This window comes from Kitasatospora sp. NPDC040550, from assembly GCF_055594965.1.
In genome coordinates this window covers 35,461-116,909 of sequence record NZ_JBVIWC010000007.1, presented here as the reverse complement: position 1 = coordinate 116,909, position 81,449 = coordinate 35,461, and the positions used below count along the sequence as shown (strand labels likewise).

Sequence of the window (81,449 nt, the reverse complement as noted above, 5' to 3'; positions counted from 1 at the left end):
CCTCGGCGGTCTCGCGCTGCTGGGTGGTCTCCTGCTGGGCGAGGGCGCGCAGCTCGGCGGCGGCCCGCTCGGCCTCGGCGCGCTGCTCGGCCGCGTACAGCTCCGCCTCCTCGCGCTGCTCGGCCGTCTCGCGGTCGGCGCTCTCCCGCTGCTCGGCGGCGTACCGGTCGGCGGCCGCGCGGACCTCGGCGGTCTCCCGGGCGGTGCGCTCGGTCAGCTCGGCGGCGCCCTGCTCGGCCTGCTCGCGGGCGGCCCGGGCCGCGGCCAGCTGCTCGGCGGTCTCCTCGCGCTCGCGCTGCAGCCCGGTGGCGGCCTCCTCGTGCTCGCGCCGGCTCTCCTCGCGCAGCGCGTTCGCGGTGGCCTCGGCCTCGGCCCTGGTGCGGGCGGCCTCGGTGTCGGCCTCGGTGCGCACCCGCTCGGCGTCGGCGACCGCGGCGTCCCGGACGGCGTTCGCCTCGGCCTGGGCCTCGGCGGCCAGGGCCTCCGCGGCGGCGGTCGCCTCGGTGCGCACCCGCTGGTCGAACTCGGTTGCGCTGCGCCGGAGTTCGGCGGTCTCGCGCTCGGTGGCCGTGCGGTTCTCGGCGGCCGCTGCTTTGGCGGCGGCCACCGCGTCCTGGCCCTGCTGCTCGGCGGCCGAGGTGATCTTCTCGGCCTCGGTACGGGCCCGGGCCAGGGTCTGCTCGGCCCGGCCCTGGGTCTCGGCGGCCTGCTCCTGGGCCTGCGCCCGCAGCCGCTCGATCTCCCCGGCGGCACCGGCGCGCAGCTCGTCCGCGTCGGCCTTGGCCTTGGTGAGCAGCTCCTCGGCGTTCTTCGCCGACTCCTCGATCTGCAGCACGGCCTGGCGGCGGGCCTCGCTGCGGGCCCGGTCGGCCTCGGCGGCGGCCTGGGCGCGCAGCTCCTCGGCCTCGGCGCGCAGCCGGGCCGCCTCGTCCTGCATCTGCTCGATCCGCTCGCGGATCGCGGCGGCGTCGTCCAGGGCGGCGTTCTGCGCCTGCTCGACGGCGGCCTGCGCCTGCTCGCGCAGTCGCTGGGCCTCGGCGTGCGCCTCGGCGCGGATCCGCTCGGCCTCGGCGGAGGCCTCGCCGCGGGCGGTCTCGGCGTCCTGGTTGGCCCGGCCGAGCACCTCCTCGGCGGTCTTGGCGGCCTTGGCGAGGTGGACGGTGGCGTCCTTGGCACCGGCCGCGCGGCCCGCCTCCTCGGCCTCGCCGCGCAGCCGCTGGGCGTCGGCCTCGGCCTGCGCCCGCAGCTCCGCCACGTCCCGGTCGGCCCGGGCGCGCAGCTCGGCGATCGCCGCCTCGGCCTCGGCCTTCAACTGGGCGGCGACCGACTCGGCGGTGGCCCGCAGCCGCTCGCTCTCCTCGGCGGCGGCGGCCTTGGCGGCGTCCGCCTCGGCCTGCCGGGTGGCGGCGTCGCTGCGGATCGCCTCGGCCTCGGCCCGGATGGCCTCGGACTCCTTGGTGGCGTTGGCGACCAGCCGGGCGATCTCGGCCCGGGCGGTCTGCGAGCGCTGCTCGGTGGCGGCCTCGCCGTCGGCGACCTTGCGCTCGGCGGCGGCCTCGGCGTCGGCCTGCAGCTGCTCGGCGGCCTGCTCGGCCTGGATCCGCAGCTCGGTGGCCTCCCGGCGGGCGCGCTCGGCCTCGGCGATCGCCGCGTCGCGCAGCCGCTCTATCTCGGCCTTCGCGGCGCCCAGCTGCTGCTCGGCGCGGGCCTGCTCGGCGGCGGCCTGCTCCTTGAGCCGGCCGATCTCGGCCTGGGCGGCGGCCAGCTGCTGCTCGGCGGCGGCATGGGCGGCGGCCAGCTCCTGCTGGGCCTGGCCACGGGCGGCGTCCACGTCGGCGGCGGCCTGGGCACCGGCCTGCTGGGCGTGCTCGGAGGCGGCGCGGAGCAGTCGCTCGGCGTCGTTCTGGGCCTTCTGGAGGGCGGCCTCGGCGGCGGCCTGGGCCTCGCCGCGGGCGGCGTCCACGTCGGCGGCGGTCTGGGCGCGGGCGTGGTCGGAGAGGGCGGCGGCCTCGGCGCGGGCCGCGGCGACCATCCGCTCGGCCTCGGCGCGGGCCTCCTGGAGCAGGCGCTGGGCCTCCTGCTCGGAGCCGGACCGGGTCTGCTCGGCCCAGCCGTTGACGTGCTGCTCGGCGGAGCGGCGCAGCTCGGTGAGCTCGTCCTCCAGCTGGCGGCGGCGCGCGGTGAGCTCGGCCTCCAGCCGGGCGGTGCGCTCGGCGGCCTCGGCCATGATCCGCTGGGTGGCGGCCTGGGAGTCGCGCAGCTGGCGCTCGGCGTCGGCGCGCATCTGCTGGGCCTGCATCTCGGCGGTCCGGAGCATCTGCTCGGCCTGGCCGGAGACGGCGTCGAAGGCGCGCGGCTGGGCGAGCATGCGCCGGGATTCGTGCAGCTTGGCCCGGAGCACCTCCACCTGGTAGGCGAGGTCCTCGGCATGCTCGACTGCCTTGTCCCGCTCCTTCCGAGTCCGACCCATCTCGGCCTCGAACTGGGAGAGGTGATCGTCAACCTCGTAGCGGTCGTTGCCCCGCACTCCGCGGTCCCATCCATCTCCTGGTCGCGTCCTCGACCCGGCCGGTCCCGGCCACCCGTGTCCGGGGTCCTGGTCCGACTGGTCCTTGCATCCGCGGTCACCGGACGACCCGCTGCCAAGCCGGAGCCGTCCGCCGCGGTCGTCGGAGTCCTGGTCGCGGGAGCGCGGATGTGCCGCGTTCCCCCGTCCGGGTGGACTCCTGGGCGAACTCTTGCCTGTGGAGAATGGTGACAGATCCGTCTTGCGACTGTTCAGCCGTGCCCGCGTACTGGACTCCCCTGCGACGGGCCGGCCACCGGAGGGCGGACAGGCCTGTCATCGGCCGTGCCCGTTGCCTCCGTCCCCCGGAGTCTTCGCGCACCTGGGCATTGTAGTGGGCGCGCACCGTGGGGGAATGGCCGCGTGGGGGTTTTCCGGCTGCCGGACCACGTTACTGACGGGTCGCTACGGGCCCAACTCCGGTGTGCCGCCCGGGAGCGGGCGGCACCGGGAGTGGTTCGGAGGTCGTTTCAGTGCCCTTCGTGCTCGCCCGGCTGGGCCGAGGTGACCAGCTCGGTCAGCACGCCGCCGCAGTCCTTGGGGTGCAGGAAGGTGATCCGCGAGCCCATCGAGCCGATCCGCGGCTGGTCGTACAGGACCCGGACGCCCTTGTCGCGGATCGCCTCGGAGTCGCCGTCCACGTCGGCGGTGCCGAAGGCGATGTGGTGCACGCCCTCGCCGTTCTTCTCCAGCCACTTGGCGACGGTGGAGTCCGGGCGGGTGGGCTCCAGCAGCTGGAGGTAGGAGGCGCCGCCGTCGTCCGTGCCGTTGATCCGGAGCATGGCCTCGCGGACCCCCTGCTCCTCGTTGACCTCGCTGTGGAACACCTCGAAGCCGTAGGTCGCGCGGTAGAACTCGACCGTCTTGTCGAGGTCTCGGCAGGCGATGCCGATGTGGTCGATGCGGGTCAGCACGGCGCCTCCAGGGGCGGTGGACGGACAGTGGCACCCAGTGCAGCGTACGGCGCCGAGGCGGCGCCAGTGCCGGACGTGCGAGCCTGCTCACACGCCGGGAATCACCCGGACGTTCACCCGGACCGCATCGGCACGGTGTTGACTGGACGGTGCCAGTGCGCTCGATCACACCGTCGCTCCGGTGACGGGCGGAAAACGGGTCAGTACCCTGAGCGCATCCTCACCACCTGGCCACGACGTGCGAAGGGGCCCGTCCCATGACCAACACCACCTCTGTGATCGTTGCCGGTGCGCGGACCCCGATGGGCCGCCTGCTCGGTTCCCTCAAGGGCTTCTCCGGTGCCGACCTCGGCGGCTTCGCGATCAAGGGCGCGCTGGAGCGGGCCGGCATCACGGGTGAGCAGGTCCAGTACGTGATCATGGGCCAGGTGCTGCAGGCCGGCGCCGGCCAGATCCCGGCCCGCCAGGCGGCCGTCAAGGCCGGCATCCCGATGAACGTCCCGGCGCTGACCATCAACAAGGTCTGCCTCTCCGGCCTGGACGCCATCGCCCTGGCCGACCAGCTGATCCGGGCCGGCGAGTTCGACATCGTGGTGGCCGGCGGCCAGGAGTCCATGACCAACGCCCCGCACCTGCTGCCGAAGTCCCGCGAGGGCTACAAGTACGGTGCGGTCGAGGTGCTCGACGCGATGGCCCACGACGGCCTGACCGACGCCTACGAGAACATCCCGATGGGCGAGTCCACCGAGAAGCACAACACCCGCCTGGGCATCGCCCGCGACGTGCAGGACGAGATCGCCGCCGCCTCCCACCAGCGGGCCGCCAAGGCGCAGGCCGACGGCGTCTTCGAGGCCGAGATCGTCCCGGTCGCCATCCCGCAGCGCAGGGGCGAGCCGGTGCTGTTCAGCCAGGACGAGGGCATCCGCGCCGACACCACCGTGGAGGGCCTGGCCAAGCTGCGCCCCGCCTTCACCAAGGACGGCACGATCACCGCCGGCACCTCCTCGCAGATCTCCGACGGCGCCGCCGCCGTGGTCGTGATGAGCAAGGCCAAGGCCGAGGAGCTGGGCCTGACCTGGATCGCCGAGATCGGCGCCCACGGCAACGTGGCCGGCCCGGACAACTCGCTCCAGTCGCAGCCGTCCAACGCGATCAAGCACGCGCTGGGCAAGGAGGGCCTGGAGGTCTCCGACCTCGACCTGATCGAGATCAACGAGGCCTTCGCGGCCGTCGCCCACCAGTCGATGAAGGACCTCGGCGTCTCCGCCGACATCGTCAACGTCAACGGCGGCGCGATCGCGCTCGGCCACCCGATCGGGATGTCCGGCGCCCGCGTGGTGCTGACCCTCGCGCTGGAGCTGCAGCGCCGCGGCGGCGGGGTCGGCGCGGCCGCGCTGTGCGGCGGCGGCGGCCAGGGCGACGCGCTGATCGTGCGCGTGCCGAAGGCCTGACCGCGCCGCTGTGACCCCGGGGCCGCGGACCGCCACAAGTGGTCCGCGGCCCCTTCGGCATCTGCCGTCGTTCGCCGCCGTACGCCGCCGCCACCCGCCGGCATCCGCGCAAGGAGCTCCTGATGATCGATGTCGCCACGCTGGTCGAGCAGGCCCGGGAGGGCCGGCCGCGGGCGGTCGCCCGGCTGATCACGCTGGTCGAGAACGCCGCCCCGCAGCTGCGGGAGGCGATGGCCGCGCTCGCGCCGTACACCGGGCAGGCGTACACGGTGGGCCTGACCGGCTCGCCCGGGGTGGGCAAGTCCACCTCCACCTCGGCGCTGGTCTCCGCCTACCGGCGGCTCGGCAAGCGGGTCGGGGTGCTCGCCGTCGACCCGTCCTCGCCGTTCTCCGGCGGGGCGCTGCTGGGCGACCGGGTCCGGATGCAGGACCACGCGACCGACCCCGAGGTGTTCATCCGCTCGATGGCCACCCGCGGGCACCTGGGCGGGCTGTCCTGGGCGGCGCCGCAGGCGCTGCGGGTGCTGGACGCGGCCGGCTGCGAGGTGATCCTGGTGGAGACCGTCGGCGTGGGCCAGTCCGAGGTCGAGGTCGCCGCCCAGGCGGACACCGCCGTGGTGCTGCTGGCCCCCGGGATGGGCGACGGCATCCAGGCGGCCAAGGCGGGCATCCTGGAGATCGGCGACGTCTTCGTGGTCAACAAGGCCGACCGGGACGGCGCCGACGCCACCGCGCGGGAGCTCAACCACATGCTGGGCCTCGGCGAGGCCCGCGAGGCGGGGGACTGGCGCCCGCCGATCGTGAAGACCGTCGCGGCCCGCGGCGAGGGCGTGGACGAGGTGGTCGAGGCCCTGGAGAAGCACCGCGCCTGGCTGGAGGAGACCGGCGAACTGGCGGTGCGCCGCCGCCGTCGGGCCGCCCAGGAGATCGAGGCGATCGCGCTGGCCGAGCTGCGCGCCCGGATCGGCGACCTCTCCGGCGACCGCCACCTGGCCGGCCTGGCCGAGCGGGTGGTCAACGGCGAGCTGGACCCGTACGGTGCGGCCGACGAACTGGTCGCGGGCCTGACCACGGGCTGAGCGTCGCGCGCGGGGCCCCGGACCGGCTGCGGTCCGGGGCCCCGCCGCGGTCCGCTGTGCGGCCAGGTGCGGCCAGGTGCGGCCAGGTGCGGCCAGGTGCGGCCAGGACCGGCTAGGACCGGCCGCGCAGGCCGCGGAGGTGTTCGGCGACCGGGGCCAGGGCCTCGTAGAGGGCGTCGAGCTGCTCCGGGGTGAAGCGGTCGATGAAGTGGGCCCGGACGCTGCGCACGTGGTCGGGGGCGACCTGCTGCATGGTCTCCCAGCCCTGTTCGGTGAGGTGGGCGTAGAGGCCGCGGCGGTCGCCGGGGCACTCCTGGCGCAGCACCAGCCCGGTGTTCTCCATCCGGGTGATCTGGTGCGAGAGCCGGCTCTTGGACTGCAGGGTGGCGGTCGCGAGGTCCGTCATCCGCATCCGGTGGTCGGGGGCCTCGGAGAGCACGACCAGGATCTCGTAGTCGTTGATCGCCAGGTTGTGGGGCTGGAGTTCGCGGCTGAGCTGGTAGTCCAGCAGCTTGGCGACCTCCAGATGGGCGCGCCACATCCGCTGCTCCCTGGCGGTCAGCCAGGGAGTCTCCTCCTCGGGCTGCGGCGGAGGGTTGTCCGCAGTGTCGATCGTGTGCGTATCCATGGGGCCAAGCATAGCCGATTTAGTTCAATCTTGTACAAGTTTACAGACCGAAACGCCGACCGAGTTCGCCCAGGTTACCGAGGCCCGGTGCGTTGGACTGGTTGCCGCCGTGGCCCGGCTGGTTCGGCACCCCGCTGCCCGGAACCCCGGCCTCGGCGTCCACCCGGCCGACCGGGCGCTCGGCCAGCAGCGTCTCGCTGGACTGCACCAGCACCTGCCCGGCGCCGATGAACTCGAACTGGTGCTCCTCGCCGGAGGCGCCGCCGATGCCGGTCAGCCGCCGCAGGCCGCCGACCACCCCGTGCAGGTAGTCGTGGTCGTAGTGGTGGCACGGCGCCGGGCAGTCCGCCCAGCCGACCAGCGCCTGCGGGTCCACCCGGACCGGCGGCTCCACGAAGTGCACCGGCCCGTTGGAGGCGGCGACGAAGCGGCCGGTGCCGATCAGGGTCAGGAAGCCCGGGATGATCGACTGCTTGAGCCGCAGTGTCGGGTCGAAGGCGAGCAGGTTGCCCGAGCGGACGGTCAGGTTGCCGTCGTCCAGGTCGTAGGAGTTGAGGTCGAAGGCGCGGTCGGCCAGCAGCAGCCGGCCGGAGCCCTGGGCGACCACCCAGTCCGCGGCGTGCAGCGGGGAGTTGAAGTGCTGGCCGAGCACCCGGTCGACCATCCCGGCGCCGACGCCGCGGAAGGAGATGTCGCCGTAGTAGGCGACCATCTTGCCCTTCTGCAGGAAGTAGGAGCCGTTCAGCTCGACGGCGAAGGCGTACGGGTTGACGTTGTCGTTGGCCGGCAGGGTGTGCGCGTCGTACACCACCGGGCCGGTGCCGCCGTGGGTGGTCGGCAGCGGGGCCTGCGGGCCGCCGAACTGCTCCTGGGCGTACGACTGTTGGGGCTGCTGCGGCTGGTCCTGCGGCGGCTGGTGGGCCTGCTGCGGATAGGCCTGCGGCTGGTAGGACGGCGGCGGGGGAGGCGGCGGCGGGTGGTCCGCGGAGCGGCCGTGGTTCGGCGGCAGCGTGAAGCCCGGCTGGGTCTGCTGGTCGTGCGGCGACTGCCCGTACGGCGGCCGCGGCGGCTGCGGCGGGTGGGACATCAGAGCTTCTCCTCGCTCGCCTGGACGTACGCCGTGCCCTGCCCGGACAGTTCCAGCTGGAACGCCTCGCCCGAACCGCGGCCGATCATCTCGCGCCAGCCGATCGCCGTGGACAGCTTGTTGCGGACCTCGCCGCGGTGCGCCACGTATGCCTGCGGGTCGACGTGCACCGACTGGCCGGGGGTGATCGGCAGCTCGAAGACGCCGCCGTGGGCCATCACGGCGACCGAGCCGTGGCCCTCCAGCCGGGTGGTGAACAGGCCCTGCCCGCTGACCTGGCCGCGGACCATGCCCATCACCCCGCCCTGCGAGCCGAGGAAGACGGTGGACTGGCGCAGGGTGCCCTCGAAGGCGAGCAGGCGGTCCGCCTCGACGAACAGGGTGTCGCCGACCAGGTCGATCACGTGCACGTGGTGGCCGCCGTGGCCGAACATCACCCGGCCCTGGCCCTCGACCGTCATCAGCGGGGTGTCCTCGTTGGCGACCCGCCGGCCGATCATCGACATCACCCCGCCCTGGCCGCCGGTGATGTTCGGGGTGAAGCGGACGTCGCCGGTGTACCCGAGCATCGCCCCGCGCTGGCTGAACAGCCGCTGGCCGGGCACCACCTGGGCCTCGACCATCTTGCCGTTGATCCGGGTGAAGCCCATCAGACGTCACCCCCGATGGTGACCTTCTCCGAGGGCTGGACGTACACCAGGCCCTCGCCGGTGAACTCGACCTGCACGGCCTCGCCGCCGCCCTCGCCGATCACCGTGGTCCAGCCCGCGCCCGACTTCACGCTGCGGTGCAGGTTGCCGGTGTGCGCGACGTACGCGCCGGGGTCGACCCGCAGCGGCATGTCCTTGCCGACCCGCAGGATGACGGCCGGCCCGTTGGAGGTGACGGCCGCCCAGCCGTGCCCCTCCACCTTGGTGGTGAAGAGGCCGTTGCCCGAGGAGACGCCGTTCAGCCCGGTGAAGCTGGTGCCGGTGTGCAGCCCGGCCTCGGTGCAGAGCAGGTTGTCCGCCTCGACGTAGAGCGTCTCCCCGTCGAGGCGGACCAGGTTGATCTCGGTGGCCCGGTCGGCGAAGTAGCAGGTGCCCTGCCCTTTCACCTCCATGACCGTCATCCGCTCGCCGGTGAGTCTGCGGGCGACCATGCCGCGCAGCCCGTCCCCGCCGCCGGTCAGTTTCTTGAAGGTCATCTGGCCGGTGTACGCGACCATCGAGCCGTGCCGGGCCTTGACGGCGTCCCCGCCCAACTCGACGGCGAGGACCCGCGATCCCTGGAGTCTGAACTGTGCCACGGCCGCAATCTAGCCGCCGCGGGGGCGGCCGGGCGAGAGGGCCGGGGCGGACCGGTACGGACTCGGGACAATCGTTCGGGTCAGGAGCGTGCGTGCGCCCCGTGGCCGTGGCCGGGGTGCGGGACGGTCCCGGCGGCCTCCTCGACCTCCAGCAGCGAGGCCGAGTGGCGCTCCGCCTCGAAGGCCACCACGCCGCCGCGCAGGCCGAACAGCCGCTTGGAGAGCATGATCCAGAGCACCGCGGCGATGTTCAGCAGCAGGGTGCAGACCTTCACGGCGCTGACGTGCTCGTGCAGCTCGTAGCCCTCCAGCGGGAGGAAGGCGGCGGTGGCGACCACGGTCAGGTACTCGGCCCAGCGCTTGCCCAGCCAGAGGCCGACCGCCTCGACGATCTCGATCAGCGCGTAGGCGATCATCGCGCCGGCGACGATCAGCAGGGTCTTCTTCTGGTAGCCGAAGGTCTTGCGGATGGTCTCGACGATCGGGGCGTGGTCGAGGTCCCAGTGGAAGTGGTCGGTGACCGGCTTGAAGATCGTGAGGTCGTCCTCGAAGATCCGCTGCACGGCCTCCTGGCTGTTGGAGAACTTCCAGACGCCCCAGGCCATCAGGATGATGATCACGCCGCGCAGTACCCGCTCGACGGCCAGGAAGCGCAGGATGAAGAGGTCCCGCAGGGCCTTGCCGCGCGGCACCAGCGGGGCGTCCGCCGCCGGGCCGGAGCCGTGCGGGGCGCCGAGCGCGAAGTCGCCGCAGCGCAGGCAGCGCCAGGCGTCGCCGACGGCGGTGGCGGTGTGCAGCCGGGCGGCCAGTTCGGGCTCGGCCGGCGCGTAGGTGATGTGGCCGCGCTTGGCGCAGGTCCTGCGGTCCCAGTCACGCTTGAACATGTGGTGCTACCCCCGTGGTGCGATGCCGGTGGCGCCCGGTTCCGTCGGGCGCGCGGGCAGCAGGATAGGGGGTGCGGGCGACGCCCTGCTGCGACCGGCGGGGTTCTGGCGCGCGGCTGTGACATCCGGCACGGTGGCCACCCCCGGCCCGGGGCCCGTACGTGTGCTCGGTGATAATGGCCGGAAGGCTTGTGAGTCGCTTCACAAGCGTGCCCACGCCTCCGACCCCCGTATTGAGGTATCCAACGTGAACAGCAGCGCCGTCCACCGCCTGCGCCTGGTCTCCGCTCCCGAGGGGATCTCCTTCATCCTGCTGCTGATCTGCTCGGTGCTGAAGCGGACCACGTCCTTCGACGCCGTGCCGGTGATGGGCATGGTCCACGGGATCCTGTTCATCCTGTACGTGGTCTTCTGGATCCAGGCCTGGCAGGCGCAGAAGTGGGACGTCAAGCGCGGCGCCCTGCTCTTCGTGCTCTCGGTGCTGCCGCTCGGCGGCTTCTTCGCCGAGCGGATGCTCGGCCGGGAGGAGCGCGGCGAGCTGCGGCCCGCCACCGCCTGATCCCGCCACCGCCTGATCCCGCCACCGCCTGATCCGGCTCCTGCCCGGTCCCGCCCGCCCGGTCCCGCCCGTGCGCGGACGGTCGACAGGCTGCCACGGCCTCCTCTCCCAAAGGGCCGCGGCAGCCTGTCGCCGTTTCTCACCGGTGGTGGCTGGTTGACGCCGGGGCGGCTAGTTGACGTTCACCCCGCTCCAGGCCGCGCCCACCGCCTTGTACTCGGCGCTGGTCGCGCCGTAGAGGTCGGAGGCGGCCTTGAGGGTCGCCGTGCGGGCGGCCTTGTAGTTGGTGGTGGAGGTCATGTAGACGGTCAGCGCGCGGTACCAGATCGCGGCCGCCTTGTTGCGGCCGATGCCGGTCACCGTCGAGCCGTTGGAGGTCGGGCTGTTGTAGCTGACCCCGTTGACGACCTTGGCGCCGCTGCCCTCGGACAGCAGGTAGAAGAAGTGGTTGGCCACGCCCGAGGAGTAGTGGACGTCCTTGTTGCCGACCGTGGAGGACCAGTAGTCGGCCGAGCGGCCGTCCTTGGACGGCTTGTCCATGTAGCGCAGCGGGGTGCCGTTGCCGTTGATGTTGAGCTTCTCGCCGATCAGGTAGTCCGGCGGGTCGGCGGGCAGGTTGGCGTACCACTCGACCATGGTGCCGAAGATGTCCGAGGTGGCCTCGTTGAGGCCGCCGGACTCGCCCGAGTAGATCAGGCCGGCGGTGGCGGAGGTGACGCCGTGGCTCATCTCGTGGCCGGAGACGTCGATGGCGGTGAGCGGGTGGGTGTTGCCCGAGCCGTCGCCGTACGTCATGCAGAAGCAGGAGTCGTCCCAGAACGCGTTCACGTAGTTGCTGCTGTAGTGGACGCGGCTGGCGGCGCCGACGCCGTTGTTCTTGATGCCGTTGCGGCCGAAGGTGGTCTTGTAGAAGTCCCAGGTGGCGGCCGCGCCGAACTGGGCGTCCACGGCGGCGGACTCGCGGTTGGACGGCGAGCCGTTGCCCCAGGAGTTGGTGGTGTTGCTGAACAGCGTGCCGCTGCCCGAGGTGCCGCCCTTGAGGTCGGTGGTGGACTGGTTGCCCCGGGAGGCGTCCTTGAGCGAGTAGGTCGAGCCGCTCTGGGTGGTGGTCAGGGTGACGGTGCCGACGTTGACGCCCTTGCCGGTGCCGGTCGCGGTCATCACCTGCTCCTGGCTGGAGAGCACCCGGCCGGTGGCGGCGTCGGTGACGACCTCCTGGCGGCTCGGGGTGCCGTCGGCCCGCTGGCCCTGGACCACCGTGCGGTGGGCCAGTCGCGGGTCGCCGTCGGCCGCCCAGACCACCAGTTCCGGTGTGCCGGCGCCGTCCACCCGGCTGAGCGCCGGCTCGTCCGCGTCCGCGGCCAGGCCGACGGTCGCCCGGACGGCGTCGGCGGCCCGCGCGGCGGCCTGGCCGCCGGTGAGCGCCGGGGTGGTCGTGGTCAGCGCCAGCCGACCGTCGAAGGCGCGGTCCACCGAGGCCACCGAGCCGTTCGGGCGCTGGTGGACGACCAGGTCGCCGCCCAGCACCGGCAGGCCGGCGTAGGTGCGCTCGTAGCGCAGGTGCCGGGTGCCGTCGGCGTCCACCACGGCGTCCTTGACGACGAGCCGCTCCTGGCCGCCGAGGGCCAGTTGCTGCGCGAGCGGCGCGCTCTGCGCGGCGGCCAGCGCCAGCGGGGCGGCCGACGGCGGGCCGGGTACGGCCGCCTGGGCGGCGGGGAGGGCGGCGATCTGGACGACGCCGGCCAGCAGTGCGGTGGCGGAGAGCACCGCCGGGAGGGTCAACTTTCGCTTCACGTGGGGCAGTTCCTTCCACGAGACCCGCGGGTGCCTGCGGGTGCGCCGCGTACCGGGGCGCCGGGGGTGGCGCCGTTGGGGCGGTAGGGCGCGAACGTGCTGCTCCCGCGCGGCTGTTGGCGATCCGTCAGTTGGGTGGGGGCGACGGAGCGTCGGGCGGGGGCTTGGTCATAAGCATGACAATCCGTGGCAGGAAAGGACAGGGCGCCTCCCGGGATTGGCCAGGAGTCGCCAGGGGCGGGGCGGATGGTTCGGTTGCCGTCCACTGTCCGGAATCTACGGTTCGTCCGGCTGGCGGGAGCCCGCCAGCCGGGACCGCTTGACTGCTGCTCGCCCGCTCGCCTCCGGGGCGCTGGGACCGGGCGCCGACGGTCGGCTCGGGGCGGGGACCCGCCCGCTCGCCTCCGGGGCGGCGCGGACGGGCGGCGGCGGACATGGACGGACGCCCGGGGCCTGCCCTCCAACGGGGCCCCGGGCGTCCAGCTCACCTTCCGCCGTGCGTCACTTCACGTTGACGGCGGTCCAGGTCGCGGCGACGGCGCTGTACTCGGCGCTGGTGGCGCCGTACAGGTCCGCCGCGGCCTTGAGGGTGCCGGTGCGGGCCGCCGCGTAGTTGGTGGTGGAGGTGAAGTAGGTGGTCAGCGCGCGGTACCAGATCTTCGCCGCCTTGTCCCGGCCGATGCCGGAGAGGCTGGAGCCGTTGGAGGTCGGGCTGTTGTAGCTGACGCCGTTGATGGTCTTGGCGCCGCTGCCCTCGGACAGCAGGTAGAAGAAGTGGTTGGCGACGCCCGAGGAGTAGTGGACGTCCTTGTTGCCGACCGTGGAGGACCAGTAGTCCGCCGACGCGCCGTCCTTGGAGGGCTGGTCCATGTAGCGCAGCGGCTTGCCGTCACCGTTGATGTTGATCTGCTCGCCGATGAGGTAGTCCGGCTTGTCGGAGGGCAGGTTGGCGTACCACTCGACCATGGTGCCGAAGATGTCCGAGGTGGCCTCGTTGAGGCCGCCGGACTCACCGGAGTAGTTGAGGCCGGCGGTGGCGGAGGTGACGCCGTGGCTCATCTCGTGGCCGGCCACGTCCAGCGCGGTGAGCGGGTGGGTGTTGCTGGCGCCGTCGCCGTACGTCATGCAGAAGCAGGAGTCGTCCCAGAACGCGTTCACGTAGTTGGAGCCGTAGTGGACCCGGCTGGCGGCGCCGACGCCGTTGTTCTTGATGCCGTTGCGGCCGAAGGTGGTCTTGTAGAAGTCCCAGGTGGCCGCGGCGCCGTACTGGGCGTCCACGGCGGCGGACTCGGCGTTGGAGGCGAGGCCGTTGCCGAAGCTGTTGGTGGTGTTGGCGACCAGGGTGCCGGAGCCGGAGGTCTTGCCCTTGAGGGTGTAGGTGGCCTGGCCGCCGCGGGTGGCGTCCTTGAGCTGGTAGGAGCTGCCGCTCTGGGTGGTGGTCAGCGGGACGGTGCCGACGAAGACGCCCTTGCCGGTGCCGGAGGCGGTCTGCACCTCCTCGTGGGTGGAGAGCACCTGGCCGCTCGCCGCGTCGGTGACCAGCAGCTGGCGGCTCGGGGTGCCGTCGGCCCGCTCGCCCTCGACCGTGGTGCGGTACGCCAGGCGCGGGCTGCCGTCGGTGGCCCAGACCACCAGCTCGGCCTTGCCGGTCTGGTGCACCGCCGTCAGCGGCGCCTCGTCCTCGTCGACGGTGATGCCGACGGTGGACTGCACGGCGCCGGTGGCCTGGGCGGCGGCCTTGTCCGCGGGGATCTGCGGGGTGAGGCTGGGCAGCGCGAGCTTCGCGCCGACGGCCTTGTCCACGGCGGTGGTGGTGCCGTCCGCCTTCTGGTGCACGACCAGGTCGCCGCCGAGGACGGGGAGCCCGGCGAGGGTGCGCTCGTAGCGGAGGTGGCGGGTGCCGTCGGCGTCCACCACGACGTCCTTGGCGACCAGTTGCTCCTGGCCGCCGAGGGCCAGCGCGTGGGCGACCTTGCCGGACTGGCCGTTCGCCTGGGCGAGCAGGGCGGCGAGCTGCTGGGAGCTGCCGGCCTGCGGGGCGGGGTCGGCCTGGGCCGCGCCGGCCTGGACGACACCGGTGAGCAGAGCGGTGGCGGAGAGTACGGCGACTGCGGCGAGCTTTCGCTTCACGGACGAGTCCTTCCGGGAAACCGCGTGTGGGCGCGGTCGCGCCGCGTCCCGGGGGCCGGGTTCGGCACCTTCGGGGCGGGACGGGCGCTGACGTGCGAGGACCCCGAACGGTCGTGCGGCTGCCACCGGTTGGGTGGGGGTGGTGGCGGTCGAACGGGGTTGGCGGAAAGCATGACAATCAAGCAAATCAAATGACAGGTCTTCCTCATGAATTGGCCAAGTCCCGCCAAGGCGACGGAATGTGAACGGACGGACAAAGCGGGCGTTTCGCCCGGACTTTCAGCGGGTTCCGGTCCGAACCGAGGCCTGATAGCGGGGCGTTCGGGCGTTCGAAGGTCAACCCCGTTGCGCCGGGCGGCTGTTGCCCGCAGTTCACACCGACGCAATGTCCAGGTATGGACCTGGCCGTCCGATTGGCGGGATCCCGCCACGCGTCGCGCTTGTCCACCATCAGGACGGCTGGTAGCACACGTCCCGTCCGCCGGTACGGTAAGGAGGTGGCCAAGCCCCTCGCACTCGACTTCGACCCGATCGCCCGCGCCGACGAACTGTGGGCCCGCCGCTGGGGCACCGTGCCCTCGATGGCGGCGATCACCTCGATCATGCGCGCCCACCAGATCCTGCTGTCCCGGGTCGACGCGGTGCTCAAGCCGTACGGACTGACCTTCGCCCGGTACGAGGCGCTGGTACTGCTGACCTTCAGCCGGACCGGCGAGCTCTCGCTCTCCAAGATCGGCGAGCGGCTGATGGTCCACCCGACCAGCGTCACCAACACCGTCGACCGGCTGGAGCGGGCCGGCCTGGTCGCCCGCCGCCCCAACCCGCTGGACGGCCGCGGGGTGCTCGCCGCGATCACCGGGCGCGGCCGCGAGGTGGTCGAGGAGGCCACCCGGGAGCTGATGTCGATGGAGTTCGGGCTGGAGGAGTACGGCCCCGAGCAGTGCCGGCAGGTCTTCGAACTGCTCAAGCCGCTGCGGATCGCGGCGGGCGACTTCGCCGAACCGGACGAGGGGGCTGCTCAGGGGCGGCCGTGAGGGCGGCTACCCTCGTGGGAGCGGTGCGCGGATCCGGGCGCACCGGCCGGAAGAGCCGAGCGAGGCGAGGAAGAGTATGAAGGCGACCCCCCTGCTGGGCTGGTACCGCGGCCTGGCCATTGCGACCGGTGTGGCACTCCTGGTGTTCTGCGGCTTCATGGTCGCGAAGTACGGTTTCAGCACCGCCGAGGACCTGACCACCTACGTCGCGATGCTGCACGGCTACCTGTACATCGGGTACTTCGTGGTGACCTTCCTGCTCGGGCAGAAGCTCAAGTGGCCGCTCGGCCGCCTGGTGCTGACCCTGGCGGCGGGCTGCATCCCGTTCCTCTCCTTCGTCTTCGAGCGCCGGGTGGCCCGCGAGGCCGCCGAGCAGCTCCCGGCGGGCGGCGCCCGTCAGCCGGCCGGCGTCTGAGCCGCGCGCGCCACGACCACGCGCCGCAAGCACGCGCCACGACCACGCGCCACGAGGGCGCCCCTTCCCCAGCCGGGGGAGGGGCGCCCTCGGCGTTTCCGGGCCCGGCCGCCCGGCTGCCGTTCCCGGCCGCCGCCGTTTCCACGGGCGGGGCTCCATCGACAAGTACTAGGACGTCCGAGTAAATTGGTAGGACGTCCTAATAGCTGTGCCGCCCGGTGCCGTGGCGGCCGTACGGAGCGGAGTTCGGCCCATGGACGCCGAGGAGATCGAGCGCGGACGGCAGCGCTGGCAGCAGCGGTACGACAAGGCCCGCAAGCGCGACGCGGACTTCACCACCCTCTCCGGCGACGAGGTCGAGCCGGTCTACGGCCCGGCGCCCGGGCAGCCCGTCGAGGGCTTCGAGCGGATCGGCTGGCCCGGTGAGTACCCCTTCACCCGCGGCCTGCACCCCACCGGCTACCGCGGCCGCACCTGGACCATCCGGCAGTTCGCCGGCTTCGGCAACGCCCAGCAGACCAACGAGCGCTACCGGATGATCCTGGACGCGGGCGGCGGCGGCCTCTCGGTCGCCTTCGACATGCCCACCCTGATGGGGTACGACTCGGACGACCCCAAGTCGCTCGGCGAGGTCGGCCACTGCGGCGTCGCCATCGACACGGCCGCCGACATGGAGGTGCTGTTCGCCGGCATCCCGCTCGGCGAGGTCACCACCTCGATGACGATCAGCGGCCCGGCCGTCCCGATCTTCTGCATGTACCTGGTCGCCGCCGAGCGCCAGGGCGTGGACCCGGCGGTGCTCAACGGCACCCTGCAGACCGACATCTTCAAGGAGTACATCGCGCAGAAGGAGTGGCTCTTCGCCCCCGAGCCGCACCTGCGCCTGATCGGCGACCTGATGGAGCACTGCGCCCAGGGCATCCCGGCGTACAAGCCGCTCTCCGTCTCGGGCTACCACATCCGCGAGGCCGGGGCGACGGCCGCGCAGGAGCTGGCGTACACCCTCGCGGACGGCTTCGCCTACGTCGAACTGGGCCTGTCCCGCGGCCTGGACGTGGACGTCTTCGCGCCCGGCCTGTCCTTCTTCTTCGACGCCCACCTGGACTTCTTCGAGGAGATCGCCAAGTTCCGCGCCGCGCGCCGGATCTGGGCCCGCTGGATGCGCGACCGCTTCGGCGCCAAGACCGACAAGGCGCAGTGGCTGCGCTTCCACACCCAGACCGCCGGCGTCTCGCTCACCGCGCAGCAGCCGTACAACAACGTGGTGCGCACCGCGGTCGAGGCGCTCTCCGCGGTGCTCGGCGGCACCAACTCGCTGCACACCAACGCGCTGGACGAGACCCTGGCGCTGCCCTCCGAGCAGGCGGCCGAGATCGCGCTGCGCACCCAGCAGGTGCTGATGGAGGAGACCGGCGTCACCAACGTGGCCGACCCGCTGGGCGGTTCCTGGTACGTCGAGGCGCTGACCGACCGGATCGAGCAGCAGGCCGAGGCGATCTTCCAGCGGATCCTGGACAAGGGCCGGGCGGACCACGAGATCGGCCCGATCACCTCCGGCATCCTGCGTGGGATCGAGGAGGGCTGGTTCACCGGCGAGATCGCCGAGGCGGCCTTCCAGTACCAGCAGTCGGTGGAGAAGGGCGAGAAGCGCGTGGTCGGCGTCAACTGCCACCCGCGCAGCGTCACCCCCGACCTGGAGATCCTCCGGGTCAGCCACGAGGTCGAGCGCGAGCAGGTGCGGGCGCTGGGCGAGCGCAAGGCGGCCCGGGACGAGGCGGCGGTGCGGGCCGGGCTGGACGCCATGCTGGCGGCGGCCCGCTCGGGCGAGTCGATGATCCCGCCGATGCTGGACGCGGTGCGCGCCGAGGCGACCCTGGGCGAGATCTGCAACGCGCTGCGGCAGGAGTGGGGGACGTACCAGGAGAACGCGGCCTTCTGACCGCAGGGCCGCCGGGCCTGCCCGGCCGGCTGACCCGTTGAACGCCCGAGCCGCCGTACGGAGGTCCGTACGGCGGCTCCGGCGCGCCGTCAGCCGATGATCAGCGGCCCGAGCAGCAGGTCGATGAAGCGGCGGGTCCACGCGGGGGTGATCGGCTCGCCGCTGACCAGCACGCGGTGCTCGACGGTGCCGGCGATGGTGTCGAAGATGATGTCGACCTCCTCGCGGGCCGACGCGGTGTCGGTGTCCGCCTCCAGTTCGCCGCGCGCCTGGGCGGCCGCCCGGCCCTGCCGGACCAGCCGCTTCTGCGGGTCCACGATGGCCTCCCGGATCCGGCGGCGCAGTTGGGGGTCCCGGGTGCCCTCGGCGAACAGGGCGAGCAGCGCGGCCTGGGTCTCCGGGCGGGCCAGCAGGTCGGCGAACTGGCCGACCACGGCCTCGATGTCGGCCCGCAGGCTGCCGAGGTCGGGCATCACCAGGTCGTCGAAGAGGCTGGCGACGGCGTCGACCACCAGCTCGTTCTTGGAGGGCCAGCGCCGGTAGAGGGTGGTCTTGGCGACCCCGGCCCGGCTCGCGACGTGGCCCATGGTCAGTCCGCCCCAGCCGAGTTCGGCGAGGGCCTCGCGGGTGGCGTCGAGGATCGCGAGGTCGGCGGCGGCGCTGCGCGGACGGCCCTTGGCCCGTACGGCGCCGTCCCGGACGGCGTCGTCCGGTCTCACGGAGGGCTGGGCGGCCGGCACCGGGCCTCCTTGCGATCTACTGGTAAGTAACCTGGGTGGGGCTGGTAACGGTAGCGACTGTTCGCGCATTCGGGCAGCCGGGCGGACCGTGAAAGTGGGGCAGCTCACGTCCCCGAACCGCCGGTGGGGCTTGCGGCCGGGGCACCGGCTCCAGTTACGCTACGACCTGTAGCGAAAGCAGTGACAACCAGGCGCCGACCCCGTGGGACGGGGCGGCGCGGGTGCGGGTGGGGATCCGCGCCGAACGGTTCAGGCTACCGGGGGAAGGGTGCGCCGACCGGGAACCCGCACCGCGCAGCCCGCGCGGGGCGACTTTCCGGAGGTTGGTGCCCGCGAGCAGCGCGGACGGGGGAGGATGGTGCCATGCAGCCACGGAATTCGCGTCTCAACAGCTCCGCCCTGCGCGGTGCGGTCGACCTCGCCGCAGTGAAGGCGGCCGGTGAGGCCGCCCAGAAGGCCGAGCAGGCCAGGGCCGAGCGGGCCCGCCAGGCGGCCGCCGCCGAGGCGGACGGAGTCGCCGCCCCCCAGCCCGCCTACCAGCTCGTCATCGACGTCACCGAGGACACCTTCGAGACCGAGGTCGTCCAGCGCTCCGCCGAGGTGCCCGTCGTCATCGACTTCTGGGCCGAGTGGTGCGGGCCCTGCAAGCAGCTCAGCCCGATCCTGGAGGGCCTGGCCGAGGAGTACGCCGGCCGCTTCGTGCTCGCCAAGATCGACGTGGACGCCAACCAGCTGATCGCCCAGCAGTTCGGCATCCAGGGCATCCCGGCCGTGATGGCCGTGGTGGCCGGTCAGCTGGTGCCGCTGTTCCAGGGCGCGGAGAGCGCCGCCAACGTCCGCAAGGTGCTGGACCAGCTGATCCTGGTCGCCGAGCAGCGCTTCGGCATCTCCGGCGGCGCGGTCGTCCCGGGCGAGGTCGACGACGCCGCCCCGCAGCGGCCGGAGGACCCGGCGCTGGCCGCCGCGCACGACGCGCTGGACGCCGGCGACCTGAGCGGCGCCATCCAGGCGTACCGGAACGTGCTGGCCGACCAGCCGGGCAACACCGAGGCCAAGCTGGGTCTGGCCCAGGCCGAGCTGCTCAAGCGGGTCGAGGGCCTGGACCTCCAGTCGGTCCGGGCGGCCGCCGCCGCCGACCCGAAGGACGTCGGCATCCAGTTGCAGGCCGCTGACCTGGATCTGGTGGGCGGTCACGTCGAGGACGCCTTCGGGCGCCTGGTGGACACCGTCGGCCGGACCTTCGGCGAGGACCGGGACACCGTCCGGCTGCGCCTGCTGGAGCTGTTCGAGGTGATCGGCCCGGAGGACCCGCGGGTGGTCGTGGCCCGTGCTGCGCTGGCCCGCGTGCTCTTCTGAGCCGTTCCCGCGGCGGCTCTGAGCCGCTCCCGCGGCGGTCCGGCCCCGGTGCTGGCACCGGGTGCCTGGCACGTCGGATGACCTGCGGTGTCGCCTGGTGATTTGGCGACAATCCGGTCAACCGGACAGAGGTTTACCAAATCTTGATTTCACCCGTGGGTGGTCACTTTCCGTGACCACCCACGGGTGTTTCGCTGCTGTTTCCGGCAGATTTCGCCGTCACGTTTCCTTCAACACGTCACGCACGGTGCAACACGGGTCCATTCCATGATCAATGCCACCTGGTGTTGCATTACCCGTCAGTAAGGCACCCCTTGTGCTTCGCCCGGGATTCAAGCACGATCGGCCACGCCCGGTCCCAGACTCCACACCCTCCGACAGCCCGTCGGCCACGCGGAGCGCGGGATCCCCACCGGGTGATCCGCCGGCTCCGGCCGGCGGTAGGGAGGGCAGGGGGGTATCCGCGGTCCCACGGCGGTTCCTGTCCTCGACCGGCCGCGCGGCCCTGCGCGGTCGCTGGTTGTCGCTCGGGGGTGATCGCCGATGTCGTCGGTCCGACCCGTCGTCCCGCAAGGACGGCCGGTTTCGGGACGGGAGTGCCGCAGCACGCAGGCCGCTCCCGCGTCCGACGACGCCCAAGGCGCTCTCCGCTACCGAGGACGTAGCTCTCTCCCATCCCAGGCTCCCACCGGCGCGGGACGCGCCGCCGGGAGGCCGGAGATGTACGTCCTAGAAGGAGGACTCGCATGTCCAAGACCTACGGCAAGACCCGCTGGAAGCGCTTCGCCCTGGTGATGGTGCCGAGCGTCGCGGCCACCGCGATGGTCGGCGTCTCGATCGCCAACAGCGCGCTCGCCGCCTCGTTCAGCATTTCCGGCCAGCAGTTCAAGGTCAGCACCGACCAGCTGCACGGCACCAACTTCGCCCAGTTCGGCTCGGTCGACATCGAGGCGAACGGCAAGCCCCACCCGGTCGCGGTCTCGGCCTTCGACCACGCCGACATCACCAACCTGTGCCAGTCGGTGGTGACGGACCTGTCCGCGTTCGGCCTGGGCAAGATCACCCTCCAGCTGCACGCCGGTACCGAGGCGGGCAAGCCGGTGCAGGCCGACAACCTGCTGATCGACCTGGAGCAGCTGAAGGCGGACGCGACCTTCAGCCAGATGAACATCGGCCAGGACGCCTCCACCCTCTCGGGTACGGCCACCCAGGGCTGGGCCCCGCACGCGGGTGTCACCAAGGCGGGCGGCGGCGCCGGCCTGCCGTCCGGCGCGACCGGCTTCGCCCAGTCCGCCAAGACCGCCGACCTGAGCGGCGTTCAGCAGACCGCGCGGGCCACCTCGGCCGGCACGTTCAAGCTGAACGGCCTCAACCTCGCGCTCAAGAGCGGCGACGGCGCGGGCAACGAGTGCTTCTGAGCCACGTCTGACGGCACGCCGACCGGCGTGCCCGGATGACAGGGCAACCCGGGGCCGGGAGCGGCGGGCGACCGCCGCCCCCGGCACCCACCTTTTTCGTTCTTCCCTCGTAGCGACGTCGAGGAGCTGCACCATGTCCAGCGCAACGGTCGAGACGCGGCCCCGTCAGCAGAACCCCATCGGGTGGCTCTGGCGGCACTTCCGTGAATTCCGCCGCTCCAGGCCCTTCTGGGGCGGCCTGCTGGCCATGATCGCCGGCGTCCCGATCCTCTACTTCCCGTACGCCCACCTCACCTTCGGCGGGCTGACCATCGCGATGTCCACCACGGCCGGTGCCGGGTCGCTGATCATCGGGGTGCTGATGATCATCCTCGGGCTGACCGCCTGGTTCCAGCCCGCCGTACGGGTCTTCGCGGGCATCGCGACCATCCTGCTGACGCTGGTCTCGATCCCGGTCTCCAACCTCGCGGGCTTCGGCCTCTCCCTGCTGCCCGGTCTGATCGGCGGCGGACTGATGGTCTCCTGGGCGCCGCTGCCGGAGCCGTCCACCGCACCGGCCAAGGGGCGGCGCGCACGGCACGGCAAGCAGGCGGACGCTGCGGTGGCGGAGAGCGTCGCCACCGAGGTCGCCACCGCCGAGACCACCGCCGCCGAGGCGCCCACCGCGAAGCTGCCCGCCCAGGGCACGCCCGAGCAGCAGGCCGCCGGGCCCGCCGCCGAGGCCGCCGTTCCGAAGCAGGGCACCGCCGGGGAGCAGGAGGGGGCGCGGTGACCGGGCCGGCCGAGCAAGCAGAGGGCACGGCCGTCCCCGCGCAGCGCTCCGGCCGGCACGCCGCGCCGCGCACGCCGGTCCGGGTCCGGCTGAGAGGCCGCGCCCTGGCGATGGCCGCGGTGCCGACCGCGCTGCTGATGGCGGCCGCCTACACGCCCAACCCGGCGGTCGCCGAGTCCGCCGCGGGCAAGCCGTGCGGCAATGCCCCGGTGACCGTGCCGGACGTGGCGCCGGTCGAGGAGACGCCCGTCCCCAAGAGCGAGCTGCCCGAGCCGCCGCCCGCGCCGACCGGTACGCCCGCGCCGACCGGGAGCCCGACGGCGCCGCCCTCGGCCGGCCCGAGCTCGCTGCCGACCACCACGCCGACCCAGGTGCCGACCACGGCGCCCACCACGGCGCCGACCACCGCGCCGGTGAAGCCCCCGGCGACGACGGCCACCCGGTCCGCCGCCCGCTCCACCGCCACCGGCGGCGCCGGCGCGGTCAGCGCCGTCTACCGGGGCACCGGGGACGGCACGGCCACCGCGAGCCAGGCCGGGCTGATCGACGACATCGTCGGCGGCATCAACCACCTGCTGAACCCGGGCGGTCCGGCGAGTCCGACGCCGAGCGCGACACCGAGTGCCACCCCCCAGGGGCCGGCCGCCCCCGCCCCGCGGGTCGGCACCCCGGCGCAGCCCGCCCAGCCGCAGGCCCCGGCCGCCGGCACCCAGCAGGCCGCGCCGCCCGCCGACCGGTCCCCGGACGGGCAGTCCGCCGCCCAGCCCTCGGGCGGGCAGCCCTCACCGGCCGCCACCGCCTCCAGCGGCAAGGCGGGCGGAAAGGCGAGCGGCAAGGCGGCCCCGGCCACGACCCCGTCGGCGGGTGCGTCGTCGAGCTCCTCGGCCACCGCCACCCCGTCCGGCTCGCCCACCGCGAACCCCAACTGCGACGTGGACACCCGGAACCTGACCGCCGGTGCGGCCACCGCCGAGCACGTCGTCCCGGAGCAGAACTGGACGCTGCAGACCAGCCGGCTCGGCCTGCACGGCGCGGTCTTCCACGGCGTCTACGACGTGAAGACCCCGACCGGCACCAAGCGGGTGCTCAAGTTCGTGGTCGACAGCGTGGACATCGAGAACCTCGACATGTCGACCCTGGAGGGCAACGGCGTCACCTTCCACGTCCAGGGCGCCCCGGGTTCGACCTCCACCATGCGCAACGGCCCGGTCACCATGTACGTGGAGCGGCTGTCCGGCCACCTGTCCAAGCTGCTCGGCCTGCCGATCCCGATCGACCTGGGCGAGATCACCCTCACCCCGGACACCCTGCCGCGCTGGCTGTACGACCTGATCGGCTCCATCCCGATCCCGCTGGACATCGAGCTGACCGGGGTGACCGCCAAGCAGGCCGGCCAGTTCGGCGGCACCCTGCACATCCCGGGGATGCACCTGTTCAACGACGACGCGCCCTACAGCGACAAGTGACCCGCGACCGGCGGACGCACGGCGACACGTAGCGGACGCGGCAACGCCGGTGGGGCGGCCCTCCCGTACAGGAGGGCCGCCCCACCGGCGTTCGTACTACCGGGGCGTCACTCGCCGTGGCTGCCCAGGCGGTGCACCTGCACCATGTTGGTGGTGCCGGGGATGCCGACCGGGACACCGGCGGTGACGATCACGGTGTCGCCCTCGCCCAGCTCGCCCAGCTTGAGCAGCTCGCGGTCGACCTGCGCGACCATCGCGTCGGTGGTGGCCACCTGCTCGGTGACGTACGACTCGACGCCCCAGCTCAGCGAGAGCTGGTTGCGGGTGGCCGAGTCCGGGGTGAACGCGATCACCGGGATCGGCGAGCGGTAGCGGGACAGCCGACGCGCGGTGTCACCGGACTTGGTGAACGCGATCAGCGCCTTGCCGTTCAGGAAGTCGCCCAGCTCGCACGCGGCGCGGGCGACGGAGCCGCCCTGGGTGCGCGGCTTGCGGCCCGGGTTGAGCGGCTGGAGGCCCTGGGAGACCAGCTCCTCCTCGGCCTTCTCGCAGATCCGGCTCATGGTGCGGACGGTCTCGACCGGGTACTTGCCGACGCTGGACTCGGCGGAGAGCATCACCGCGTCGGTGCCGTCCAGGATGGCGTTGGCGACGTCGGAGACCTCGGCGCGGGTCGGGCGCGAGGCGTGGATCATCGACTCCATCATCTGGGTGGCGACGATGACCGGCTTGGCGTTGCGGCGGGCCAGGGTGATCAGCTGCTTCTGGACCAGCGGCACCCGCTCCAGCGGGTACTCGACGGCCAGGTCGCCGCGGGCGACCATGATGGCGTCGAAGGCGAGGACGATCTCCTCCATGGCCTCGACGGCCTGCGGCTTCTCGATCTTGGCGATGACCGGCACCCGGATGCCGACCTCGTCCATGACCTCGTGGACGTCCTTGATGTCCTCCGCGTTGCGGACGAAGGACAGCGCGACCATGTCGACGCCCAGCCGCAGCGCGAAGCGCAGGTCGTCCTTGTCCTTCTCGGACAGGGCGGGCACGTTCACGGCCGCACCGGGCAGGTTGATGCCCTTGTTGTTCGAGAGCACGCCGCCCTCGACCACCACGGTCTTCACCCGCGGGCCGTCGACGCTGACGACCTCCAGGGCGATGACGCCGTCGTTGATCAGGATCGGGTCGCCGGGCTTCACGTCGCCGGGCAGGCCCTTGTAGGTGGTGCCGCAGATGTGCTGGTCACCGGGGACGTCCTCGGTGGTGATGGTGAACTCGTCGCCGTTGTCGACGGTCACCGGGCCGTTGGCGAAGGTCGCCAGACGGATCTTGGGACCCTGGAGGTCGGCCAGGACGCCGATGGCCTTGCCGGTGTCCTCCGAGACCTGGCGGACCTTCCGGTACCGCTCCTCGTGGTCCGCGTGGTTGCCGTGGCTCATGTTCAGTCGGGCGACGTTCATGCCCGCCTCGACGATGGCCTTCAGCTGTTCGTAGGAGTCCGTGGCCGGACCCAGGGTGCAGACAATTTTCGCTCGGCGCATATGGATCAGTCTATCCGTTCGTGTTATCGGTGCATTCGGCACGGACCGGGAGGAATCGCCGACGAATGATCCCGAGGAACGAGACGATTCCGTGTCAGTCCTCGGACAGGTCACCCTCACGGTGCACCAGGGCGAAGGCCTGCCGGGCGATCTCCAGCTCCTCGTCGGTCGGCACCACCGCGACCGCCACCCGGGAGAACTCCGGCGAGATGATCCGGGCGTCGCCCGAGCGCACCGAGTTCAGCTCCGGGTCCACGGCGATGCCCAGCTCCTCCAGTCCCGCGGTGGCCGCCGCGCGCACCGGCGCCGCGTTCTCCCCGACCCCCGCGGTGAACGCGATCGCGTCCACCCGGCCGAGCACCGCGTAGTAGCCGCCGATGTACTTGCGCAGCCGGTGGACGTACGCGTCGAAGGCGAGCCTCGCGTCCGCGTCCCCCTCGTCGGCACGACGCATGATCTCCCGCATGTCGTTCTCGCCGCACAGGCCGCGCAGCCCGCTGCGGCGGTTGAGCAGGTCGTCGATCTGGTCGACGGACAGGCCGCCGACCCGGTGCAGGTGGAACACCACGCCCGCGTCGATGTCACCCGAACGGGTGCCCATGACCAGGCCCTCCAGCGGGGTGAGGCCCATCGAGGTGTCCACGCAGCGGCCGCCGCTGACCGCCGAGGCGGAGGCGCCGTTGCCCAGGTGCAGCACGATCACGTTGACCTCGGCCGGGTCCTTGCCGAGCAGCCGGGCGGTGGCCCGCGAGACGTACTGGTGCGAGGTGCCGTGGAAGCCGTAGCGGCGCACCCGGTGCTCGTCGGCGACGGCCCGGTCGATCGCGTAGCGGGCCGAGTACTCGGGCATCGAGGCGTGGAAGGCGGTGTCGAACACGGCCACCTGCGGCAGGTCCGGCCGCAGCGCCCGGGCCACCTCGATGCCGGTGATGTTCGCCGGGTTGTGCAGCGGCGCGACCGGGATCAGTCGGCGGATCTCCCGGAGCACCTCGTCGGTGATGACCGTCGGCTCGGTGAACCGCTTGCCGCCGTGCACCACCCGGTGGCCGATCGCGGCCAGCTCGGGGGAGTCCAGCCCGAGGCCGTCGGCGGCCAGCTCCTCGGCGACGGCCTTCAACGCGGCCGAGTGGTCCGGGAAGGCCTGCACCAGCTCGCGCCGCTCGCCGGACCGCGGGGTGTGCACCAGTCGGCCCCCGGCCTCGCCGATCCGCTCCACCAGCCCGGATGCCGGTCGGGAGCCGTCCAGCATGTCGATCAGCTGGTACTTCACCGACGAGGAGCCGGCGTTGAGAACGAGGACGCGCGTCCCTCCGGTCATGCCTGCGGCTCCTTGTCGTCCTGGGCCTGGATGGCGGTGATCGCCACGGTGTTGACGATGTCCTCCACCAGCGCGCCGCGGGAGAGGTCGTTGACGGGCTTGCGCAGCCCCTGCAGCACCGGGCCGACCGCGACCGCGCCGGCCGAGCGCTGGACGGCCTTGTAGGTGTTGTTGCCGGTGTTGAGGTCCGGGAAGATCAGCACGGTCGCCCGCCCGGCCACCGGCGAGCCCGGCAGCTTGGTGGCCGCGACGTGCTCGTCCACTGCCGCGTCGTACTGGATCGGGCCCTCCACCAGGATGTCCGGCCGCAGCGCGCGGACCAGCTCGGTGGCCTTGCGGACCTTGTCGACGTCCGCGCCCGAGCCGGAGGTGCCGGTCGAGTAGGAGAGCATCGCGACCCGCGGCTCGACCCCGAACTGGGCGGCGGTGGCAGCCGACTGGATCGCGATGTCGGCCAGCTGCTGGGCGTCCGGGTCCGGGTTGACCGCGCAGTCGCCGTACACCAGCACCCTGTCGGCCAGGCACATGAAGAAGACGCTCGACACGATGGACGCGCCGGGCGAGGTCTTGATCACCTCGAAGGCGGGGCGGATGGTCGCCGCCGTGGAGTGCACCGCGCCGGAGACCATGCCGTCGGCGATGCCCTCCTGGACCATCAGGGTGCCGAAGTAGGAGACGTCGGTGACCACGTCCAGGGCCAGCTCGACGGTCATCCCCTTGTGGGCGCGCAGCCGGGTGTACAGCTCGGCGAACTGGCGGCGCAGCGGGCTGGTGCTCGGGTCGACGACCCGGACCTGGGCGCGGTCGGCGCCCGGGTCGTCCTGCGGGAGGACGATGCCCAGGCTCGCCGCCTTGCGGCGCACCGCGTCGACCTCGCCGAGCAGGGTGAGGTCGCAGATGTTGCGGCGCAGCAGGATCTCGGCCGCGCGCAGCACCCGCTCCTCGGTGCCCTCGGGCAGCACCACGTGCCGGCGGCCGGCCCGGGCGCGCTCCAGCAGCTCGTGCTCGAACATCATCGGGGTCACCCGCTCGGACCGGCCGACCTCGATCCGGTTGGTCAACTCGGCCGTGTCCACGTGCAGTTCGAACAGTCCGAGGGCGATCTCGGCCTTCCGGGGGCTGGCCGCGGTGAGCTTGCCCTCCAGGTGGGTCAGGGTGGCGGCGGTGGGCCAGCTGCCCTCCGGGACGACCGCGACGGGGGTGCCGGGGGCGAGCCGGGCGGCCAACGCCAGCACGTTCGGGCCGGGGTGCTGGCCGAGGGTCAGCAGCACGCCGGCGATCGGCGGGGCACCGGCCGCGTGCGCGGCCAGCGAGCCGATCACCAGGTCGGCGCGGTCCCCGGGGGTGACGACCAGGGCGCCTTCGGTCAGCGCGTCCAGGAAGGTCGGCAGCATGGCGCCGCCGAAGACGAAGCCGCGGACGTCCCGGGCCAGGCCGGCCGCGTCGCCGAGCAGCACGTCGGCGCCGGTCGCCTCCACCAGCTGGGCGACGGTCGGCGCGGCCAGGGCCGGTTCCTCCGGGATGACGTAGGCGGGCATCGGCAGCTTCGCGGTGAGCGCGCGCTGGATCCGCTGCTTGGCGCCGGGGGAGGTCCGGTTGGCGATCATCGCCAGGGTCTCGCAGCCGAGGTCGGTGTACGCCCGGTGGGCGCCCAGCACCTCGGCGATCACGGCCTCCGGGTCCTTGCCCTGGCCGCCGACCACCGGCAGCACGGCGGCGCCGAACTCGTTGGCGAGCCGGGCGTTGAAGGCCAGCTCGTCCGGGATGTTGGTGTCGGCGAAGTCGGTGCCGAGCACCAGCACCGCCTGGCAGCGCCGCTCCAGCGCGCGGAAGCGGTCGACCAGCGCGGAGACCAGCTCGTCCTGCCCCTGGGCGGCCTGCAGCGCGGCGGCCTCGTCGTAGGTGAGCCCGTACAGCTCCGTGCCCGGCAGGTCGATCCGGTACCGCCCGCGCAGCAGCTCGACGACGTGGTCGGAGCCGGGTTCGCCGGGCGCGGCCGCGTGCACCAGCGGACGGAACACCCCGACCCGGTCCACCTGGCGGGTGAGCAGTTCCATGACCCCGAGTTCGACGGCCTGCCGGCCGTCCCCCCGGTCGATCCCGGTCACGTACACGCTGCGCGCCACGCGGATGTCTCCGTCCCGTCGCCTCGGAAGCTGGTCATCTCGACCATACCTTCGCACCGCGAACGCCCGTTCGCGAGCAGAGGCGGGGGTGAGGGGCAAGGGACCAAGGGCCCGGACCGCGGACGGCCGCGCTGCGCGCCCGGCGGCTACGACCGCGAGCTCGGCCGGGCCGCCGAGGAGCTCGGGTTCCCGGTCACGGCTCCCCGGTGATGCCGACCGGGGCGGTCAGCGGGTGGCGTCGGCGGCTTCGGAGCCGGACAGTTCCAGCTCCGAGCCCTTGAGGTAGGCGGTCGAGAGGCGCTGGTCCAGCAGCCAGCCGTGCGGGCGGAGCAGGGCGCCGTCGCGGCCCGGGGTCCAGCCGTCGGCGGTGAGGGCGGCGCGCATGCGGGCCTCCAGTTCGGCGGCGGGCAGGCCGGTGGTGCTGCCGATGGTGAGGGTGCGGGAGCAGAAGTCGGAGCCGCAGTAGCCCCCGTCGGCGTGGGTGACGGTCAGGCCGGAGGGGACGGACACCTCCGCGGCGCTCGGCAGGAAGGCGTCGTGGGCGAACAGCGGGTAGGCGACGGCGACGGCCGCGCCGACCAGGGCGTGGGCGGTGAGCGCGACGGCCGATCCGGCGACCGGGTGGTGGAACTCCCGCTCCGGCCGGGGGCCGCGCAGTCGCCGCTCGACCAGTGCGCCCGCCAGCACCACCAGGCCGGCCGCGAGCGGGTACCCGGCCTCGATCTCGGCGGTGGCGCGGGTGAAGTACCACTCCTGCTCCAGGCCGACCAGCGCGAGGGCCAGCGCGGCGAGGACGGCGAGGACGGCCGCCCCGACGGCGCGGGTGCGGACCAGGAACGCCCAGCAGATCAGCGGCGGCAGCAGATAGGCCAGTGCCAGGACCACGGACACGAGCAAGCCCCCCGCCTGCCGACGATCAGTACCAGGCGGGGAGCCTACGGGGTCAGGCGGGCCGGAGCCAGAGGGTGGCGAGCGGGGGCAGGACCAGTTCGGCGGAGCGGGGCTGGCCGTTCCACTCGACCGGGTCGGCCTTGATCGGGCGGGAGTTGCCGGTGCCGCTGCCGCCGTAGGTCTCGGCGTCGGTGTTCAGCAGCTCCTCCCAGAGCTGTTCGCGGCCGTCCAGGGCGGGCAGGCCGACCCGGTGGCCGTGGCGGACGACGGGGGAGAAGTTGCAGACGGCGACCAGCGGGGTGCCGTCGGCGGCGAAGCGGACGAAGGAGAGCAGGTTGTCCTCGGCGGAGCCGCCGTCGAGCCAGCGGAAGCCGTCCGGGGTGGTGTCCAGCTCCCAGAGGGCGGGGGTGTCCCGGTAGGTCCGGTTGAGATCGCGGACGAGGCGGCGCACGCCCTGGTGGTCCTGGTGGGCGGGCCACTGCTCGTCGAGCACCCACCACTGCGGGCCCTGCTCGTGGTCCCACTCCGCGCCCTGGGCGAACTCCTGCCCCATGAAGAGCAGTTGCTTGCCGGGGTGGGACCACATGAAGCCCAGGTAGGCGCGGTGGTTGGCGCGTTGCTGCCACCAGTCGCCGGGCATCTTGGAGACCAGGGCCTGCTTGCCGTGGACGACCTCGTCGTGGGAGATCGGCAGGACGTAGTTCTCGGAGTAGGCGTACACCATCGAGAAGGTGATCTCGTTGTGGTGGTACTTGCGGTGCACCGGCTCCTTGGACATGTAGACCAGCGAGTCGTGCATCCAGCCCATGTTCCACTTGAGTCCGAAGCCGAGGCCGCCGGCGTCGGTGGGCCGGGTGACGCCGTCCCAGGCGGTGGACTCCTCGGCGATGGTGATCACACCGGGGCAGCGCCGGTAGACGGTGGCGTTCATCTCCTGGAGGAAGGCGGCCGCGTCCAGGTTCTCCCGGCCGCCGTACTGGTTGGGCGTCCAGGCGCCGCCCTCGCGGGAGTAGTCGAGGTAGAGCATCGAGGCGACCGCGTCGACCCGCAGGCCGTCGATGTGGAACTCCTCGCACCAGTACACGGCGTTGGCGACCAGGAAGTTGCGCACCTCGGTGCGGCCGTAGTCGAACTCCAGCGTCCCCCAGTCGGGGTGTTCGGCGCGCTGCGGGTCGGCGGGCTCGTACAGCGGCTCGCCGTCGAAGCGGGCGAGGGCGAAGTCGTCCTTGGGGAAGTGCGCGGGCACCCAGTCGACGATGACGCCGATGCCGTGCCGGTGCAGGGTGTCGACCAGGTACCGGAAGTCGTCGGGGCCGCCGAGCCGGGCGGTGGGGGCGAAGTAGCCGGAGACCTGGTACCCCCAGGAGCCGCCGAAGGGGTGCTCCATCACCGGCATGAACTCCACGTGGGTGAAGTTCAACTCCTTGAGGTATCGGGGCAGTTCCTCGGCGATGGCGCGGTAGCTGGTGAGCTCGGGCCGCCAGGAGGCGAGGTGCAGCTCGTACACCGACATCGGGGCCCGGTGGTGCGCGGTGCGCGCCCGGCGGGCCATCCACTCGTCGTCCTGCCACCGGTGGGTGGAGGAGGTGACCACCGAGGCGGTGCCGGGCGGGCACTGGGCGGCCCGGGCGAGCGGGTCGGCCTTGTCGAGGACCCAGCCCTGCCGGGTGTGGATCTCGTACTTGTAGGTGGCGCCCTCGGCGACGCCCGGGACGAACAGCTCCCAGACGCCGGAGGAGCCCAGCGAGCGCATCGGGTGGCCGGTGCCGTTCCAGTGGTTGAAGTCGCCGATCAGCCGCACCCCGACGGCGTTGGGCGCCCAGACCGCGAAGGCGGTGCCGGCCACGCCGTCGACGGTGCGCACGTGCGAGCCGAGCGCCTGCCAGAGCTGTTCGTGCCGGCCCTCGGAGATCAGGTGCAGGTCGAGTTCGCCGAGGGTGGGCGGGGTGCGGTAGCCGTCGTGCTGGCGCTGGGTCTCGCCGTCGGGGTAGTCCACCAGCAGGGTGTAGTCCGGGAGTTCGCCGCCCGCCAGCAGGCCGGTGAACAACCCGCCCTGCTGGTGGGTGAGTTCGGCGGGGCCGTGGGCGGTCTCCACCACCACCCGGTCGGCGAACGGGCGCAGCACCCGGATCGCCGTCCCGCCGTGCACCGGGTGGGCGCCGAGCAGGGCGTGCGGGTCGTGGTGCTGCCCGTTCACCAGCCGGTCCACCTCGGCCGGCGGCAGCGGAGCCTCGGGCAGGCGCAGGGCGCCGACCGGGGCGTCCGCGGGGGGAGCGGCCGGGGCGGGGGCCCCGGGTTCCCGGCCCGGCGCCGAGCTCCCGGGTTCGGTGCCCCTGTGTTCGGTGCCCCTGCGTTCGGAGCCCCCGCGGTCGGTGCGTCCGCGGTCGGTGGCCCCGGGTGCGGCGGCCCCGGCCAGGAAGGTGGCCGGAACGGGGCGGGTGGGGCGGCCGGTCGGGTCGAGCGGCGTCACGGCGTGGTCCTCCAGCGGCGGGGATGGGCGAACTCGTGGCGGGCGGGCGGGGCGGGAGCGCGGGGTCAGACGGACAGGGCGAGCCGGTTGATCGCGGCGAGCGGGATCGGCAGCCAGCTGGGCCGGTGCCGGGCCTCGTACACCACCTCGTACACCGCCTTGTCGATCTCCAGGGCCCGCATCAGCTCCGGCGAGGCGGCCGGGTCGGCGCCGCCCCCGGCGGTGTACCCGGCGCAGAAGGCGGTGCGGTTGCGCTGGGCCCAGGCGGCGGCGAGGTGGGCCAGCTCGGGGTCGACCGGGCCGCCGGCCAGCAGGTGGGCGGCCGCGTAGTCGAAGGAGCGCAGCATCGCGGCGACGTCGCGCAGGGCGGGCTGGGGTTCGCGGCGCTCGTTGACGGATTTGGCGGGCTCGCCCTCGAAGTCCAGCAGCACCCAGCCGTGCGGGGTGCGCATGGCCTGGCCGAGGTGGAGGTCGCCGTGGATGCGCTGGACCGGCAGGCCGTCCGGGTGGGCGTCGGCGAGCTGCTGGAAGGCGGCGCGCAGGGCGGCGCGGAAGCGCAGCAGGCCGGGGACGGCGGCGACGGCGCTGTCCAGCCGGTCGGCCATCGCGGTGGCGAGCCGGCCGGTCTGGGTGCGGTCGAGCCGGGCGACGGGCATGGAGCGGGCGAGCACCCGGTGCACCTCGGCGGTGGCCCGGCCGAGCCGGTGCGCCTCGATGGCGAAGTTGCCGGGGGAGCGGTCGCCCTTGAGCCGGCCGACCTGGTCGAGGGCGAGTTCCCAGCCGTCCTCGGCGTCCGGAAGGTAGCGCTGGAGCAGCCCGAGGGTGGCGGGTTCGGCGCGTTCCATCCGGCTCTCGAACCAGGCGGCGACCCGGGGGATGCGGGTGGAGCCGGCCCGGGAGAGGGCGAGGGAGAGTTCCAGGTCGGGGTTGGTGCCGGGGTGGACGCGCCGGAACAGTTTGAGGATGTACGAGGTGCCGTAGATGACCGAGCTGTTGGACTGTTCGGCGGTGGAGGCGCGGCCGGGGAGGTTGGCGGGCAGTCCGGAGCCGGGGGTGCGGCGGAAGGACAGCGAGCCGAACCGGTCGCCGGTGGCCAGGTGTTCCAGCAGGCGTCCGGTGAGTTCGGGGTCGTGCACGGCGTCGTAGAGGGCGGCGCCGTCGTACGGGCCCTGGGTGAGCCGGCCGAGCACGGCGCCGGGTTCGATCCCGGCGGGGCCCTGGGAGCGGACGCCGAGCAGCAGTTGGTAGGTGTCGCCGTGCGGGAGGCCGGCCGTGGTGGCGTGTTCGACCCGCAGCAGCAGGTGCAGCAGGGCCGGGTCGCCGACCTGCAGCGGGGTGCCGACCACCGGGACGAGCCCGGTGATGGGGCGTCCCTTCCCGGCGTACCAGCGCTGGGTGGGGAGCCACTCGGCGATCAGCGGCAGGGCCGCCTGGACGAGCTCGCTGACCCCCAGGGCCGTTCTCCGGACCCCGGTGCCCCGCGCGCCCGGGTGCGGCGCGGAGCCGGCCGGGGCGTCGTGCTGCACATGGGCTTGCGAACGGGAGGTTTCGGACATGACTCCCTTTCCCCGGAAGCACGCGGACGGCCCGACGGGTCGTGGCCGGGGTCCGTCAGTCTTCCGGATTTCGGCGGCGCGGCGGTCGCGGCACGCGAGCACGGCTCGGGTGTCACGCCTTCGTGTGGGTGACCGTTGGGCTGTTCTCCGTACGCGGTGGTGCAGAGAACTCCGGGGGCGCGGGGGTCAACTCGCGCCCCCGGAGGGTCTGGTGGTGCTGTGCGAGCCGCTGGTGGCCGGGCGCGGCGGATCGTTACTTCGACCGCCCGGTTCCGCTCGCGCGCGGGGGCTGCCGGAGTTGGAACCAGTAGAAGCCGTGGCCGGCCAGCGTGAGCAGGTAGGGCCACTCGCCGATCGACGGGAAGCGCACTCCGCCGATCAGCTCGACCGGGTACCGCCCGCCGTACTGCCGAAGGTCCAGCTCGGTCGGCTGCGCGAACCGCGAGAAGTTGTTCACGCACATGACCAGGTCCCCCTCGTACTCGCGCACGAAGGCCAGCACGGCGGGGTTGCTGGACGGCAGTTCGGTGTAGGTGCCCAGGCCGAACGCCGGGTTGAGCTTGCGGATCTCGATCATGCGACGCGTCCAGTGCAGCAGTGAACTCGAACTGCTCTGCTGCGCTTCGACGTTGGTCACCTGGTAGCCGTACACCGGGTCCATGATGGGCGGCAGACTGAGCCTGCCCGGGTCGGCGGAGGAGAAACCCGCGTTGCGGTCCGGGGTCCACTGCATCGGCGTGCGCACGCCGTCCCGGTCGCCCAGCCAGATGTTGTCGCCCATGCCGATCTCGTCCCCGTAGTAGAGCACCGGCGAGCCGGGCAGGGAGAGCAGCAGGGCGGTGAACAGCTCGATCTGGTTGCGGTCGTTCTCCAGCAGCGGGGCGAGCCGGCGGCGGATGCCCACGTTGGCGCGCATCCGCGGGTCCTTGGCGTACTCCGCGTACATGTAGTCGCGCTCCTCGTCGGTGACCATCTCCAGGGTCAGCTCGTCGTGGTTGCGCAGGAAGATGCCCCACTGGCAGCCGCCCGGGATCGCCGGGGTCTTGGCCAGGATCTCCGACACCGGGTACCGGGACTCCCGGCGCACGGCCATGAAGATCCGCGGCATCACCGGGAAGTGGAACGCCATGTGGCACTCGTCGCCGCCGGCCGTGAAGTCGCCGAAGTAGTCGACGACGTCCTCCGGCCACTGGTTGGCCTCGGCGAGCAGCACGGTGTCCGGGTAGTCGGCGTCGATCTCCTTGCGGACCCGCCGGAGGAACTCGTGGGTCTCCGGCAGGTTCTCGCAGTTGGTGCCCTCGCGGGCGAACAGGTACGGCACCGCGTCCAGCCGGAAGCCGTCGATGCCGAGGTCGAGCCAGAACCGCAGCCCGGCGATCATCTCGTCCTGGACGCGGGGGTTGTCGTAGTTGAGGTCCGGCTGGTGGGAGAAGAACCGGTGCCAGTAGTACTGCTTGCGCACCGGGTCGTAGGTCCAGTTGGAGGTCTCGGTGTCGACGAAGATGATCCGGGCGTCCGGGTACTGCTTGTCGTCGTCGGCCCACATGTAGAAGTCGCCGTACGGCCCGTCCGGGTCCGCCCGGGAGGCCTGGAACCACGGGTGCTGGTCGCTGGTGTGGTTCATCACGAAGTCGATGATCACGCGCATGCCGCGGGCGTGCGCGGCGTCGGTGAACTCCATGAAGTCGGCGAGGTCGCCGAACTCCGGCAGCACCGACTTGTAGTCGGCGACGTCGTACCCGCCGTCGCGCAGCGGCGAGGCGAAGAACGGCGGGAGCCAGAGGCAGTCGACGCCGAGCCACTGCAGGTAGTCGAGCTTGGCCGTGAGCCCCTTGAGGTCCCCGACCCCGTCGCCGTTGCTGTCCTGGAAGGACCGCACCAGCACCTCGTAGAAGACCGCACGTTTGAACCATTCCGGGTCCAGGTTCTTCTTCGAGGTCTCCGGGAAGGTGTCGGGGACGGGCTCGTTCACTGTCACGCTGGGTTCCTCCGAACCGTGAGGAGGTGAGCCGGCTCGGCTGAGGGATCGAGCCGGACGTAGTTGTGCCGGCCCCAGGTGTAGGCGGCGCCGGTGAGCTCGTCGTGCACCGCGTGGGGCCCGTCGCCGTCGAGCGTGACGGTGGCCTCCTGGACGTGGTGCGGGTCGAGGTTGACCACCGTGATGACCCGGTCGGTCAGGCCGTCGGGGGTGGTCGCGGTCTTGGAGTAGGCGAGCACCTGCTCGTTGTCGGTCGGGTGGAAGCGCAGGTCGCGCAGCTGCTGCAGGGCCGGGTGGCGCCGGCGCAGCCGGTTCAGCACGGTGAGCAGCGGGGCGAGGGTGTCGGTGCGGTTCCAGTCCCGGGGGCGCAGCTCGTACTTCTCCGAGTGCAGGTACTCCTCGGAGCCGGGGTGGGCCGGCTCGTTCTCGAACAGCTCGTAGCCGGCGTAGACGCCGTAGCTGGGGGAGAGGGTGGCGGCGAGCACGGCGCGGATCGCGAAGGCGGCGCGGCCGCCGTGCTGGAGGTAGGCGTGCAGGATGTCCGGGGTGTTGGCGAAGAAGTTGGGGCGCATGTAGGCGGCCGCGTCGCCGGTGAGTTCGGTGAGGTACTCGGTGAGTTCGCGCTTGGTGTTGCGCCAGGTGAAGTACGTGTACGACTGGTGGAAACCGATCTTCGCCAGGGTGTGCATCATCGCGGGGCGGGTGAACGCCTCCGCCAGGAACACCACGTCCGGGTCGGTGCGGGCGATGTCGCCGAGCACCTTCTCCCAGAACACCACCGGTTTGGTGTGGGGGTTGTCGACCCGGAAGATCCGGACGCCGTGCGACATCCAGAACCGGAGGGTCCGGACGGTTTCCTTGACGATTCCGTCCATGTCCTGGTCGAAGTTGACCGGGTAGATGTCCTGGTACTTCTTCGGCGGGTTCTCGGCGTACGCGATGGTGCCGTCGGCGCGGTGGCTGAACCATTCCGGGTGCTTGTTCACCCACGGGTGGTCGGGGGAGCACTGGAGGGCGAAGTCCAGCGCCACCTCCAGGTGCAGCGCCCCGGCCTCGGCGACGAAGTGGTCGAAGTCCTCGATGGTGCCGAGGTCCGGGTGGACCGCGTCGTGGCCGCCCTCCGGCGAGCCGATCGCCCAGGGTGAGCCGACGTCGTGCGGACCGGCCGTCAGGGTGTTGTCCGGGCCCTTGCGGAAGGCTCGTCCGATCGGGTGGACGGGCGGCAGGTAGACCACGTCGAAGTCCATCGCGGCGATCGCCGGCAGCCGCTCGGCGGCGGTGCGCAGGGTGCCCGACCGCGGCGGCTCGACCCCGTTCGGGTCCACCACCGCGCCCTCCGAGCGCGGGAAGAACTCGTACCAGGAGCCGAACAGCGCGCGCTCGCGGTCCACCTGGAGCGGTAGCGGGCGGGAGGCGCTGAGCAGCTCCCGCAGCGGGTGGCGGGCCAGCAGCTCCAGCACCTCGGGGGCGAGCGCGGCGGCCAGCCGGGACAGCGGCGGCAGGCCCGGGTCGCGCAGCGCGTCCACGGCCGCCAGCACGTGCGCCCGGCCGTCCTTCTTCGGCACCCCGGCGGCGGCCTGCTCCAGCAGCCGGGCGCCCTCCTCCAGGACCAGCGCGGTGTCGATCCCGGCCGGCAGCTTCACCGCGGCGGTCCGGCGCCAGGTGGCGACCGGGTCGCTCCACGCCTCCACCAGGTACGACCAGCGGCCGGGGCCGGTCGGGGTGACGTGCGCCCCCCAGCGGTCGGTGCCCTCGGCGAGCTCGCGCATCGGCGTCCACGGGCCGCTGCGCCCGCGCGGGTCGCGCAGCACCACGTTGGCGTTGACGGCGTCGTGGCCCTCGCGGAAGACGGTCGCGGTGACCAGGAAGGTCTCGCCGACGACGGCCTTGGCCGGGCGGCGGCCGGCGTCGATCTGGGGGCTGACGTCCAGGACGGGGATGCGGCCGATCACGGTGTCGCTCTCTGTCGTCTTGCGGGCGGAGGGCTTGGTGGCGGTCTTGGCGGCGGTCTTGCGGGCGGGGGCCTTGCGCGCGGGCGTCCTCGCGGCGGTTCCCGAGGGCTCCGGCGGGGTGGCCGCGGAGCCGGCCCCCGCGGTGGCGGTGCTGCGGCGCGCGGTGGTGGTGCGCCTGCCCGGTGCCGCCGCCGGGCCCTCCTCGGCCCCGGGTTGTGGGGCCGTTGCGGAGGGCTGTGCCGCGGGAGCCTGTGCTGCGGAGGATTCGGTACGGACCGCCCCGGACACCCGGGGCGACGGCATCGCCGGGTCTGTCCGAGTGTCAGAATCCATCCGTCCGGCGGATTCCGCGACCGCTGCGTCGACGGTGTCGGCCACCGGTGTGAACTGGTCCCGCGTGTCGCCGTGCATGCCAAACTCCTGCCCGAGATCAGCGGCAGCTCCCGCGGGCCGGGGGTGGGCCGGGGGGAGTACCGGGAGGACTGCTGGGTGGGGTGGACGTGCGACCGGAGCCTGCCCGCGCCGCTGTCCCCGGCAACCTGCCCGGCGCCCGCCGAACCGGTGGCGGGGCGCCCCGGAACCGGTGCGCGTTCCGGCGCACGCCTCCGGGGGCACGCCCCCGGGCGGGTCGGTCGACCCGTGAACGAGCCGACCGTGCGCGAGGACACGCGCCGGTGCGCGGTGAGCGCCGAACGGGCTAAGGGAGAAGGGGAACGATCAACGCGAAAAGGATTCGGACGTGCTGCTCCACGGGGGACGCCACCCGTCGTCGTTGTCCCCGCAGCATCAACGACCTTCGGCCATCCTCGCACCGGCGACACGGTTTTCGCAGCGGTACGACAGTAGTTTCGGGTTTTGTCCGGGGCCCGGGACCAGCCGGAAATGGATCTGTTCCGCAGAGTTCACGCATTGGTAGCGCGACGCCCGGAAATGTGCGCCTCGCGCGCCCCCCTTGCAGACCAATGCGCCGAATGCGATCTCATCAATAGGCCGAACGGATGCCCAATAGTCCACTTGACCCGTAGTCGGACCGAGCGTCGAGGCTACGCTTCACCGCTGTGAAGGCAATCCGCAGATTCACCGTCCGCACCGTCCTGCCCGAACAACTCCAGCCGTTGCACGAGCTGGCCCTCAACCTGCGCTGGTCCTGGCACCCCGAGACCAGGGACCTCTTCCGGTCCGTGGACCCGGAGGTCTGGGCCGCGACCGGCGAGGACCCGGTGCGGCTGCTCGGGGAGGTCCCGGCCGCCCGGCTGGCCGCGCTCGCCGCCGACCGGCGCTTCCTGCGCAGACTCGGCGACCTCGCCGACGACCTGCGCGAGTACCTCACCGGCCCGCGCTGGTACCAGGCCCACCAGGACGGCGGAACCACCCCGCCGCCCACCGCCGTCGCCTACTTCTCACCCGAATACGGCATCGCCGCCGCGCTGCCCCAGTACTCCGGCGGCCTCGGCATCCTGGCCGGCGACCACCTCAAGGCCGCCAGCGACCTCGGCGTCCCGATCATCGGCGTGGGGCTGTTCTACCGGCACGGCTACTTCCGGCAGTCCCTCGACCGGAGCGGCTGGCAGCAGGAGCGCTACCCCCTGCTGGACCCGGACGAACTGGCCGTCAGCCTGTTCCGGGAGGCCGACGGCACCCCCTGCCGGGTCGACCTCGCCCTGCCCGGCGGCCGCACCCTCGCCGCGCACATCTGGAAGGCCCAGGTCGGGCGGGTCCCGCTGCTGCTGCTCGACTCCGACATCGAGGCCAACTCGCCCGCCGAGCGGGACGTCACCGACCGGCTCTACGGCGGCGGCAGCGAGCACCGGCTGCTCCAGGAGATGCTGCTCGGCATCGGCGGCGTCCGGGCCGTGCGCGCCTACTGCCGGCTCACCGGGCACCCCGCCCCCGAGGTCTTCCACACCAACGAGGGCCACGCCGGCTTCCTGGGCGTCGAGCGGATCCGCGAACTGGTCGCCGCCGGGGCCGGGCTGGACTTCGCCGCCGCCCTGGAGTCCGTCCGGGCCGGCACCCTGTTCACCACCCACACGCCCGTCCCGGCCGGCATCGACCGCTTCGACCGCGAGCTGGTCGCCCGTCACTTCGACGGCGACGCCGCGCTGCCCGGCGTCCCGGTCGAGCCGGTGCTCGCGCTCGGCGCCGAGACCTGGGCCGGCGGGGACCCGAAGCTCTTCAACATGGCCGCCATGGGCCTGCGGCTGGCCCAGCGCGCCAACGGGGTCTCCACCCTGCACGGCGAGGTCAGCCGCTCGATGTTCGACGGCCTCTGGCCCGGCTTCGACCCCGCCGAGGTGCCGATCACCTCGGTCACCAACGGGGTGCACGCCGCCACCTGGATCGACCCGGCCGTGGTCCGCCTGGGCGCCGCCGAGATCGGCGCCGAACGCGCCGAGGAGGCGATGACCACCGGCGAGACCCAGCGCTGGACCGGCCTGGAACGGATCGGCAACACGGAGATCTGGGACCTGCGCCGCAGCCTGCGCGCCCAGCTGGTCGACGAGGCCCGCCGCCGGCTGCGCGCCTCCTGGCGCCAGCGCGGGGCCGGTGAGGCCGAGCTCGGCTGGGTCTCCTCGGTGCTCGACCCCGACGTGCTCACCATCGGCTTCGCCCGCCGGGTGCCCTCGTACAAGCGGCTCACCCTGATGCTGCGCGACCCGGCCCGGCTGCGCGCCCTGCTGCTGCACCCCACCCGGCCGGTGCAGATCGTGGTCGCCGGCAAGGCCCACCCGGCCGACGACGGCGGCAAGCGGCTGATCCAGCAGATGGTCGCCTTCGCCGACGACCCGACGGTGCGCCACCGGATCGTCTTCCTGCCGGACTACGACATGGCGATGGCCCAGCACCTCTACCCGGGCTGCGACGTCTGGCTGAACAACCCGCTGCGCCCGCTGGAGGCCTGCGGCACCTCCGGGATGAAGGCCGCGCTCAACGGCTGCCTCAACCTGTCCGTCCTGGACGGCTGGTGGGACGAGTGGTACGACGGCCAGAACGGCTGGGCGATCCCCACCGCCGACGAGGACGCCGGGGTGCTCGATCCGGAGAGCAGCGAGGCCGAGCGGCGCGACGACATCGAGGCCGCCGCGCTGTACGACCTGATCGAGGAGCAGGTCGCCGGCCGGTTCTACGACCGGGGCTCCGACGGGCTGCCGCACCGCTGGATCGCCATGGTCCGGCACACCCTGGTCACCCTCGGCCCCAAGGTGCTGGCCGGGCGGATGGTCCGCGAGTACGTCGAGCGGCTGTACACCCCGGCGGCGCTGGCCCAGCGCGAGCTGGCGGTCCGGGACCACGCCTGCGCCCGGGAGCTGGCCGGCTGGAAGGCCAAGGTCCGGGAGGGCTGGCCGGCCGTGCGGGTCGAGCACGTCGAGGCGGACTGCCCGGCCGAGGCCCAGGAGCTGGGCAGCTCGCTGGCGCTGCGGGTGCAGGTCGCGCTCGGCGCGCTGGAGCCGGGCGACGTCGAGGTGCAGGTGGTCTCCGGCCGGGTCGACGAGACGGACGGCATCTCGGACGCCGAGGTGCTCGCCCTCAAGCCGGTCGGCGGGCCCGACCTGGACGGCCGCACCCGCTACGAGGGCTCGCTGGAGCTCGGCCGCACCGGCCCGTTCGGCTACACCGTGCGGGTGCTGCCCGCGCACCCGCGGCTGGCCTCGCCGGCCGAACTGGGGCTGGTCGCCCTCCCGGCCGAGTCGACGGGGATGGACGCCGGGCTGCTGCGCTGAGGCCCGGAAGCGGGTGGCTGCCGTCCGGGGTGCTACGGACGGCAGCCACCCGCTTGCCCCGCGTAGCGGGCGGGGGGAGCGTGATGGTCATGATGCGAACCTTGCGCGCGACCGCCCTGGCCGCGCTCTCCGTGCTCCTCGTGGCGTGGCCCGCCCAGGCCGCCACCACCCCCCTCGCGGCGCCACCGGCGACCGCGCGGCTGTCCCTGGAGGTCTGCCCGCCGCAGGGCCCGGTGGTCCCGGGCGAGACCGGGACGCTGGAGGTGAAGGTCACCAACCGGGGCCCGGCCGCCACCACCGACGACACCCTGGTGGTGGTGCACCTCCCCGCGCCGGGCGTGGTGCAGTCGGCCGACCCGGCCGTCACCCTGACCTACTTCGGCACCGGCAGCTCCTACCGGATCCCGGCCGGGCTGGCGCCGGGGGCGAGCTCGGTCGAGCGGCTGGCGCTGTACGTCGCGCCGATCACCGAGTCCTTCCTCACCATCGGCGGTGACGTCCAGGCCTTCTACCCGGGTGACCCGGACCAGTCCGGCCACACCACCCCGTACAGCCTCACCACCGCCGACACCAAGGCCCACTTCATGGTCGGCGCCTCCTCCGCCTGGCAGGCCGGGCACCCCGTCCCGCAGCCCGGCGACCTCACCGGCGCGCCCGGGGCGACGATCGACCTGCCGCTGTGGGTGTACGACGCGGGCCCCTCGTACTCGCGGCACCCGATCGACCTGGCGATCACCGTGCCCGAGCACACCACGCTGACCGGCACACCCCCGTACGGCTGCACCGCCACCGGGCCGCGCACGCTGACCTGCCACTATGCGAACGGGCCGCGCTACCACGACGCGGTCTTCATCGACCCGGCCGTGGTGATCGACCCCTCGACCGTCGCCGGGCAGGTGCTGCCGGGCGGCACGCTGGACGTGGTGGCCGCGGAGGAGGACTGCCCCTCGCCCGACTGGCACACCGACTACGTGGTGACGGTGAACTGACTCCGGCCCGGAAACGGGAGAGGCCCGCCCGGGTGCGTGACGGCGCACCCGGACGGGCACAACTGTGGGCCCTGCGGCCAGGGCCTTTCTTACACCAGGCTGTCCCGCCAGGCACGATGCAGGGCGGCGAAACGGCCCGCCCCCTCGATCAGCTGCCGCGGCGAGCCGTCCTCGACGATCCGCCCCTGGTCCATCACCAGCACCCGGTCGGCGATCTCCACGGTGGAGAGCCGGTGCGCGATGATCACCGCCGTGCGGCCGGCCAGCACCGTGCGCATCGCCCGTTGCACGGCCTGCTCGCCCGGTACGTCCAGCGAACTGGTCGCCTCGTCCAGGATCAGCACGGCCGGGTCGGCCAGCAGGGCGCGGGCGAAGGCGACCAACTGGCGCTGCCCGGCGGAGATCCGGCCGCCGCGCTTGCGCACGTCGGTGTCGAAGCCGTCCGGGAGCGCGGCGATGAACCCGTACGCGCCGATCTCCCGGGCGGCCTGCTCGACCTCGGCCCGGGTGGCGCCGGGGCGGCCGATCGCGATGTTCTCGGCGACGGTGCCGGAGAACAGGAAGGACTCCTGGGTCACCATCACCACCCCGCGCCGCAGCTCCGGCGTGGCGAGGTCGCGCAGGTCCACGCCGTCCAGCCGGATCCGGCCGTCCGTCGGGTCGTAGAAGCGGGCCAGCAGCTTGGCGACCGTCGACTTGCCGGCGCCGGTCGCACCGACGACCGCGACCGTCTGCCCGGCCGGGATCAGCAGGTCGAAGGGCGGCAGCACCTCGTTGCCGGTGCGGTAGGCGAAGCGCGTCCCCTCGAAGGAGACCTCGCGGGCGGTCACCCGCTCGCCCGCCTCCGCCCGGAGCGGGAGCCGTACGGGCTCGGCCGGCTCGGCGACGGTCGGCTCGTGGGCGAGCAGGCCGGCGATCTTCTCCAGCGCCGCGGCGGCGGCCTGGTAGCTGTTCAGGAACATCGCCAGCTGGTCGATCGGGTCGAACAGGCGGCGGAGGTAGAGCGCGAAGGCGGTCAGCACGCCCAGTTCCAGCGCGTCGTCGGCGACCAGGTAGGCGCCCATCAGCACGATGCCGGTGAACCAGAGGTTGGCGGTGGCGCGGGAGAGGCCGACGTACCGGGCGAGCTCCAGGAAGCCCTCCGCGTTGGCCGCCGAGGCCTGCCGGTTGACCAGCCCGAAGGCGGCATCGTTGGCCTTCTCGCGGCGGAAGGCCTGCACCGGGCGGATGCCGTTCATGGTCTCGGTGAAGCGCACGATCATCGAGGCGGCGGCCGTCCGCGAGCGGCGGTAGACCCGGCGCGAGCGGGTGCGGAAGGAGTGGGCGATCAGGGCCAGCGGCAGGAAGGCCGCCAGCGAGGCCAGGCCCAGCCGCCAGTCCAGCACCACCAGCAGCACCGAGATGTAGCAGACCGACAGGAAGACCGTCAGCAGCTCCTGGAGGCCCTCGGAGAGCAGTTCGCGCAGCGCGTCGATGTCGCTGGTGGCCCGGGAGATGATCCGGCCCGAGGTGTAGCGCTCGTGGAAGTCCAGGCTGAGCCGCTGGGCGTGCCGGAAGATCCGGCCGCGCAGGTCCAGCAGGACGTCCTGGTTCACCCGGGCGCTGATCTTGATGAACACCCACTGCAGCAGCGGACTGAGCAGGGCGCAGCAGAGGTAGCCGGCCACCACCGCGACCAGCGGGCCGGAGTCGTGCCCGCGCAGCGCCGGGATGCCGCGGTCCATCGCCACCGCGACCAGCAGCGGGCCGGACTGCAGAGCGGCCTGCTGGACCAGGATCACCACCATGGCGACGGCGATCCGGGCCCGGTGCGGGCCGAGCAGCGAGCGCAGCAGGGCCCGGGGCGCGCCGGGCGGGACGGGGATGTCCTCCTCGTCCGCCGGGGGCGCGGGCAGCTCCTCCTCGGCCGGGTCGGTCCGGTCGGCCGCGGCGGGCCCGGTGGGTTCGACGGTGGTGGTCATCGGGCGGCGCCCTCCTCAAGGACGAAGGGGCCCTCGGGGACCAGGGCGGCCTCGCCCGACATCAGTTCTCGGTAGCGGGGGCAGTCCCGGAGCAACTCCTGGTGGGTGCCGACGGCCTCGATCCGGCCGTCCGCGAGCACCGCGACCCGGTCGGCGAGCAGCACCGTGCTGGGGCGGTGGGCGACCACCAGGGCGGTGGTGGAGCCGAGCACCTCGCGCAGCGCCCGTTCGACCAGGGCCTCGGTGTGCACGTCGAGCGCGGAGAGCGGGTCGTCCAGCACCAGGAAGGGCGGGTCGCCGACCACGGCGCGGGCCAGCGCGAGGCGCTGGCGCTGGCCGCCGGACAGGCTCAGGCCCTGCTCGCCGACCTCGGTCTCCACCCCGGCCGGGAGCTTCTCGACGAAGCCGGCCTGGGCGGTGGCCAGCGCGGAGGCCAGCTGTCGGTCGTCCGCGCCGGGGGCGCCCATCAGGACGTTCTCCCGGACGGTGGCGGAGAACAGGGTGGGCTCCTCGAAGGCGACCGCGACGAGCTCGCGCAGCTCCTGCCGGGGCAGCTCGGCGATGTCCCGGCCGTCCAGGGTGATCCGGCCGCCGGTGGCCTCGTACAGCCGGGGGAGCAGGGCGGTGAGCGTGGTCTTGCCGCTGCCGGTGGCGCCGACCAGGGCCATCGTCTCGCCGCTGCGGACGTGCAGGTCGATGCCGGCCAGCAGGTCGGGGGTTTCGTCGGGGGCGTCGGGGTAGCGGAAGCGGACGCCGGTGAAGCGGATGCCGTCCGGGGTGCCCGGGGTGCCCGGGGTGCCCGGGGTGCCCGGGGCACCGGAGGCGGCGGTCGTGGTGGTCGCGGCGGCCGGGTCGGCGGGCTCGGGCTCGTCGATGACCTCGAAGAACCGGTCGGTGGCGGTGGCGGCCTCGTTGGCGTAGGCGAGCAGCCAGCCGAGCGACTCGACCGGCCAGCGCAGCGCGAGCGCGGTGGAGAGGAAGGCGACCAGGGTGCCGGCGCTCAGCTCGTCGTGGGCGACCAGGTAGGCGCCGACGGCCAGGGCGCAGCCCAGGGCGATCTCCGGCAGGCCGACGATGACCGCCCACAGGTTGGCGAGCTGGTGCGCCTTGCTCAGTTCGGTGCGGCGCAGCCGCTGGGACTGGGCGCGGAAGTGCTCGGCCATCGAGCGGTGCCGGCCGAAGGCCTTGAGGATGCGGATGCCGAGCACCGACTCCTCGACCACGGTGGCGAGGTCGCCGTTCTGGTCCTGGGCGCGCCGGGCGGTGACCGAGTACTCGGACTCGAAGCGCCGGGTGAGCACCAGCAGTGGCGCGGCGGGCAGCAGGACGATCAGGGCGAGCCGCCAGTCCTGGACGAACATCAGCACCGTGCCGGCCAGGAAGGTCACCGAGTTGACGACCAGGAACACCAGCGGGAAGGCCAGGAAGAGCCGCATGGCGTTCATGTCGGTGGTGGCCCGGGAGAGCATCTGGCCGGAGCCCCAGCGGTCGTGGAAGGAGACCGGCAGCCGCTGGAGCTTGGCGTAGAGGTCGGCGCGCATGGCCGCCTCCAGCCGGCCCAGCGGGCGGGACAGCACCACCCGGCGGGTGTAGAACAGGGCGGCCTCGACCAGTCCGAGGACCAGCAGCAGGCCGACCGGCGGCCACAGTGCGTCGAGGTCGTGCTCGGCGAGCGGGCCGTCGACGATCCGGCCGAGCACCACCGGGACGGCCAGGGTGCTCAACATGGCGAGGGTGGCGGCCGACACCGAGACCAGGAGCCGGCCGCGGACGGCCCGGGCGTAGGGCCACAGGCGCAGCAGTGAGCGGACCGTGGAGCGGCGCCGCGCGGTCGTGAGGTCGGAGTCTTGTCGGTTCTCGGCCATCGCGGTGAGGGTAGGCGGAGAGCCGGTCATTTCTCATCCGGTTTTTCGCCCCTGTCGGTGACGGCCGCCGAGAACCGGCCACCCGAACGGATGAGGCGAGGGCGCGGTGAGGGGCGTGCGGTGCCGTTCGTGCAGGAAGGAGTGTGCCGTGCGCCTCTTGCGAGCGCCTGCCGAACGGCCGATGACATCTCCTGACGGATGCTCATGGACAAGCGAGTGACAGGAGTGTGTGGACATGACGGTCGACACCGAGCCCACCCCCGGCCCACGATCGGCAACCGTGCAGGTCAGGGCCCAGCTCAGTCTCAGCACCACTGCCGCGCGCAACCTGGCGACGACCACCAAGTCGAAGCCGCAGATGCAGGAGATCACCTCCCGCCTGCTGCTCAAGGCGCTGCCGTGGGTGCAGGTCAGCGCGGGTACGTACCGGGTCAACCGTCGCCTCAGCTACGCCTCCGGGCGCGGCCGGGTGGGCTTCGCCAAGGCCGGTTCCACGGTCACGGTGATCGCGCCCTCGCTGGCCGAGGTGCCGGCGCTGCGCGGGTTCGAGGACCAGGAGGTGCTGGCCGAGCTGGCCCGGCGCTTCGCGCAGCGGGACTTCGCGCCGGGCGACGTCCTGGTGCGGGAGGGGACGCCGATCGAGGAGGTGTTCCTGATCGCCCACGGCAAGGTCGACCGGATCGGCACCGGCAAGTACGGCGAGGAGACCGTGCTCGGCACCCTCGCGGATGGCGACCACGTCGGCGACGAGGTGATCACCGAACCCGGCGGCAGCTGGCCGTACACCGTGCGGGCCGCCACCGCCGGCGTCGCCATGGCGCTGAACGCGGCCGGGCTGCAGGAGCTGGTCGACCGCTCCGCGCCGCTGCGCGAGCAGCTGCTGGGCTTCGCCGCCGACGCCGCCCAGGCGCAGAACGCCCACGGCGAGGCGGAGATCGACCTCTCGGCCGGCCACCAGGGCGAGTACGAGCTGCCCGGCGCCTTCGTGGACTACGAGCTGGAGCCGCGCGAGTACGAGCTGAGCGTCGCGCAGACCGTGCTCAAGGTGCACACCCGGGTCGCCGACCTCTACAGCAAGCCGATGAACCAGACCGAGGAACAGCTGCGGCTGACCATCGAGGCGCTGCGCGAGCGGCAGGAGCACGAGCTCGTCAACAACCCGGAGTTCGGCCTGCTCCACAACGCCGACTTCGACCAGCGGATCCAGACCCACTCGGGCGCGCCCACCCCGGACGACCTGGACGAGCTGCTCGCCATGCGCCGTGACACCGACTACCTGTTCGCCCACCGGAGGGCGATCGCCGCCTTCGGGCGGGAGTGCAACAAGCGCGGCATCCACCCGGGCACCGTCGACGTCCTCGGCAAGCAGCGGCCGGTCTGGCGCGGGGTGCCGATCCTCACCTGCGACAAGATCCCGGTGCTGGGCGGCCAGACCACCTCCTTCATCGCGCTGCGCGTCGGCGAGGACGACCAGGGCGTGGTCGGCCTCACCCAGGTCGGCATCCCGGACGAGGTGGAGCCGGGCCTGAACGTCCGCTTCATGGGCATCGACGAGAAGGCGATCGCCTCCTACCTGGTCAGCACCTACTACTCGGCGGCGGTGCTGGTGCCGGACGCGATCGGCGTCCTGGAGAACGTCGAGGTCGGGCACGCCCGGGGCTGAGTCCGGGCGCGCGGCCGGGCGCGGGACCGGGGTCGGGCCCGGGCCGGCTAGGCGTCGCGGGCGGGTGCGCGCAGCAGTTGCAGCGAGCGCCCGCCCAGCACCACCGCGCCCCGCGGCCGGGCCTCGCCGGTGCCCGCGGCGGCGGTGTCCAGCACCGTCTCGTAGGCGGCCTCCGGCTCCGCCCAGGGCTCGCCGGGCAGGGTGAAGACCACCGGTTCGGGGGCGGCGTTGAGCAGCAGCAGGAAGCTGTCGTCGGCCAACGGGAGCCCGGTGTCGTCCTGTTCGGGCAGCGCGGCGCCGGACAGCAGCATGCCGAGGCAGGCGGTGGGGCCGAACCAGTCCGCCTCGGTCATCTCCTTGCCCAGCGGGGTGAACCAGGCGAGGTCCGGCTGCCCGCCGGGAGTGGCGGCCCGGCCGGAGAAGAACGCCCGCCGGCGCAGCACCGGATGGGCCCGGCGCAGCCGGACCAGCCGGGCGGTCAGTTCGCACAGCTCCCGCCAGCCGGGCCGCTCCAGCAGCGACCAGTCCAGCCAACTGATCTCGCCGTCCTGGCAGTAGGCGTTGTTGTTGCCGCCCTGGGTGCGGCCCAGCTCGTCCCCGGCGGTGATCATCGGGACGCCCGCGGAGAGCAGCAACGTGGCCATCAGGTTGCGCAGTTGGCGCAGCCGTAGGGCGTTCACCTCCGGGTCGGTGGTCTCGCCCTCGGTGCCGTGGTTCCAGGAGCGGTTGTCGTCCGTGCCGTCCCGGTTGGCCTCGCCGTTGGCCTCGTTGTGCTTGCGGTCGTAGGAGACCAGGTCGCGCAGGGTGAAACCGTCGTGCGCCGTCACGTAGTTGACGGAGGCGTACGGGCGGCGGCCGGCCCGCTGGTAGAGGTCCGAGGAGCCGGCCAGCCGGTAGCCGAGCTCGCGCACGTCCGGGCGGGCGCCGCGCCAGAAATCCCGTACGGTGTCGCGGTAGCGGTCGTTCCACTCGGCCCACAGCGGGGGGAAGCCGCCCACCTGGTAGCCGCCCGGGCCGACGTCCCACGGCTCGGCGATCAGCTTCACCCGGCTCAGCAGCGGGTCCTGGGCGATCGCGGCGAGGAACGGGTGCTCCATGTCGACGCCGTCGCTCGCCCGGGCCAGGGCGGCCGCGAGGTCGAAGCGGAAGCCGTCCACGCCCATCTCGGAGACCCAGTAGCGCAGGGAGTCGGTGATCAGCCGGATCACCTGCGGGCGGCGGGTGTCCAGGGTGTTGCCGCAGCCGGTGTAGTCGGCGTAGCCGCGCGGGCGGTGCGGGGCCAGCCGGTAGTAGGCGCCGTTGTCGATGCCGCGCAGGGACAGCGCGGGCCCCAGCTCGGCGCCCTCGGCGGTGTGGTTGAACACCACGTCCAGGATCACCTCGATCCCGGCGGCGTGCAGGGCGCGGACCATCCGCTTGAACTCGCCGACCTGGCCGCCGCGGGAGCCCGAGGCGGAGTAGCCGGCGTGCGGGGCGAAGTAGCCGACCGTGTTGTAGCCCCAGTAGTTGACCAGGCCGCGGGCCTGGAGGTGGTCCTCGCTGGCGTACTGGTGCACCGGCAGCAGCTCGACGGCCGTCACCCCGAGGCGGGTGAGGTGGGCGAGGGCGGCCGGGTGGGCCAGGCCGGCGTAGGTGCCGCGCAGGTGCGGGGGGACGTCGGGGTGGCGCATGGTGAAGCCGCGGACGTGGAGCTCGTAGAGGACCGTCTCGGCCCAGGGCGTCTTCGGGCGGTGGTCGTCGTACCAGTCGTCGTCGTCGTGGACGACCACGGATCTGGGCACGTACGGGGCGGAGTCGCGGTTGTCCCGGACGGTGTCGGCGACGTCGGCCTCCGGCCAGTTGCGGACGGCGGAGCAGGCGGCGTCGTGGGAGGTGTAGCAGCCGTCGACGGCGCGGGCGTACGGGTCGAGCAGCAGTTTCGCGGGGTTCCAGCGGGCGCCCGTCCACGGGTCCCAGCGGCCGTGCACCCGGTAGCCGTAGCGGGTGCCGGGGCGGACGCCGGGGAGGAAGGCGTGCCAGACCTGGAGGTCCTGCTCGGTGAGGCGGTGGCGGTGCTCCCGGCCGTCCTCGTCGAACAGGCACAGGTCGACGGCCTCGGCGCCGGCCGCCCAGAGGGCGAAGTTGGTGCCGGGGCCGCCCGGTCGGTCCGTCCGGTAGCGGGCGCCCAGGGGCTGCCAGCTGCCCGGCCGTACCCCGGCCTCCTCGGCTTCCAGATCCTGACCTGAGGTCATGGTCGTGCCCTCCCTGAACGGGGGGTCCCGGGCCCCGTTCACCTTCTCTTTCCCGGAATGTGGGACGGGGAAGCAGGCCGCTGCGCGGGGGCTTTGGTGTGGGGGTGGGCTTTCGGGAGGGTGGGTTGGTCCGGGGGCGGTTCCGGGGGTGGGTGCTCCGGGGGCTGGATGATTTTCGGACCGCCGACCCTGTGGGCAGATGGTCGGGCGCCGTTGGCGGTCTGAAAATCACCCGTCACGCCCCCTTCCGCACCCACCCCCTCCACCGCCCCCTCCCGCAGCGCGTCCCTCTCGCCTGGGGCGGGTGAGGGGTGGGTGGGGGGTGCTGTGGGTGGGTCGGTTGGGGGGTGGGGTGGGGTGGTGCGGGTTGTGGGTGGGGTGGGGTGGGGTGGGGTGGTGTGGGTTGTGGGCGCGTGTCCCGGGGTGGTCGGGGGTCGTTGTTCCCGGAGTCCGGTGTTCCAGGTGTCGGACCCGAGCAGTGGGAGGCCCCGGGATGCGGCGCCGAGTTGGGGTGTGGGCGCGCCGGGTGGCGGCGGCGGTGTGCTGTCTGGCCGTGGTCAGCGGGTGCGGCGGGTCGGCCGGGGCGCCGGCGGGGGACGCGGTGGAGGGCGGGGCGCACACGCCGCCTCCGCCGCCGTCGCGGGCGGTGCTGGCGGCGGTGCCCGCGGACGGGGCGCAGGACGTGCCGTCGGAGGGGCCGGTGCGGGTGAGCGTGACGCAGGGGCGGCTGGTGTCGGTGCGGCTGGCCGACGCCAAGGGGGTCGAGCTGCCGGGGGCGATCGGCGCGGACGGCACCAGCTGGGCGCCGGCGGGGGCGCTGCCGCTGGGGACGGCCTTCACCCTGGACTCGGTCGCGGAGGACGACCAGGGGCAGCGGGCGGCCCAGCACTCGGAGTTCTCCACGGTGGCCCGGGCGCACACCTTCGTGGCGTTCTTCACGCCGGAGGACGGGTCCACGGTCGGGGTGGGGATGCCGGTCTCACTGCGGTTCAGCCGGCCGATCGCCGACCGGGCGGCGGTGGAGCGGGCCGTACAGGTCACCGCGGACCCGCCGGTGCCAGTGGCGGCGCACTGGTTCGGCAACCAGCGCCTGGACGTCCGTCCGCGGCAGTACTGGGTGGCCGGCACCAGGGTGACGGTGGCGCTGCGGCTCAAGGACGTGCCGGGGGCGCCGGGGGAGCTCGGCAGCCAGAACCGGGACCTGCACTTCACGGTGGGCCGGGCGCAGGTGTCCACGGTGGACCTGGACGCGCACACCCTGACGGTCCGCTCCGGGCCGGGCGGCAAGGTGCTGCGGGTGCTCAAGGTCTCCGGGGGCAGCCCCGAGCACTCCACCTACCGGGGGGTGATGGTGGTGTCGGAGAAGTACAAGCTGACCCGGATGAACTCGCAGACCGTCGGGATGGGCGACGAGTACGACATCAAGGACGTCCCGCACGCGATGCGGCTGACCACCTCCGGCACCTTCGTGCACGGCAACTACTGGGCGGACCCGGGGGTGTTCGGCACCGCGAACACCAGCCACGGCTGCATCGGACTGGCGGACGCCAAGGGGGGCGCCGGCAAGGACACCCCGGCGGGGTGGCTGTTCGAGCACACCGTTCCTGGGGACGTGATCGAGGTGCGGGCCTCGGCCGGGGACTTCGTGCCGCCCTCGAACGGGCTGAACGGCTGGAACGTGCCGTGGGACCAGTGGGTGGCGGGCAGCGCGCTGCGGTAGCCACCTCCCCGGGATTCCCTCCGACCCCCCGGTTATCCTGCTCCGGCGCGTCGGGCCCGACGCGAAAGATCGGGATCCGGTGCAACTCTTCCGGTCACCCATCGCGTCAAGTGAGTGAATACCTGGAGGGGAGATTCCGTGAAGACGGGGAACACGGCCGGCGCTGCGATACGCACCGGTGGGCGCTACCGGCGCAGGGGCGCGATGGCACTGGTCATGGGCAGCGTGCTGCTGCTCACCGCGGCGTGCAACGACGACAAGGGCGGCACCTCGGGTGACGCGGCGGCGACGGCCCCGGCGGACGCCGGCGGGACGGCCGCCCCCGGCGGCGGCAACGCGGCCACGCCGAAGACCTCGGCGGCCGTGCTCTCGGTGTCGGCGAAGGACGGTGCCCAGGACGTCGCGCCGAACGGGCTCCAGGTCTCCGTCTCCAACGGCAAGCTGACCGCGGTCGAGGTGACCGACAAGAACGGCAAGCCGGTCGAGGGCGCGATCGCCCCGGACGGCGCCGGCTGGAAGCCCGCGGCGGCGCTCGCGGTCGGCATGGCGTACAAGGTGAACGCGCAGGCGAAGGACGACGCCGGGCTGGTGGCCGCGTCGACGACCTCGTTCACCACGCTGACGCCGGAGAAGAAGGCCTCCGCCAACGACAACATCGCCGACGGCGGCACCTACGGCGTCGGCATGATCGTCTCGGTGAACTTCAGCAAGGACGTCAAGAACAAGGACGCCGTCCTGAACGGCATCACCTTCGAGGCCAGCGACGGCACCAAGGTCAAGGGCCACTGGTTCGACAGTCGCCGGGTGGACTTCCGCCCGGAGGACTACTGGAAGCCGGGCACCAAGGTGACCATCAAGTACCGGTTGAAGAGCGTCGAGATCGCGCCGGGCGTCTACGGCGACGTGGACAAGGACGAGCCGTTCACCATCGGCCGGTCGATGATCTCCACCGCGGACGCCAAGACCCACAAGATGACGGTCGAGCGGGACGGCAAGAGCACCACCCTGCCGGTCACCATGGGGGCGGACGCGACGCCGTCCTGGAGCGGGACCATGGTGGTGATGGCCAAGGAGGGGGTCACCCACATGGACTCGCGCACCGTCGGCCTGGGCGGCGAGTACGACATCCCGGACGTGCCGCACGCGATCCGGCTGACCACCTCCGGCACCTTCGTGCACGGCAACTACTGGTACAAGGGCATGCCGTTCGGCAACCTCAACGGCAGCCACGGCTGCATCTCGATGCAGGACGTGCAGGGCGGCAGCGACTCCTCGGTCGCGGGCAAGTTCTACAACGACTCGATGGTCGGCGACGTGGTGAAGGTCGTGAACAGCAAGGAGAAGACCGTCTCGCCCTCCAACGGGCTGGGCGGCTGGAACATCACCTGGGCCAACTGGTAGGCCCGGCAGGTTTGTCGTCGAGCGGCCCGGACCTCACCCGTTGGGGTCGGGCCGCTCGGTTTTCGGGGCGGAAAGCCCCTCGAATGGCGCAACCTTTCCGGTGGCTCGACACATCTACGGGGCGGGTCCGTCGTGACCGCGGGGAGCAAGGGAGGGAATCGGCGATGAGGTCGATACGCAGAGTGGTGGCCGTCGGTTTGGTCGGCGGGGCGATGACGTTGACCGCGGCCTGTGGCGGCGGCAACGGGGGCGGCAGCGGGAGCGGCGCCGCCAAGGCCGATCTGGCGGCCGGGGCCTCGGCGTCCGCAGCGGCGCCCGGCAGTTCGGCGCCGAAGGTGTCCACGGCCGCGGTGAGCATCGAGCCGAAGAACGGCGCGGTGGACGTGGCGCCGGGCGCGCTCAAGATCGGTGCGACGGGCGGCAAGCTGACCACCGTCAAGGTGAGCGACAAGGCCGGCAAGGAGGTTCCCGGCACGATCGCCGCGGACGGCGCCAGCTGGACCCCGTCCGCCGGGCTCTCGGTGGGCACCGCCTACCAGGTCAGCGCGATGGCGGCGGACGCCAACGGCGCGGTCGCCGAGGCGGACAGCAGCTTCACCACGCTGACCCCGGCGGCGCTCGCCAAGGCCACCGACAACGTGGACGACAACGCGACGTACGGCGTCGGCATGATCGTCTCGGTGGACTTCAGCAAGGACGTCAAGAACAAGGACGCCGTCCTGAACGGCATCACCTTCGAGGCCAGCGACGGCACCAAGGTCAAGGGCCACTGGTTCGACGACCGCCGGGTGGACTTCCGCCCGGAGGAGTACTGGAAGTCGGGCACCAAGGTGACGGTGCACTACCGCCTCAAGAGCGTGGAGATCGCCCCCGGGGTGTACGGCACCGACCGGGACGAGCCCTTCACGATCGGGCGATCCCAGGTCTCGACGGTTGACGCCGCCGCGCACACGATGACGGTGGTCCGGGACGGCCGGTCGAGCTCCATCGACATCACCTCCGGGTCGGACCAACACCCCACCTGGAACGGCACGATGGTGGTCATGGCGAAGGAGGGCACGGTGCGGATGCAGTCCAGCACCCTGCCCGGCATGACCGGTGCGCCGTACGACCTCCAGGTGCCGCACTCGATCCGGCTGACCACCAGCGGGACGTACGTGCACGGCAACTACTGGAGCGGCTCCGCCTTCGGCGAGGACAACGTCAGCCACGGCTGCGTGGGCCTGCGCGACGTCAAGGGCGGCGGGGAGTCCACCTCGATGGGCACGTTCTACGCGGACACGCTGGTGGGGGACGTCGTCACCGTGAAGAACTCCATCAAGAAGGAGACGCTCGACCCGGCGAACGGGCTGAGCGGCTGGAACCTGCCGTGGAGCACGTGGTAACCAGCAGGTCGCTGCGGTAGGGCGTCAACCCGGGCTTGACTTCGGTCGGCCCGGGTCGATGCTTTTCCGGGGTCGGGTTGCTGGAGGCATATGCCGACTCGGGTGAGATCGTTTGCTCATTGTCCGTACGCGGCCGCTTGCGTTCCGCAATGATGGACGGCATGGCGGGTTGGGGCGAAACAGATCAGTCATCGGTTCCCGTGGCCGGCAGGGTCGCGGAGGCGTCGTGGATCGACGTCCAGGGTGCGCTCTCGGCGCTGGAGCGGCTCAGCTCCGAGGAGCTGCAGGAGATGTACACCGGCAGACTGTGCGACCAGTCCGCGCCCAACGAGGTGCGGCTGCCGTCCCGGCCGGAGTCGGGCCCGGTGGCCCGTCGGCTGGTCCTGAACGTCCTGGAGTCCTGGGAGCTCCACCAGCACCTGGAGGCGGGCGAGCTGCTGACCAGCGAGCTGGTCGCCAACGCCGTCCGGCACGCCGCCGGGCGCACCATCGGACTGCACGTCAGCCGCAAGCCCGGGTGGCTGCGGATCGAGGTCCGGGACTCCTCCCGCTCGCTGCCGTGCATGATCCTCGCCGAGCCCAGGCCGGTGAACGAGCGCGGGCGCGGATTGAAGATCGTCGACGACCTCGCCGACCGCTGGGGGGCCGACCTGCTGCCGCGGGGCAAGGGCGTGTGGTTCGAGTTGAAGGTCCGCGAGCGGGGCTGAGGCCGCCGGCCCGTTCCGGCCGCGGATACGCGCAGGGCCCCCAGGTTCGCCGTGGTCGGCGGTGGGGGCCCCTGCAAGTCATCGCGCGGCCAAGGGGGTGCGTGTCGCGCGATGGGCGTCGGCAGTGCCAGGTCGGGCCCGCCGAAGTTCTCGATGCCTCGACTATCGCACGAGTCTCAGCATGTGGGCAAACCGGGCGTCTTGGATTGCAAGGTTTGTAACCTACTTCACCTTTGGATTTTGCATAGGTTCACGCTCCGGCCTGTGAATATTCATGATCCCGCTCGTGAGTGCCGCTCCTGATCACCGGCCGTGGTCATCTCCCGGCGGGCGGGTGCGGACGCGTTCGAGCGGGTGGGGGCGGGGGCGGCACGGGGGTGCGGGGCGCGGACGGGGCGGTCGCGAGGAGGCCGTGGGGCCCGCTCCCGGAGATATCGATTCGTGATAACCGCCCGGCATTTCCGGGCGGCGCGTAAAGAAATGCCGGGCCTTTTCGTCCGGAACGTATGGATGTCGTCAACGGCGGCGCTCCGGCGGGATTTCCGGCCCTACCATCCAGCTTTACCGAGAAGAAGGATGGATTTGACGTGGAATCCCTGTCCCGCCTGAAACGCGCCCTCGCCTGCGGGATCGCCGCGGTCGCCGTCTTCGGCGGCCTGTCCGTACAGGCCCCGACGGCGTCGGCGGCGCCCCCCGTGGACACCACCTGCGGAACCCCGGCCGCCGTGGGCGGCGGCAACTGCATGACCGCGCTGATCAATTCGGCCTTCGACATGATCCGGGGCATGCGTGCCGCCGCCAACAACAACAAGCTGGACAATGCGGAGTTCACCCAGAGCACCGCGACCAAGTTGAGCCAGAAGTTCCCGGGGTTCAACGTCATGGTGTACAAGACGGTGGGCACCGACCTGTACGACACCGAATGGTTCAAGGGTGAGTACAAGGCCGACATGCGCGGGGTGCTGCTCGACACCACGTACAAGCTCAATCATTTCCTGGACAAGGACAAGAAGGACCCCTCCGGCTACGACGTGTTCCGGATCTGGGTCTTCCAGGGGGACTCGACCTTCCGGAACCGGACCGACGGCGGCTTCATGAACTGGGCGTTCGTCGGCAACGACGGCGACAGCGTCAAGAAGGAGTCGTGGACCTGCCGGTCGGGCACCGCGCGGCCCTACAAGTGCGACGGCGACGTGCGGAGCATCCACTTCCCCGGGCGGTCCGGCTACGGCACCAGGACCGGCAGCCTGACCCCCGACTCCAGCCGCCCCGGCTACCACGCCTGTCTGGACGTCAGCGGCAACGGCACCGCGAACGGCACCCCCGTGCAGTTGTGGGAGTGCAACGGCGGCGACGCGCAGAAGTGGACCTACAACGGGTACCGGCTCCAGGCGGCCAACGGCAAGTGCCTCGACCTGCCCGGCAACAACACCGCGAACGGCAACAAGCTCCAGGTCTGGGACTGCCTGGACAACCCCGGGCAGCGCTGGAACATGTCGGCCAGTGGCGGGTTCCGGCACCTGGTGGACCAGGAGGACCGGTCCAAGGACGTCTGCATCGACGACTACAGCGGCCAGACCGGCAACGGCAGCCCCGTGGTGGCCTGGGGCTGCGGCTCCGAGGACAAGCGGGACGCGCCCAACCAGAACTGGGCCTGGGGCGGCACCCCGCCGACCACCACCCCGACCACGCCCGCCAACGGCGCCGACGTGACCCTCAAGCTCGACAACGGGCTGGGCGCCGTCCCGGTCAGCGGTTCGGCCGGCGCGTCGGTCGTCCCCGGCATCCGGGGCGGCAACGAGTCCAAGTGGAAGCTCACCCCGGTGGGCGGCGGCCGCTACCGGATCACCAGCTCGTACGGGCTGGACCTCACCGAGAGCGGCAGCTACATGGCCGAGCTCCAGCCGTGGAGCAACTCCTCCCAGCAGAAGTGGCAGCTCGTCCCGGTCGGCAACGGCAAGTACCAGATCCGGATCTCCGCGGACGACTGCCTCGCCCACGACGCCGACTTCAAGCAGCTCGGCGTGTGGACGTGCAAGTCGGGCTGGCAGCAGGAGTGGGTGCTGGAGGGCTACTCCGGCGGCGTGATCACGCCGACCGACCCGACCACGCCGACCAAGCCGAAGCCCGACCCCGGCACCGGTGGTGGCGGCGGTGACGGCGGTGGTGCCAAGGTTCCGACCGAGCGGCCGCTGTTCCTCAAGCTCGCCAACGGGCTGGGCGCGTCGGCGCCCAACGAGACCGCGAGCTGGGGTTCGCCGATCGTCGGCGGGATCCTGGGGTACAAGGGGTCCCGCTGGACGATCAAGCCGCTGGGCGGGGACCGATACCGGATCGTCAACGACCTCGGGTTCAACCTCACCGAGAACCCGGCGACCTACGTCGCCGAGCAGCAGGCGTGGGGCGACACCTCCAACCAGAAGTGGCAGTTCAAGAGCCTCGGCGACGGGAAGTACCGGATCCAGATCGGCGACGACGACTGCCTCACCCACGACTCCGACTTCAAGCAGCTCGGGGTGTGGACCTGTGAGGGCGGCTGGAAGCAGGAGTGGACCTTCCAGCTCCTCTGACCGCTCCTTCGCGGTGCGCGGGAAGTCGGCCCGGCCGACTTCCCGCGCGGCGCCGTCTCCGGCCCCGGTAGCATCGGGGGCGTGAACCCTTACTGGCACGTCGCACTGCCACCGCTCCGCGCCTGATCGGGCGCCCGCTCCGGTGGCTTGATCCCCGCAGCCCCGTCCAGGGGCTCTGCGGCGTGCGCCCGTTCTCGGAACCAGTCCCCTCGACGGTCCTCGACGACGGAAGTTCACGACTGTGCCGAATCGTTCATCCGCGCCCGCGCGCGCTCGTCTGACCCCCGCCCCGCGCCGTACCCGCCCGATCGACGGGCCGGTGCCGATCCTGGCCTCCGCCCTGCTGTGGGGCACCACCGGGACGGCGGCCTCGTTCGCGCCCGCAGGCGCCCCGGCGGCCGGGATCGGGGCGGCGGCCCTGATGCTCGGCGGAATGCTGCTGTTCCTCACCGACCGCGCCGCCTGGTCGCTGCCCCGGGTGTGCGGGGCGGGGGAGCGGTGGCTGCTGCTGGTCGGGGCGGTGGCCGTGGTGGGGTACCCGGTCACCTTCTACCCGGCGGTGACCCGGACCGGGGTCGCTGTCTCCACCGTGATCGCCCTCGGCAGCGCGCCGGTGTTCACCGGGCTGCTCGGCCTGCTCGCCCGGCAGGGGCGCCCCGGCGCCCGGTGGGCCGGGGCCACGGCGCTGGCCGTGCTCGGCTGCGCGGTGCTGGTGCTCGGGCCCGAACTCCTCGGCGGCGGCGCGGCGGTGGACCTCCCGGGGGTGCTGCTGGCGGCGCTCGCCGGGCTCTCGTACGCGGTGTACTCGCTGATCGCCGGGCGGCTGATCGCGGCCGGGCGCCCGCCCGGCGGGGTGATGGGCGCGATGTTCGGCGGGGCGGCGGTGCTGGTGCTGCCGGTGCTCGCCCTGGGCCCGGTGGGCTGGCTGCTCTCGGCGCGCGGCGCGGGCATCGTGCTGCACCTCGGGGTGGTCACCACCTTCCTCGCCTACCGGCTCTTCGGCCACGGCCTGCGCCACACCCCGGCGCAGACCGCCACCACCCTCACCCTCGCCGAACCCGCCGTCGCCGCCGTCCTCGGCGTCGCGGCCCTGGGCGAGCGCCTCCCGGCCCTCTCCTGGTGCGGCCTCGCCGTCCTGGCGGGCGGCCTGGCCTTCCTCGCCGTCCCCGGGCGGCGCCGAGGCGGAGCCAGGCGTACGGCCGGTGCTGGGTAGGGTGGGGCGGACCGAATGAGCTGCGGGGGCCAAGTGGCATGCGGTGACGGCGTGCTGACGGACCTTCCGCCGTCGAAGGGGGCTCTCGTCATGTCGGAATCCGTGCTGCCCGGTCCGGTGGAGCTGCTGGCCCGTTACCGGCGGGCGATGCTCGACCTGGACGCGGACGCGCTGGCCGGGCTGTACGCCGAGGACGGGGTGCACGAGTTCCCGTTCCTGTTCCCGGGGATGCCCGAGCGCTACCGGGGGCGGGAGGAGGTCCGGGCCGGGTACCGGGCCGCGTGGGGGGCGAGCGAGGCCCGGCCGCGGGAGGTCCGGGAGGTGGCCGTCCATCCGGGGGCGGATCCCGAGGTGCTCACCGTCGAGCAGGTGGTGATCGGGACGGTCGCCTCCACCGGTGCGCCGTTCGCCCTCCCGGGCCTGTTGGTGCTGCGGGCCCGGGAGGGGCTGCTGGTGCACGTCCGGGACTACATGGACGGCCTCGGCGTCGCCCACGCGATGGGGCGGCTGGGCGCGGTGGCCGCGCGCCTGGAGGGCCGGGCCTGAGGACAGGCTCTGAGGGCAGGGCCCGGGGGCTGCGGCTCAGATGCCGAAGTGGGTGGCGATGCCGTCGAGGACGCAGTCGAGGCCGGTCTCGAAGTGCCAGGCGGGGTCGTCCTTGCGGGTGGCCCGCTGGAGGTACTGCTGGTAGGCGGGGTAGCGGCCGGTGCCCATCAGGTAGGTCATCCGGGGGGCCAGGCCGGCGCGGGTCTCGTCGCCGTCGGACCAGTTGTGGTCGCGGCGCAGGGCGGCCAGGGCGACCTCCGAGGCCACCGAGCCGTGGACGTAGCCGGCCACCGTGCGGAAGATCGCCATGGTGGTGTCGGCGTCCAGGCCGTGCTCGGCGAGGGCGGCGAAGGACCGCTCGGGGACGGCGAGCTGGTTGGGGGTGAGGGAGAACGGGGTGGCCGCCCGGACCATCCAGGGGTGGGCGAGGTTCATCGCGCGCAGGTGGACGGCGAGTGAGCGCATGGCCGCGCGCCAGTCGTCGGCGGGGGCGTCCAGGGGGAGCCGGCCGTAGACGAAGTCGGCCATCAGCTCGATGAGTTCGTCCTTGCCGGAGACGTACCGGTAGGCGGCCATCGGGGCCACGCCGAGCGCGGCGGCGAGCCGGCGCATGGTGACGGCGTCCAGGCCCTCGGTGTCGGCGATGGCGACCGCGGCCTCGGCGATCCGGTGCGGGGTCAGGGCGGTGCGCGGTGCGGGGGCCGGGCGGTCGAGCCGCTCCCAGAGGGAGGGCTGCGGCTCGGCGGCTCCGGTGCGGTCGTTCCCGGTGGGGGCCTGCTGAGCGGGCATGGGGGCGGTTCCTTCCGGCTGGGTGGTTCCACCGTACCACTCGCGTGTACAACGTATCCGGCAAGTGGACGACGTACGCGGCAGTGTGTACGTTGTATCCATCGCCGATACGGCGTACACATCGCTTTGGAGGGGGATCCCCATGTCCACGGAGCAGAACCTCAAGGTCGCGGTCGTCATCGGCAGCACCCGCGGTGGCCGCTTCGGCCCGGTCGTCGCCGACTGGCTGCTCGGCCACCTCGACTCCCGTGCCGACACGGTCGCCGACCTGGTCGACCTGGCGGCCACCCCGCTGCCCACCGTCATGCCGTCCTTCGGCGGCGAACTCCCGCCGGAGGACGTCGAGTTGCTCGCCGCGGTGTCGCCCCGGCTGGCGGCCGCCGACGCCTTCGTGTTCGTCACGCCGGAGTACAACCACAGCTTCCCGGCGCCGTTGAAGAACGCCATCGACTGGCACAACCAGCAGTGGCACGGCAAGCCGATCGCCTTCGTCTCGTACGGCGGACTCTCCGGCGGACTCCGGGCCGTCGAGCAACTGCGCGTGGTGATGGCCGAGTTGAACTCCGTCACGATCCGCAACACGGTCAGCTTCCACGGCGCCGCGCAGGCCTTCGATGCCGACGGCAAGCCGCGCGACCCGGTCGCGGACGCCGCGGCCGAGACCATGCTCGACCAACTGGTCTGGTGGGCGCAGGCGTTGCGGGACGCCCGGCGGTCCCGCCCGTTCGCCGCCTGAGCCCCGGACGGGGACGGAAAGGAGAACGGCCATGGCCACCCCGCTGGTCGACGACCGCCCCAGGCCGCCGCTGCTCGGTGTGCTCGGGCTGATGCTCGGCATCTTCCTCTCGGCCCTCGACGGGCAGATCATCGGCACCGCGCTGCCCACCATCGTCGGCGACCTCGGCGGACTGGAGCACCTCTCCTGGGCGGTCACCGCCTACCTGCTCACCTCCGCCGCCGCCACCCCGCTGTGGGGCCGGCTCGGCGACCTGTACGGGCGCAAGGGCGCCTACCAGTGGTCGGTGGCGGTCTTCCTGCTCGGTTCGGCGCTGTCCGGACTCGCCCAGGACATGGGCGAGTTGATCGCCTTCCGGGCGCTCCAGGGGGTCGGCGCGGGCGGGCTGATGGTGGGCGCGCTCTCGGTGATCGGGGTGCTGGTGCCCGCCTCCGACCGGGGCCGGGTGCAGTCCGTGGTCGGGGTGCTGATGCCGATCGCCTTCGTCGGCGGGCCGCTGCTCGGCGGGTTCCTCACCGACCGGCTCAGCTGGCGCTGGGCGTTCTACCTCAACACGCCGATCGGGGTGTTCGCCATGGCCGCGGTCGCCGTCGCGGTCCGGCTCGACAAGGCCGAACGGGCCCGCGCGCCCTTCGACTGGGCCGGGGTCGCCCTGCTGACCACCGGCATCCTCGGGCTGACCCTGGTCAGCAGTTGGGGCGGGACGACGTACGCCTGGACCTCGCCGCTGATCCTCGGCACGGGCGTGGTCGCGGTGGCCGCGCTGGCCGCCTTCGTGCCGGTCGAACTGCGCGCGCCGGGGCCGCTGGTCCCGCCCGCGCTGTTCCGCAGCCGCAACTTCTCGGTGGCCCAGGCGCTGGGCTTCCTGGTCGGCGCGGTGATGCTCGCCCTGATCGGCTGCCTGCCGCAGTACCTGCAGTTCGTCCAGGGCGCGTCACCGACCACCGGCGGGCTGCTCCTGCTGCCGCTGATGCTCGGCATGATGGGCACCCAGCTGGTCACCGCCCGGCTGATGGGCCGGCCCGGCGGCGAGCGGCGCTACCCCGTCCTGGGCGGGGTGCTGACCCTGGCCGGGTCGGCGCTGCTGCTGTCCCTGGGGACGGACACGCCGGTGGCGGTGGCCTCCGGGCTCACGGCGGTCGCCGGGATCGGCATCGGGCTGCTGATGCAGAGCACCATGCTGACCTCGATGGGCGCGGTGCCGCGCGCGGACATGGGCGCGGCGATGGGCGTGGTGACCCTGCTGCGCGGCTTCGGCGGCTCGCTCGGCATGGCCGCCCTCGGTGCGGTCTACACGGCGCGGCTGACCGCCGCCCTGGAGGAGCGGCTGAGCCCGGCCGACGCCGCCCGGTTGACCGGCGGAGGGGGGCTCACCCCGGCCGCGCTGGCGGGCCTGCCCCCGGCCGTCCGGGACGCCGTCGGCACGGCCGTCACCAGCGGGCTGCACGGCGCGGTGGCCGGCGGCCTCGGCCTGGCGGCGGTGGCGACGGCGGTCGCCCTCCTGGCCCGGCCGAACCCGGCCCCGGCGTCCGGCTCCGAGCCGAGCCCGAGCCCGAGCCCGGCGCGGCGGGCGGCCGCGCCGTAGCCCTGCCGCCGGCCGGAGGGCGGCCGGGCAGTGGCCAGGGAGCGGCCAGGGGACGGGCGGGGAGCGGGCGGGGAGCCGGAAACGCGAGCGGCCCCCGGGTGGATCGGATCCACCCGGGGGCCGCTCGTCAGCGCGTCGTGATCAGCACTCGATGACGTTCACGGCGAGGCCGCCGCGCGAGGTCTCCTTGTACTTGATCTTCATGTCCGCCCCGGTCTCCTTCATCGTCTTGATCGCCTTGTCCAGCGAGACGTGGTGGCGCCCGTCGCCGCGCAGCGCCATCCGGGCCGCGGTGACGGCCTTGACGGAGGCCATGCCGTTGCGCTCGATGCAGGGGATCTGGACCAGGCCGCCGACCGGGTCGCAGGTGAGGCCGAGGTTGTGCTCGATGCCGATCTCGGCGGCGTTCTCGACCTGCTCGGGGGTGCCGCCGAGGACCTCGGCGAGGCCGCCCGCGGCCATCGAGCAGGCGGAGCCGACCTCGCCCTGGCAGCCGACCTCGGCGCCGGAGATGGAGGCGTTCTCCTTGAAGAGCATGCCGATGGCGCCGGCCGCGAGCAGGAAGCGGACGATGCCGTCCTCGTCGGCGCCCGGGATGAAGTTCAGGTAGTAGTGCAGGACGGCCGGGATGATGCCCGCCGCACCGTTGGTCGGAGCGGTGACCACCCGACGACCGGAGGCGTTCTCCTCGTTGACCGCCATCGCGTAGAGGGTCACCCACTCCATGGCGTTGGCCGGCCCGATCCCCTCGGCGCGCAGCGCCCGGGCGCCCGAGGCGGCCCGGCGGCGGACCTTCAGCCCGCCCGGCAGGATGCCCTCGCGGCTCATGCCGGCCCGCACGCACTCCTGCATCACGGACCAGATCTCCAGCAGCCCGGTGCGGATCTCCTCCTCGCTGCGCCAGGCCTTCTCGTTCTCCAGCATCAGGCCGGAGATGGACAGCCCGGTCTCCCGGCTGAGCCGGAGCAGTTCGTCGCCGGTGCGGAAGGGGTACTTGAGCGCGGTGTCGTCGGGCTTGACCCGGTCCGCGCCGAGCGCGTCCTCGTCCACGACGAAGCCGCCGCCGACCGAGTAGTAGGTCTTCTCCAGCAGCGTCGAGCCGTCCGCAGCGAACGCCCACAGGGTCATGCCGTTGGCGTGGTACGGCAGCGAGCGGCGCCGGTGCAGGATCACCTGGCTGTCGGGGTCGAAGTCGATGGGGTGCTCGCCGAGCAGGTTGATCCGCTTCTCGGCGGCGATCCGCTCGACGTCCTTGTCCGCCTGGTCGACGTCGACGCTGCGGGGCGAGTTGTTCTCCAGGCCCAGCAGGACGGCCTTCGGGGTGCCGTGGCCGTGGCCGGTGGCGCCCAGCGAGCCGTACAGCTCGGCGCGCACGCCGGTCACCTGCTCCAGCAGGCCTTCGGAGCGCAGGCGGCGGGCGAACATCCGGGCGGCGCGCATCGGGCCGACGGTGTGGGAGCTCGACGGGCCGATGCCGATGGAGAAGAGGTCGAAGACACTGAGGGCCACGGGGGACGTCCTTGTCTGGTCTCGTGGAGGGACTGGGCGGTGCACGGAACGGGGCACCGCGCGCACTGTCCAGTGTGCGCGGTGCCCCGGAGTGACAGGTGGCCGGCCGGAGTGAGGCCGGTCACCGGTGGCCGAACTACAGGTTCGGGTAGAGCGGGTACTTCTCGGCCAGGGCGGTGACCCGGGCCTTGAGCGCGGCGGCGACGGTCTCGTCGAAGGCGGGCTTGAGCGCCTCGGCGATGACGTCGGCGACCTCGCGGAAGTCCTCGGCGCCGAAGCCGCGGGTGGCCAGGGCCGGGGTGCCGATCCGCAGGCCCGAGGTGACCATCGGCGGGCGCGGGTCGTTCGGGACGGCGTTGCGGTTGACCGTGATGCCGACCTCGTGCAGCCGGTCCTCGGCCTGCTGGCCGTCGAGCTGGCTGTTGCGCAGGTCGACCAGGACCAGGTGGACGTCGGTGCCGCCGGACAGCACGGTGGCGCCGGCGTCGGCGACATCGGCCTGGAGCAGGCGCTCGGCGAGGATCTTGGCGCCCTCCAGGGTGCGCTGCTGGCGCTCCTTGAAGTCCTCCGAGGCGGCGACCTTGAAGGCGACGGCCTTGCCCGCGATCACGTGCTCCAGCGGACCGCCCTGCTGGCCCGGGAAGACCGCGGAGTTGATCTTCTTCGCCCACTCGGCCTTGGACAGGATGACGCCGCCGCGCGGGCCGCCCAGGGTCTTGTGGGTGGTGGTGGTGACCACGTCGGCGTACGGCACCGGGTTCGGGTGCAGGCCCGCGGCCACCAGGCCGGCGAAGTGCGCCATGTCCACCATGAGCAGGGCGCCGACCTCGTCGGCGACCCGGCGGAACGCGGCGAAGTCCAGCTGGCGCGGGTAGGCGGACCAGCCGGCGATGATCAGCTTCGGCTGGTGCTCCTTGGCCAGGCGCTCGACCTCGGCCATGTCGACCTGGCCGGTCTTCTCGTCGACGTGGTACGCGACCACGTTGTAGAGCTTGCCGGAGAAGTTGATCTTCATGCCGTGGGTCAGGTGACCGCCGTGGGCCAGGTTCAGGCCCAGGATGGTGTCGCCCGGCTGGATCAGCGCGAACATCGCGGCGGCGTTGGCCTGCGCGCCCGAGTGCGGCTGGACGTTGGCGTGCTCGGCGCCGAACAGGGCCTTCACCCGGTCGATCGCGATCTGCTCGACCACGTCGACGTGCTCGCAACCGCCGTAGTACCGGCGGCCGGGGTAACCCTCGGCGTACTTGTTGGTGAGTACCGAACCCTGGGCCTCCATGACCGCCACCGGGGCGAAGTTCTCGGAGGCGATCATCTCCAGCGTGGTCTGCTGGCGGTGCAGCTCGGCGTCGACCGCGGCGGCGATCTCCGGGTCGAGGGCGTGCAGGGACTGGTTGAGAACCGTCATGGTGTGGTCTTCCCGGGGAGGAGAGCGGAGGGACGGTGGGAGCGGGACGGACCGCCGTGCTGCGGCCCGCCCCGGCGGTGGCTCAGCCCTCGGCGTGGGTGAGCTCGTCGTACTGCGCGGCGCTGAGCAGCGTGTCGGTGGTCTCCACGCGCACCTTGAACAGCCAGCCGCCCTCGAACGGGGCGCTGTTGACCAGGCTGTTGTCGTCCAGGACGTCCTCGTTGACCTCGGTGACCTCGCCGGTCACCGGGGAGTACAGGTCGCTGACCGACTTGGTCGACTCCAGCTCGCCACAGGTCTCGCCGGCGGTCACCGTGTCGCCGACCGCGGGCAGCTGCACGTAGACGATGTCACCGAGCGCGTCGGCGGCGTGCTTGGTGATGCCGACCGTCGAGACACCGTCCTCGGCGGCGGTCAGCCACTCGTGCTCCTTGGTGTACTGCAGGTGCTGGGGGTTGCTCATGGCGTCATTCTCCAGGATGGGAAGCGGGTACGACGCAGCGGGCCGCCGCACGGACGGCTCCGACGTGCGCGGATGGGAAAACGAGGGGCGGCGACGGCCTCAGCGGGCGCGCTTGTAGAACGGCAGCGCCACGACCTGGACCGGCTCGTGCTTGCCGCGGACGTCCACCGCGACGGTGCTGCCGGGGGCGGCGTGGGCCGCGTCCACGTAGGCCATCGCGATCGGCTTGCCCAGCGTGGGGGACGGCGCGCCCGAGGTGATCCGGCCGATCGGGGCGCCCTCGGTGGAGACCACCGTGTACTCGGCGCGCGGCACCCGCTTGCCCTCGGAGACCAGGCCGACCAGCACCTTCGGGGGGTTGGACTCGGCCGCGGCGGCGGCCTGCTCCAGCGCCCGGCGGCCGATGAACGCGCCCTCGTTGGTGGTCTTGTCGAAGCGCACGACCCGGCCCAGACCGGCGTCGAACGGGGTCAGGTCGGTGGACAGCTCGTGCCCGTACAGCGGCATGCCCGCCTCCAGGCGCAGCGTGTCGCGGCAGGACAGGCCGCACGGGACCAGGCCGCGGCCCTCGCCGGCGGCGGTCAGCGCCCGCCAGACCGGCTCGGCGTCGGCCGGGGCGCAGAAGATCTCGAAGCCGTCCTCGCCGGTGTAGCCGGTGCGGGCCAGCAGCACGTCCTTCCCGGCCACGGTGGCCGGGAGGATCGCGTAGTACTTGAGACCGGGCAGGTCGGCGTCGGTGGTGTCGGCCAGGATCGCGGTGGCCTCCGGACCCTGGACGGCGATCAGCGCGTAGGTGTCGCGGTCGTCGGTGACGACGGCGTCGAAGCCCTTGGCCCGGGCGATCAGCTCGTCCAGCACCAGCTGGGCGTTGGAGGCGTTGGCGACGACCAGGAAGGCGTCCTCGCGCAGCCGGTAGACGATCAGGTCGTCCAGGATGCCGCCGTCCTCGGCGCAGATCATGGTGTAGCGGGCGCGCAGCTCGCCGAGCGCGGAGACGAAGCCGACCAGCGCGTGGTCCAGCATCTCGCCGGCCTGCGGGCCGGTGACGGTGATCTCGCCCATGTGCGAGAGGTCGAACAGACCGGCCTTGGTGCGGACCGCGAGGTGCTCCTCGCGCTCGCTGCCGTAGCGCAGCGGCATGTCCCAGCCGGCGAAGTCGGTCATGGTCGCGCCGAGGGCGCGGTGCAGCGCGTCGAGCGCGGTCAGGCGGAGGGACGACATGGCCAGGAACTCCTCGGTCGGGGCACTCAGGGGTGCACGCGCCGGACCGGACCCGCTCGGGGACCGACCCCGCGCGCGGGCATGCGGCGGCGTGGGTCTCCCCATCTGTCGTCGAACCTGAGAGCTTCACCGCCCACCTGCCCGCAGCCGGCACCAGCGTCGGCTGGTTCCAGCATCGGGGACAGGACGGCGGCTTGCACCGTGGGTGGGCGCGCGACCGGGTCGTGCGCCGCTTTCCAGATGTGCCTAACCCGCGCGGTAGGGGGGCCTGAGAGATTCCGGGGAGGACTTGCTCCTTCGGCGCCGGCTGTGCCCCCTGAGGGGCACTCCGGGCTCTCCCGCGCGGGTTCGAGCGGCCGGTGTGGAGTTGTGGGGGCCCGCGGCGCATGCCGTCGGACGCGCACATCATGGCACGTCCTCGCGGAGGAGGGGAGAGGGGACCCGGTCACACCGCGGCCGGGCGGACCCGGGCCCTAAAATCATCGCGTCGGCGCAGCAGTGGGCGGCCGACCCGGCCGTGGGCCGGATCGGCGGCGCATGGAGTACCCGGTGGAGCAGCAGCAGGGGTGGGGCGGGCCGCAGGCGGCGCCGTCGGGCGGGGCGTGGCCGGCGAACGAGCTGGAGCAGGTGCTGACGGCCGCGCTGGGTGACCCGGGGGCGACCCCGCGGGTGATCGAGGTGCTGGCCCGCAGCCAGGTGTGGATCCCGCTGCCGTCCGGGGGCGACCCGGCCGGGCAGTCGCTGGACCTGCCGACCGTCGAGCTGGCCGGGGCCCCGTACGTACCGGTGTTCTCCTCGCAGGAGGTGTTCCTGCAGCAGGCGCCGGGGATGGCCTTCGCGGTCGCGCCGGCCTGGGAGTTCGCCCGCGGGCTGCCGCTGGGCGTGGGCATCGCGGTCAACCCGGAGGCGGCGGTGGGCATCCCGGTGCCGCCGCAGGGCGTGGCGGAGCTGCGGCGCGGCCCCCGGGAGGATCGCTGGGAACAGCAGCCGGAGGGGCCGACGGGCGGCCGGGTGGCCCTGCGGGAGCCGGTGCCGGGCGAGGATCCGGAGCACTTCCTGGCCGTCTGCCGGGCCGAGCTGTCGGCCTTGCCGGGGGTGTTGACCGCGCGCCGGGCACTGGCCAGCATCGAGGGCGAGCCGACCGTGATGTTCGTGGGCGTGCAGCTGGATCCGGCGGCCCCGGCCGACCCGGGGGCGGTGAACGAGGCGCTCGGCCGGGCGCTGGGAACCGCACCGCTGCCGGGCGGCGTCCACCTCGTGCTGCTCGACCTCGCCGACGACCCGGTGGTCGAGTGGTTGTTGACCCGGGTCATGCCCTTCTACTCGCGGGTGTGAGCGGGGATCCTTCACAGGCACGTCGCCGTGGCGGCGGCCGGTGCCGCGCCATAGGGTGCGTGCAGGCGGCTGACGGGCCGGCGGGTTCAGGAAAGAGGCGCGGCGAGGTGGGCGCATGAGTGCGGGAACGGGAGCGGGCGGGGCGCCGGGGCCCTGGGGCCAGGCACCGGCCGGGCGCCCGGGCGCGGACCCGGGCGGGCTGGAGCAGGCTCTGCGCGAGGTCGCGCCGGAGCGCTTCGACGCGTACGAGCGGCTGCTGCACGCGCTGGCCGACGGCCGGGTCTGGATGCTGCTCTGGCACGGTACGCCGGGCAGCCCGGACGCGCAGTACGGGAACATGGAGATCAGCGGCCACGGCTACGCGCCGGCCGTCACCTCGCCCGAGCAGCTGACGGCCTCCGGCTGGGCGCGGGCCCACGAGGTCATCTCGGGGCGGGAGATCGCCGCCTCGCTGTACCGCACCCGCTGGGGCCTGTGGCTGAACCCGCACGCGCCGGGCGGCGGGGTTGGCGTGCCCTGGGCGGACCTGCGGCGGGTCGCCGCGGGCCTGGACCGGCTGCCGGCCGGTCCGTTGAAGCTGAGCGAGCCGCAGGTCGACGCGCAGCAGTTCTTCGCCCTGCTGGAGCGGCAGGCCGGTGAGGTGCGCGCGGTGCGGGCGCTGCGCCGGGCCTGGGTGCAGCCGGCGGTGGGGGAGCCGTACCTGGCGATCGGCCTGGACCTGTACGAGAGTTCGCCGCCGGCCGTGGAGGCGGTGCGGGCGTTGATGCAGCGCGCGATCGCGGTGGCCCCGGAGGGGCTCGCGGTGTCCACGGTGGCGATGGCGGACGAGTTCGACCCGGTGGCGCTGTGGATGCGCGCCAATGCGCGGCCGTTCTTCGACCGGGAGGCCGGGCGCCCGCCGACCGGCCCGTACCCGCCGGTGCCGCCGCCGTACCCGGGCCAGTCGATGCCGGGCCGGTCGATGCCGGGGCAGCCGGTGCCCGGGCAGTCGATGCCGGGCTACGCGTACGGCACCCAGCCGCCCGCGCCGGGCTGGGGGCACCAGCCCCAGCCGCAGTGGCCCGGCTACCCCGGGCGCTGACCGGTCAACCCAATAGCCGAAATCGCCAGCTCGAAGCCGACTTGATTCACCATCAGGTCGGCTTCGGTGCTTTCCGGACGAATTTCCACACTCTCCGCAGACGCATCTTGACATGGCAGTTACACCCGTGTGAAGAGGTATATGCCGAAGACCGGAGAGGTGCATGCGGGCAGATCACAGTTGGGCATCTGTCGGTTGTCAGGGCTGGCGCAAGCCAGTTCGGATGACAGAGAGTTCTGCGCAACGCATCGCGCGTACTGGAAACCCCACGAAGGTGAACGCGCACGCCGACCGCTCGATCCACGCGACGCCCATCCCGTGTGGAGGCAGTGCCCGTGCACGACGCACTGCCGCGACCACCTGCTCCTAGCACCTCCGCACGTCCGCAGCCGTACCGCCGAAGCCGGCGCCCGGCACCCGTGGGCCGGCCACCGTCGGCGAGGGGACCAACTGACCATGACCGCACCCATCACTACCGCCGGGAACGAACCCGAGGCGCCCGCCTCCCCGAGCCCGGCCAAGACGATCGAGGGCCGCTCCCTCGGTCGGATCGCCTGGACCCGCTTCAAGCGGGACAAGGCCGCCGTCGCCGGCGGCGTCGTGGTGATCCTGCTGATCCTCCTGGCCGTCCTGTCCGGCCCGATCGAGGCCCTGTTCGGGCTCGACCCCGACCAGCCGAACCCGGACCTGCTGGACGCCAACCTCGGCGGACTCCCGCTCGGCGACTGGGGCGGGATGAGCGGGGACCACCTGCTCGGCATCGACCCGCTGCAGGGCCGCGACCTGCTCTCCCGCGTGGTCGACGGCTCCTGGGTCTCCCTGCTGGTCGCCTTCGGCGCGACCGTGCTCTCCAACACCATCGGCACCGTGCTCGGCGTGATGGCCGGCTACTACGGCGGCTGGGTGGACACCCTGATCAGCCGGCTGATGGACGTCTTCCTGGCGTTCCCGCTGCTGCTGTTCGCCATCGCGATCTCCGCCTCGCTCCAGGGCGGCGCGTTCGGCCTGCACGGCCTGCCGCTGCACATCCTGGTGCTGATCTTCGTGATCGGCTTCTTCAACTGGCCCTACATGGGCCGGATCGTGCGCGGACAGACCCTCTCGCTGCGCGAGCGGGAGTTCGTCCACGCGGCCCGCAGCCTCGGTGCGCGCGGCCCGTTCATCCTGTTCAAGGAACTGCTGCCCAACCTGGTCGGCCCGATCCTGGTCTACTCGACCCTGCTGATCCCGACCAACATCCTCTTCGAGGCCGGGCTGAGCTTCCTCGGCGTCGGCATCCAGCCCCCGCAGGCCTCCTGGGGCGGCATGCTGGCGGACGCGAAGAACTACTACCAGGTCGACCCCCAGTACATGGTGGTCCCCGGTGTGGCGATCTTCATCACCGTGCTCGCGTTCAACCTGCTCGGCGACGGGCTGCGTGACGCCCTCGATCCCAAGAGCAACTGACCCTGCGTCAATGCGCAGGCGCCAGGCCCTCCCTCCTCCACATCCTCAAGGGGTTGATCTCACCCATGCGTAGGTCCCGTACCGTCGCGTTGACCGCCGTGGCAGCTGCCGCGGTCCTGGTCGTCACCGGCTGCTCGTCCAGCACCAAGAGCAGCGGCGGAAGCTCGAACTCGGCCGACTCCAACGGTGGCGGCGCCGACGCGGCCACCAAGCAGATCGTCAACGCCTCGGACAAGAAGGGCGGGACGGTCACCTACGAGATGAAGGGCACCCCGGACTCCCTCGACCCGGGCAACACCTACTACGCCTACATCTACAACTTCTCGCGCCTGTACGGGCGTCCGCTGACCACCTTCAACCCGGCCGCCGGCGCGGACGGCAACAAGCTGGTCCCGGACCTCGCCGAGTCGCTGGGCCAGCCCAGCGCGGACGGCCTGACCTGGACGTACAAGCTGCGCGCCGGCCTCAAGTACGACGACGGCACCCCGATCACCTCCAAGGACGTCAAGTACGCCGTGGAGCGCTCGAACTTCGCGCCCGAGGTGAACTCCAACGGCCCGACGTACTTCCACGACCTGCTGGTCGACAACCCGACGCCGTACCAGGGTCCGTACAAGGACAAGACCGGCGACCTCAAGTCGATCGAGACGCCGGACGACACCACGATCGTCTTCCACCTGCAGCACCCGTTCGCGGACTTCGACTACCTGGTCAGCGCCCCGCAGACGGTGCCGGTCCCGCAGGCCAAGGACACCGGTGCCGACTACGTGAAGCACATCGTGTCCTCGGGCACCTACAAGTTCGAGTCCTACGAGGACGGCAAGCAGGCCGTCCTGGTCCCGAACACCAACTGGGACAAGAGCACCGACCCGATCCGGAAGCAGCTGCCGGACAAGATCGTGCTCAAGATGAACATCGACCAGGCCACCATCGACAAGGACCTGCTGGCCGGCAACGCCCAGGTCGACCTGGTCGGCGGCGGCGTCGACCCGCAGACCCAGGCGCAGATCCTGCGCGACTCGAAGCTCAAGGCGAAGACCGACAACGCCTACGGCGGCCGCCTGGTCTACATGGCGATCAACACCAAGGTCGCGCCGTTCGACAACATCGAGTGCCGCAAGGCCGTCCAGTTCGCGGTCGACAAGGTCGCGGTGCAGACCGCGCTCGGCGGCCCGATCCGCGGCCAGGTGGCCAACACCGTGCTCCCGCCGGACATCCCGGGCCACCAGGACTTCAACCTGTTCGAGACCAAGGACAACAAGGGTGACCAGGCCAAGGCCAAGGACGCCCTGAAGGCCTGCGGCAAGGACGGCGGCTTCACCACCGTGCTGTCCGCCCGCACCGAGCGCGCGACCGAGGTCGCCGCGGCCACCGCGATCCAGGCGCAGCTCAAGAACATCGGCATCAACGCCGAGATCCAGCAGTTCCCGCAGGGCAAGTACCTGACCGACTCGGCCGGTGCGCCGCAGTACACCCAGGACCACAACATCGGTCTGATGATGATGCAGTGGGGCGCCGACTGGCCGACCGGCTACGGCTTCCTGCAGCAGATCGTCGACGGCCGCGCGATCAAGGCCTCCGGCAACAGCAACCTGGCCCAGCTGAACGACCCGGCCGTCAACAAGATGCTGGACGACGCCGCGGTCAACCCGGACCGGGCCGCCCGCGAGAAGATCTACGGCGACATCGACAAGAAGGTCATGGAGTCCGCGGTGTACGTCCCGCTGACCGACTTCAAGGTCTTCCTGTACCGCCCGGACAGCGCCACCAACCTGGCGTCCACCCCGGCCTTCTCGGGTGAGTACGACTACCTGAACATCGGCACCACCAAGTAAAGAGCCTGGCTCCGCATCCCTGAAGGCAGGTGAAGGCAGCGGCGCCCGCCGCCGTCCGGAAGACCCCGGACGGCGGCGGGCCGCCGGAGCCGCCCAACTGTGTTTGCCTACATCATCCGCAGGATCCTCGCGGCCGCGGCGCTGCTGGTCGTCGTCAGCGCGGTCACCTTCGCGATCTTCTTCCTGCTCCCGCGCATCGCCGGCGAGACCACCGACCAGCTGGCCGCGCAGTACATCGGGAAGAACCCCTCGCCCGAGGCGATCCAGGCGGTCAAGCAGAACCTCGGCTTCGACCAGCCGCTGTACACCCAGTACTGGAACTTCCTCAAGGCGCTGTTCACCGGCGCCGAGTACAAGTTCGGCCCGGAACCGGCCACCTGCCACGTGCCCTGCTTCGGCTACTCCTTCAAGAACCACCTGGAGGTCTGGCCGGAGATGACCAGCCGGATCCCGGTCACCATCTCGCTCGCCATCGGCGCGGCGGTGCTCTGGCTGGTCTCCGGCGTCACCACCGGCGTGATCTCCGCCCTCAAGCCGCGCTCGATCTTCGACCGGCTCTCCATGGGCATCGCCCTGGCCGGCGTCTCGCTCCCGGTCTTCTTCACCGGCGCCCTGCTGCTGACCGTGTTCAGCTACGAGTGGCCGATCCTGGACAACCTGGAGTACGTCGACTTCACCGCCGACCCGCTGATGTGGGCCCGCAACCTGATCCTCCCGTGGGTCTCGCTGGCCTTCCTGTACTCCGCGCTCTACGCCCGGCTCACCCGCGCCGGGATGCTGGAGACGATGAGCGAGGACTACATCCGCACCGCCCGGGCCAAGGGCCTGGCCGAGCGCAAGGTGGTGGTCAAGCACGGCCTGCGCTCCGCGCTCACCCCGATCGTCACCATCTTCGGCATGGACCTCGGTCTGCTGCTCGGCGGTGCACTGATCACCGAGCAGGTCTTCTCGCTCAAGGGCATCGGCCAGTTCGCCGTCCAGGCGATCTCCGACAACGACCTGCCCAAGATCCTCGGCGTCACCCTGCTGGCCGCCTTCTTCATCGTCGTCTGCAACCTCGTGGTCGACCTCCTGTACGCCCTCGTCGACCCCCGCGTGAGGCTCTCGTGACCGACCTCCAGAAGAACCCGGCGGACGCCGCGTCCAGCTCTCCGGGCGACCCCTTCCTGTCCGTGCGCGACCTGCGGATCCACTTCGACACCGACGACGGCCTGGTCCGCTCGGTGGACGGGGTCAGCTTCGACCTGCACAAGGGCCGCACCCTCGGCATCGTCGGCGAGTCCGGCTCCGGCAAGTCCGTCACCTCGCTCGGCATCATGGGCCTGCACCGCTCCAAGCGGGCCCGGATCAGCGGCGAGATCCGGCTGGACGGCGAGGACCTGATCGCCGCCGGGCCGGACCGGGTGCGCCAACTGCGCGGCCGGGAACTGGCGATGATCTTCCAGGACCCGCTGACCGCGATGCACCCCTACTACACGGTGGGGCAGCAGATCGTCGAGGCGTACCGGGTGCACCACCCCCAGGCCTCCAAGAAGCAGGCCAGGACCCGCGCGATCGAGATGCTCGACCGGGTCGGCATCCCGCAGCCGGACCGCCGGGTGGACGACTACCCGCACCAGTTCTCCGGCGGCATGCGCCAGCGCGCCATGATCGCCATGGCCCTGGTCAACGACCCCTCGCTGCTGATCGCCGACGAGCCCACCACCGCCCTGGACGTCACCGTCCAGGCGCAGATCCTGGACCTCATCCGCGACCTCCAGCAGGAGTTCGGCTCCGCCGTCATCATCATCACCCACGACCTCGGGGTGGTCGCCGAGCTCGCCGACGACATCCTGGTCATGTACGGCGGTAAGTGCATCGAGCGCGGGCCCGCCGAGACCCTCTTCGACGCGCCCGAACACCCCTACACCTGGGGCCTGTTGGGCTCGATGCCGCGACTGGACCGGGAACTGCAGGACCGGCTGGTGCCGGTCCGCGGCACCCCGCCCAGCCTGATCAACGTGCCGTCCGGCTGCGCCTTCCACCCGCGCTGCCCGTACGCCGACCTGACCGGCGGGCGCTCCACGGGCGAGGTACCGGTGCTGACCGAGGCCGCACCCGGGCACTTCGCGGCCTGCCACCTGGCGGCCGACGAGCGGCACCGCATCTTCGCCGAAGAGATCGCGCCCCGGCTGTGAGCCCGGCCCCGTACCACCTTTCTGGAGAGAACCGATGACGGACACTCAGGGGGCCACCATCCCTGCACCGGCGCCCGCCCCCGAGCGCGAGCCGCTGTTGAAGGTCACCGGCCTGACCCGGCACTTCCCGATCCGCGGCGGACTGCTGCGGCGCCAGACCGGTGCGGTGCGGGCCGTCGACGGCATCGACTTCACCGTCAACGCCGGTGAGACGCTGGGCGTCGTCGGCGAGTCCGGCTGCGGCAAGTCGACGATGGGGCGGCTGGTCACCCGGCTCGACGAACCCACCGGCGGGACGATCGAGTTCGAGGGCACCGACATCAGCCACCTCGGCACCGGGGCGATGCGGCCGCTGCGCCGCGACATCCAGATGATCTTCCAGGACCCGTACTCCTCGCTGAACCCCCGGCACACCGTCGGCACCATCGTCAGCGCGCCGTTCAAGCTCCAGGGGGTCCAGCCCGAGGGCGGCGTCAAGAAGGCCGTCCAGGACCTGCTGGAGCTGTGCGGGCTCAGCCCCGAGCACTACAACCGCTACCCGCACGAGTTCTCCGGCGGCCAGCGCCAGCGCATCGGCATCGCCCGGGCGCTCGCGCTCAAGCCGAAGATGATCATCGCGGACGAGCCGGTCTCGGCGCTGGACGTGTCGATCCAGGCGCAGGTGGTCAACCTGCTCGACGACCTCCAGCAGGAGCTCGGCCTGACCTACCTGATCATCGCGCACGACCTCTCGGTGGTCCGGCACGTCTCCGACCGGGTGGCGGTGATGTACCTCGGCAAGATCGTCGAGATCGCCGACCGCGACTCGCTCTACCGCAGCCCGATGCACCCGTACACCACCGCCCTGATGTCGGCGGTCCCGGTGCCGGACCCGCGCCGGCGCCAGCAGGGCGGGCGCGAGCGGATCCTGCTCAAGGGCGACGTGCCCTCGCCGATCAACCCGCCCAGCGGCTGCCGGTTCCGGACCCGCTGCTGGAAGGCGCAGGACGTGTGCGCGAGCCAGGAACCGCCGCTGACGGTGATGAGGACCGGGCACCAGGTGGCGTGCCACTTCCCCGAGGGGACCGAGGGGAACGACTAGGCACAGCCCCGAGGGGACCGAGGGGAACCGATTAGGCACAGCCCCGAGGGGACCGATCAGGCACAGCCCTGAGAACGGCGACCGAGCCGGCTGTAGCGGAGGGGAGGGTCCGCGCAGGTCATAGTTGTTCCCGTGACCTCGCAGATCTTCCCCTCCGACGTGCAGCAATCGTTGGACCTCGTCGGCATCTTCGTCTTCGCCCTCTCCGGGGCGCTGCTCGCCGTCCGCAAGAACATGGACATCTTCGGGATCTGCGTGTTGGCGGAGGTCACGGCCCTCGGCGGCGGGGTGATGCGCGACCTGGTGATCGGCGCCACTCCGGTGGCAGCCTTCACCAACCTCGGCTACTTCCTCACCCCGCTGGCCGCCGGACTCGTGGTGTTCTTCCTGCACCCCGAGGTCGAGCGGATCAACCGCTCCGTGCAGACCCTGGACGCCCTCGGCCTCGGCCTGTTCTGCGTCACCGGCACCGCCAAGGCGCACGACTACGGGCTCGGCGCGGTCGCCTCGATCGCGCTCGGCATGGTGACCGCGGCGGGCGGCGGGGTGATCCGCGACGTGCTGGCCGGGGAGATCCCCTCGCTGCTGCGCTGGGACCGCGAGATCTACGCCGTCCCGGCGCTGGTCGGCGCCGCCCTGGTGGCCGTGCTGATCGGGGCCGACCGGCTCACCGGTGCCACCGGCACCGCCGCCGCGCTCACCGCCTTCGTGCTGCGGATGCTCGCCCTGAAGTACGGCTGGCGTGCCCCGCGGGCCTGGCACCGCAACGGTTCTCGCACCAGCGAGGAGTAGGCGAGCCGCCGCAGGCGAGCGAGATCGCCTCGGCGGTGCAGAGCAGCTCCGGCAGCATCCGGGCCAGCTCGGCCGGCGGCACCTGGCCGGCCGGGGCGCTCAGGGCGCAGGCCGCGACCGTCCGCCCGCCGCTGCCCGCCACCGGCGCGGCCACGCAGGTCACCGGCTCCCGGTGCTCGGCCGACTCGGCCGCCCAGCCCCGGCGGCGCACCGCCGCCAGCTCGGCCGGCAGCTCCTCCTCGCGGACGCCGTCCTCCGGCAGCCCGGCGAGCAGCACCCGCCCGACGGCCGTCCCGGTCACCGGGGCGCGGCGCCCGATCCGCGGCGGCCGGGCGGCCGAGGGCGCGGCCACCTCGTCCAGGTAGAGCACCTCGCCGTCGTGCAGCACGGCCAGCTGGACGGTGTAGCCGCAGCGCGCGTTCAGCGCGGCCAGGTACGGCGCGGCGACCTGCCGGACGTCGAAGTCCTCCAGTGCCCGGTGGGCCAGCGACAGCACCCGGCCGCCGACCCGGTAGCGCAGGTCGGGCTGGCGCCGGACGAACCCGTGCTCCTCCAGGGTGCGCAGCAGCCGCAGCGCGGTGGACTTGTGCACCCCGAGGCTGCTCGCGGCCTGCTCCAGCGAGAGCGGCCCGTCGCCGAGCGAGCCGAGCAGGGTCAGCGCGCGGTCGACCGACTGCGACATGGCGCCCCCTGGAACGCTGGAACCCGATGGAGAAGTGGTCGTCAGGCTAACCGCTGGGCGGCGCAGTGGTACAAACCAGTGCCGGACGCCGCCGTCCGCCGGCCGCGGCCGTGGCCGGATCGGTGCGCACCCGGGCCCGGGCCTGGTGGGGCCCCGGGGCATGCCCTCTACAATCGGATGGTTATGCCATACCTGGACCATGCGGCGACCACGCCGATGCTGCCCGAGGCGATCGCCGCGATGTCGGCGCACCTGGGGGTGGTCGGCAACGCCTCGTCCCTGCACGCGGCCGGCCGCCGGGCCCGCCGGGTGGTCGAGGAGTCCCGCGAGTCGCTGGCCGAATCGCTGGGCGCCCGCCCGAGCGAGATCGTGCTCACCGGCGGCGGCACCGAGTCCGACAACCTGGCGGTCAAGGGCCTCTACTGGGCCCGCCGGGACGCCGATCCGGCCCGTACCCGGGTGCTGGCCAGCCCGGTCGAGCACCACGCCGTACTGGACGCGGTGCACTGGCTCTCCGAGCACGAGGGCGCGACGGTCGAGTACCTGCCGGTGGACACGCTGGGCCGGGTGCACCCCGGGGCGCTGCGCGCCGCGATCGAGCGCGACCCCGGCTCCGTCGCCCTGGTCACCGTGATGTGGGCCAACAACGAGGTCGGCACCGTCCAGCCGGTGCGCGAACTCGCCGCCGTGGCGGCCGAGTACGGCATCCCGATGCACGCCGACGCGGTGCAGGCGCTCGGTCAGGTCCCGGTCTCCTTCGCCGACTCGGGGCTCACCGCGCTCACCGTCACCGGGCACAAGATCGGCGGCCCGTTCGGCATCGGCGCCCTGCTGCTCTCCCGCGGCGCCACGCCCGTGCCGCTGCTGCACGGCGGCGGCCAGGAGCGCGACGTGCGCTCCGGCACCCTGGACGCCCCCGCCGCCGCCGGCTTCGCGGCCGCCGCCGCGCTGGCCGTCGAACGGCGGGCGGAGCACGCGGTGACGCTCGGCGCGCTGCGCGACGAACTGGTCGCCGGGGTGGCCGCGGCCGTCCCGGACGCGGTGCTCAACGGCGATCCGGCGGGGGAGGGGCGGCTGCCCGCCAACGCCCACTACTCCTTCCCCGGCTGCGAGGGCGACGCGCTGCTGATGCTGCTGGACGCCCAGGGCATCGAGTGCTCCACCGGCTCGGCCTGCTCGGCCGGGGTGCCGCAGCCCAGCCACGTGCTGCTCGCGATGGGCGTCGACCCGCTGCTGGCCCGCGCCTCGCTGCGGTTCTCGCTCGGGCACACCTCGGTGCGCGAGGACGTCACGGCCCTGGTGGCGGCCATCGGCCCGGCGGTGCAGCGGGCCCGCAACGCGGGGCTGGCCTCGGTCCGCCGGTAGCCACGTCCTTGAAGCACCGGGGCCCCGGGCATGTCCGGCGGCCCCGTAGGCTTGTACTCACCATGACTGACTTCCCGGGTGCCCCGACCACTCCGTCCACCGGCCGCCTGCGCGTGCTCGCGGCGATGTCCGGCGGGGTCGACTCCGCCGTCGCCGCCGCCCGCGCCGTCGAAGCGGGGCACGAGGTGACGGGCGTGCACCTGGCGCTGTCCGCCAACCCCCAGTCCTTCCGTACGGGCGCGCGCGGCTGCTGCACCATCGAGGACTCCCGGGACGCCTGGCGCGCCGCCGATGTGATCGGCATCCCGTTCTACGTCTGGGACCTTGCCGAGCGCTTCCGCGAGGACGTGATCGACGACTTCGTCGCCGAGTACGCGGCCGGGCGGACCCCGAACCCCTGCCTGCGCTGCAACGAGAAGATCAAGTTCGCCGCGCTGCTGGACAAGGCGATCGCCCTCGGCTTCGACGCCGTCTGCACCGGCCACTACGCCCGCGTCGTCGACCAGCCGGACGGCTCGCGCGAGCTGCACCGCGCCGTGGACGCCGCCAAGGACCAGTCCTACGTCCTCGGCGTGCTCGACGCCGACCAGCTCGCCCACTCCCTCTTCCCGCTCGGCGACACCACCAAGGACGCCATCCGGGCCGAGGCCGAGCGGCGCGGCCTGGCCGTCGCCAAGAAGCCCGACAGCCACGACATCTGCTTCATCGCCGACGGCGACACCCAGGGCTTCCTGGCCCAGCACCTCGGCACCGCCACCGGCGACATCCTCGACGTGGACGGCACCAAGCTCGGCGAGCACGACGGCGCCTACGGCTTCACCATCGGCCAGCGCAAGGGCCTGCGGATCGGCCGCCCGGCCGCCGACGGCAAGCCGCGCTACGTCCTCGACATCTCCCCGGTGAACAACACCGTCACCGTCGGCCCGGTCGAGGGCCTGGACGTCACCGCCCTGACCGCCATCCGCCCCCGCTGGTGCGGCACCGAGCCCCTGGTCGACGGCCGCTACACCGCCCAGCTGCGCGCCCACGGCGAGGAGGTGCCGGTCACCGCCTCGGTCGTCGACGACACCCTCCACGTCCGCCTCGACACCCCCGCCCGCGGCATCGCCCCCGGCCAGGCCGTCGTCCTCTACGACGGCACCCGCGTGATCGGCTCCGCCACCATCGCCACCACCGAACGCCCGGCGGCGCGGGTCTGAGGGGGCCACGGGTGTCATCCGGCGGGATGACGCCGCTGAATCGCCCGGATGACCACGGCCGGATAGGGCATTCGGCGGGCTGATTCGGGGGTCCGGGCCGCGAACCTACCGTCTGGGACATGACCCGAATCCGCCGCATCGCGGCTGTCGCAGCGCTCGCTCTCGCCCTTCCGCTCCCGCTGGCCGGGGCCGCGATGGCCTCGCCGTCGCCTGCACCCGCCGCTGCCGTGGCGGTCGGGCAGGCCCCGGCCACCGCCGCCTTCCACGGCGAGCTGCCCCGCCCGACCGGGCGGTACGCGGCCGGGGAGGAGGTGCTGCGGCTGACCGACCAGGGCCGCACCGACCCCTGGGTGCCCTCGGCCGGGCCGCGGCAGCTGGCCGTGTCGATGTTCTACCCGGCCCGGCAGGGCACCGGGGAGCCCGCTCCGTACATGACCCCCGGCGAGGCCCAGGGCTTCCTGGCGACCAGGGTGCCGGCCGGCACCGGGCTCACTGCGCAGGACCTGGTCGGCGTCGACACCCACGCCTACACCGGCGCGAAGGCCGCCGGCGGGAAGTTCCCGCTGGTGGTGCTCTCCCCGGGCTTCGAGAACCCGCGCGCCACGCTGACCGGCCTGGCGACCGACCTGGCCAGCCACGGCTACGTGGTGGCCCTGGTCGGCCACACCTACGAGGACTCCGGGGAGACGCTCGCCGACGGCAGCACCCCCGGCTGCGCGCTGTGCGACAGCGGCGCGCCGGATTCGCTCCCGGACAGCCGGGCGAAGGACGTCTCCTTCGTCCTGGACCAGCTGACCGGGCAGCACCCGGTCTGGCGCCTGTCCCACCTGATCGACCGGGACCGGATCGGCATGGCCGGGCACTCGATCGGCGGCGCCTCGACGCTGAACGCGATGGCCGGGGACCGGCGGATCCTCGCCGGGGTGAACATGGACGGCACGTTCTGGCCGCCGATTCCGACCGACAAGCTCGACGGGCGTTCCTTCCTCCTGCTCGGCAAGGACAGCGACCACTCCGCGAACGGCGGGGACACGTCCTGGGCGCAGACCTGGGCGGGCTGGAAGGGCTACAAGCCCTGGCTGACCGTCGCGGGCACCAACCACGCCAGCTTCACGGACGTCACCCTGCTGGCCGCCGAGGCCGGCATCCCCGCCCCTCCGGGGACGACCACCTCGCCGGAGCGCGGGATGCAGCTGACCAGGGAGTACGTCGGAGCCTTCTTCGACCGGACCCTTGAGGGAATCCACCAGCCCCTCCTCGACGGCCCGTCGACGGCGAACCCGGAGGTGCTCTTCCAACACCCGTGATCGTGCGTGTTTCTCGGGGCCCGGGGGGGGGGGGGGGGGGGGGGGGGGGGGTGGGGGGGGGGGGGGGGGGGGGGGGGGGGGGGGGGGGGGGAAGCAGAGAAAAAGAGGGGGGGGGGGGGGGG

General features: G+C 72.6%; 59 protein-coding genes, 1 pseudogene and 1 riboswitch. Of the genes and pseudogenes, 33 read left to right on the top strand and 27 right to left on the bottom strand.

The features are described 5' to 3' along the window. Together ACZ58X_RS12920 and mce are read right to left on the bottom strand one after the other, a co-directional pair. Nucleotides 1–2,527 (bottom strand): annotated as a pseudogene (locus ACZ58X_RS12920) (hypothetical protein); the annotation flags it as partial. Nucleotides 2,528–3,036: 509 nt separating this feature from the next. After that, nucleotides 3,037–3,480, bottom strand: coding sequence for a methylmalonyl-CoA epimerase (gene mce, locus ACZ58X_RS12915; protein ID WP_470333715.1), 444 nt, complete (start codon nt 3,478–3,480; stop codon nt 3,037–3,039). A gap of 257 nt (nt 3,481–3,737) precedes the next feature. Here mce and ACZ58X_RS12910 point away from each other — a divergent pair, with 257 nt between their 5' ends. Both ACZ58X_RS12910 and meaB read left to right on the top strand, forming a co-directional pair. Next, nucleotides 3,738–4,931: an acetyl-CoA C-acetyltransferase gene (locus tag ACZ58X_RS12910; RefSeq protein WP_470333714.1), complete on the top strand. Its 1,194-nt coding sequence runs from the start codon at nt 3,738–3,740 to the stop codon at nt 4,929–4,931. Nucleotides 4,932–5,053: 122 nt separating this feature from the next. Then, the gene (meaB, locus tag ACZ58X_RS12905; protein WP_380396782.1) at nt 5,054–6,010 is read left to right on the top strand and encodes a methylmalonyl Co-A mutase-associated GTPase MeaB; all 957 of its coding nucleotides are present in this window, start codon (nt 5,054–5,056) and stop codon (nt 6,008–6,010) included. A 112-nt stretch (nt 6,011–6,122) separates the two neighbouring features. Here the strand turns inward: meaB and ACZ58X_RS12900 are convergent, their stop codons facing one another. From ACZ58X_RS12900 to ACZ58X_RS12880, 5 genes are all read right to left on the bottom strand, one after another. Beyond that, on the bottom strand, nt 6,123–6,638 hold the full coding sequence (locus ACZ58X_RS12900; protein WP_470333713.1) for a MarR family winged helix-turn-helix transcriptional regulator: 516 nt from the start codon (nt 6,636–6,638) through the stop codon (nt 6,123–6,125). A gap of 40 nt (nt 6,639–6,678) precedes the next feature. Beyond that, nucleotides 6,679–7,479 (bottom strand): AIM24 family protein, encoded by an 801-nt coding sequence (locus ACZ58X_RS12895; RefSeq protein ID WP_470333867.1) that lies wholly within the window; start codon nt 7,477–7,479, stop codon nt 6,679–6,681. Nucleotides 7,480–7,724: 245 nt separating this feature from the next. Beyond that, a complete protein-coding gene (locus ACZ58X_RS12890; RefSeq protein WP_470333712.1) occupies nt 7,725–8,375 on the bottom strand; it encodes an AIM24 family protein in 651 nt (216 codons plus the stop codon). Then, a complete protein-coding gene (locus ACZ58X_RS12885; protein WP_360243755.1) occupies nt 8,375–9,013 on the bottom strand; it encodes an AIM24 family protein in 639 nt (212 codons plus the stop codon). Before ACZ58X_RS12885 ends, ACZ58X_RS12890 begins: the two co-directional genes overlap by 1 nt. 80 nt (nt 9,014–9,093) lie before the next feature. Beyond that, nucleotides 9,094–9,897: a DUF2127 domain-containing protein gene (locus tag ACZ58X_RS12880; protein ID WP_470333711.1), complete on the bottom strand. Its 804-nt coding sequence runs from the start codon at nt 9,895–9,897 to the stop codon at nt 9,094–9,096. A gap of 247 nt (nt 9,898–10,144) precedes the next feature. On the opposite strand from ACZ58X_RS12880, the gene ACZ58X_RS12875 reads away from it, so the two are divergent. Next, nucleotides 10,145–10,456, top strand: a complete 312-nt coding sequence (locus tag ACZ58X_RS12875; RefSeq protein WP_470333710.1) for a DUF3817 domain-containing protein — start codon at nt 10,145–10,147, stop codon at nt 10,454–10,456. A 171-nt stretch (nt 10,457–10,627) separates the two neighbouring features. Here the strand turns inward: ACZ58X_RS12875 and ACZ58X_RS12870 are convergent, their stop codons facing one another. After that, entirely contained in the window at nt 10,628–12,250 is a 1,623-nt protein-coding gene (locus tag ACZ58X_RS12870) for a M4 family metallopeptidase (protein ID WP_470333709.1), read from the bottom strand. A gap of 501 nt (nt 12,251–12,751) precedes the next feature. After that, complete coding sequence (locus ACZ58X_RS12865; RefSeq protein WP_470333708.1) at nt 12,752–14,380, bottom strand: M4 family metallopeptidase; 1,629 nt, start codon at nt 14,378–14,380, stop codon at nt 12,752–12,754. A 497-nt stretch (nt 14,381–14,877) separates the two neighbouring features. Between ACZ58X_RS12865 and ACZ58X_RS12860 the strand changes: the two genes are divergently transcribed. From ACZ58X_RS12860 to ACZ58X_RS12850, 3 genes are all read left to right on the top strand, one after another. After that, entirely contained in the window at nt 14,878–15,414 is a 537-nt protein-coding gene (locus ACZ58X_RS12860; protein WP_470333707.1) for a MarR family winged helix-turn-helix transcriptional regulator, read from the top strand. A gap of 76 nt (nt 15,415–15,490) precedes the next feature. Further along, the gene (locus ACZ58X_RS12855) at nt 15,491–15,829 is read left to right on the top strand and encodes a DUF3817 domain-containing protein (RefSeq protein ID WP_375891489.1); all 339 of its coding nucleotides are present in this window, start codon (nt 15,491–15,493) and stop codon (nt 15,827–15,829) included. 253 nt (nt 15,830–16,082) lie between these two features. After that, the gene (locus ACZ58X_RS12850; protein WP_470333706.1) at nt 16,083–17,768 is read left to right on the top strand and encodes an acyl-CoA mutase large subunit family protein; all 1,686 of its coding nucleotides are present in this window, start codon (nt 16,083–16,085) and stop codon (nt 17,766–17,768) included. An 89-nt stretch (nt 17,769–17,857) separates the two neighbouring features. Here ACZ58X_RS12850 and ACZ58X_RS12845 read toward each other — a convergent pair whose 3' ends face one another. Continuing rightward, nucleotides 17,858–18,487, bottom strand: coding sequence for a TetR/AcrR family transcriptional regulator (locus ACZ58X_RS12845; RefSeq protein ID WP_470333866.1), 630 nt, complete (start codon nt 18,485–18,487; stop codon nt 17,858–17,860). A 384-nt stretch (nt 18,488–18,871) separates the two neighbouring features. Here ACZ58X_RS12845 and ACZ58X_RS12840 point away from each other — a divergent pair, with 384 nt between their 5' ends. The 4 genes from ACZ58X_RS12840 to ACZ58X_RS12825 all read left to right on the top strand — a co-directional run bounded on the left by ACZ58X_RS12840 (nt 18,872) and on the right by ACZ58X_RS12825 (nt 23,520). Continuing rightward, nucleotides 18,872–19,864 (top strand): tetratricopeptide repeat protein, encoded by a 993-nt coding sequence (locus ACZ58X_RS12840; protein ID WP_470333705.1) that lies wholly within the window; start codon nt 18,872–18,874, stop codon nt 19,862–19,864. Between the two features lie 746 nt (nt 19,865–20,610). Then, entirely contained in the window at nt 20,611–21,282 is a 672-nt protein-coding gene (locus ACZ58X_RS12835) for a DUF6230 family protein (RefSeq protein WP_360243731.1), read from the top strand. A gap of 133 nt (nt 21,283–21,415) precedes the next feature. Beyond that, nucleotides 21,416–22,054 (top strand): DUF6114 domain-containing protein, encoded by a 639-nt coding sequence (locus ACZ58X_RS12830; RefSeq protein WP_470333704.1) that lies wholly within the window; start codon nt 21,416–21,418, stop codon nt 22,052–22,054. Beyond that, nucleotides 22,051–23,520, top strand: coding sequence for a hypothetical protein (locus tag ACZ58X_RS12825; protein ID WP_470333703.1), 1,470 nt, complete (start codon nt 22,051–22,053; stop codon nt 23,518–23,520). Before ACZ58X_RS12830 ends, ACZ58X_RS12825 begins: the two co-directional genes overlap by 4 nt. A gap of 107 nt (nt 23,521–23,627) precedes the next feature. Here ACZ58X_RS12825 and pyk read toward each other — a convergent pair whose 3' ends face one another. From pyk to ACZ58X_RS12785, 8 genes are all read right to left on the bottom strand, one after another. Next, nucleotides 23,628–25,055, bottom strand: coding sequence for a pyruvate kinase (pyk, locus tag ACZ58X_RS12820; protein WP_470333702.1), 1,428 nt, complete (start codon nt 25,053–25,055; stop codon nt 23,628–23,630). Nucleotides 25,056–25,149: 94 nt separating this feature from the next. Next, nucleotides 25,150–26,373 (bottom strand): acetate kinase, encoded by a 1,224-nt coding sequence (locus tag ACZ58X_RS12815; protein ID WP_470333701.1) that lies wholly within the window; start codon nt 26,371–26,373, stop codon nt 25,150–25,152. Further along, the gene (gene pta, locus ACZ58X_RS12810; RefSeq protein WP_470333700.1) at nt 26,370–28,499 is read right to left on the bottom strand and encodes a phosphate acetyltransferase; all 2,130 of its coding nucleotides are present in this window, start codon (nt 28,497–28,499) and stop codon (nt 26,370–26,372) included. Before pta ends, ACZ58X_RS12815 begins: the two co-directional genes overlap by 4 nt. Nucleotides 28,500–28,724: 225 nt before the next feature. Next, the gene (locus ACZ58X_RS12805; protein WP_470333699.1) at nt 28,725–29,396 is read right to left on the bottom strand and encodes a hypothetical protein; all 672 of its coding nucleotides are present in this window, start codon (nt 29,394–29,396) and stop codon (nt 28,725–28,727) included. A 46-nt stretch (nt 29,397–29,442) separates the two neighbouring features. After that, entirely contained in the window at nt 29,443–31,860 is a 2,418-nt protein-coding gene (gene glgB / locus ACZ58X_RS12800) for a 1,4-alpha-glucan branching enzyme (RefSeq protein ID WP_470333698.1), read from the bottom strand. 65 nt (nt 31,861–31,925) lie between these two features. Then, nucleotides 31,926–33,416, bottom strand: coding sequence for a maltokinase N-terminal cap-like domain-containing protein (locus tag ACZ58X_RS12795; protein WP_470333697.1), 1,491 nt, complete (start codon nt 33,414–33,416; stop codon nt 31,926–31,928). A 253-nt stretch (nt 33,417–33,669) separates the two neighbouring features. Then, complete coding sequence (gene treS, locus ACZ58X_RS12790; protein ID WP_470333696.1) at nt 33,670–35,394, bottom strand: maltose alpha-D-glucosyltransferase; 1,725 nt, start codon at nt 35,392–35,394, stop codon at nt 33,670–33,672. Next, on the bottom strand, nt 35,391–37,346 hold the full coding sequence (locus ACZ58X_RS12785; RefSeq protein ID WP_470333865.1) for an alpha-1,4-glucan--maltose-1-phosphate maltosyltransferase: 1,956 nt from the start codon (nt 37,344–37,346) through the stop codon (nt 35,391–35,393). The genes treS and ACZ58X_RS12785 overlap by 4 nt, the downstream gene beginning before the upstream one ends. Nucleotides 37,347–38,404: 1,058 nt before the next feature. Between ACZ58X_RS12785 and glgP the strand changes: the two genes are divergently transcribed. Next, nucleotides 38,405–41,068 (top strand): alpha-glucan family phosphorylase, encoded by a 2,664-nt coding sequence (gene glgP, locus ACZ58X_RS12780; RefSeq protein WP_470333695.1) that lies wholly within the window; start codon nt 38,405–38,407, stop codon nt 41,066–41,068. Nucleotides 41,069–41,157: 89 nt separating this feature from the next. Beyond that, complete coding sequence (locus tag ACZ58X_RS12775) at nt 41,158–42,057, top strand: hypothetical protein (protein ID WP_470333694.1); 900 nt, start codon at nt 41,158–41,160, stop codon at nt 42,055–42,057. Between the two features lie 89 nt (nt 42,058–42,146). Here the strand turns inward: ACZ58X_RS12775 and ACZ58X_RS12770 are convergent, their stop codons facing one another. Continuing rightward, nucleotides 42,147–44,018, bottom strand: a complete 1,872-nt coding sequence (locus ACZ58X_RS12770; protein ID WP_470333693.1) for an ABC transporter ATP-binding protein — start codon at nt 44,016–44,018, stop codon at nt 42,147–42,149. Next, the gene (locus ACZ58X_RS12765; RefSeq protein ID WP_470333692.1) at nt 44,015–45,883 is read right to left on the bottom strand and encodes an ABC transporter ATP-binding protein; all 1,869 of its coding nucleotides are present in this window, start codon (nt 45,881–45,883) and stop codon (nt 44,015–44,017) included. Before ACZ58X_RS12765 ends, ACZ58X_RS12770 begins: the two co-directional genes overlap by 4 nt. A gap of 235 nt (nt 45,884–46,118) precedes the next feature. Here ACZ58X_RS12765 and ACZ58X_RS12760 point away from each other — a divergent pair, with 235 nt between their 5' ends. Continuing rightward, a complete protein-coding gene (locus tag ACZ58X_RS12760; RefSeq protein WP_470333691.1) occupies nt 46,119–47,546 on the top strand; it encodes a family 2B encapsulin nanocompartment shell protein in 1,428 nt (475 codons plus the stop codon). Nucleotides 47,547–47,593: 47 nt separating this feature from the next. On the opposite strand, the gene glgX is transcribed toward ACZ58X_RS12760, so the two are convergent. Then, nucleotides 47,594–49,777: a glycogen debranching protein GlgX gene (gene glgX / locus ACZ58X_RS12755; RefSeq protein ID WP_470333690.1), complete on the bottom strand. Its 2,184-nt coding sequence runs from the start codon at nt 49,775–49,777 to the stop codon at nt 47,594–47,596. A gap of 493 nt (nt 49,778–50,270) precedes the next feature. Between glgX and ACZ58X_RS12750 the strand changes: the two genes are divergently transcribed. The 7 genes from ACZ58X_RS12750 to ACZ58X_RS12720 all read left to right on the top strand — a co-directional run bounded on the left by ACZ58X_RS12750 (nt 50,271) and on the right by ACZ58X_RS12720 (nt 59,319). After that, entirely contained in the window at nt 50,271–51,497 is a 1,227-nt protein-coding gene (locus tag ACZ58X_RS12750; protein WP_470333689.1) for a L,D-transpeptidase, read from the top strand. Nucleotides 51,498–51,635: 138 nt separating this feature from the next. Further along, nucleotides 51,636–52,898 carry a L,D-transpeptidase gene (locus tag ACZ58X_RS12745; RefSeq protein ID WP_470333688.1) on the top strand — a complete coding sequence of 421 codons (1,263 nt, stop codon included), beginning with the start codon at nt 51,636–51,638 and terminating at the stop codon, nt 52,896–52,898. Nucleotides 52,899–53,062: 164 nt separating this feature from the next. After that, nucleotides 53,063–54,283: a L,D-transpeptidase gene (locus ACZ58X_RS12740; protein WP_470333687.1), complete on the top strand. Its 1,221-nt coding sequence runs from the start codon at nt 53,063–53,065 to the stop codon at nt 54,281–54,283. 200 nt (nt 54,284–54,483) lie between these two features. After that, nucleotides 54,484–54,990 carry an ATP-binding protein gene (locus ACZ58X_RS12735; RefSeq protein ID WP_470333686.1) on the top strand — a complete coding sequence of 169 codons (507 nt, stop codon included), beginning with the start codon at nt 54,484–54,486 and terminating at the stop codon, nt 54,988–54,990. Nucleotides 54,991–55,577: 587 nt separating this feature from the next. Further along, nucleotides 55,578–57,560 carry a ricin-type beta-trefoil lectin domain protein gene (locus ACZ58X_RS12730; RefSeq protein ID WP_470333685.1) on the top strand — a complete coding sequence of 661 codons (1,983 nt, stop codon included), beginning with the start codon at nt 55,578–55,580 and terminating at the stop codon, nt 57,558–57,560. Between the two features lie 319 nt (nt 57,561–57,879). Further along, nucleotides 57,880–58,773 (top strand): DMT family transporter, encoded by an 894-nt coding sequence (locus ACZ58X_RS12725; RefSeq protein WP_470333684.1) that lies wholly within the window; start codon nt 57,880–57,882, stop codon nt 58,771–58,773. Between the two features lie 90 nt (nt 58,774–58,863). Then, a complete protein-coding gene (locus ACZ58X_RS12720) occupies nt 58,864–59,319 on the top strand; it encodes a nuclear transport factor 2 family protein (protein ID WP_470333683.1) in 456 nt (151 codons plus the stop codon). A 36-nt stretch (nt 59,320–59,355) separates the two neighbouring features. Here the strand turns inward: ACZ58X_RS12720 and ACZ58X_RS12715 are convergent, their stop codons facing one another. Continuing rightward, entirely contained in the window at nt 59,356–60,108 is a 753-nt protein-coding gene (locus ACZ58X_RS12715) for a TetR/AcrR family transcriptional regulator (protein WP_470333682.1), read from the bottom strand. 142 nt (nt 60,109–60,250) lie between these two features. On the opposite strand from ACZ58X_RS12715, the gene ACZ58X_RS12710 reads away from it, so the two are divergent. Then, on the top strand, nt 60,251–60,844 hold the full coding sequence (locus ACZ58X_RS12710; protein ID WP_470333681.1) for an NADPH-dependent FMN reductase: 594 nt from the start codon (nt 60,251–60,253) through the stop codon (nt 60,842–60,844). Between the two features lie 31 nt (nt 60,845–60,875). Further along, a complete protein-coding gene (locus ACZ58X_RS12705; protein WP_470333680.1) occupies nt 60,876–62,429 on the top strand; it encodes an MDR family MFS transporter in 1,554 nt (517 codons plus the stop codon). A gap of 141 nt (nt 62,430–62,570) precedes the next feature. Here ACZ58X_RS12705 and ACZ58X_RS12700 read toward each other — a convergent pair whose 3' ends face one another. From ACZ58X_RS12700 to gcvT, 4 genes are all read right to left on the bottom strand, one after another. Further along, complete coding sequence (locus tag ACZ58X_RS12700; RefSeq protein WP_470333679.1) at nt 62,571–63,938, bottom strand: L-serine ammonia-lyase; 1,368 nt, start codon at nt 63,936–63,938, stop codon at nt 62,571–62,573. Between the two features lie 136 nt (nt 63,939–64,074). Further along, nucleotides 64,075–65,343, bottom strand: coding sequence for a serine hydroxymethyltransferase (glyA, locus tag ACZ58X_RS12695; protein ID WP_470333678.1), 1,269 nt, complete (start codon nt 65,341–65,343; stop codon nt 64,075–64,077). A gap of 82 nt (nt 65,344–65,425) precedes the next feature. After that, nucleotides 65,426–65,806: a glycine cleavage system protein GcvH gene (gene gcvH / locus ACZ58X_RS12690; RefSeq protein ID WP_470333677.1), complete on the bottom strand. Its 381-nt coding sequence runs from the start codon at nt 65,804–65,806 to the stop codon at nt 65,426–65,428. Between the two features lie 99 nt (nt 65,807–65,905). After that, nucleotides 65,906–67,027: a glycine cleavage system aminomethyltransferase GcvT gene (gcvT, locus tag ACZ58X_RS12685; RefSeq protein ID WP_470333676.1), complete on the bottom strand. Its 1,122-nt coding sequence runs from the start codon at nt 67,025–67,027 to the stop codon at nt 65,906–65,908. Nucleotides 67,028–67,273: 246 nt separating this feature from the next. After that, nucleotides 67,274–67,378: riboswitch (glycine riboswitch) on the bottom strand. Nucleotides 67,379–67,564: 186 nt separating this feature from the next. On the opposite strand from gcvT, the gene ACZ58X_RS12680 reads away from it, so the two are divergent. The 8 genes from ACZ58X_RS12680 to ACZ58X_RS12645 all read left to right on the top strand — a co-directional run bounded on the left by ACZ58X_RS12680 (nt 67,565) and on the right by ACZ58X_RS12645 (nt 76,774). Continuing rightward, nucleotides 67,565–68,362, top strand: a complete 798-nt coding sequence (locus ACZ58X_RS12680; protein ID WP_470333675.1) for an enhanced serine sensitivity protein SseB C-terminal domain-containing protein — start codon at nt 67,565–67,567, stop codon at nt 68,360–68,362. A gap of 115 nt (nt 68,363–68,477) precedes the next feature. Then, nucleotides 68,478–69,443 (top strand): enhanced serine sensitivity protein SseB C-terminal domain-containing protein, encoded by a 966-nt coding sequence (locus ACZ58X_RS12675; protein ID WP_470333674.1) that lies wholly within the window; start codon nt 68,478–68,480, stop codon nt 69,441–69,443. A 456-nt stretch (nt 69,444–69,899) separates the two neighbouring features. Next, nucleotides 69,900–70,889: an ABC transporter permease gene (locus ACZ58X_RS12670; protein ID WP_375891532.1), complete on the top strand. Its 990-nt coding sequence runs from the start codon at nt 69,900–69,902 to the stop codon at nt 70,887–70,889. Nucleotides 70,890–70,954: 65 nt separating this feature from the next. Next, nucleotides 70,955–72,724: an ABC transporter substrate-binding protein gene (locus ACZ58X_RS12665; protein WP_470333673.1), complete on the top strand. Its 1,770-nt coding sequence runs from the start codon at nt 70,955–70,957 to the stop codon at nt 72,722–72,724. Nucleotides 72,725–72,823: 99 nt separating this feature from the next. Then, the gene (locus ACZ58X_RS12660) at nt 72,824–73,834 is read left to right on the top strand and encodes an ABC transporter permease (protein WP_470333672.1); all 1,011 of its coding nucleotides are present in this window, start codon (nt 72,824–72,826) and stop codon (nt 73,832–73,834) included. Further along, nucleotides 73,831–74,901 (top strand): ABC transporter ATP-binding protein, encoded by a 1,071-nt coding sequence (locus ACZ58X_RS12655; protein ID WP_470333671.1) that lies wholly within the window; start codon nt 73,831–73,833, stop codon nt 74,899–74,901. Before ACZ58X_RS12660 ends, ACZ58X_RS12655 begins: the two co-directional genes overlap by 4 nt. 34 nt (nt 74,902–74,935) lie before the next feature. After that, entirely contained in the window at nt 74,936–75,982 is a 1,047-nt protein-coding gene (locus ACZ58X_RS12650; protein WP_470333670.1) for an ABC transporter ATP-binding protein, read from the top strand. Between the two features lie 132 nt (nt 75,983–76,114). Further along, on the top strand, nt 76,115–76,774 hold the full coding sequence (locus ACZ58X_RS12645; RefSeq protein ID WP_470333669.1) for a trimeric intracellular cation channel family protein: 660 nt from the start codon (nt 76,115–76,117) through the stop codon (nt 76,772–76,774). On the opposite strand, the gene ACZ58X_RS12640 is transcribed toward ACZ58X_RS12645, so the two are convergent. Then, a complete protein-coding gene (locus ACZ58X_RS12640; RefSeq protein ID WP_360232958.1) occupies nt 76,680–77,456 on the bottom strand; it encodes an IclR family transcriptional regulator in 777 nt (258 codons plus the stop codon). The genes ACZ58X_RS12645 and ACZ58X_RS12640 overlap by 95 nt on opposite strands. Nucleotides 77,457–77,639: 183 nt before the next feature. Between ACZ58X_RS12640 and ACZ58X_RS12635 the strand changes: the two genes are divergently transcribed. The 3 genes from ACZ58X_RS12635 to ACZ58X_RS12625 all read left to right on the top strand — a co-directional run bounded on the left by ACZ58X_RS12635 (nt 77,640) and on the right by ACZ58X_RS12625 (nt 81,327). Next, nucleotides 77,640–78,821 carry a cysteine desulfurase family protein gene (locus ACZ58X_RS12635; protein WP_470333668.1) on the top strand — a complete coding sequence of 394 codons (1,182 nt, stop codon included), beginning with the start codon at nt 77,640–77,642 and terminating at the stop codon, nt 78,819–78,821. Nucleotides 78,822–78,883: 62 nt separating this feature from the next. After that, nucleotides 78,884–80,020 carry a tRNA 2-thiouridine(34) synthase MnmA gene (gene mnmA / locus ACZ58X_RS12630; RefSeq protein ID WP_470333667.1) on the top strand — a complete coding sequence of 379 codons (1,137 nt, stop codon included), beginning with the start codon at nt 78,884–78,886 and terminating at the stop codon, nt 80,018–80,020. A gap of 119 nt (nt 80,021–80,139) precedes the next feature. After that, complete coding sequence (locus tag ACZ58X_RS12625; protein WP_470333666.1) at nt 80,140–81,327, top strand: alpha/beta hydrolase family protein; 1,188 nt, start codon at nt 80,140–80,142, stop codon at nt 81,325–81,327. The last annotated feature ends 122 nt before the right edge of the window (nt 81,328–81,449 follow it).

Bases quoted from the DNA above. Each gene is read 5' to 3' on its own strand.
- ACZ58X_RS12910 (WP_470333714.1), top strand. From the start codon at position 3,738: ATGACCAACACCACCTCTGTGATCGTTGCCGGTGCGCGGACCCCGATG.
- meaB (WP_380396782.1), top strand. From the start codon at position 5,054: ATGATCGATGTCGCCACGCTGGTCGAGCAGGCCCGGGAGGGCCGGCCG.
- ACZ58X_RS12900 (WP_470333713.1), bottom strand. From the start codon at position 6,638: ATGGATACGCACACGATCGACACTGCGGACAACCCTCCGCCGCAGCCC.
- ACZ58X_RS12890 (WP_470333712.1), bottom strand. From the start codon at position 8,375: ATGGGCTTCACCCGGATCAACGGCAAGATGGTCGAGGCCCAGGTGGTG.
- ACZ58X_RS12880 (WP_470333711.1), bottom strand. From the start codon at position 9,897: ATGTTCAAGCGTGACTGGGACCGCAGGACCTGCGCCAAGCGCGGCCAC.
- ACZ58X_RS12855 (WP_375891489.1), top strand. From the start codon at position 15,491: ATGAAGGCGACCCCCCTGCTGGGCTGGTACCGCGGCCTGGCCATTGCG.
- ACZ58X_RS12850 (WP_470333706.1), top strand. From the start codon at position 16,083: ATGGACGCCGAGGAGATCGAGCGCGGACGGCAGCGCTGGCAGCAGCGG.
- ACZ58X_RS12840 (WP_470333705.1), top strand. From the start codon at position 18,872: ATGCAGCCACGGAATTCGCGTCTCAACAGCTCCGCCCTGCGCGGTGCG.
- ACZ58X_RS12835 (WP_360243731.1), top strand. From the start codon at position 20,611: ATGTCCAAGACCTACGGCAAGACCCGCTGGAAGCGCTTCGCCCTGGTG.
- ACZ58X_RS12830 (WP_470333704.1), top strand. From the start codon at position 21,416: ATGTCCAGCGCAACGGTCGAGACGCGGCCCCGTCAGCAGAACCCCATC.
- pyk (WP_470333702.1), bottom strand. From the start codon at position 25,055: ATGCGCCGAGCGAAAATTGTCTGCACCCTGGGTCCGGCCACGGACTCC.
- ACZ58X_RS12815 (WP_470333701.1), bottom strand. From the start codon at position 26,373: ATGACCGGAGGGACGCGCGTCCTCGTTCTCAACGCCGGCTCCTCGTCG.
- ACZ58X_RS12795 (WP_470333697.1), bottom strand. From the start codon at position 33,416: ATGTCCGAAACCTCCCGTTCGCAAGCCCATGTGCAGCACGACGCCCCG.
- ACZ58X_RS12775 (WP_470333694.1), top strand. From the start codon at position 41,158: ATGATGCGAACCTTGCGCGCGACCGCCCTGGCCGCGCTCTCCGTGCTC.
- ACZ58X_RS12770 (WP_470333693.1), bottom strand. From the start codon at position 44,018: ATGACCACCACCGTCGAACCCACCGGGCCCGCCGCGGCCGACCGGACC.
- ACZ58X_RS12765 (WP_470333692.1), bottom strand. From the start codon at position 45,883: ATGGCCGAGAACCGACAAGACTCCGACCTCACGACCGCGCGGCGCCGC.
- ACZ58X_RS12760 (WP_470333691.1), top strand. From the start codon at position 46,119: ATGACGGTCGACACCGAGCCCACCCCCGGCCCACGATCGGCAACCGTG.
- glgX (WP_470333690.1), bottom strand. From the start codon at position 49,777: ATGACCTCAGGTCAGGATCTGGAAGCCGAGGAGGCCGGGGTACGGCCG.
- ACZ58X_RS12750 (WP_470333689.1), top strand. From the start codon at position 50,271: ATGCGGCGCCGAGTTGGGGTGTGGGCGCGCCGGGTGGCGGCGGCGGTG.
- ACZ58X_RS12740 (WP_470333687.1), top strand. From the start codon at position 53,063: ATGAGGTCGATACGCAGAGTGGTGGCCGTCGGTTTGGTCGGCGGGGCG.
- ACZ58X_RS12720 (WP_470333683.1), top strand. From the start codon at position 58,864: ATGTCGGAATCCGTGCTGCCCGGTCCGGTGGAGCTGCTGGCCCGTTAC.
- ACZ58X_RS12715 (WP_470333682.1), bottom strand. From the start codon at position 60,108: ATGCCCGCTCAGCAGGCCCCCACCGGGAACGACCGCACCGGAGCCGCC.
- ACZ58X_RS12710 (WP_470333681.1), top strand. From the start codon at position 60,251: ATGTCCACGGAGCAGAACCTCAAGGTCGCGGTCGTCATCGGCAGCACC.
- ACZ58X_RS12705 (WP_470333680.1), top strand. From the start codon at position 60,876: ATGGCCACCCCGCTGGTCGACGACCGCCCCAGGCCGCCGCTGCTCGGT.
- glyA (WP_470333678.1), bottom strand. From the start codon at position 65,343: ATGACGGTTCTCAACCAGTCCCTGCACGCCCTCGACCCGGAGATCGCC.
- gcvH (WP_470333677.1), bottom strand. From the start codon at position 65,806: ATGAGCAACCCCCAGCACCTGCAGTACACCAAGGAGCACGAGTGGCTG.
- gcvT (WP_470333676.1), bottom strand. From the start codon at position 67,027: ATGTCGTCCCTCCGCCTGACCGCGCTCGACGCGCTGCACCGCGCCCTC.
- ACZ58X_RS12680 (WP_470333675.1), top strand. From the start codon at position 67,565: ATGGAGTACCCGGTGGAGCAGCAGCAGGGGTGGGGCGGGCCGCAGGCG.
- ACZ58X_RS12675 (WP_470333674.1), top strand. From the start codon at position 68,478: ATGAGTGCGGGAACGGGAGCGGGCGGGGCGCCGGGGCCCTGGGGCCAG.
- ACZ58X_RS12670 (WP_375891532.1), top strand. From the start codon at position 69,900: ATGACCGCACCCATCACTACCGCCGGGAACGAACCCGAGGCGCCCGCC.
- ACZ58X_RS12665 (WP_470333673.1), top strand. From the start codon at position 70,955: ATGCGTAGGTCCCGTACCGTCGCGTTGACCGCCGTGGCAGCTGCCGCG.
- ACZ58X_RS12650 (WP_470333670.1), top strand. From the start codon at position 74,936: ATGACGGACACTCAGGGGGCCACCATCCCTGCACCGGCGCCCGCCCCC.
- ACZ58X_RS12640 (WP_360232958.1), bottom strand. From the start codon at position 77,456: ATGTCGCAGTCGGTCGACCGCGCGCTGACCCTGCTCGGCTCGCTCGGC.
- ACZ58X_RS12635 (WP_470333668.1), top strand. From the start codon at position 77,640: ATGCCATACCTGGACCATGCGGCGACCACGCCGATGCTGCCCGAGGCG.
- mnmA (WP_470333667.1), top strand. From the start codon at position 78,884: ATGACTGACTTCCCGGGTGCCCCGACCACTCCGTCCACCGGCCGCCTG.
- ACZ58X_RS12625 (WP_470333666.1), top strand. From the start codon at position 80,140: ATGACCCGAATCCGCCGCATCGCGGCTGTCGCAGCGCTCGCTCTCGCC.